General features: G+C 37.5%; 122 protein-coding genes, 18 tRNA genes, 1 rRNA gene, 5 pseudogenes and 3 riboswitches (2 of these 149 only partly in view). Of the genes and pseudogenes, 124 read left to right on the plus strand and 22 right to left on the minus strand.

The window, feature by feature from the left end; genetic code table 11:
- The 4 genes from phnD to LDX58_RS06565 all read left to right on the plus strand — a co-directional run.
- A protein-coding gene (gene phnD, locus LDX58_RS06550; RefSeq protein ID WP_227936052.1) for a phosphate/phosphite/phosphonate ABC transporter substrate-binding protein crosses the window boundary here: on the plus strand, positions 1–115 show its 3' end. It extends 824 nt beyond the left edge of the window; the window shows 115 of its 939 coding nt (coding positions 825–939); its start codon lies beyond the left edge, outside the window; the stop codon is at positions 113–115.
- A gap of 13 nt (positions 116–128) precedes the next feature.
- Positions 129–890: a phosphonate ABC transporter, permease protein PhnE gene (phnE, locus tag LDX58_RS06555; protein WP_227936053.1), complete on the plus strand. Its 762-nt coding sequence runs from the start codon at positions 129–131 to the stop codon at positions 888–890.
- A 14-nt stretch (positions 891–904) separates the two neighbouring features.
- Entirely contained in the window at positions 905–1639 is a 735-nt protein-coding gene (phnC, locus tag LDX58_RS06560; RefSeq protein WP_227936054.1) for a phosphonate ABC transporter ATP-binding protein, read from the plus strand.
- A 147-nt stretch (positions 1640–1786) separates the two neighbouring features.
- The gene (locus tag LDX58_RS06565; RefSeq protein ID WP_227936055.1) at positions 1787–2518 is read left to right on the plus strand and encodes a hypothetical protein; all 732 of its coding nucleotides are present in this window, start codon (positions 1787–1789) and stop codon (positions 2516–2518) included.
- Between the two features lie 225 nt (positions 2519–2743).
- Here the strand turns inward: LDX58_RS06565 and selD are convergent, their stop codons facing one another.
- The gene (gene selD, locus LDX58_RS06570) at positions 2744–3793 is read right to left on the minus strand and encodes a selenide, water dikinase SelD (RefSeq protein ID WP_265416589.1); all 1050 of its coding nucleotides are present in this window, start codon (positions 3791–3793) and stop codon (positions 2744–2746) included.
- A gap of 177 nt (positions 3794–3970) precedes the next feature.
- Between selD and LDX58_RS06575 the strand changes: the two are divergent.
- The 4 genes and pseudogenes from LDX58_RS06575 to LDX58_RS06585 form a co-directional block, all read left to right on the plus strand.
- Positions 3971–4162, plus strand: a pseudogene (locus LDX58_RS06575) (Rdx family protein); the annotation flags it as partial.
- 234 nt (positions 4163–4396) lie between these two features.
- On the plus strand, positions 4397–4729 hold the full coding sequence (locus LDX58_RS26395) for a hypothetical protein (protein WP_308017471.1): 333 nt from the start codon (positions 4397–4399) through the stop codon (positions 4727–4729).
- Positions 4719–5632, plus strand: a pseudogene (gene selA / locus LDX58_RS06580) (L-seryl-tRNA(Sec) selenium transferase). The gene LDX58_RS26395 and the pseudogene selA overlap by 11 nt, the downstream one beginning before the upstream one ends.
- A gap of 54 nt (positions 5633–5686) precedes the next feature.
- A complete protein-coding gene (locus LDX58_RS06585) occupies positions 5687–6184 on the plus strand; it encodes an acyl-CoA thioesterase (RefSeq protein WP_227936058.1) in 498 nt (165 codons plus the stop codon).
- Positions 6185–6394: 210 nt separating this feature from the next.
- Here the strand turns inward: LDX58_RS06585 and LDX58_RS06590 are convergent, their stop codons facing one another.
- Both LDX58_RS06590 and LDX58_RS06595 read right to left on the minus strand, forming a co-directional pair.
- On the minus strand, positions 6395–6532 hold the full coding sequence (locus LDX58_RS06590) for a small acid-soluble spore protein P (protein WP_227936059.1): 138 nt from the start codon (positions 6530–6532) through the stop codon (positions 6395–6397).
- Between the two features lie 390 nt (positions 6533–6922).
- A complete protein-coding gene (locus tag LDX58_RS06595; RefSeq protein ID WP_227936060.1) occupies positions 6923–7054 on the minus strand; it encodes a small acid-soluble spore protein O in 132 nt (43 codons plus the stop codon).
- A 290-nt stretch (positions 7055–7344) separates the two neighbouring features.
- Between LDX58_RS06595 and acnA the strand changes: the two genes are divergently transcribed.
- The 6 genes from acnA to LDX58_RS06625 all read left to right on the plus strand — a co-directional run bounded on the left by acnA (position 7345) and on the right by LDX58_RS06625 (position 12187).
- Positions 7345–10062, plus strand: a complete 2718-nt coding sequence (gene acnA / locus LDX58_RS06600) for an aconitate hydratase AcnA (RefSeq protein WP_227936061.1) — start codon at positions 7345–7347, stop codon at positions 10060–10062.
- A 135-nt stretch (positions 10063–10197) separates the two neighbouring features.
- Positions 10198–10341 (plus strand): protein YpzF, encoded by a 144-nt coding sequence (gene ypzF, locus LDX58_RS06605; RefSeq protein ID WP_227936062.1) that lies wholly within the window; start codon positions 10198–10200, stop codon positions 10339–10341.
- Positions 10342–10428: 87 nt separating this feature from the next.
- Entirely contained in the window at positions 10429–11130 is a 702-nt protein-coding gene (locus LDX58_RS06610) for a DUF421 domain-containing protein (protein ID WP_227936063.1), read from the plus strand.
- Between the two features lie 57 nt (positions 11131–11187).
- Entirely contained in the window at positions 11188–11328 is a 141-nt protein-coding gene (locus tag LDX58_RS06615) for an FbpB family small basic protein (RefSeq protein WP_227936064.1), read from the plus strand.
- A 47-nt stretch (positions 11329–11375) separates the two neighbouring features.
- Positions 11376–11522: an acid-soluble spore protein N gene (locus LDX58_RS06620; protein WP_227936065.1), complete on the plus strand. Its 147-nt coding sequence runs from the start codon at positions 11376–11378 to the stop codon at positions 11520–11522.
- A 206-nt stretch (positions 11523–11728) separates the two neighbouring features.
- On the plus strand, positions 11729–12187 hold the full coding sequence (locus LDX58_RS06625) for a VanZ family protein (protein ID WP_227936066.1): 459 nt from the start codon (positions 11729–11731) through the stop codon (positions 12185–12187).
- A 166-nt stretch (positions 12188–12353) separates the two neighbouring features.
- On the opposite strand, the gene LDX58_RS06630 is transcribed toward LDX58_RS06625, so the two are convergent.
- Complete coding sequence (locus tag LDX58_RS06630) at positions 12354–12998, minus strand: TVP38/TMEM64 family protein (RefSeq protein ID WP_227936067.1); 645 nt, start codon at positions 12996–12998, stop codon at positions 12354–12356.
- A 368-nt stretch (positions 12999–13366) separates the two neighbouring features.
- Here LDX58_RS06630 and LDX58_RS06635 point away from each other — a divergent pair, with 368 nt between their 5' ends.
- From LDX58_RS06635 to LDX58_RS06690, 12 genes are all read left to right on the plus strand, one after another.
- Positions 13367–13957 carry a copper resistance CopC family protein gene (locus tag LDX58_RS06635; RefSeq protein ID WP_227936068.1) on the plus strand — a complete coding sequence of 197 codons (591 nt, stop codon included), beginning with the start codon at positions 13367–13369 and terminating at the stop codon, positions 13955–13957.
- Positions 13957–15570, plus strand: coding sequence for a CopD family protein (locus LDX58_RS06640; RefSeq protein ID WP_227936069.1), 1614 nt, complete (start codon positions 13957–13959; stop codon positions 15568–15570). The genes LDX58_RS06635 and LDX58_RS06640 overlap by 1 nt, the downstream gene beginning before the upstream one ends.
- A gap of 125 nt (positions 15571–15695) precedes the next feature.
- Complete coding sequence (locus LDX58_RS06645) at positions 15696–16121, plus strand: DMT family transporter (protein ID WP_227936070.1); 426 nt, start codon at positions 15696–15698, stop codon at positions 16119–16121.
- 179 nt (positions 16122–16300) lie between these two features.
- Positions 16301–16540 (plus strand): EamA family transporter, encoded by a 240-nt coding sequence (locus LDX58_RS06650; RefSeq protein WP_308017473.1) that lies wholly within the window; start codon positions 16301–16303, stop codon positions 16538–16540.
- Between the two features lie 45 nt (positions 16541–16585).
- Positions 16586–18922, plus strand: a complete 2337-nt coding sequence (locus LDX58_RS06655) for an AAA family ATPase (RefSeq protein WP_227936071.1) — start codon at positions 16586–16588, stop codon at positions 18920–18922.
- Between the two features lie 18 nt (positions 18923–18940).
- On the plus strand, positions 18941–19372 hold the full coding sequence (locus LDX58_RS06660; RefSeq protein WP_227936072.1) for an acyl-CoA thioesterase: 432 nt from the start codon (positions 18941–18943) through the stop codon (positions 19370–19372).
- Between the two features lie 62 nt (positions 19373–19434).
- Complete coding sequence (tlp, locus tag LDX58_RS06665) at positions 19435–19671, plus strand: small acid-soluble spore protein Tlp (protein WP_227936073.1); 237 nt, start codon at positions 19435–19437, stop codon at positions 19669–19671.
- Between the two features lie 188 nt (positions 19672–19859).
- The gene (locus tag LDX58_RS06670; protein WP_227936074.1) at positions 19860–20171 is read left to right on the plus strand and encodes a hypothetical protein; all 312 of its coding nucleotides are present in this window, start codon (positions 19860–19862) and stop codon (positions 20169–20171) included.
- A gap of 51 nt (positions 20172–20222) precedes the next feature.
- Positions 20223–21053: an NAD(+) synthase gene (gene nadE, locus LDX58_RS06675; RefSeq protein WP_227936075.1), complete on the plus strand. Its 831-nt coding sequence runs from the start codon at positions 20223–20225 to the stop codon at positions 21051–21053.
- 87 nt (positions 21054–21140) lie between these two features.
- Positions 21141–21638, plus strand: coding sequence for a DUF4352 domain-containing protein (locus LDX58_RS06680; RefSeq protein ID WP_227936076.1), 498 nt, complete (start codon positions 21141–21143; stop codon positions 21636–21638).
- 14 nt (positions 21639–21652) lie between these two features.
- Entirely contained in the window at positions 21653–22510 is an 858-nt protein-coding gene (locus LDX58_RS06685; protein ID WP_227936077.1) for a PHP domain-containing protein, read from the plus strand.
- A 590-nt stretch (positions 22511–23100) separates the two neighbouring features.
- Complete coding sequence (locus tag LDX58_RS06690) at positions 23101–23592, plus strand: YajQ family cyclic di-GMP-binding protein (protein ID WP_227936078.1); 492 nt, start codon at positions 23101–23103, stop codon at positions 23590–23592.
- A 298-nt stretch (positions 23593–23890) separates the two neighbouring features.
- On the opposite strand, the gene LDX58_RS06695 is transcribed toward LDX58_RS06690, so the two are convergent.
- The gene (locus tag LDX58_RS06695) at positions 23891–24562 is read right to left on the minus strand and encodes a reverse transcriptase-like protein (protein WP_227936079.1); all 672 of its coding nucleotides are present in this window, start codon (positions 24560–24562) and stop codon (positions 23891–23893) included.
- A 190-nt stretch (positions 24563–24752) separates the two neighbouring features.
- Between LDX58_RS06695 and metA the strand changes: the two genes are divergently transcribed.
- The 4 genes from metA to LDX58_RS06715 all read left to right on the plus strand — a co-directional run bounded on the left by metA (position 24753) and on the right by LDX58_RS06715 (position 28294).
- A complete protein-coding gene (metA, locus tag LDX58_RS06700; RefSeq protein ID WP_227936080.1) occupies positions 24753–25676 on the plus strand; it encodes a homoserine O-acetyltransferase MetA in 924 nt (307 codons plus the stop codon).
- Between the two features lie 403 nt (positions 25677–26079).
- Positions 26080–27297, plus strand: a complete 1218-nt coding sequence (locus LDX58_RS06705; RefSeq protein ID WP_227936081.1) for an EAL domain-containing protein — start codon at positions 26080–26082, stop codon at positions 27295–27297.
- Positions 27298–27662: 365 nt separating this feature from the next.
- Positions 27663–27881 (plus strand): MFS transporter, encoded by a 219-nt coding sequence (locus tag LDX58_RS06710; protein WP_227936082.1) that lies wholly within the window; start codon positions 27663–27665, stop codon positions 27879–27881.
- A gap of 209 nt (positions 27882–28090) precedes the next feature.
- Positions 28091–28294, plus strand: coding sequence for a hypothetical protein (locus LDX58_RS06715; protein ID WP_227936083.1), 204 nt, complete (start codon positions 28091–28093; stop codon positions 28292–28294).
- Here the strand turns inward: LDX58_RS06715 and LDX58_RS06720 are convergent, their stop codons facing one another.
- Positions 28295–28636 (minus strand): YppG family protein, encoded by a 342-nt coding sequence (locus LDX58_RS06720; RefSeq protein WP_227936084.1) that lies wholly within the window; start codon positions 28634–28636, stop codon positions 28295–28297.
- 14 nt (positions 28637–28650) lie between these two features.
- Positions 28651–29085, minus strand: a complete 435-nt coding sequence (locus tag LDX58_RS06725; protein ID WP_227936085.1) for an Hsp20/alpha crystallin family protein — start codon at positions 29083–29085, stop codon at positions 28651–28653.
- A gap of 99 nt (positions 29086–29184) precedes the next feature.
- Here LDX58_RS06725 and LDX58_RS06730 point away from each other — a divergent pair, with 99 nt between their 5' ends.
- The 4 genes and pseudogenes from LDX58_RS06730 to LDX58_RS06740 all read left to right on the plus strand — a co-directional run bounded on the left by LDX58_RS06730 (position 29185) and on the right by LDX58_RS06740 (position 32545).
- Positions 29185–30123, plus strand: coding sequence for a dipeptidase (locus LDX58_RS06730; protein WP_308017476.1), 939 nt, complete (start codon positions 29185–29187; stop codon positions 30121–30123).
- A 53-nt stretch (positions 30124–30176) separates the two neighbouring features.
- Positions 30177–30461: an iron-sulfur cluster assembly accessory protein gene (locus LDX58_RS26965; protein WP_443627127.1), complete on the plus strand. Its 285-nt coding sequence runs from the start codon at positions 30177–30179 to the stop codon at positions 30459–30461.
- Positions 30462–30717: 256 nt separating this feature from the next.
- Complete coding sequence (locus LDX58_RS06735; protein WP_227936086.1) at positions 30718–31470, plus strand: SurA N-terminal domain-containing protein; 753 nt, start codon at positions 30718–30720, stop codon at positions 31468–31470.
- 169 nt (positions 31471–31639) lie between these two features.
- Positions 31640–32545 (plus strand): annotated as a pseudogene (locus LDX58_RS06740) (chemotaxis protein).
- 44 nt (positions 32546–32589) lie between these two features.
- Here the strand turns inward: LDX58_RS06740 and LDX58_RS06745 are convergent.
- Entirely contained in the window at positions 32590–32730 is a 141-nt protein-coding gene (locus LDX58_RS06745) for a hypothetical protein (protein ID WP_227936087.1), read from the minus strand.
- 165 nt (positions 32731–32895) lie between these two features.
- Here LDX58_RS06745 and LDX58_RS06750 point away from each other — a divergent pair, with 165 nt between their 5' ends.
- The 25 genes from LDX58_RS06750 (at position 32896) to LDX58_RS06870 (ending at position 41387) form a co-directional block, all read left to right on the plus strand.
- Positions 32896–33201, plus strand: a complete 306-nt coding sequence (locus LDX58_RS06750; protein ID WP_227936088.1) for a HesB/YadR/YfhF family protein — start codon at positions 32896–32898, stop codon at positions 33199–33201.
- Between the two features lie 363 nt (positions 33202–33564).
- On the plus strand, positions 33565–34764 hold the full coding sequence (locus tag LDX58_RS06755; RefSeq protein ID WP_265416593.1) for an MFS transporter: 1200 nt from the start codon (positions 33565–33567) through the stop codon (positions 34762–34764).
- Positions 34765–35918: 1154 nt separating this feature from the next.
- A tRNA-Ala gene (locus tag LDX58_RS06760) sits at positions 35919–35994 on the plus strand.
- Positions 35995–36011: 17 nt separating this feature from the next.
- A tRNA-Met gene (locus LDX58_RS06765) sits at positions 36012–36085 on the plus strand.
- A 38-nt stretch (positions 36086–36123) separates the two neighbouring features.
- Positions 36124–36216, plus strand: a tRNA-Ser gene (locus LDX58_RS06770).
- A 34-nt stretch (positions 36217–36250) separates the two neighbouring features.
- Positions 36251–36325, plus strand: a tRNA-Gln gene (locus LDX58_RS06775).
- 4 nt (positions 36326–36329) lie between these two features.
- A tRNA-Gly gene (locus LDX58_RS06780) sits at positions 36330–36404 on the plus strand.
- A gap of 21 nt (positions 36405–36425) precedes the next feature.
- A tRNA-Leu gene (locus LDX58_RS06785) sits at positions 36426–36514 on the plus strand.
- A gap of 9 nt (positions 36515–36523) precedes the next feature.
- Positions 36524–36600, plus strand: a tRNA-Arg gene (locus LDX58_RS06790).
- Positions 36601–36635: 35 nt separating this feature from the next.
- Positions 36636–36712 (plus strand) — tRNA-Pro (locus LDX58_RS06795).
- A gap of 16 nt (positions 36713–36728) precedes the next feature.
- Positions 36729–36802: transfer RNA gene (locus tag LDX58_RS06800), tRNA-Gly, on the plus strand.
- Positions 36803–36811: 9 nt separating this feature from the next.
- Positions 36812–36888: transfer RNA gene (locus LDX58_RS06805), tRNA-Ile, on the plus strand.
- Between the two features lie 37 nt (positions 36889–36925).
- Positions 36926–37000 (plus strand) — tRNA-Glu (locus LDX58_RS06810).
- Positions 37001–37007: 7 nt separating this feature from the next.
- A tRNA-Val gene (locus LDX58_RS06815) sits at positions 37008–37083 on the plus strand.
- 38 nt (positions 37084–37121) lie between these two features.
- Positions 37122–37195 (plus strand) — tRNA-Met (locus tag LDX58_RS06820).
- Positions 37196–37206: 11 nt separating this feature from the next.
- Positions 37207–37283, plus strand: a tRNA-Asp gene (locus LDX58_RS06825).
- Positions 37284–37299: 16 nt separating this feature from the next.
- Positions 37300–37375: transfer RNA gene (locus tag LDX58_RS06830), tRNA-Phe, on the plus strand.
- Positions 37376–37380: 5 nt separating this feature from the next.
- Positions 37381–37453 (plus strand) — tRNA-Thr (locus tag LDX58_RS06835).
- Between the two features lie 11 nt (positions 37454–37464).
- Positions 37465–37540: transfer RNA gene (locus LDX58_RS06840), tRNA-Lys, on the plus strand.
- A 12-nt stretch (positions 37541–37552) separates the two neighbouring features.
- Positions 37553–37637 (plus strand) — tRNA-Leu (locus LDX58_RS06845).
- Positions 37638–37990: 353 nt separating this feature from the next.
- Positions 37991–38106, plus strand: a 5S ribosomal RNA gene (rrf, locus tag LDX58_RS06850).
- A gap of 797 nt (positions 38107–38903) precedes the next feature.
- Positions 38904–39755, plus strand: coding sequence for an amidohydrolase (locus LDX58_RS06855; protein WP_227936090.1), 852 nt, complete (start codon positions 38904–38906; stop codon positions 39753–39755).
- 3 nt (positions 39756–39758) lie between these two features.
- Positions 39759–40058, plus strand: coding sequence for a M20/M25/M40 family metallo-hydrolase (locus tag LDX58_RS06860; RefSeq protein ID WP_227936091.1), 300 nt, complete (start codon positions 39759–39761; stop codon positions 40056–40058).
- A gap of 564 nt (positions 40059–40622) precedes the next feature.
- A complete protein-coding gene (locus LDX58_RS06865; RefSeq protein WP_227936092.1) occupies positions 40623–40853 on the plus strand; it encodes a hypothetical protein in 231 nt (76 codons plus the stop codon).
- Positions 40854–41078: 225 nt separating this feature from the next.
- Positions 41079–41387 (plus strand): PALP domain-containing protein, encoded by a 309-nt coding sequence (locus LDX58_RS06870; RefSeq protein WP_227936093.1) that lies wholly within the window; start codon positions 41079–41081, stop codon positions 41385–41387.
- A 534-nt stretch (positions 41388–41921) separates the two neighbouring features.
- Here the strand turns inward: LDX58_RS06870 and LDX58_RS06875 are convergent.
- Positions 41922–42587 carry a PRC-barrel domain-containing protein gene (locus LDX58_RS06875; protein WP_227936094.1) on the minus strand — a complete coding sequence of 222 codons (666 nt, stop codon included), beginning with the start codon at positions 42585–42587 and terminating at the stop codon, positions 41922–41924.
- A 193-nt stretch (positions 42588–42780) separates the two neighbouring features.
- Here LDX58_RS06875 and LDX58_RS06880 point away from each other — a divergent pair, with 193 nt between their 5' ends.
- From LDX58_RS06880 to LDX58_RS06900, 5 genes are all read left to right on the plus strand, one after another.
- Entirely contained in the window at positions 42781–43431 is a 651-nt protein-coding gene (locus tag LDX58_RS06880) for an SIMPL domain-containing protein (protein ID WP_227936095.1), read from the plus strand.
- Between the two features lie 126 nt (positions 43432–43557).
- On the plus strand, positions 43558–44475 hold the full coding sequence (locus LDX58_RS06885; protein WP_227936096.1) for a DMT family transporter: 918 nt from the start codon (positions 43558–43560) through the stop codon (positions 44473–44475).
- Between the two features lie 269 nt (positions 44476–44744).
- The gene (locus tag LDX58_RS06890; protein ID WP_227936097.1) at positions 44745–45371 is read left to right on the plus strand and encodes a hypothetical protein; all 627 of its coding nucleotides are present in this window, start codon (positions 44745–44747) and stop codon (positions 45369–45371) included.
- Positions 45372–45464: 93 nt separating this feature from the next.
- Entirely contained in the window at positions 45465–46514 is a 1050-nt protein-coding gene (locus tag LDX58_RS06895; RefSeq protein ID WP_227936098.1) for an FUSC family protein, read from the plus strand.
- Positions 46515–46541: 27 nt separating this feature from the next.
- Positions 46542–47012 carry an SMI1/KNR4 family protein gene (locus LDX58_RS06900; RefSeq protein ID WP_227936099.1) on the plus strand — a complete coding sequence of 157 codons (471 nt, stop codon included), beginning with the start codon at positions 46542–46544 and terminating at the stop codon, positions 47010–47012.
- A gap of 204 nt (positions 47013–47216) precedes the next feature.
- Here the strand turns inward: LDX58_RS06900 and LDX58_RS06905 are convergent.
- Positions 47217–47988 (minus strand): annotated as a pseudogene (locus LDX58_RS06905) (manganese catalase family protein); the annotation flags it as partial.
- A 53-nt stretch (positions 47989–48041) separates the two neighbouring features.
- On the opposite strand from LDX58_RS06905, the pseudogene LDX58_RS06910 reads away from it, so the two are divergent.
- Positions 48042–48248: pseudogene (locus LDX58_RS06910) on the plus strand (PfkB family carbohydrate kinase); the annotation flags it as partial.
- A 196-nt stretch (positions 48249–48444) separates the two neighbouring features.
- Here LDX58_RS06910 and LDX58_RS06915 read toward each other — a convergent pair.
- Positions 48445–51654, minus strand: a complete 3210-nt coding sequence (locus LDX58_RS06915) for a DEAD/DEAH box helicase (RefSeq protein WP_227936100.1) — start codon at positions 51652–51654, stop codon at positions 48445–48447.
- A 194-nt stretch (positions 51655–51848) separates the two neighbouring features.
- Positions 51849–51996: riboswitch (FMN riboswitch) on the plus strand.
- A gap of 201 nt (positions 51997–52197) precedes the next feature.
- Here LDX58_RS06915 and ribD point away from each other — a divergent pair.
- The 5 genes from ribD to LDX58_RS06940 all read left to right on the plus strand — a co-directional run bounded on the left by ribD (position 52198) and on the right by LDX58_RS06940 (position 56589).
- On the plus strand, positions 52198–53283 hold the full coding sequence (ribD, locus tag LDX58_RS06920) for a bifunctional diaminohydroxyphosphoribosylaminopyrimidine deaminase/5-amino-6-(5-phosphoribosylamino)uracil reductase RibD (RefSeq protein ID WP_227936101.1): 1086 nt from the start codon (positions 52198–52200) through the stop codon (positions 53281–53283).
- On the plus strand, positions 53284–53940 hold the full coding sequence (ribE, locus tag LDX58_RS06925; protein WP_227936102.1) for a riboflavin synthase: 657 nt from the start codon (positions 53284–53286) through the stop codon (positions 53938–53940). It abuts the gene before it with no gap.
- A gap of 27 nt (positions 53941–53967) precedes the next feature.
- On the plus strand, positions 53968–55188 hold the full coding sequence (locus tag LDX58_RS06930; protein ID WP_227936103.1) for a bifunctional 3,4-dihydroxy-2-butanone-4-phosphate synthase/GTP cyclohydrolase II: 1221 nt from the start codon (positions 53968–53970) through the stop codon (positions 55186–55188).
- A gap of 263 nt (positions 55189–55451) precedes the next feature.
- Positions 55452–55922, plus strand: a complete 471-nt coding sequence (gene ribH, locus LDX58_RS06935; RefSeq protein WP_227936104.1) for a 6,7-dimethyl-8-ribityllumazine synthase — start codon at positions 55452–55454, stop codon at positions 55920–55922.
- Between the two features lie 313 nt (positions 55923–56235).
- A complete protein-coding gene (locus tag LDX58_RS06940; protein WP_227936105.1) occupies positions 56236–56589 on the plus strand; it encodes a GNAT family N-acetyltransferase in 354 nt (117 codons plus the stop codon).
- 53 nt (positions 56590–56642) lie between these two features.
- Here the strand turns inward: LDX58_RS06940 and LDX58_RS06945 are convergent, their stop codons facing one another.
- On the minus strand, positions 56643–57173 hold the full coding sequence (locus LDX58_RS06945; RefSeq protein ID WP_227936106.1) for a DUF309 domain-containing protein: 531 nt from the start codon (positions 57171–57173) through the stop codon (positions 56643–56645).
- A gap of 135 nt (positions 57174–57308) precedes the next feature.
- Here LDX58_RS06945 and LDX58_RS06950 point away from each other — a divergent pair, with 135 nt between their 5' ends.
- From LDX58_RS06950 to LDX58_RS06960, 3 genes are all read left to right on the plus strand, one after another.
- Positions 57309–58097, plus strand: coding sequence for a segregation/condensation protein A (locus LDX58_RS06950; protein WP_227936107.1), 789 nt, complete (start codon positions 57309–57311; stop codon positions 58095–58097).
- Positions 58066–58653, plus strand: a complete 588-nt coding sequence (gene scpB / locus LDX58_RS06955; protein WP_227936108.1) for an SMC-Scp complex subunit ScpB — start codon at positions 58066–58068, stop codon at positions 58651–58653. Before LDX58_RS06950 ends, scpB begins: the two co-directional genes overlap by 32 nt.
- Before the next feature lie 184 nt (positions 58654–58837).
- A complete protein-coding gene (locus LDX58_RS06960) occupies positions 58838–59746 on the plus strand; it encodes a superoxide dismutase (RefSeq protein WP_227936109.1) in 909 nt (302 codons plus the stop codon).
- Positions 59747–59855: 109 nt separating this feature from the next.
- On the opposite strand, the gene LDX58_RS06965 is transcribed toward LDX58_RS06960, so the two are convergent.
- Positions 59856–61430, minus strand: a complete 1575-nt coding sequence (locus LDX58_RS06965) for an alkaline phosphatase family protein (protein ID WP_227936110.1) — start codon at positions 61428–61430, stop codon at positions 59856–59858.
- A 23-nt stretch (positions 61431–61453) separates the two neighbouring features.
- Positions 61454–62134 (minus strand): DUF421 domain-containing protein, encoded by a 681-nt coding sequence (locus LDX58_RS06970; RefSeq protein ID WP_227936111.1) that lies wholly within the window; start codon positions 62132–62134, stop codon positions 61454–61456.
- Between the two features lie 701 nt (positions 62135–62835).
- Between LDX58_RS06970 and LDX58_RS06975 the strand changes: the two genes are divergently transcribed.
- From LDX58_RS06975 to LDX58_RS07015, 9 genes are all read left to right on the plus strand, one after another.
- Entirely contained in the window at positions 62836–63039 is a 204-nt protein-coding gene (locus tag LDX58_RS06975) for a DUF1657 domain-containing protein (RefSeq protein WP_227936112.1), read from the plus strand.
- A 73-nt stretch (positions 63040–63112) separates the two neighbouring features.
- Positions 63113–63544, plus strand: a complete 432-nt coding sequence (locus tag LDX58_RS06980; RefSeq protein ID WP_227936113.1) for a YhcN/YlaJ family sporulation lipoprotein — start codon at positions 63113–63115, stop codon at positions 63542–63544.
- 14 nt (positions 63545–63558) lie between these two features.
- Positions 63559–64038, plus strand: a complete 480-nt coding sequence (gene spoVAC, locus LDX58_RS06985; protein WP_227936114.1) for a stage V sporulation protein AC — start codon at positions 63559–63561, stop codon at positions 64036–64038.
- 1 nt (position 64039) lies between these two features.
- The gene (gene spoVAD / locus LDX58_RS06990) at positions 64040–65053 is read left to right on the plus strand and encodes a stage V sporulation protein AD (RefSeq protein WP_227936115.1); all 1014 of its coding nucleotides are present in this window, start codon (positions 64040–64042) and stop codon (positions 65051–65053) included.
- The gene (spoVAE, locus tag LDX58_RS06995) at positions 65050–65400 is read left to right on the plus strand and encodes a stage V sporulation protein AE (protein ID WP_227936116.1); all 351 of its coding nucleotides are present in this window, start codon (positions 65050–65052) and stop codon (positions 65398–65400) included. The genes spoVAD and spoVAE overlap by 4 nt, the downstream gene beginning before the upstream one ends.
- Before the next feature lie 15 nt (positions 65401–65415).
- Positions 65416–65622 (plus strand): DUF1657 domain-containing protein, encoded by a 207-nt coding sequence (locus LDX58_RS07000; protein ID WP_227936117.1) that lies wholly within the window; start codon positions 65416–65418, stop codon positions 65620–65622.
- Positions 65623–65636: 14 nt separating this feature from the next.
- Positions 65637–66497 (plus strand): DUF421 domain-containing protein, encoded by an 861-nt coding sequence (locus LDX58_RS07005; RefSeq protein WP_227936118.1) that lies wholly within the window; start codon positions 65637–65639, stop codon positions 66495–66497.
- A 473-nt stretch (positions 66498–66970) separates the two neighbouring features.
- Positions 66971–67450, plus strand: coding sequence for a DUF421 domain-containing protein (locus LDX58_RS07010; RefSeq protein ID WP_227936119.1), 480 nt, complete (start codon positions 66971–66973; stop codon positions 67448–67450).
- A 36-nt stretch (positions 67451–67486) separates the two neighbouring features.
- Positions 67487–68287: a potassium channel family protein gene (locus tag LDX58_RS07015; protein WP_227936120.1), complete on the plus strand. Its 801-nt coding sequence runs from the start codon at positions 67487–67489 to the stop codon at positions 68285–68287.
- Positions 68288–68725: 438 nt separating this feature from the next.
- On the opposite strand, the gene LDX58_RS07020 is transcribed toward LDX58_RS07015, so the two are convergent.
- Complete coding sequence (locus LDX58_RS07020) at positions 68726–69391, minus strand: DUF421 domain-containing protein (protein ID WP_227936121.1); 666 nt, start codon at positions 69389–69391, stop codon at positions 68726–68728.
- A 171-nt stretch (positions 69392–69562) separates the two neighbouring features.
- Here LDX58_RS07020 and LDX58_RS07025 point away from each other — a divergent pair, with 171 nt between their 5' ends.
- The gene (locus LDX58_RS07025; protein ID WP_227936122.1) at positions 69563–69772 is read left to right on the plus strand and encodes a DUF1657 domain-containing protein; all 210 of its coding nucleotides are present in this window, start codon (positions 69563–69565) and stop codon (positions 69770–69772) included.
- 64 nt (positions 69773–69836) lie between these two features.
- Here LDX58_RS07025 and LDX58_RS07030 read toward each other — a convergent pair whose 3' ends face one another.
- The 3 genes from LDX58_RS07030 to LDX58_RS07040 all read right to left on the minus strand — a co-directional run bounded on the left by LDX58_RS07030 (position 69837) and on the right by LDX58_RS07040 (position 72611).
- Positions 69837–70457 carry a hypothetical protein gene (locus tag LDX58_RS07030; protein WP_227936123.1) on the minus strand — a complete coding sequence of 207 codons (621 nt, stop codon included), beginning with the start codon at positions 70455–70457 and terminating at the stop codon, positions 69837–69839.
- 638 nt (positions 70458–71095) lie between these two features.
- Positions 71096–71455, minus strand: a complete 360-nt coding sequence (locus tag LDX58_RS07035) for a DUF4363 family protein (RefSeq protein WP_227936124.1) — start codon at positions 71453–71455, stop codon at positions 71096–71098.
- A gap of 517 nt (positions 71456–71972) precedes the next feature.
- Positions 71973–72611, minus strand: a complete 639-nt coding sequence (locus LDX58_RS07040; RefSeq protein WP_227936125.1) for a DUF421 domain-containing protein — start codon at positions 72609–72611, stop codon at positions 71973–71975.
- 276 nt (positions 72612–72887) lie between these two features.
- Here LDX58_RS07040 and LDX58_RS07045 point away from each other — a divergent pair, with 276 nt between their 5' ends.
- The 10 genes from LDX58_RS07045 (at position 72888) to LDX58_RS07090 (ending at position 84382) form a co-directional block, all read left to right on the plus strand.
- Entirely contained in the window at positions 72888–74036 is a 1149-nt protein-coding gene (locus LDX58_RS07045) for a D-alanyl-D-alanine carboxypeptidase family protein (protein ID WP_265416595.1), read from the plus strand.
- Complete coding sequence (locus LDX58_RS07050) at positions 74029–74622, plus strand: nucleoside recognition domain-containing protein (protein WP_227936126.1); 594 nt, start codon at positions 74029–74031, stop codon at positions 74620–74622. The genes LDX58_RS07045 and LDX58_RS07050 overlap by 8 nt, the downstream gene beginning before the upstream one ends.
- Complete coding sequence (locus tag LDX58_RS07055) at positions 74623–75156, plus strand: spore maturation protein (RefSeq protein WP_227936127.1); 534 nt, start codon at positions 74623–74625, stop codon at positions 75154–75156.
- A gap of 249 nt (positions 75157–75405) precedes the next feature.
- Positions 75406–76821, plus strand: coding sequence for an NAD-dependent succinate-semialdehyde dehydrogenase (locus tag LDX58_RS07060; protein ID WP_227936128.1), 1416 nt, complete (start codon positions 75406–75408; stop codon positions 76819–76821).
- 557 nt (positions 76822–77378) lie between these two features.
- A complete protein-coding gene (locus LDX58_RS07065) occupies positions 77379–78107 on the plus strand; it encodes a pseudouridine synthase (RefSeq protein ID WP_227936129.1) in 729 nt (242 codons plus the stop codon).
- A gap of 83 nt (positions 78108–78190) precedes the next feature.
- Positions 78191–78718: a thiol-disulfide oxidoreductase ResA gene (gene resA / locus LDX58_RS07070; RefSeq protein ID WP_289623466.1), complete on the plus strand. Its 528-nt coding sequence runs from the start codon at positions 78191–78193 to the stop codon at positions 78716–78718.
- A gap of 14 nt (positions 78719–78732) precedes the next feature.
- Complete coding sequence (gene resB / locus LDX58_RS07075; RefSeq protein WP_227936130.1) at positions 78733–80373, plus strand: cytochrome c biogenesis protein ResB; 1641 nt, start codon at positions 78733–78735, stop codon at positions 80371–80373.
- 62 nt (positions 80374–80435) lie between these two features.
- Positions 80436–81623, plus strand: a complete 1188-nt coding sequence (ccsB, locus tag LDX58_RS07080; protein WP_227936131.1) for a c-type cytochrome biogenesis protein CcsB — start codon at positions 80436–80438, stop codon at positions 81621–81623.
- A gap of 252 nt (positions 81624–81875) precedes the next feature.
- Entirely contained in the window at positions 81876–82589 is a 714-nt protein-coding gene (locus LDX58_RS07085; RefSeq protein ID WP_227936132.1) for a response regulator transcription factor, read from the plus strand.
- A gap of 2 nt (positions 82590–82591) precedes the next feature.
- Positions 82592–84382 carry an ATP-binding protein gene (locus tag LDX58_RS07090; protein WP_227936133.1) on the plus strand — a complete coding sequence of 597 codons (1791 nt, stop codon included), beginning with the start codon at positions 82592–82594 and terminating at the stop codon, positions 84380–84382.
- Positions 84383–84516: 134 nt separating this feature from the next.
- Here LDX58_RS07090 and LDX58_RS26625 read toward each other — a convergent pair whose 3' ends face one another.
- Positions 84517–84612, minus strand: coding sequence for a hypothetical protein (locus LDX58_RS26625; RefSeq protein ID WP_227936134.1), 96 nt, complete (start codon positions 84610–84612; stop codon positions 84517–84519).
- 210 nt (positions 84613–84822) lie between these two features.
- Positions 84823–85008: riboswitch (cobalamin riboswitch) on the plus strand.
- A 178-nt stretch (positions 85009–85186) separates the two neighbouring features.
- On the opposite strand from LDX58_RS26625, the gene LDX58_RS07100 reads away from it, so the two are divergent.
- The 17 genes from LDX58_RS07100 (at position 85187) to LDX58_RS26635 (ending at position 99715) form a co-directional block, all read left to right on the plus strand.
- On the plus strand, positions 85187–86179 hold the full coding sequence (locus tag LDX58_RS07100) for an ABC transporter substrate-binding protein (protein ID WP_227936135.1): 993 nt from the start codon (positions 85187–85189) through the stop codon (positions 86177–86179).
- Positions 86142–87197: a FecCD family ABC transporter permease gene (locus LDX58_RS07105; RefSeq protein WP_227936136.1), complete on the plus strand. Its 1056-nt coding sequence runs from the start codon at positions 86142–86144 to the stop codon at positions 87195–87197. Before LDX58_RS07100 ends, LDX58_RS07105 begins: the two co-directional genes overlap by 38 nt.
- 22 nt (positions 87198–87219) lie before the next feature.
- Positions 87220–88686, plus strand: coding sequence for a heme ABC transporter ATP-binding protein (locus LDX58_RS07110; protein ID WP_227936137.1), 1467 nt, complete (start codon positions 87220–87222; stop codon positions 88684–88686).
- Complete coding sequence (cbiB, locus tag LDX58_RS07115; protein WP_227936138.1) at positions 88686–89639, plus strand: adenosylcobinamide-phosphate synthase CbiB; 954 nt, start codon at positions 88686–88688, stop codon at positions 89637–89639. The genes LDX58_RS07110 and cbiB overlap by 1 nt, the downstream gene beginning before the upstream one ends.
- A complete protein-coding gene (gene cobD / locus LDX58_RS07120) occupies positions 89626–90699 on the plus strand; it encodes a threonine-phosphate decarboxylase CobD (RefSeq protein ID WP_227936139.1) in 1074 nt (357 codons plus the stop codon). Before cbiB ends, cobD begins: the two co-directional genes overlap by 14 nt.
- Entirely contained in the window at positions 90696–91274 is a 579-nt protein-coding gene (locus tag LDX58_RS07125; protein ID WP_227936140.1) for a bifunctional adenosylcobinamide kinase/adenosylcobinamide-phosphate guanylyltransferase, read from the plus strand. The genes cobD and LDX58_RS07125 overlap by 4 nt, the downstream gene beginning before the upstream one ends.
- Entirely contained in the window at positions 91271–91534 is a 264-nt protein-coding gene (locus LDX58_RS26630) for a hypothetical protein (RefSeq protein WP_372459121.1), read from the plus strand. Before LDX58_RS07125 ends, LDX58_RS26630 begins: the two co-directional genes overlap by 4 nt.
- A gap of 119 nt (positions 91535–91653) precedes the next feature.
- On the plus strand, positions 91654–92448 hold the full coding sequence (locus LDX58_RS07135) for an adenosylcobinamide-GDP ribazoletransferase (protein WP_227936141.1): 795 nt from the start codon (positions 91654–91656) through the stop codon (positions 92446–92448).
- A complete protein-coding gene (locus LDX58_RS07140) occupies positions 92406–93041 on the plus strand; it encodes a histidine phosphatase family protein (RefSeq protein WP_227936142.1) in 636 nt (211 codons plus the stop codon). Before LDX58_RS07135 ends, LDX58_RS07140 begins: the two co-directional genes overlap by 43 nt.
- 101 nt (positions 93042–93142) lie before the next feature.
- Positions 93143–93427, plus strand: coding sequence for a bifunctional adenosylcobinamide kinase/adenosylcobinamide-phosphate guanylyltransferase (locus tag LDX58_RS07145; protein WP_227936143.1), 285 nt, complete (start codon positions 93143–93145; stop codon positions 93425–93427).
- Positions 93424–94008: a cob(I)yrinic acid a,c-diamide adenosyltransferase gene (locus LDX58_RS07150; RefSeq protein WP_227936144.1), complete on the plus strand. Its 585-nt coding sequence runs from the start codon at positions 93424–93426 to the stop codon at positions 94006–94008. Before LDX58_RS07145 ends, LDX58_RS07150 begins: the two co-directional genes overlap by 4 nt.
- Positions 94009–94160: 152 nt before the next feature.
- Positions 94161–95075: a VanW family protein gene (locus tag LDX58_RS07155; RefSeq protein ID WP_227936145.1), complete on the plus strand. Its 915-nt coding sequence runs from the start codon at positions 94161–94163 to the stop codon at positions 95073–95075.
- Positions 95076–95522: 447 nt separating this feature from the next.
- Positions 95523–96461: a M23 family metallopeptidase gene (locus LDX58_RS07160; RefSeq protein WP_227936146.1), complete on the plus strand. Its 939-nt coding sequence runs from the start codon at positions 95523–95525 to the stop codon at positions 96459–96461.
- A gap of 76 nt (positions 96462–96537) precedes the next feature.
- A complete protein-coding gene (locus tag LDX58_RS07165; protein WP_227936147.1) occupies positions 96538–96927 on the plus strand; it encodes a hypothetical protein in 390 nt (129 codons plus the stop codon).
- A 793-nt stretch (positions 96928–97720) separates the two neighbouring features.
- Positions 97721–98776 carry a M14 family metallopeptidase gene (locus LDX58_RS07170; protein WP_227936148.1) on the plus strand — a complete coding sequence of 352 codons (1056 nt, stop codon included), beginning with the start codon at positions 97721–97723 and terminating at the stop codon, positions 98774–98776.
- Positions 98777–99026: 250 nt separating this feature from the next.
- The gene (locus tag LDX58_RS07175) at positions 99027–99521 is read left to right on the plus strand and encodes a FadR/GntR family transcriptional regulator (RefSeq protein ID WP_265416596.1); all 495 of its coding nucleotides are present in this window, start codon (positions 99027–99029) and stop codon (positions 99519–99521) included.
- On the plus strand, positions 99512–99715 hold the full coding sequence (locus LDX58_RS26635; protein ID WP_372459130.1) for a hypothetical protein: 204 nt from the start codon (positions 99512–99514) through the stop codon (positions 99713–99715). The genes LDX58_RS07175 and LDX58_RS26635 overlap by 10 nt, the downstream gene beginning before the upstream one ends.
- A 54-nt stretch (positions 99716–99769) precedes the next feature.
- Here the strand turns inward: LDX58_RS26635 and LDX58_RS07180 are convergent, their stop codons facing one another.
- On the minus strand, positions 99770–100018 hold the full coding sequence (locus LDX58_RS07180) for a ferredoxin (protein WP_227936149.1): 249 nt from the start codon (positions 100016–100018) through the stop codon (positions 99770–99772).
- 234 nt (positions 100019–100252) lie between these two features.
- Here LDX58_RS07180 and LDX58_RS07185 point away from each other — a divergent pair, with 234 nt between their 5' ends.
- From LDX58_RS07185 to LDX58_RS07205, 5 genes are all read left to right on the plus strand, one after another.
- A complete protein-coding gene (locus tag LDX58_RS07185; RefSeq protein ID WP_227936150.1) occupies positions 100253–101308 on the plus strand; it encodes a YpbB family protein in 1056 nt (351 codons plus the stop codon).
- A complete protein-coding gene (locus LDX58_RS07190; RefSeq protein ID WP_227936151.1) occupies positions 101298–102827 on the plus strand; it encodes a RecQ family ATP-dependent DNA helicase in 1530 nt (509 codons plus the stop codon). Before LDX58_RS07185 ends, LDX58_RS07190 begins: the two co-directional genes overlap by 11 nt.
- A complete protein-coding gene (locus LDX58_RS07195) occupies positions 102811–103416 on the plus strand; it encodes a CPBP family intramembrane glutamic endopeptidase (RefSeq protein ID WP_227936152.1) in 606 nt (201 codons plus the stop codon). Before LDX58_RS07190 ends, LDX58_RS07195 begins: the two co-directional genes overlap by 17 nt.
- On the plus strand, positions 103413–103655 hold the full coding sequence (locus LDX58_RS07200) for a hypothetical protein (protein ID WP_227936153.1): 243 nt from the start codon (positions 103413–103415) through the stop codon (positions 103653–103655). Before LDX58_RS07195 ends, LDX58_RS07200 begins: the two co-directional genes overlap by 4 nt.
- A gap of 344 nt (positions 103656–103999) precedes the next feature.
- Positions 104000–104452, plus strand: coding sequence for a DUF2663 family protein (locus LDX58_RS07205; RefSeq protein ID WP_227936154.1), 453 nt, complete (start codon positions 104000–104002; stop codon positions 104450–104452).
- 45 nt (positions 104453–104497) lie between these two features.
- Here the strand turns inward: LDX58_RS07205 and LDX58_RS07210 are convergent, their stop codons facing one another.
- Entirely contained in the window at positions 104498–104731 is a 234-nt protein-coding gene (locus LDX58_RS07210) for a hypothetical protein (protein WP_227936155.1), read from the minus strand.
- Positions 104732–105313: 582 nt separating this feature from the next.
- Between LDX58_RS07210 and LDX58_RS07215 the strand changes: the two genes are divergently transcribed.
- The 7 genes from LDX58_RS07215 to LDX58_RS07245 all read left to right on the plus strand — a co-directional run bounded on the left by LDX58_RS07215 (position 105314) and on the right by LDX58_RS07245 (position 112097).
- Entirely contained in the window at positions 105314–106528 is a 1215-nt protein-coding gene (locus LDX58_RS07215) for a M20 family metallopeptidase (protein WP_308017477.1), read from the plus strand.
- A gap of 159 nt (positions 106529–106687) precedes the next feature.
- On the plus strand, positions 106688–107071 hold the full coding sequence (locus LDX58_RS07220; protein ID WP_227936156.1) for a hypothetical protein: 384 nt from the start codon (positions 106688–106690) through the stop codon (positions 107069–107071).
- A 36-nt stretch (positions 107072–107107) separates the two neighbouring features.
- Positions 107108–107869: a metallophosphoesterase gene (locus LDX58_RS07225; RefSeq protein WP_227936157.1), complete on the plus strand. Its 762-nt coding sequence runs from the start codon at positions 107108–107110 to the stop codon at positions 107867–107869.
- Positions 107870–107981: 112 nt separating this feature from the next.
- Complete coding sequence (locus LDX58_RS07230) at positions 107982–108881, plus strand: MerR family transcriptional regulator (RefSeq protein WP_227936158.1); 900 nt, start codon at positions 107982–107984, stop codon at positions 108879–108881.
- Between the two features lie 118 nt (positions 108882–108999).
- Positions 109000–109608, plus strand: a complete 609-nt coding sequence (locus LDX58_RS07235; RefSeq protein ID WP_227936159.1) for a genetic competence negative regulator — start codon at positions 109000–109002, stop codon at positions 109606–109608.
- 186 nt (positions 109609–109794) lie between these two features.
- Positions 109795–111057, plus strand: coding sequence for a Glu/Leu/Phe/Val family dehydrogenase (locus tag LDX58_RS07240; protein ID WP_227936160.1), 1263 nt, complete (start codon positions 109795–109797; stop codon positions 111055–111057).
- Positions 111058–111131: 74 nt separating this feature from the next.
- The gene (locus LDX58_RS07245; protein WP_227936161.1) at positions 111132–112097 is read left to right on the plus strand and encodes a YpdA family putative bacillithiol disulfide reductase; all 966 of its coding nucleotides are present in this window, start codon (positions 111132–111134) and stop codon (positions 112095–112097) included.
- Positions 112098–112174: 77 nt separating this feature from the next.
- On the opposite strand, the gene LDX58_RS07250 is transcribed toward LDX58_RS07245, so the two are convergent.
- Positions 112175–113143 carry an asparaginase gene (locus LDX58_RS07250; protein ID WP_227936162.1) on the minus strand — a complete coding sequence of 323 codons (969 nt, stop codon included), beginning with the start codon at positions 113141–113143 and terminating at the stop codon, positions 112175–112177.
- A gap of 101 nt (positions 113144–113244) precedes the next feature.
- Here LDX58_RS07250 and prsW point away from each other — a divergent pair, with 101 nt between their 5' ends.
- The gene (prsW, locus tag LDX58_RS07255) at positions 113245–113892 is read left to right on the plus strand and encodes a glutamic-type intramembrane protease PrsW (RefSeq protein ID WP_227936163.1); all 648 of its coding nucleotides are present in this window, start codon (positions 113245–113247) and stop codon (positions 113890–113892) included.
- Between the two features lie 30 nt (positions 113893–113922).
- On the plus strand, positions 113923–114084 hold the full coding sequence (locus LDX58_RS07260) for a hypothetical protein (protein ID WP_227936164.1): 162 nt from the start codon (positions 113923–113925) through the stop codon (positions 114082–114084).
- 94 nt (positions 114085–114178) lie between these two features.
- A riboswitch (SAM riboswitch) is annotated at positions 114179–114184 on the plus strand (it continues 102 nt past the right edge of the window).

The following is a 114184-nucleotide window of genomic DNA, read 5'->3' on the forward strand; positions in this document are numbered from 1 at the left end:
CGAAGAAATTCTTCGTATTTTTGGTGGAGCAACTCGCTTTGTTGAGGCGGATGATAGTCAATATGCCGATGTGTTAGAAGCAGCCCGTGAATTTGATATGCTGACGTTAGAGTAGGGGCTTACTTAATATGGTTTGGTTTCGTAGGCGCTATATTGTTTATATCTTACTCATTCTAGTTGCACTCTGGTGGAGTATGGATATGACGGACTTTCAATGGAGAAAGCTTACGCAAATCGGAAATATTGTCGACATGGTGACCACTCGCTTTTTTCCAATTGAGTGGTCCCTTTTTCCGAGAATGGCGTATCACAGTTTAGTTACACTTGCTATGGCGTTTTTAGGAACGTTTCTTGCTATACTAGTCGCGTTGCCTCTTAGCTTCCTTGCAGCCAAAAATACAAGTGGAACGGTAGCGATGTATGGTTCTGTACGAGGGGGATTAAGTGCCCTTCGTTCAATTCCTGAAATTGTTTTTGGTTTAATTTTTGTTTCTGCTTTTGGACTTGGTCCATTTGCAGCTGTATTAGCCATTATTTTACACAACATTGGAGTGTTAGGGAAGCTTATTTCTGAGTTGATTGAAGCCGCTGACAATGGTCCGCAGGAAGCGATGCGTTCGGTTGGGGCAACAAAGTGGACTGGTCATCTATTTTCAATCTTGCCACAAATTTGGCCAAATGTTCTTTCACAATATTTCTATAGGTTTGAGGTTGCGATACGTACTTCACTTATTTTAGGTTTTATTGGTGGTGGAGGTATTGGTCAGCAGCTCTTTAATCATTTCCAAAGTTTTTATTATACCGCAGTTGCGCTAGATATTGTCCTGATTATGATCCTCGTAATTTTCGTTGATTTTGTCGGTGGACGAATACGCGCAAGGGTGATATGAAGGGGGGGAAAGACATGTTGATGACTGAAGGTTTAGTTGTGCGATATCCGAAATCAAAAGAAAATGCAATCGACCAGTTAAACCTAACGTTAGAAAAAGGTGAATTTGTCTGTGTGTTAGGAAAAAGTGGTGCGGGTAAATCAACGTTTATTCGCTCCATTAATCGTCTTCAACTCTCGACATCAGGTTTAATCAATTGGGAAGGAACGGATTTAACAAAATTATCTGAAGGGAAAATGAGGCACATTCGTTCAGAGATGGTGATGATTTTTCAGCATTTTAATTTGATCCCACGGATGACGGTTTTTCAAAATACATTAACTGGAGCATTTGGTAGGAGACCCTCTTATAAGAACTTACTCGGTATTTTCTCTGAAGAAGAAAAGCAAAGGGGATACTTGGCTCTTGAAGAAGTGGGCTTAGCAAAATATGCCGATAAACGAGTGGAAGCATTGAGTGGTGGACAAAAGCAACGTGTAGGCATTGCAAGAGCTTTGCTGCAAGATCCCAAACTATTACTAGGTGATGAGCCAGTTGCGAGCTTAGACCCATCCACTTCCAGAAGAATATTTCAACTGATGAAACGAATTCATGAAGAACGAGGATTGTTATCGATTATTAATGTTCATGATGTTGAATTGGCGAAAGAGTTTGCAACAAGAATCATTGCTTTTCGTGATGGGCGATTAATTTTTGATGGCAAACCAGAAGAAGTGGATGAGCGTATGTTTGCAAAGATATATCAATAAAAGGTGGAGCTAATTCAATCATGGATTAGCCTTTTTGTTGTATGTTGTACGTTTTGGGACAAAAAAATAGATCCTTTGTCATAGGGGGAATATGTTAAAATATCGATTGATTATCAGTTTCCCAGTCGAGAAAGGGAGAGGAGAAAAATGATGCGACAAAAACACCTACGAACAAAACTAAATCAAGTCGTCAAAACAAAAGCGTCAGTTAATAAGGCTATTAAAATAGTTAGTCTTCTTATTGGAATGGTTCTTGTATTTACGATTGTCCAGCACGATCTATTATTTAAATTGTTTGTTGTCCTTTTTTTAATGGGAACAGCCTTTTTCTTAAATAAAAAGGTAAATATGTTAAAGGATAGCCATAAAGAAGAGGGTGGCCCACCGGTTGTAGAAGAAATAGCGGATCAGCACACAAGGATTTTTGAAAAGACTGTAACCGAGAAAGAAGAGCAACTAGAAAAAATTGATTTAGATCGTACGCAAATGCTTGAGGAACTATTTACAAAAGCAGAACTAAATGAACGAGAAAAACAAACGTATTTAGAAAGAATTAAGCAGAAAGAGTCAGAGCGCTCTCATATCATGCAAGATCTGATGATTGTGAAAGGCAAGTTGCAGCAAGCTGTGCTTGAAACGAAGAAGTATTTTGTCAAAGCAGATCCGATGAAGGAAATAGCGGCCTCTATTGAAGTGAAAAATATTGAAGGAGCATCTATCGCAACGCTGAATAAGAGAGTTCAAGCTGTTATTTCTTCATCTTTATCAGAAAATACGATTGAAGCATTGCTCAAAGCAAATTTTGTTGATGAAGAATTTAATTTAACTCGCTCTGGTTATAAAGCATTACTCAAAACGGCACAAAAAGACGCAGAATGATATAGTAGGGTAGGGAAATAACCGCTTAGGCTAAACACCTAAGCGGTTATTTTTTAAAAGGTAAGGGAAGGGTTTTAATAAAGAATTAAAGCCAATTCGAAGGTGACAGTGGCTTCACACGCTTGCTAAGTTTAATAACAAGAACCCCACTGTCATTAAATTTAAAAAGATAAGAAGCGGTCCCGCTTATTGCTTCTAAAAAGACGGTTAGTTCCATTTTTTTTCTTATTTTACAGCGATTGATTTGTCTGATTTTTCGCTTACACTTCCAATGATCGTTGCGTGAGCACCAGCTTGATGCATGGAAGCAACATATTGATTAGCTTCATCTGGAGGGAAACTTACAAGCAAGCCGCCAGATGTAATCGCATCACAGAGAATGCTCTTTTCAACAGCGGTAATCGTCTCGGAGTAATCGACACAACCTTCAAGCCAACGCTCATTCGCTTTAGAACCACCTGGAACAATGCCTTGTTCAGCTAATTCGCGGGTCCCATCAAGCATCGGAATGTTATCGATTTGAATTTCGAATGTAACGTCACTTCCTTTTGCCATCTCGTAACTATGACCAAGAAGACCAAATCCCGTAACGTCTGTAACTGCATTTGGATGTAATCCTTCTAGTTTTTCAGCAGCTAGTTTATTCAAAAGGGCCATTGTTTCGGTAACAGCTTGCTCTTGTTCAGCTGTGACAGCAGAACGCTTAATACCAGTTGTTAAAATTCCAACACCAATCGGCTTTGTTAGAACGAGTAGATCACCTGGTTTTGCTCCAACGTTTTTAAAGATACGGTCGGGATGAGCAAGTCCTGTTACAGATAAACCAAATTTAGGTTCTTGGTCATCTATCGAGTGTCCACCGACGATAATAGCGCCAGCTTCTTTAGTTTTATCTGCTGCACCACGTAAAATATCTGCTAGAATTTCTGGTGGTAACTTTGTGATAGGAAAGCCGACGATATTCATGACAGTCGTTGGTTTTCCGCCCATCGCATAAACATCACTTAAAGCATTTGCAGCAGCAATTTGACCAAACATATAAGGATCATCGACAACGGGAGTGAAGTAATCAACCGTTTGAATCATGGCTAAATCATCAGTGAGACGATAAGCCCCTGCATCATCAGATGTATCTAATCCGACAAGTAAATTTGGATCGTGCGTTTGTTTAGGTAAATGACGCAAAACTTGCGCCAGGTCTTCAGGACCAATTTTACAGCCTCAACCAGCTTTTGTTGAGAATGAAGTTAAGCGGATTTCTTCTTTTTTGTCCAACCGGGACACCTCCTATATCTTTCAATGGGAACACATTTAGTGTGCCTATTACATGCATTTTTTTTGCATCCTTCATTGTCTTATCCTACAATATAAGTGAAAACATTGTAAAGGAGATTGAATTGCATGGAATATAAAGTTTCAGTTGAATTTTGTATGATGTGAAATTATGCACCAAAAGCCGTGAGTGTCACGGATGAGCTACTTGATCACTTCCGCGGGAAAGTGAAAGAAGTAAACCTTATTACTGGTAAGGGTGGAGTTTTTGAAGTTACTGTAAATGGTGAAAAGATTTATTCTAAGAAGGAGACAGGGAAATTCCCTAGCTCTAAACATCTTATTGGAAAAATGGAACAAATGAATGCATAAATGAGGGTGAGTCATTGATCTGACCTTATTAGAGTGTTCTTAAGATGGACATTTAGTTAGGTCAGGTATTTTTATCAACGCCCTCTTATAAAATGAAGGGTGGTCAATCAAGGTGAATTCTCTGTTGAGACAATGACCTGCGATTCATGAGTTAAAGCAGGATCAACGATTTATAAGGTTGCAAGAACAAGATCAGGTTTCAGGACAAGCTAACGGAGTGGTTGCAAGAGGCGGTTGCTGATATTAGGCAGGGAATCCTTTGCACAAAAAGAACAGCTAAACAGAGTTGGCATTGAGGATGCCATTTTTTTAAGCATATCAGAGCGTCTGAGTCATCACTGCACTTATAAGCTAAGACGAGTAATCAATGGAACAGGTACTGTGTTACATACGAATCTTAGTCGAGCAAGGCTCAGTGAAAAGGCCATTCGTCAAGTGATTGAAACAGCCTATTCCTATTCAAATTTAGAATATAACTTAGAACTAGGCAAAAGAGGATCCCGTCATGATCTAATTGAAGAGTTAGTGAAGGAAACGACGGGAGGGAGAAGCTGCTATGGTCGTTAATAACAACGCAGCAGCTGTATATCTCGTATTGAAAGCTTTAGCAAAGCAAAAAGAAGTGATTGTTTCGCGTGGGGAACTTGTTGAAATCGGAGGTTCTTTCTGTGTTTCTTCGATTATGGAGGAGAGCGGTGCCAAGTTAATTGAGGTAGGAACAACGAATAAAACGCATTTGTATGACTATGAACGAGCGATTACGGATGACACCGCTATGATCTTGAAGGTACATACAAGTAATTTTAAAATCATTGGATTCACAAAAGAAGTTCCGATTTCAGAATTAAAGCCTTTAGTAAATGAGCAGGAGCTGATTCTTTACGAAAATTTAGGTAGTGGTGCGATCTATGACCTTAAAAAAAATGGGATTGGTCAAGAGCCGACGGTTTCTAAAGCTTTGCAAAAAGGAGCTGATCTTGTAACATTTAGTGGAGATAAACTTTTAGGTGGCCCGCAGCAGGCATCATTGCCGGAAAGAAAGAAAGAAAGAAAGAATGGATTGATCGCTTGAAAAAACATCAGTTACCCAGGGTATTACGCGTTGATAAAATGACGTTAGCTGCGTTAGAGGCCACATTAAAAGAATATGCTAATGAGCCAACGGTCAGCAGTAAGCTTCCTACCCTACGATCTATATTATTATCTAAAAAGGACATTCGACGTAAAATGGAAATGTTTCTTTCTGATTTGTCTCCATTTTGGACAATAAAGATAGAGGATGGTGTGTCTCAAGTGGGCGGGGGAACGATGCCGGAAGTGAAGCTTGATACGGAGATTTTACTTGTTTCTAATTCAGCAATAAAAGCACAAGACATGCATGAAAAACTAAGGAATGGTGTACCTGCTGTCGTTTCACGAATCATTGATGGAAAAATAGCTCTTGATTATCGAACAATCGAAGAAGAATAATTTGTTGACTTACATAAAAGACTTCAAGAAATTGAGCAGGAGTTGAGATAACTAATGGATGGGAAAAATTCATCAGAATCAAGGACGGTTTTAACCGATCTCGTGCTTCCTCCGGATACAAATTATCACGGGACAATTTTCGGTGGAAACGTCATGGCCTATATTGATAAAGTTGCGAGTATTTCAGCAATGAGACATGCTCGTACTATGGTTGTCACTGCATCAAGTGACAGTTTAGATTTTATTTCACCTATAAGAACTGGAGAGGCTATCTGTGTAGAAGGATATGTTTCTTATACTCGAAAGACATCGATGGAAATTTTTGTTAAGGTCGAAGCGGAAGATCTTTTAACGGGCGAGCGTCGACTAACAGCGACTTCTTATTTAACATTTGTTGCTCTTGATAGCGAAGGGAAGCCAACGGTAGTACCGCCAGTTCTACCAGAGACGGATGACGAAAAATGGCATTATGAAAATGCAGAGGAACGTTTTCAACAAAGAAAGAAGCGAAGAGATCAACGATTGGAGCGGCAAAACAAAAAGGCTGACTAACTTTCAGTGTAAGGGGGGACTTGGACAAGCTTCTTTGCAACGATTACATGAAGCTAAATGTTGTTTTTTTATCGTACTAAGATTTTAATTATCCGGATTTTATCCTACCTTGTAGTCACCCTTAACATTTTTTCGGTTGTAAAGAAAATGCAACCGAAGTGGACCTTGTCCATTGCGGTTGCACTAAATTCTTAATGTGCTTCAAAAAATTTATCCTTCTCCGTCAGTTTGTCCCACTTGGTTGCGTTTTTTTACCTTTTTAGATCCGCTTAACGGTTCTGGTTGTCCGGAACGAGCATTTTTTGGTTGGTTTCTTCGTTGGTCTTTGGATGTATTATGTTCTGTCATTTTAGAATCCCTCCTCGATTGTAGTATGGCAGTAAATACGGGGAGTATACGTATATTCATAGTGGTTTAACACATGATAAAGTGAAGCTTATTTTAGGGGGCTGGATGGTTAGCCAATTTCCGATAAAAAAGGCAATTTATGCTGCTCGAAAAAGCAGGAGGGAAAATAAATAGTAATGTTGCGATCTTGAAGGTTGATCATAAAAAAAAGGAAGAAACGTATTTCAAGTGACTTAACGAACTGAAGTCATGAAATACCCTCTTGAGTTCATTGAGGGTGCTTAAAAAGTTCTTTTTAGCAGATTCAAGAAGCGGCAATGGCTCCACACGTTGCTTAAAGACCACTGAAAAAGGTGAAAATCCTATCTTTTTCAGTGGCCTCGAGTTCATTTACTGGCGTTTTTTTGTTCTTTTATTATTTTGGCGTTCCATTTCTGTTAATGGCTCATTTAAGGGTCTTTTTTGATCTTGTTCTCCTTCTAGCACTCGCTTATCTTTCTCATGTGACCTTTGCTTAGTCATTTTAACACCTCCCATCTCATACTTTTTGTTCCAAATACTCGTATTATGCAAAATTTATAGTGGAAAAAGCGTCTGCTGATCGTTTTTTAATCCTGATCTTGGTAAAAGTTTATGTGAAACAATAAAAAAATATATTTATTCTTTACTGAACTTTTGCTATTCTATAAAGGGACTGTTTTTGTCGATTCAATTAAGCGCTTTCTAAGTGGTTAAAAGCGACGGGGGAGTCGATCTGTTTAGACAATCTCGACAGTTTAAGGTATATTAGTCTTGTGAAGGAGGGGTTACATATGTCAAAGAAAAACGATGTATACAAGGCACGATCATCCTTTTCTCTGGATGGAAAAACAATTAATTATTACTCATTACAGGCTTTAGAAGATGCAGGTTTAGGTGATGTATCAAAACTACCATATTCAATTAAGGTGTTACTAGAATCCGTTCTTCGTCAATATGACGGCTATGTCATCAAGGAAGAGCATGTAGAAAACTTAGCGAAGTGGGGAACAGATGAACTGAAAGAAATTGATGTTCCATTCAAACCTTCTCGTGTTATTCTTCAAGATTTCACTGGAGTTCCTGCAGTGGTTGACCTTGCTTCATTACGTAAAGCAATGGCTGACCTTGGTGGAAACCCAGATCAAATCAACCCTGAAATTCCTGTTGATTTAGTTATTGACCACTCTGTACAAGTTGATAAAGCGGGTTCGCTTGATTCACTTAACTTTAATATGGACCTAGAATTCCAACGTAATGAAGAGCGTTATCAGTTCCTTAGCTGGGCAAAGAAAGCTTTTGATAATTATCAAGCTGTTCCTCCAGCAACAGGAATCGTCCATCAAGTTAACCTTGAGCACATTGCAAATGTTGTTCATGCTATTGAAAAAGATGGTGAAACGGTTGCCTTCCCAGATACACTAGTTGGTACGGATTCACATACTACTATGATCAACGGTATTGGTGTACTTGGTTGGGGTGTTGGTGGTATTGAAGCTGAAGCAGGAATGCTTGGACAACCATCTTACTTCCCAGTTCCAGAAGTTATCGGTGTAAAGCTAACAGGTACACTAGCAACTGGGACTACAGCAACTGATATTGCTTTAAAAGTTACTCAAGTATTACGTGAGAAAAAAGTTGTCGGTAAATTCGTCGAATTCTTCGGACCTGGTCTTGCGGAAATGCCGCTTGCTGACCGTGCAACCATTTCAAACATGGCACCTGAGTATGGTGCAACTTGTGGTTTCTTCCCAGTCGACGTAGAAGCACTAAACTATATGCGTTTAACAGGTCGTTCTGAAGAGCAAATTAAGCTTGTTGAAGCTTATTGCAGAGCAAATGGATTGTTCTATGTAGCTGGCGAAACGGCTGATCCAACTTATACGGATACAGTTGAAATTGATCTTAGCGAAATTGAAGCAAATCTTTCTGGTCCTAAGCGCCCTCAAGATCTTGTTCCACTTTCTGGTATGCAGAAATCTTTCCGTGATGCAGTAGTAGCGCCTCAAGGAACTCAAGGTTTAGGACAAACAGAAGCAGAATTTGATAAAGAAGTTGCTGTTAAATACAAAGATGGTCGCGAAACAACAATGAAAACAGGTGCTATTGCAATTGCTGCGATTACTAGCTGTACCAACACTTCTAACCCTTATGTAATGATTGGGGCAGGTCTTGTTGCGAAGAAAGCAGTGGAACGTGGACTTGAGGTACCTGAATTCGTTAAGACATCTTTAGCTCCTGGTTCTAAAGTTGTAACAGGCTACCTTACAGATTCTGGGCTTTTACCATACATGGAAAAGTTAGGTTTCCATTTAGTTGGTTACGGCTGTACAACATGTATTGGAAACTCCGGACCTCTTGAAGACGAAATTGAATCAGCTATTGCAGAAAATGATTTAACCGTTACATCTGTCCTATCAGGTAACCGTAACTTTGAAGGACGTATTCATCCTTTAGTTAAGGCAAACTATCTGGCTTCTCCACCACTTGTTGTAGCTTATTCGCTTGCAGGTACAGTGGATATAGACTTACAAAATGATTCACTTGGTAAAGACCAAGACGGTAAGGATGTTTACTTCGCAGATATCTGGCCTACTGCTGATGAAATTTCGAAAGTCGTTTCTGAGACTGTAACGCCTGAGCTATTTGCTCGTGAATATTCAAATGTATTTGACAGCAATGACCGTTGGAATGATATTGAAACAACGGATGACGCGCTTTACAAGTGGAATGAAGATTCTACTTACATCGCGAACCCGCCTTTCTTTGAAAATCTTTCACCAGAACCTGAAGATATCAAGGCATTGTCTAACCTACGTGTGATCGGTAAATTTGGTGATTCAGTAACAACTGACCATATCTCACCAGCTGGTGCAATTGGTAAAGACACTCCTGCAGGGAAATACTTGATTTCTAAAGGCGTAGAGCCAAAGGATTTTAACTCATACGGTTCACGTCGTGGTCACCACGATGTTATGATGAGAGGTACATTTGCAAACATTCGCATTCGTAACCAAATCGCTCCTGGTACAGAAGGTGGAGTCACAACTTACTGGCCAACTGGCGAAGTGATGGCAATCTATGATGCTGCAATGAAATACAAAGAGCAAGAAACAGGCCTAGCTATCTTAGCTGGTAAAGATTACGGTATGGGAAGTTCACGTGACTGGGCTGCTAAAGGTACAAACCTTCTTGGCATTAAGACAGTTATTGCTGAAAGCTATGAGCGTATCCACCGTAGTAACCTTGTTCTTATGGGTGTTCTTCCACTTCAATTCAAGGATGGCGATAACGCTGAAACACTTGGATTAACAGGAGAAGAGTCATTCTCTGTAGCAATCACGAATGATGTTCAACCTCGTGAAATGGTTCAAGTTACTGCAACAGATAAAGATGGCAAGCAAACGAATTTTGAAGTCCTTGTTCGCTTTGATAGTGAAGTGGAAATGGATTACTACCGTCATGGTGGTATTTTACAGATGGTACTTCGTAACAAGCTTGCTAATAAATAAGAAAAAACTTCATCCCTTTTGGGATGAAGTTTTTTTGTTTTACACATCCAAATATGAAAAATTATAAATTCATTTATATTGAAATGAAAGTTGCACATCCTAAAACAGATTAATAAAGAATAGGAGGTAATTCAATTGGGAAGACAAAAAAAGGGTAATGCTAATGCTCAAAGAAATAACAACGCTAAAAAACAAGGGAAAGACAATCATCCAGAGACTGGATTTGAATCTTATGCAGAGCGTGAAGCTGAAAAAATGAATCGAAATCAACATTCATAAATTGTGTAGCAACCAGGTCTAAAAAATTTTAGACTTGGTTCGTTGTTTAGAACAGTTAGAAAGAGAGGCAGAACGGAGGGGATTAAGTTGTTTGATTTCTGGCAAGGTGCTGAAGGTTTACCTGTTTACGGCTATATGATTCGAGCAGCTATTGTTTATTTTTATATTTTTTTAATCGTTAAAGTGCTAGGGCAGCGCTCGATGAGTTCGATTGATGCGCTTGATTTTATCTTTGGTGTAGTTATTGGAGATATACTAGGAGAACCATTAACAGATGGAGAAATTCCCCTTGCAGGACCGGTTGGAGCCGCAGCAATGATAGCGGGACTTCATCTTTCATTAACGATTTTAGCATTAAAAACGCCACGTTTCAGACGAGTGATTGAGGATGAGCCTGTTATTTTAATGAAACACGGTAAAATCTTGCATAAAGAATTAAGAAAAGCCAAGATTACGCTTGAAGCTTTTCTCATGGACCTTAGGCAAAATAACGCAACTGATTTATCTGAGGTAGATTATGCGATCTTAGAAATGAATGGTTCGGTTAGTGTGATAAAAAAATCAAATTATGAAAGTGTAACTTTAAATGATCTAGAAAAAAACGTTCCATCAAAAGGATATACGTCAGTTTTAATTGAAGATGGGCGCATTATTGAAGCGAATGTAGAAAAGTTTGGTTCGCTTGACTGGCTAAGGGAACAAATTCAAACAAAGGGCTTCGCCAATCCAAAAGAAATATTCGTTATGACTATTGATGAATCAGGTCAAATCTACGTAAGTCCAAAATAATGTATAAAAACACTTCTTTTTGAACATAATGGTTTAAAAGTAAAGGAGTGTTTTATCATGAGAAGAGTCAGAAAATTATCATTTGAGGAATTAGTTAAAGAAAATAGAGAAAAGTTAATGAATGATAAAGAAGCTCTAGATCGACTTGAAGAGCGCTGGGAGCAAAGAAGATCGTCTGTTAACAAAATAGAGATGTGAATAAAATTGCTCTTTAGAGGTAACCTATTAGTAGGGAGGGGTTACTTATGAAAAGCAATAGCACAAAGTCAAATTTCGCACAATTCCGTCCGGACCATCTTGGGACGCAGCCCGTCAAATCAAGGGCAAACAACGGAAAGAAAATGGCACAAAAAAGTAACGAACAACCTGATTATGTACCTCCTAAAGGATAAATAAATTTCAGCCCTGAAGCCAATCGAGCTTCAGGGTTTACTAAATTTTCAAAAAGTAAAAATCGAGATGAAATCAACTCTGTAAACGTTTTCTCTTCAAAGTTAGTTATATAAAATAAAGTTGTCGATTGAAAATGCTTGTCATACAAAGCAATTAACGGAATAATAAAGAAAAGTGATGTCATGCATGAGGAGGTAGGGGAGACATGAGACATCGGCAATTATTTCGTAAATTTTTGTTTTTGGTGTATTTAACTGCTTTATTTTATGTTACTTTATTGGCTTGGAATTACGGAGCTTCACTTGGCCCAGTTGGTCCTGGGGGGAGAAATTATAATTTTATTCCGTTTCGTAGCATATACCGAATAGCGGTATTTAGTCCGACGATCAGTGATCCTATTCGTATTTTGGTTGGAAATGTTGTTTTGTTTATGCCGCTAGGATTTCTTATCCCATCTATTTGGGTTAAATGGAGACGGGTTGTCTATATAATAGCAATTGGTTTTTGTCTGTCTCTTTTTATTGAAGTGAGTCAATTTTTATTTACTTATAGAGTTGCAAACGTGGATGATGTTATTTTAAATACAGTTGGTGCAACGATTGGATACATGATTTTTTCTATTATTTTTAGGTTGATGAAGCGGATCGTATACATTCGTACATAAGAATTAAGTTTATCGGACGACAATTAATTGATTTTGAGACTTAAAGTCGTAAGTGACAGGAAAAGAGACTAAATCTAACTTAAGATTTGGTCTCTTTTCACCCTATATACAATAACATACTAATGTTAATTGCCTGTATTTTTGGGCCAGCTTTTAAACCCTTAAATTAATGAGATCCACCTTTACCTTTGTTTATAAGGGTAAAGTGATTGAACAGTTTGAAAGCATAATAAACAACTAATAAGAAAATCCCATAAAATATTGTTAGAAAAAGCAAATCATTTGGGTTGTTCACGATCGAATTACCAACAGTCGCAAATAAAATCATAGCCGGTATTTTTCCTAATGAGGATGCAATGGTGTAACGAATAAAAGAAACACGACTTAAAGCCGAATAGATATTGATAATGATAGATGGAATCACTGGAATAAGTCTTGTTAAAAAGATGGTCATAAACGCATTTTGTTCAAACATTTTTGTGATCTTAGAAAGTCGATCATATTTATACAGCCATTTCTTGCCCCAATCCTGATAGCCGTAACGGACGAACGCAAACATGAGAACGGACGCTAATGATGAGCCTAACCATATTACAAGACTTCCTGAAATAGGTCCGTAAGCGGCTCCAAGAATCCCGCCTATGATCGGATACGGAATAATAGGAAATAAAGCGAAAAAGGTTGCTAGCATGGCTGTTACCAACATATAGTCGGTACCACCTTGACGAATCCAATTTAATAATGATTCACCGTAGAGATACATAAAGAGAGCAATTAATAAATAACTTAGCAATACTAAACCTTTCCTCATTTGATCCTTCCTTTCTACAAGGGCACTTAAAAAAGGTACGATTTTCACCTTTTTTTCAGTGCCCTTTAAGCAATGAGTGGAACCGTTGCTTTGTTTTAAAGTCTGCTATGAGTGGGTTTCTCATAGCAGGTGCGCAACGTGTGGAGCCATTGCTGCTTCCTCGAATCTGCTAAAAGGTTTTTTTCAGGCCCTTTCTTTCTACAAGTATTATTCTCTCATAAATTTGCAAAGTTGTCCTACTCGAGTTTGCGTCACTTCTAGTTGCCAAGAGTACCTTATTTTAAATACCTGTATGGGAATTAAGTGGTGGGAGTATTCATGAAGAATTAAAAGAGTAATTCTTTTCGTAGATAGGGTTATCTGTTAAAATGATAAAACAAAGTGGATTAGTTGGAAAAGGTGATGAATTGAGTAAATATATTGGATTGCTTTTTATTTTTTTGTTATTAATACCAGTGCCTATTAGTGCGCATTCTTATTTGATAGAATCGAACCCCGCTGAGGGCGATGAAGTTACAGAAGCTGTTAATGAAATTATTCTTATTTTTAATGCAGCTATTGAGTCTGTCAGTACGGCAACCGTTTTTAATCTGGAAAATGAAGAGATTGCAATTGAAGAAATCGAGGTAGAAAGTCCTGTATTAAAACTTAGTCTAACAGATCCATTGCTACCTGGTAGCTATACAGTAGAGTGGAGAGCACTTGGTGAAGATACCCATCAAATAGAAGGAAGTTATTCATTTGAGGTCCTAGAATATGAAGTAGTTGATGCTATAGAAGAAAAGCCAGATTTAAAAGACTCAGTCGAGTTTGACGATGAAAGAAACGAAGAAATACCCACTCGAGAAGAAGAGGCTGTGGTAGAACCTTCTTTAGGTCGATTATTACTGCCTATCCTTATAACAGGTGCTATTGGGTTGATTTTTCTAGTTGAATTCATCATTAAGAGGGCTCGTTAATGCTTTTATCAATAGCAAACGTAACCCTCTATATTTGTCTGTCAATTGTAACTGGCTTCTTTTTACTCAGAAACATATCTGAAGCTAGACGTCCAGCCATTCATATACCCCTTCAGCTTATTAAATGGTTGATCATTATGATCCCTATTTTACTCTTAGTCCCTGTAGTTCGAGTGACATGGACGATTTATTCTGGATTTTCTGTTCCGTTGTTACAATCTATTCGTACCGTTTTCTTAGAATATTCTGTAGGGCAAGCATTTTTAGTTGCAGTCATCATAGTGATTGGATTACTGGTTTGTCTTTCATCTAATAAAAACTGGATCAATAGTGTTGCTTTGGCTGAGGTTTTTCTTCTGATAGTGATGTCCAGTTGGTCTAGTCATGGTACATCGGTTGCTGGCTGGTTTGGATTTTTAGGTAATTCTTTGCATTTATTGGCAGTATCCGTTTGGGTGGGGACGTTATCAGTTGTTGGCTGGTTCTCTCGCGAGTGGAATGACCCTAATCGTTTTTTTCAGTGGTTTTCAGTGACAGCAGGTGCAGCAGTCATCATCATTATTGTTTCTGGTTTTATGCTGATGGCTTCGATCGTACCCGAATATGTTCAAGCATGGTTGCTTAACTACGGTCAACTCTTATTCATTAAACATTTAATGTTCTTGCCTTTGTTAGCTTTTGGTTTCCATCACCTGTTACTTGGATTCCAAAAAGTAAAACCGGCGAAAAATGATCGTGTGAAACGTTCGTTCCGGGTCGAATCTATTATTGCATTTATTATTTTCTCAATTTCGGCTGTCATGACAGAACAAACTCCTCCACATGTGGTCGCTCAAACTTTGCAAACCGAAAAGATATCGTGGTTGATGCAGTTCTTTATCGGTAATCAATTAGGAATTGGAAGAATCGATTTTACGATTTCGATTTTCACTGTTTGTATGGGTGTCATTGCCATTATCTTGTTTATAATAGCAATGCGTGCATTGATACGATCGCATCAACATCTGAAATCGACTTTATTTTTTCTTTTTAGCGTTGTTGTGCTTTATTTAGGTGCAATGCTCAGTGTTGAAATTGGTTTAGATGAACGTGATGAGACGGTTTTCACAACGATTGAAAAAGCGATCTCACAAACATACGATTCAACAGTAGACATCAAAATTTTAACCACCGAATATCAAGAAGAAGAAGAAGTATATGTAGTTTATACTGTTGATTCTACTGATTTAGTCGCTGAAAAATTAATTCAAGTTGAAGGCGGTTATATGAGACTACCAACTGCCATGCTTACGATTGGCGGTACGTCAGTGATCGATGAGCGACAAAAAATTCGAACATTTCGTGTGAAAAGTGGTAATTGGCATAAAGAAGATTTTGAATATACGTATGTCACATTTGGAATGATTAGTGAGCCGGTTGATGTTGCTCGTGTTCAGATCCATTATGAAGGTGGTTCGTATATTGCTCAACTTGAAAAAGATACGTTTATCAATGTCGTCTCAAGTAATGAAAAATGGGCAGACCAACACCCTATTGACTTCCTTGCTGAGGATGGCCAGTTGATTGAAACATATGCAAGAAATGTAATGGAAGAAGGAGTGTACTGCCATTAAGGCAGGGGCTCCTCTCTTTTTAGTGCCTATTTCGATACTCGAAAAATAAAGGGGGAAGAAGGCTTTAGTGGGGATAGAAAGAAACGATAGATGATTTATAGGATGTTAACACTTTCTACAAGCACGTGGGGGAGTGCTTTGATCCCGCAACGATTTCTTTCTTACGTTTTTTTGGTGCAGCTCTTTTGTTATTTCCAATTATGTGGATAGTGGAGAAGGACATTCCTAAAATCACCAAAAAAGATTGGTTGTTATTTGCTCTCCTCGGCCTGACTGGTATTTCGATGTATAACATTTGTTTCTTTTTGGCGAGTAAATATGCACCAGTCATCAAAAGTTCGTTGTTCATTGGGGCAAACCCAATGTTAATTATGCTTCTATCTGGATTATTACTAAAAGAAACGATCACAAAGAGAAATATTATTGGACTTCTCCTTGCATTTTCAGGTGCTGTGATCATTATCACCGAAGAAAACATCATCGTTTTATTCAGATTTCAATTTGAACTAATTGATCTTATTTTATTGGGAGCGCTTGTTTCTTGGGCTTGATACAGTGTAATCGGTCGGGTGGTTTTAGAAAAGCTCAGTTCAATTGTATCTACTACATTTGCAGTAGGATTTGGTACGCTTTTTTTAATGCCCTTTTCTATATTTGAAAAACCATGGGAGAGCTTAGGGTCTAGTACTCTTCCAAGCCCTGGTTAGCAATAGCGAATATGAGCGTGTTTGTGACGGTCGTCGGATTTATTCTATACTATTATGGTATTCAAAAAATAGGGGCTGCAAAGGCATCCATTTTCATTAACTTTATGCCGGTATCAGCTGTGATTATGGCAACCATTTTCTTAGGAGAAGCGCTAACGATTGCGACGTTGGTTGGTGCCGTTTTTGTTGTAACTGGAGTATATGTTGGAACATCGATAAAACGTCAAAAGAGAATAGTCACAACGCATGCAAAGGCCGGGTAAGCGTGATAGAATGAGGAACGTGATGGTTGGAAAGTGAGGCTAAGCATGTTACAGGAAACATGGACAGTTGAAAAAATAGAATTATGGTTACAGCGAGTTTCGTCTGGAGAGGAGCGTTTCCAAGAAGGAAAGGCGTGGGAACTCCTTGAGCTGCTTGAGGAAAGCGACGATGCGAACAAGCGGGTAGTTCCGAATAAATCGGTGCTTTTATCGATGCTTGCAAAAGCTCGATTTGAAAGAGTTGGAAAGGTCGATCATTTAGTAGACCGATGGTTGAATGAGGCATTAAATTCTGATCCTGCCAATGCCCTAGCTCACCAATTAAAGGTAAATGAGTTCCTGCACTTTCTTAAGGCGATTCCAATACCAGATAAATTCCCGCCAATTCGTGAAACGGACCATGGTTCTGCTAAGAAGATAACAGCAAGTGAGTACGAGCAAATAGCTGAACGGTTTTTTGTGTACGTGGAGACATACGAAAATCTATGGAAGGATGTAAAATCATCTCTTCCATATGTTGAAGATGTCGATCAAGTACAAATGATAGATACGATCTCTTATTTAATTGTTAGGTTTCAAGATCCATTTAAGACTATTTTAAAAGCAACGAAGGAGTATGCTGATTCGCTGACAGGAGTTTATTATTCAGCATCACAATTTCAGGAAATAACGAAGTCGACGAAACAGATTGAACAATTAATGAATGAATGGAATGATGAGCTTTTTTCCTCCAAAGTGACGCAAAACGATGTAACTGCGCTGGATGAATTGCAGAACATGGTTGGCCTTGAAGGGGTGAAAGAAAGAGTAGAGAAGCTTTATCAGTTCCTTCACTATCAACAAGAACGTGTGAAACAGGGTTTTCATACAAAAGACGGTATCAATCTACATATGATCTTACAGGGTAATCCAGGTACAGGAAAAACACATCTTGCTCGTTTAATTGCTAAGATTTATTTTGAGTTGGGATTACTAGAACGTGATGAAGTATATGAGATAGATCGATCACAACTAGTAGGTGCTTTTGTTGGACAAACAGAAGAGAATACACTGAAGGCGATTGAAAGAGCAAAAGGTGGAGTATTGTTTATAGATGAAGCTTATACTTTACGAAGGGCTGGCGCTGCAGGTAATGATTATGGTCAAACTGTAGTTGATACTCTTGTATCAGCGATGACAAGTGGTCAGTATGCGGGGACATTTTCTGTTATTCTTGCTGGCTATCCAGAAGAGATGAGAACTTTTTTACGAGCAAATCCAGGACTTAGAAGTCGTTTTCCCGAACAGAACCAAATTGAAATTGACGATTACTCCGTTGACGAGTTACTTGAAATTGGTGAATTAGTCGCTATTGAAAATGATTATTTACTTACTTCAGAGGCGAAGAAAGAATTTGTTAAGCGAATTGAAAATGCAAAGGTTGATGAGTCTTTTGGGAATGCCCGTGCAGCGAAATCCATCATCCTAGATGCGATCTTTCAAAAAGGAGCGCACATGTCACTTGAGAATCCTCAAGCGGATGACTTTGTTTTATTGGAAGCGGAAGATTTTAAAGAAACCAATCACCATATTGAAGAAAAAACTGCTAGAAGTGAGTTGGAGAATCTAATCGGACTTGAACAGGTGAAAAAGCAAGTTACACAATTTACGTCATTTGTTCGGATTCAGCAATTACGAAGGGAAACTGGCTTACAAACGTTACCTCTTCAAGTTCATTCCGTTTTTACGGGCAACCCAGGTACTGGAAAGACAACGGTCGCTAAATTGTATGCTAAGTCTCTAAGGGAAATAGGCTTATTGAAGCGGGGGCATTTAATAGTTGTAAGTAGGGCAGATTTAGTAGCTGGATATGTTGGACAAACAGCACAGAAAACAAAAGAAAAAGTGAAAGATTCCCTTGGTGGGGTTCTATTTATCGATGAGGCTTATTCTTTACTGTCTGCTGGGCCAGGGGATTTTGGTAAAGAGGTTATTAATACACTCGTACAAGAAATGACCGAACATGAAGAAAATTTGGTTGTCATTTTGGCAGGATATACGAAAGAAATGAATGCGCTTCTAGAAAGTAATCCCGGTCTTCACTCGCGTTTTAAAAAACATATTCAATTTGATGATTATTCAAAACAAGAGTTAATTGAAATCATTGAAAGACGTGCGGAACAAACGGGGTATCGTTTTACATCAGAAGCAAAAGAAGTATTATCGCAAATGGTTTCAGAGTCAGGTCACAAGGCGAATGGCCGTTATGCTGTCGATCTTTTTGAGGAACTTATTCAAATTCAAGCTTTCCGTTTAGTTGAATATGAAAAACTTGAACCAAAACAATTAGCTACAATTGAAAAAGAAGACGTACAATTATTAGTTTCAACAAAGCGACAATAAAACTTAGGGGGAATTCGAATGTTCGTTTCAAAAAGGGAAATTCAAATTTTATACGCAGATACGGATATGATGGGTGTTATTTACCATGCTAACTACTTAAAATATTTTGAGTTAGGTAGAGGTGGATTTATTGAAGATGTTGGCTATAGTTATATCGAAATGGAAAACTCAGGGTATTATGCTCCTGTTTATAATGTACAAGTTACTTACAAAAAACCAGTTCGGTATGGTGATTCAGCTTTTGTGAAAACGTGGGTTGAACTAAATGATGGAATTAAAACGGTGTATGGATATCAAATTGTTAATGGTCAAGATGAGATTTGTGTAGAAGGAACGACTACTCATATTATCGTGAAAAAAGAAACGTTTAAACCAACAGCTTTTAAAAAAGCTTTTCCAGAATGGTTTCAAAAATATGAACAAATAAAAAAAAGTAAATTTAGTGAATAAGCTCTGCTCTGTTATCCATACTAAGCTTGCGCAAGCGACTTTATGGATAAGGGGTAATGAGAATGGCAAAACCAGATAACCGTAATGACAATGTTGAAAAGCTGCAACAAATGAAAGAGAATACAGAGCATAACATTGAAGCTGCAGAGGAATCTGTAGCTCACACGGATATGAAAGATGAACAAAAACAACATATAAAAGAAAAAAACAAACAGCGTGTTGAAAGCATTCAAGGTTTTGAAGCTGAAATTGCAGATGAAATGCAAGCACGTAAAAATGGTTATCCAGACGAAAAATAGAAAAAAGCTGTTGAGATGTGTAACTCTCAACAGCTTTTTTGTTTAAATTCCTTTGAATAAAGGTAGAAGAAGTTTAGAGGCCTACATGCTTGTTGACATCAAGACCATTATAAAAATAAGGACTATCAAATGTAAGTAAGAGAGAACCTATGCTATAATCGAACAAATGAAAATGGCGGGGGATTGGAATGGCATTTGGCATAAATAGATCAATGTTGAAAGAGTGGAAGGCAGCAGCTAACCAAGGGGAAATTGCTTTCTTAACTCATTATTGGCTCGATGATCGCTTTCCTGATTGTACGACGGTGACAAAGGTGGCTTGCTCTGATCGGGATAAGTTAGTTCGGTGGGGAAATCAATATGGTTTAAGAGCTGAATGGATTCATGAACGAGACGGTTATCCTCATTTTGATCTGCTTGGAGAGTGGCAGGAAAAAATTTTAAGAAGTGAAGGCAAAATAAAGCAACTTACGAATCTAGTCCGTTGCTTCCAACAATAACCCGTTTCTTGTTATAATAAAGGTACATATAAATGTGAGGGAGGAAATAACATGTTAATAAATCAAGCTGCTATTATTTCAGATCTGAATACGAAACCAACCATTGATCCTAGACAGGAAATTCGTCAACGTGTTGATTTTTTAAAAGACTATTTAATACATTCTGGTGCCAATGGATACGTACTAGGCATCTCTGGTGGACAAGATTCCACATTGGCCGGAAAATTAGTACAAACGGCTATTAATGAATTAAATGAGGAAAAAAAGGAAAAGGTGTTTTCTTTCTATGCTGTGAGATTGCCATACGGACAGCAAAAAGATGAAGAGGACGCTCAAGATGCTATTGAATTTATTAAACCAACACAAGTAGTAACCGTTAATATTAAAGGGGCTGTTGATGCTTCTGTGGAGGCATTTAGTGCAGCAACTGGTGGAGAACAACTATCTGATTTTAACAAAGGAAACACGAAGGCACGGGAACGAATGAAGGCTCAATATGACTTAGCAGCCCATTTCGGCTGTCTTGTCATTGGTACAGATCATGCAGCTGAAGCAATCACTGGTTTTTTTACAAAACATGGTGACGGTGCGTGTGATCTTGCTCCACTATTTGGATTAACTAAAAGACAAGGAAAAGCTCTGCTTATGGAACTTGGTGCACCAAAGCACCTCTATACAAAAGTGCCAACAGCTGATTTAGAAGATAGTAAACCTGGTTTGCCAGACGAGGTTGCTTTAGGGATGACGTATGAACAATTAGATGATTACCTTGAAGGGAAAACGGTCGATCCTGCCATTGCAAAAAAAATCGAAACTCGTTATGTGAACACAGAGCACAAACGCCAAACACCAGTCACGGTTTTTGATTCGTGGTGGAAATAAGCTGTCATAAACAGCCTCCTACCATCATAACTTAATTCGAGTGTCTTCTAAGTATGTTCATTAAAACACTGGTTAAGGAGAGAGATGATGAAAGGGAAAGTCGTTCTATTAGTAGGTTTAAGTGCATGTCTGATGGTTCTTGTGGGTTATAATGTATTTTATTTATTTGAAACAGGAACCTCCCAAGCACAAACGGTTATAAAAGACTTATCAAATGATGATGTTCGTGAAATAGGCGGGATTGAAATTATATTAAATGAAGTTCGTGTTGATTCTGTCTTGGAAGAAGAGGGAAATCAAGTTTTAATTGTTGACATAGAACTTAAAAACGTTAGAGAGACGGTTTATGAATTTTCATCATATAAACTAACGTTAGTCGATGAAGAAGGATTTGCTCATAGTATGGACACATCAATTGAAACAAAAGGTATTCTTGGAGGCCAACTCCATCCAGGAAGAACAAACCGTGGTGAAATAGCATTCGTTGTCCCAATTGGATCAGAGTATGAGCTTGTGTATACGGATCATTTAAGAACAGGACAAGTTACATGGCAAGTATCAGTAGATACAAGTATCAGTAGATAAGGGATGAGAAGGTAATGACAGCAAACAAAAACAGTGATCTTCATATGCACTCTACGGCTTCAGACGGTGGCTATTCACCGTCTGATTTAATGAAAAAGTGCAAAGCAGTGCAGCTTGAGATCGTATCGCTAACCGATCATGATAATGTTGACGGGATTGAAGAAGCCATTCGAACCGGAGAGGAACTCGGGATTCAGGTAATCCCAGGTATTGAGTTTTCGACGAAATACAAAGGGAAAAGTGTTCATATATTAGGCTATCAATTTGACTATAAAAATAAAGAATTACAAATCATGCTCGAAAAGCAAAAGCAACTTCGGAGAGAGCGATTGGATACAATTATTGAAAAACTAGAACGGATTGATTTAAAGATCAAACCTGAACAAGTGATTAAACATACAGATGGCGGCAGTATTGGTAGACCTCATGTTGCAAAGGCATTAATAGATGCTGGTTATGTGGAAGATGTCGCAGATGCCTTTGAACTTTATTTAGCCGAAGGGAAGCCTGGGTATGTAGAAAAGTCAAAAGAAATGTCGGTTGAAGAAGCCATTAATTGGATTCATCGGACAAACGGAATCGCGATTGTTGCCCATCCAGATTATTATCATGTTGATGATGATTTAATTCACTGGGTCCGCGATTGGGGACTTGATGGAATTGAGGTTTATCACCGAGATCATGACGAAGAAGCGGTTAAGCGTTATGAAGCTATCACAGATTTGATCGAGAGAGAGCTAGGGAAAACTCTATACAGAACAGGTGGTTCTGATTTTCATCACGAAGAATATGGTCGAGTTCGAGAGCCGTTAGGGGATACAAGGCTTTCAAATCACTTGGCTCATCAATTGTTGACTAAACAAAGATCATAAGCACTAAAAATTAGTGTCGGTAAGTGAAGAAATAACACAGAAAGTCAAGTGTAAAATCGTAAAGGTTTTACACTTGACTTTTTATTGTTTTATTTGTGTTTGGTAAAATAATTAGCAAGGACACTCTTATATGCGAAAGCTGTGGTCACTTGCTAAATTAGTTTGCTATTTGAGGATTGAGTAGTCAGTAAGTACGAAGCCCTTCATAGCCGACCCCCAAATAAATCAAAAAAGAGGAAAACCGGTCGTTAATAAGCATGAATAACGACCTACAAACGAAAAAAGAAGGAAACCTGGTCGTTAATAAGCATGAATAACGACCTCAAAGCGAAAAAAGAAGGAAACCTGGTCGTTAATAAGCATGAATAACGACCTCAAAACAAAAAAAGAGGAAAACCGGTCGTTAATAAGCATGAATAACGACCTCAAAGTGAAAAAAGAGGGAAACTGGTCGTTAAAAGGCATCAATAACGACCTCAAAACAAAAAAAGAAGAAAAACTGGTCGTAAATTAAAGGAATAGGTCTGTTTAGTTGAAGCGTTTGTTTTTTTTACCTATAATAAAGGAAATAATAACCTGGAGGGTTAACCATGGCAAAAGAAAGTTCATTTGATATTGTTTCTAAAATTGATATGTCTGAAGTAACAAATGCTGTTACGATGGCGACAAAAGAAATTATTACGCGTTATGATTTTAAGGGCAGTAAAAGCAGCATTACGTTCGAAAATGAAGAACTTGTGTTAGTTTCTGATGATGAGTATAAGTTGGAGCAATTAAAAGACGTGCTGATCAGTAAATTAATTAAGCGTGATGTATCCATTAAAAATTTAGACTATGGTAAATTAGAAGGTGCATCTGGTGGAACGGTTCGCCAACGTGCGAAATTAATTCAAGGCATTGATAAAGAGCATGCAAAAAAGATTAACACCATTATTAAAAATAGCGGAGTAAAAGTAAAAAGCCAAATACAAGACGATCAAATTCGTGTTACTGGCAAAAATCGTGATGACTTACAGGCCATTATAGCTGCGATAAGAGGGGCAAACCTAACAATTGATGTGCAGTTTATTAATTATCGGTAAGGTAGTACTCTTACAATATACATAATAAGGTTGAATTTTAGGGCTAAATCTCATTGGATTTAGTCCTAAAATAGTTGGTTCGCGTAATAAAATAAAACTTTCTCATTAATATCTAAATCAAAGACTAGGCTAGTTAGTAATTACAAGATAATACATTAAATACTAATGAAATATGTAGATGATGAGCGATTTACAAAAATATTGAACAGCATGAAGATGTCTTAGCTTCATATGAAAAATGCGATGGTATTCTACGTACAAGATTAATCGATATATTTAAGTGGAACAGATAAGAGGCTCAATCGAGTGAGCGTGTCATTTCAATAATCGCTTCAATTTTTGTCCCCTCAAGGGCTTGAGTTGCGAGCTGATCGGCTTCTTTATTCAGACTACGATCGATTAACTCATATTGAAGAGTTAAGCCTAACTTAGTAGTAAGCTGATCAATCCGATTAAACCACTGTAAATAATGTTCTTCATAACATGGCCATTCTCCAGAAGCTTGATTAACGACAAGCATAGAGTCAGAATAAACAGTGATCGCTTGATGATGTACTTCCAATTCTTCTAACTGTCTAAGTAAAAGGTAAAGAGCTGCATACTCCGCTTCATTATTATCTTCAAGGAGATCTAAGGTATCGTTAAACCGTAGTCGCCAATTTTTGTGATTTTGCTTATAATAAATTGCTAAACCGATACCGGCATTTTTCGATTCTTTGTTAAATCCTCCATCGATATAACCTTTAACATCATGGGGTTCCGTTTCAAACTGCTTTAGAAATTTTGTAAGTTCTTTCTTTGTCCAGGTAGTATCGTGTTCGTCAAAAAACTCAATGTTTTTGAGTCGTCCTGTTTTTTCTAAGTCATCACTAAGCATAAGAGCATGAGCAACGGACATCCATTCAGACTTCATAAAAAAAGACTGTTTCGTTTTTAAAACGTGATAATGCCATTCTAATCTAATTTTCATAGTCAACCAACCCTTTATATAGATTAATTAATTGCAGAATTGTTTGTTTCATGATAAGTTAAATTATCGAAATGTTATGTTCTTTCACAAGATATGTTGTATGATATCAATCATATCATAAAATAGTATGACGATACGATGGACTTTACATACTATTAGTTTGAAACTTGAACAAAGGAGTTAATGTTCTATGCCTATTAAAATCCCTGATCATTTGCCCGCAAAAGAAATATTAAATGCGGAGAATATATTTGTTATGAACGAGAGTCGAGCTTATTTACAAGATATTCGACCATTGAAAATTGTCATTTTAAATTTAATGCCAATAAAAGAAACAACGGAAACTCAACTATTACGTTTATTAGGGAATAGCCCGCTGCAAGTAGAAGTATCATTTTTATATCCCAATACACATGTTTCAAAAAATACATCACATGAACACTTGCATAGTTTTTACAAAACATTTGATGAAGTAAAGACGATGAAATTTGATGGAATGATTATTACGGGAGCACCAATTGAAATGCTTGAGTTCGAAAGCGTAACCTATTGGGAAGAACTTCAAGAAATTATGAATTGGAGTGTGGATCAAGTAACCTCTACCTTACACATTTGTTGGGGAGCTCAAGCTGGGTTATATCATCATTACGGGATTAACAAATATTCGTTAGGCGGGAAGATTTTTGGTGTTTTCAATCACACAATTGAAAAACAAAATGTGAAATTACTTAGAGGTTTTGATGATGATTTTTTAGCTCCTCACTCACGTCATACGGATGTCCGAAAAGAAGACATTGAACAAGTGAACGATCTCGAAATCTTAAGCATGTCTGATGAAGCCGGTGTCTATATAGTGGCATCAAAAAATGGTAAGCAGATTTTTGTGACAGGTCATTCAGAATATGATGTATCAACATTACAAGAGGAATATGAAAGAGATTTGGAAAAAGGGTTGAATATACAATTACCATATAATTACTTCCCGAAAAATAATGAGAAACTACCGCCTCGATTAAGATGGAGAGCGCATTCAAATCTTCTGTTTTCAAATTGGTTAAATTATTATGTTTATCAAGAAACTCCATATGATCTTGGAAACCATTCGCAACGTTAGGACAATTTTTAGTCCTGGTTTATTTGAAGGAAAAACGTTTGGCCTAAGTGGACCAAATGTTTTTCCTCTTGTTATGAGATCTGTCCTGCTTCAGGCTTTACACCATATTCCTCATAGTCCCATTCAGCAAGATAATCTACAAATGTAGGATCCCATTGAGTTCCTTTTCCTGCTAGTAAGAATTTATTGAGTTAAACGTTGTAGTTCTTTTAAAACGGGCTCTATGGCGACAGACGTCTTGAAAAACTATAGACAGATTATAGATATGAAAAAAATAAATAATAGGATGTCTCATCTCTTCATTTTTAATCAGCTATGATATAATAAGATTGCTATTATGAGCGGAATGCTACTGTTAGACAGATGAAAGACGTCTACGTCTTAGTCAGTAGGAGGTGGAGCAATGGATCCTTTAGACGTTATGATGAATAAAGATCAAGTAATCCCATTCTTTCAACCTATTTTCAGTGCTGATAAACAGCTTGTCGTTGGGTTTGAGGTTCTTGCGAGAATGAAAACGGCCGAAGGTATAGAAAGTTTAGGTTGGTTTTTTCAAGATAAAAGCATTCCTGATGAATATCGAATGGAATTAAATGATCATATTCAAAAGCTAGCACTTGATGCTTATATAGAAACAGATCAATCTACTATTCTATTCTTTAATTATGATGCTTCTCTTTTTGTTAAGGATAATGGCGAAACCTTTTTAAAACTGATAGAACCATATCAGAAAAAGGGCTTAAAATCGCAACAGATTGTATTGGAATTAAAAGAAGAAGATTTAATTGAGTACGTGGATGAACATAGGCATCTCTTTTATTACATTCAGAGCTTAGGATTTAGATTAGCTATTGATGATGTTGGCCATAATGGCAGCAATTTAGATTTAATCGCTAAGTTAAAGCCGAACATTGTGAAGGTTGACGTGACCTTTATGGAAGATGAGGAATTGCCTCATCTATACTCTGAAGTACATCAGTCATTATCGATGCTCTCGAGGAAAATAGGAGCAACATTGCTTTTCGAGGGGATTTCTACTTTCAATCAGCTTAATTATTCATGGAGAAATGGTGGTCGTTATTATCAGGGCTATTATCTAGAATCACCGAACCCGACGTTCGTGGATGTTTACTGTTGTAAAGAAAAAATGCAGAAGCTGTTCCACCACTTCATTGTCTATGAACGAAAAAAAATGGAGGCTCAATTTACATTAACAAACAATCTTAACCTCCAGTTAAAACAGACTATGAAACAAATTAGATCAGAAGATACCTATGATGAGATGATTAAAACCGTAGCTAAGGATTTGAATCGTTATGCCTTCCGTATTTACGTTTGTGATGCAGAAGGATTTCAACAATCGTCTAACCTGGAGAAGGATACGGCAAATGAGTGGAAGCTTATTGAAGAAGGACGCTTTAAAAACTGGAGTTGGCGTCCGTATTTTCTAGAAAACATCGTCAGGATGAATATTGAAAAACGAGGATTTTTATCAGATCTCTACACAGACATTGAGCGCGATGAACGAATTAGGACGTATTCATATCCAATAACGGATAATTTATTTTTATTTCTGGATATTCCATATGAGTATCTGTTTGAGCAAGAGGGCTTATTGTGAAGTATCGGTCTGATCGAAGTTGGAGAATTATCCAAAAGAGGTCAGACCTTTTCATTTTATTTGGAGCACATGAATAGCAAATTAAGGAGACGAAAGGATTACCTAATAAATAATATATGTAGAATTTAAACAAGGGAGTTATCTATGGGTAATAAATCTGTTTATCATTTAATGGCCTATCTCTTTTTTGCGCATTCCACGATAACCATCATAAATGGATATATACCCATTTTCTTTAAGGACAGGGATTGGCAGGATCGCAAGTCGGTATGTTAATGGCCATTGGTCCATGCGCGACGATTTTAGGGGTTATTTAAGCGACAAGTATAAAAGTATTAAGAAAATGATTCTTATTGCATTGATCGGTGTTGCTTTTCTTCGTCTCTCCAACAACCGCACTCGGAGATTCACTTGCTCAAAAAACTACTGTTCAACAGAAGGTAAGTTTTGGTCGGATCCGATTATGGGCTTCATTAGGATTCGCGGTAACGTCACATTGGTTCCCTTTTAGGTGGGAATATTATAGAATTAACTTCAATTTCAACTTTTTACTTCATCCTAGGAGGAAGTGCACTGCTTGGTAAGATCGGCTTGTTTTTCTTTCAGAAGTCGAGAAAGAGAGCATAGGAAGAGGCTAATCGTAGTTAGCCTCTTAATCGATGATTAGAAAAAGAAAGGAAGTGCAATGGTGGAAATTATTTTAACAGATCGTGGATTAAACTATCTCCTAAGTTTAAATATCAAGGAAAAAGCGGTTCGCATTAGAGCGATAGACACATTTGAATGAAGCACGATGATTGAGTACGACCTCGCTCTGGATGAGCCGAGGAACACTGATTCATATGTGAAATTACATGATCTTTTATTTATCTATGATGATAAAGCAAGTGATGAAATAGGTGCCTTTGTGAAAATTGATTTTGTTCCATCACAAGGGCTCAAATTAATAAATGCCAATCAAACACTTGCTTATGCCTTGCAGATGAAAACAGTCTAATTATTTCTTAATAAAGAAGCTGCTTACCTGTTTCACTATTGGAGATACTTGGTGCATCGTTTTCATCACTTGGTCAACAGTATTAACGGTTTTCCCCATGTCAAAGTTGCCACTTTCGTTCGTAAAAGCAGTTTTAAAGAAGGATGGTTTGCTTGGTGTAAAACCAGGTGGTTGCTGTTGCGCCATGCCCATTTTTGGCCCTTGAAATGGGGTGTGCGGTTGCTTAGGCATGAATCCATGCATTTGCATAGGGTGATGAGAATACTGTTGTTGCTGCGGAAAAGGACCTTGGTGGTGAGGGTAATGATGATTCATCGGTCTATGTGGATTAGGTTGAAACATCCTAATCTACCTCCTTAATCAATTGGTATTTGTTTTCGCTTATTTGGGATTAAGATACGAAGTAACCCATTTTTATAACTAGCTCTTACATTTTGTTCTTCTATGATAAAAGGGACTGGAATAACACGTTGTCGAACTTGAGTATGGCCTCTGCTTTCTGTAATCCCTTTTGTCTCGTCTATGATTTCGGAACGCTCATCTTGAGTGATCTGAATGCGAATAGCTTGCCGATAAATATCTAGTGCAATTTGTCTTTTCTCAACTCCTGGTAGTTCTGCTTCAATGACAAACGTTTTCTCATCCTCGAATATATTGACTGGAATTGGTGCTAGAAATAAAGGATTGTCTTGGATATTGTCATACGTTTGCTGAAAGAAATTGTCTATGGATTTTAAGATGCCATGATAACCTTTGGGTAATTTTTTTGACCAAGGCTGTTGATCAGACATTTGGTGTCACCTCTTTTATATCGTTAATTAGTATATATGTATGAATGGTAGCTTATAAATGTGCAAGGCTTAATGCTCAGTATAGAGGGGGAAAACATAGTGAGAGTAGGGGTAATCGATACTCATTGTGATGCATTACTTAAGCTTTGGGAAAATCCTAACCGTAATTACATTAGTTCAGCTGAAGTGGATGCTAACGTTAATCGGTTAGTAGCTGGTGATGTGAGGGTTCAGATTTTTGCTATTTTTGTTGAGCCACATATTAAGCAAGATCAAAAGTTTCAAGTTGTATTAGAGCAAATTGAACTTTTCCATAAGAAAGTCCTTGGTTCAAGTTCTTTATTTCGGCATATTCGAAATTGGTCTGAATTAAAAGATTTAGAAAAAGGTCAGATTGGAGCTGTTCTATCTCTTGAAGGCGTTGATGCAATTGGTGATGACTTGACGAAACTCACCATTCTTCATCGATTAGGAGTCATTTCTATCGGATTAACTTGGAATCAAGCAAATTTAGTGGCAGATGGAGTCGGTGAGCCCAGAGGAGCGGGACTTACTCTATTAGGAAAAGAACTTGTTCACATGAATAATAAGAATCAAGTATTAACGGATGTATCGCACTTGAGTATCCATGGGTTTTGGGATGTCATGGAATTGGCGGCATTCCCGATTGCCTCTCATTCCAATTCAAGGCATCTTTGTGATCATCAGAGAAACTTATATGATGATCAAATTCAAGCACTTATAGAAAAAGAAGGGTATATTGGGCTTGTTTTTTGCCCAGCCTTTATTAAATCTACTGAAAGGCCATCTACGATCCAAGATGTTTTGAATCATCTCGATTACATGTGTTCACTAGGAGCAGAACATTATATTGGGTTTGGATCTGATTTTGATGGTATTATTGAAAAGGTTGTTGATCTAAGTCATAGTGGGGACTATCAAAACCTTGTGAATGAATTATTAAAATATTATTCATCTTCTCAAGTACAACGTTTTCTTAGAGGCAACTTTGAACAATTGATAGAACGTGTGACGTGAAATTTTTCGATAATTTCGTTATAATGAAAAAGTAGAAAAGCGAGGTGAATGATATGAAAATTACAGATCGCGCTAAAACATTTCTTCAAGAGACGATGAACGAACACGGATTAAATACGGTACGTGTTGTTTTTGCTGGTATGGGTTGAGGGGGTCCTAAATTAGGGCTAGCTCTGGATGAGCCAGCAGAATCGGATCAACATGAAGTCATTAATGGTATTAATGTAGCAATAGAAAAAGAGGTTGTTCCACATGTGGCAGATATAACTCTGGATTACCAAGAAACAGAAGGTCAACCAGGTCTTGTTTTGCTTAGTGAGGGTCAAGACTGTTGCTAGGTAATAAGAAAAAGAGTAAGAGTGACTATTTCAATAGTCACTCTTACTCTTTTTACAATATTTTTGATATAGTGGTCCCAAAATTGATTGAAATCTTGATAGATTAGTGTTTATTAAAAATATTCTTTCATAAGTTTTCACATTCCCTAAAGTGGGAGGTTAATGAAATAGTATAGAAGGCTTATGTTTCTGAAATGAATAGTTAAATATGATACAATGGCAAAAGGCTTAAGGACAAGAAAGGAGATTGATTAGATTGAAAAAAGTAACGATGGGTTTTGGTATTTTAGCACTAGCAATTGGATTAGCTGCATGCGGTGGAGATGAACCGGAGCAAGAAGAAGCAGTTGCAACACCAGAAGAAGAACCAGTAACTGAAGAGCAGGATATGGGATCGATCATTGATACAGAAAATATTCCAGATATCATTGCTACTGTTAATGGTGAGGATATTGAAAAGGGAATTTATGTGTCTTATTTGCAGCAACAAGCTAGCCAAATGATGATGCAAGGCATTGATTTAGAAAGTGAAGAAGGTAAAGGTTACTTAGAAATGATCAAAGAAAGTACGATACAACAGCTTGTTAATGAAAGATTAATTGTTCAAGCGGCTAATGAAGAGAATCTCAAAGTAACAGAGGAAGAGATTGACCAAGAAATCAAGTCAATTCTTGCAGAATTTCAACTAGAGACTGAAGCAGAACTTCAAGAGCTTATTGCCGAGCAAGGTGTAACAATGGACGAACTTCGCGATGACATTGTCGAATATCTAAAACGTGATAAATATATTCAGCAAAATATTAATGTGAAAGATGCTTCTGAGGAAGAACTTCAAGCAGCCTATGATGAAATACTTACGAATGTTGAGGATGAAACTGAAGTTCCTGAGTTTGATGATTACAGAGAGGAGTTACAAACCGGTTTACAAAGTCAGCAAGAACAAGAACAAACCGTTCAATTATTAGAAGATTTACGTGAAGCTAGTGAGATTACGATTCATCTTTCATAAGAGTAGGTGGCTTATAAGCGACTTTTCCTTTTTGTTAAATTGGGATTTGTGGCTTAGGCCATCTTTTTTTAGTGTTTAAAATTCTCTTGCTGATTTAAGGATTCAATTATAGAATATAGGTAATTGGTATTGGTTAATTATAATTACTCCAATCATTGGGGGAAGTAACATGAGCAAAGTAAATCAAGGCAATATTTTATTAGAAAGTGGGACTAACGAACTTGAAATCGTTCTGTTTTCAGTAGGGAATAGTACATTTGGTATCAATGTTCTAAAAGTAAGAGAGATCATTAATCCTATGCCCGTTACGGAAACGCCAAATGGTCATAAACATGTTGAAGGAATCATTCGATTACGTCAAGAGGTCATTCCTGTTGACAATTTAGCCGAAGTATTGAATTTACCTAAATCCCAATCATGATAAGTTTATTATTTCTGAACTTAATCAGACAAAGGTAGCTTTTCATGTTCATGGTGTTTCTCGAATACATCGTATCTCTTGGGAACAAATTGAAAAGCCAAGTGAACTCTCCCAAGGTAGTTTAAGTCCAACAATCGGAATTGTAAAAATGGATGATTTGATGGCTTTACTATTAGATTTTGAAAAGATTGTTGTCGATATCAATCCAGAATCAGGGGTATCCATTGCAAAATTAATGCTTTAGGTCCGAGGCAACGTTCAACCAAACGAATTTTAATTGCTGAGGACTCCGCAATTCTTAGGAAGTTGTTGCAGGATACGTTATCAGAAGCAGGTTATGGTAGCTTACAATTTTTTGAAAATGGAAAAAGTGCTTGGGAGTTTCTTGAATTATTGGCCGAAGAGGGGATGGAAGAAGTACGTAAGAGTATTGATTTGATTATTACAGATATTGAGATGCCACAAATGGATGGGCACCATTTAACTGTTAAGATAAAAGAGAATCAGTTATTATCTCATATACCTGTTCTAATTTTCTCTTCTCTTATCACAAATGATTTATTTCATAAAGGCGAAAGAGTCGGAGCGAATGCTCAAGTTAGCAAACCTGAAATAGTGAAACTGGTTGAGACGATTGATCAATTTGTAAAATAACAAAAGTCTGGCCTTAAGACGTAGATCGACAGGTATGATCTAAATTATGTCTTAAGGTCAGATTTTTTTTTTGTATTCTTGTTTTTATTTATCGTTTTTAATAACTCTTCCTTTTGTGTCTCTGATAAAATCCCTATCTTTTCAAAAAGCTGAGCATAATACACTGTTTTTTTTGAAATACTCATGTTATCTCTCCTTTAGCTTTTCTATATAGTATGCAAAGTCTCTAAAATGTTGACAGTGGGAAACTTTTTTGGTGTATTGCTGATTTTGACGATAACAGTCTTTCGTAGACAAACGATAAAATAAGTTGATATGATAATAAAGGATATTAAAAGGAGTGGTCTTCATTGAATATACAAATTACAAAGCCAGCGATTCAGTGGTTTAAGGATGAATTAAATTTAAAAGGTGAAGGAGAGTACGTCCGATTTTTTGCGAGATATGGCGGATGTGGCTCCATTCAAAGTGGATTTTCTTTAGGGATAACTCATGAGACAGAGACCCCTTTTTCAATTGGAGCAAAAGAAGAAGTAGAGGGTCTTATCTTTGTTATTGCAGAAGAAGATATTTGGTATTTTAAAGGATATGACTTAAAAGTGAAATATAGCCGAAGAAATGAAGAAATAGAGTTTGTATATGAGGAGCAAAATTAAAAGGGAATACAGGAAAATGTAGGAGATTTTAAAAAGGTGAAACCAACATTTTTCAGTAGCAAGTAAAAATGTAATCAATTCTAGGGGTTACAAAGCTAGAATAAGGCTGATAAATGGATAAAGAAAATACAAGTAGAGACACTCTGAATGGTTTAAAACAAACTGAATTAATATTCTTATGAGGAGGATGTTTTCTTCGGTACTGGTAACCGATTTTTTTCTTCTGTTGCGTATGAAGGTAAGGGTAGCTAGTTTCTGAATTGCTGATAGTATAACACAGAAGAAAACAAAGGTGAGGGATGGTGAGATTTCATAAAGTGAATTTGCCTCTAATTTTTTTGTCTTGAAAGTGTGGGAAGCATATTGAATAAAAGATGGATTGTTATTTTAGTTTCATTAGCTGCTTTTTTTGGGCCCTTCACTCAAACTATTTACGTGCCTTTAATTCCTGAAGTTCAACAGCATTTTGGTTCTTCAGAGTTTGTTGTTAATTTGACCATCTCTATTTTTACCCTTGTGCTTGCCTTGATGCAAGTCTTATATGGGCCTTTAGTTGATAGATTTGGAAGGAAAAAACTTCTCTTACCTGGTATATTTATTTATATCGTAGGGTCATTTGGGGCTGCCTTGTCAGCGTCTATTTGGATGTTATTATTTTTTCGTGCCATTCAAGCAGCTGGTATTGCAGTTGGTTCGGTAGTCGCCACCACTGTAATTGGTGATTTATTTGAAGGGAAAGCGCTAGGTAGGTCGATGGGAACCTTTCAGATGTTTGTTTCACTTGGTCCTGTATTAGGCCCTATAATTGGTGGTTTAATTGGGGGTTATACTACATTTGAAGGTGTCTTTTGGATTCTGACCTTTTTTGGAATTATCTTAGCCTTGTTAAATATGTATTTTTTACCTGAAACGAAAATAGGGCAAGGTGATATTGGGAGATTTAGTTTAAGAGATTTTGGAATCGTTTTGAACAATCGAGTGGGAATGGTTGTGGTCGTATTAGGTTTTATTCAATACTACACGTTCTATCAATTTCTCGTTTTTATGCCAAACCTTTTAAAAGAAACTTATTTATTAACAACCATTCAGATCGGGTGGGTTTTCTTACCTTTATCTTTAACGGTCGTAATAGGAAATTTAGTAGGAGGAAGATTACAAGAATATGTTCTTCCGAAGAAGCTAATTGTTACTTGTGCTTCTTTAGGTATTTTAGCAATTCTCCTTTATATATTTTTAGCTCCTGTATCGCTGTTTCTATTAAACATTTCTCTTGCATTATTCGGGTTGTGTATGGGAGTGTGTTCACCAATCCAAACAACGCTTCTTACCAATACTTTTATTGAGAAACGAGCTACCGCTATTGGAGTTTATAATTTCTTGAGGTATTTAGGAATGGCGGCTGGTCCGATGATAGGTACATTCTTATTTAACTGGAAGCCGTTTGCTGAGTTTTACTTTTCAGCATTTTTGTTTAGTTGCGTACTTCTATTTGCAAGACAAAAATTAAAAGACCCTCACATAACAATTCAAGAAGAAACTAAAGATGTTTATAGTGAGGGGTAATTAGAGTTAGGAAATAACAGCACAATCAGTTTGCGGAGTGTGTTAACTAATCTTCCTATTCGCAAGTATTATTTATCAAACTGCATTAATTCTAAGGGAATTGATGCAGTTTGATAGAATTAAGATTGAGATTATTCTGGTGTCGGTTATGTGATGTAATTTAGTTTACTTCTACCGTAATTAAGCGCTATGGTGCGGTGTTAGAGTTTAGGCTAGAGCTTATAAGAATCCCTCATAATAAAATCACTATTAATTTTTATCATTTCATGGTGATTTTACAGGCGTGAGAAGTTTTAAGCAGACTGTTCAATCCTTTGTGGATGAGTTAATCTCCATTAAATAATCAGTCAAGCTTAGGAGGAATTGTACATAAACCTTTCTAGTGATGAGATCATGCCCTCCTTCTAATTCCTACAACTGAGAGGCAGTTTCTGAGTGATGTTAGGGTATCGCTCATTTTAATTTTTAAAATCGCATTGTTTCATGTTTTACGAGATAAGTAAAAATTGTGCATTCATTATACAAGCGTTTCTAAAGCGATGTTGATTTTACATTCAGTCTATTAGCATCCCCTCTCTAAGTATCCTTTTGTGTCGCCACTAAATAATCTCCTACATACAACTCGGGCTGGATATAGAAGGACCTCTTTGGTTCCATCTCAGAGGGATCAGTTAATCGATAAAATTTTTGAAAAAGAGAAAAGTTTATTCTGTATACGAGTGTTGTTATGACTGAAATAGTTGATGCTGTTAGCTTTTATTCAATAAACGACAATAATATAGGAGGGGTTCGTCTGATGTAATCAATATTTTTGCGGAATTTGTTTGTATTTGTCAAGAATATATGATAAATTAATATATCTCAGCGGAAAAACACTTAAAAACAGTGGTTTCACAGAATTTAATTTTGTATTATCCTATTTTTTTGCCTTTATATAAGTTGTGTTGAGATATCAATAAAAAACTTCAAAATAAAAGTTGCACAGAATGAAGATGTGTGTTAAGATAATTTTTGTCGCTAGAGAGCGGCAAACTTAGTGTTACATGATGTGATTGAAGTCAGTAGTAATCGGTCGAGGACTTATCCAAAAAAAATCTTGATAAATGTTGTTTCTTGCTGTATTATCTAGTTTTGAGAGAATCATCTCTTATTATGGGGCCTTAGCTCAGCTGGGAGAGCGCCTGCCTTGCACGCAGGAGGTCAGCGGTTCGATCCCGCTAGGCTCCACCATTATTTTCAAATATCGAGGCGGTGTAGCTCAGCTGGCTAGAGCGTACGGTTCATACCCGTGAGGTCGTGGGTTCGACTCCCTCCGCCGCTATTATTTAATTGAATAAATACTATTACAATCTTTAAATTGGAGGAATACCCAAGTCTGGCTGAAGGGATCGGTCTTGAAAACCGACAGGCGGGTCAAACCGCGCGGGGGTTCGAATCCCTCTTCCTCCTCCATATTTTTAAATGGACAAGTACTTTTATATATTATTGGGCTATCGCCAAGCGGTAAGGCAACGGATTTTGATTCCGTCATGCGTTGGTTCGAATCCAGCTAGCCCAGCCATTATGCGGAAGTAGTTCAGTGGTAGAACACCACCTTGCCAAGGTGGGGGTCGCGAGTTCGAATCTCGTCTTCCGCTCCATATAGAAATCTTGTTTCCTGTGCCGGGGTGGTGGAATTGGCAGACACACAGGACTTAAAATCCTGCGGTAGGTGACTACCGTGCCGGTTCAAGTCCGGCCCTCGGCACCATATAGTAATGCGCCCTTAGCTCAGCTGGATAGAGTGTTTGACTACGAATCAAAAGGTCGGGAGTTCGAATCTCTCAGGGCGCGCCATTATTTCAACTTTATTAAATAAGTAATTTTATTAACGGGAAGTGGCTCAGCTTGGTAGAGCACCTGGTTTGGGACCAGGGGGTCGCAGGTTCAAATCCTGTCTTCCCGACCATCATTTATTTATCTATGCGGGTGTAGTTTAGTGGTAAAACCTCAGCCTTCCAAGCTGATGATGTGAGTTCGATTCTCATCACCCGCTCCAATAAATTAAGGGCCTATAGCTCAGCTGGTTAGAGCGCACGCCTGATAAGCGTGAGGTCGGTGGTTCGAGTCCACTTAGGCCCACCATTTATAGAGTTTGAATAATTGACAGTTTAGTAGTTCTGGCCCGTTGGTCAAGCGGTTAAGACACCGCCCTTTCACGGCGGTATCACGGGTTCGATTCCCGTACGGGTCACCAATTATATGGAGGATTAGCTCAGCTGGGAGAGCACCTGCCTTACAAGCAGGGGGTCGGCGGTTCGATCCCGTCATCCTCCACCATATTTATTTAAATATAACATCTGCAATTCTTATAATGACGCGGGGTGGAGCAGTCTGGTAGCTCGTCGGGCTCATAACCCGAAGGTCGGTGGTTCAAATCCGCCCCCCGCAATTACCATTAATGGTCCGGTAGTTCAGTTGGTTAGAATGCCTGCCTGTCACGCAGGAGGTCGCGGGTTCGAGTCCCGTCCGGACCGCCATTTATATTTAAAAATTGGCTCAGTAGCTCAGTCGGTAGAGCAATGGACTGAAAATCCATGTGTCGGCGGTTCGATTCCGTCCTGAGCCACCATTCATGCCGGCCTAGCTCAATTGGTAGAGCAACTGACTTGTAATCAGTAGGTTGGGGGTTCAAGTCCTCTGGCCGGCATTGCTTTTTTAGAGCCATTAGCTCAGTTGGTAGAGCATCTGACTTTTAATCAGAGGGTCGAAGGTTCGAATCCTTCATGGCTCACCATTATATTCTTATGCGGGTGTGGCGGAACTGGCAGACGCGCTAGACTTAGGATCTAGTGTCTTATGACGTGGGGGTTCGACTCCCTTCACCCGCACCACTTACTTAATACAATATTTCTTTAGAGAAACGTTGCATAAACTAAGTATAGGTGTTAAGATGTAAATTGTCGCTGCTGAAGAGCAGAGGGTTATTTTTCTAATGAAATTGCGCGGAATTAAAAACCGTGTTATGCTGATTAAGTACTAGCGAGAATAGGTAAGAGTTAGTTGATAGGTCTGGTGTGGAGCTGACAGATACTAATCAGTCGAGGACTTATCCAATACACTCTTGACGTCATATTTTGAATAAATATGACCATGTTTCTATTAATGTATTATCTAGTTTTGAGAGAACCATCTCAAATGTGAACTACGATACTCGTTAGGAGAATCCGATGTTCAATATACTAAGTCTGGTGGCGATAGCGAAGAGGTCACACCCGTTCCCATGCCGAACACGGTCGTTAAGCTCTTCAGCGCCGATGGTAGTTGGGGGCTTCCCCCTGTGAGAGTAGGACGTTGCCAGGCATCTAAAAGCATTCCATTGTGGGATGCTTTTTTAATACAAAAACCCCCTGACTAAACTAAAATTTGAAGTTAGACTGTCTATTTTAAGACAAGTTGAAAAAGATATAGCAATGAAATTATTGGAAGATAAAAAGTAAATGATGAATCCTTCATTTGCAACCGACGATTAAGAACTATTTAGAGTCTGTAGATTCATGTAAAGATATATCTTATAAAGTAGTAGTGGGAAGGATAGTCTTTCCACTACTTATTTTTATTTAGGGCTCCCTCTGAACTAACCTTTTATTAAGTTTTAAGTTTCCTTTTAAAGGTCGGTACATTTACAAATGTTTACAAACAGGCTTCCTAGCATTATTAATCATTTTCATGACGATGATCCCGATATTACTGTAAACAATAAATGAATTTGTAGACTGTGTGAAAGATAGGTAGAAGATAAAGTTGGAGGAAATTAAAGTTTGTCTAGATGAAACAGCTTTCTTATAATTGATTCAAACTCACAAAAAAATAATCAAAATAATGGAAAAATTCTTTCCTTAAAAAAAATGAGGTTAAATAATGGATCTTTTCGCCTAATTTCAGCTTAGAAATAAGCATCAAGTCTATCTATAAAGAGAAAATTTGAGTTGAGATGAATATTGTATATAGTAAAGAAAAATTTTATTGTGTTATGTTTTAATAGCTATTTCAATCATATGTGCTTACAATATTTAGATCCTAGTGGTAACAGTTAAATTTGTTCAGTGTCAATGGTTTCGTATAAAAGAGTATATTGAAAACTGGAAATGGTAAAAGGAGTGAGAGTCATTAGAAACATAGAAGAGTGGATCAATCAGTATAAAGATCAGCTAGAAGGAACGTATCAGCATCTTCACTCGATCGCGGAAGTAAGTTGGCAAGAAATAGAAACGACGAAATTTCTATGTAAGGAACTTGATAAAATTGGAATTCCCTTTGTGACCTTCGAAGATCATCCTGGCTTGGTAGCTAGTTGGAAAGGGGATATAGATGGCCCTACAGTTGCTATAAGAGCTGATATTGATGCTCTATGGCAAAATGTAGATGGAGTTTGGAAGGCCAATCATTCTTGTGGACATGATGGACATGCAACGATGGTTTTATATACAGTAAAAATGCTAAAGGATATTGGATTTCAACCCAAAGGAACGTTAAAGGTCATATTTCAACCAGCTGAAGAAACAGGAAAAGGAGCAAAAGCTCTTATTGAAAAAGGAGTAGTTAAGGATGTTGATTATATGATAGGTCTTCATGTTAGACCTATCCAAGAACTAATTCTTAAACAAGCTTCGCCAGCGATTTATCATGGTGCTACGATGGTGTTAAAGGGGAAAGTCAAGGGGATACAAGCCCATGCTGCTAGACCACATCTTGGGATTAATGTTTTAGATTCGATTGCGGCTATCATAAATGCGATTAACTCCATTAAAATGGATCCAGCTATTCCTAGTTCGGCAAAAGTGACTATGGTTCAAACTAATGGTAAGAATATTAACATTATTCCAGATGAAGCTGTATTTGGAATTGATTTGCGAGCACAAACGAATGAGGCGATGGAGGTCCTTCTAGATCAAATTAAAAAAGCTGTATATGCGTCAGGGGGATTCAACGGTGCCGAAGTAGAACTGTAAACATTGGCAGAACTGGTTGCAGCCGTTCCAAATAAGTGGATGGAAGAACTGGTTCAAGAAGTGATTTATGAAACGTTAGGTGAAAAAGGGACATCGCCTCCGCTCAGTACACCAGGAGGAGAGGATTTTCACTTTTATGCCTTGCATCAAAAGAATGTAAAAGCAACGATGGTAGGACTAGGGGCGAATCTCTCGCCTGGCTTACATCACCCGAATATGAATTTTGATTTAACAGCTTTACAAGATGGCGTTATGATCTTAGCGAAGTCAGTAATAAAAATGTTTGAAAAACATGGAAAATAATCTAAAAGCGAAAGAGCGTCTAAAGAGACGCTCTCTAAAATTAGAAAGGAGAGAGAAATGAATCTGATCGTATAGCTAGTTAAGGGGCTTAGTTAAGGCGATCAGATCGAGAAGAACACCTCCTTTTATTGGTATACTACAAGTTATGTTGTTATTCTAATAAAGAGATAGATCATATGCGGAACTAAAAAAGAACAAACGAATGTACTAGTGAAAACGTGATCTTGAATTGAAAATGGCCTACATTAACAGGGAATGTAATAGTCTAGAAAGAGTACATAAGGTATAAAAGTTCATATTGTATTTCCTCATAATAAGATACGCTTCTGACCTTCAATGCTGATTTTCACGATGTACTTCATAACCTGTTCATCCTGGTTCAATTAAAGCAAGGGGAGGCTTTCATGAAGTGTTCTCAATTGCTGAGAGCATTGCGTTTAAACATCAACTTTTGAATGATAAAAGTGACTCATATACCAAACTATTACATCCTAAGAGCCGCCAAGTGTTTTCTACCTATTCAATTGCTGTTGGCTCAACAGGAAATCTAGGACTTAGTTCGGAATGATTAGTTCAAAATTAGGATTCCAAGTAACTGTTCACATGTCAGCTGACGCGAAAAAATGGAAAAAAGATTTATTACGAAAAAACGGTGTTCATGTGATTGAATACGCGGGTGACTATAGCGAGGCAGTAAATAGAGGAAGGATACAATGTCATGATCAAAGCGATGTCATTTTATTGATAATGAAGATTCCGTTTCTCTTTTTTCTGGATATGCTGTTGCTGCCTTAGGTTTAAGGGACCAGTTAGAACAAAACAACATAAAAGTCGATCAAGAACATCCCTTATTTGTTTATTTCTTTTGGGTTGAAGCATGTGTTTGGAGATGCGGTTCATTGCTTTTTCGCTGAACCGACGCATCCACCTGCGATGTTAATTGGTTTGCTTACAAAAGGCATAGTACGATTTCTGTTCAAGATTTTCAAATTGATAATAAGACAGAAGCCGGTGGTAGCGGTGGGAAGACCATCGGCGTTTGTAGGGAAACTAATGGAACCATTGTTAAGTGGTGTCTTTACAGTTGAAGATGATGACTTATTTAAGCTCCTTTTTTTATTGCAAAAGGCTGAAGGGAGATTTTTAGAACCGTCTGCCCTTGCAGGAATGCTCGGGCCATTTATTTTGGAAAGCTCAAGTTATCTTGATAAACATCAAATTCAAAAAAAGAAGACTATTCATCTTGTTTGGGGGACAGGGGGAAGCTTAGTACCTAAAGACTTGGTCCGCGACCTAACTGATAGGGGAGGCACCTTATTAAATAAGTAAATCAAAGAGAGAAAACTAGATGTGACAGCATATCTGGTTTTTTTCTTTTAAAGCGACTATCTGTACTTCTAGCTCGTAACAAGTTCAATTTATTTTTAATTTCCTCTTGTTTTTTTACTGTTTGTTGTTCATCTAATTCAATCTGTTTAGTGACCCCATCCTGAATTTCAATAAGTAACCAATACCCCTCTATGAATAATGTTTTCTAATTCACTTGTCGCATCATTTATATTTACACCATTCGATATTTCCCATTCTTCATTATAAGAAGAATGGATGCAATGCTATTTTTTTCTCCTGTTGAAGTACTATAGTCGTTGCCATTAGTAGAAAGATTATAGTTCCATGAATACTAGTTGAATAAATATTTTCCCCTGCATGTTGTACTTTTTATACGACTCCGTCATGAAGGTGTCCATATGGGTTATCCTTGCCATCTGATATAATTGCAATTTCGTGGACAAGATATTCACAACCTGAAACGAAAGTGCTTGTCCCTTTAACATCACTCTATCTTTATTGTTTAACTCTTTATTATTTCGAAAAAGGTTGACCCGCGTGAACGTGGGCACGTAAATCATTTTCAGCTGAATTATAGTGATCGTTATTCAAAGTAATCGTTTGTTCAGACCAATTTATGTTTGTAATCGATTTGGTTGATATAGGGACATATTGCTTTGAGAGAAAGCCGGTGATCTCTAATTCTAATAACTCTATTTTCCAAGTGTTATGATTGATTAGTACATCTGATACTTTACCAATTTGAGAAATCTTAAATCGTCTCAACTCATTCACACTTAACAGTAAATAATCGGGATTAATTTCACTTTCATCTGGATCATCTGTCATAATTGCAGAATTTATGACGGCAACAAAAGGATTTCCGCTCAGATCAACTCCGCTTACAGATGGACTAATGGTATCTCGCCAACCGTAGTAATCACTTAATCTTTCTTCAAAAGAGCGGACAATAGGAGAGTGCTCGCCTAGTTTTGGGCTGTTTTTCACCTGTTCCTTGGTTGCATTGATTGAAATGGTTTGATTTTCAATGTTTATGGCTGTACATCCTTCAAGACTTAGTAATACCTTTCCTCCGAAAAACCAAGTTTTGGTATCTCCAACGATATAACGTATGTTTAACGAGACTGGATCGAAATAAAGATTATCAATGGATCCTAGTTCACCATCTTTCATTAACATGGAGAAGCTTCCTAGACTTTTAGCCTTTAAATACATTGGTAAATCTCTCCTTTAATCATTGGTTATACAACACTTTCCCAAAATACTCTTTTTGTAAACATATGCTTATTCTATTTCCTCGTAATCAGGTCTTATATGAAGAGAGAATCCATATAATAATGGTGGGAATGATCTCATGAAAGGTGGGAACATGATGAATTATCGTCAAAATCAAGCGTCAGCAGAAGGTCGTAATACGTTAAAAGTTTTTGGTGAAGCGAAAGTAACAGCTTCGCCTGACCAAGTGCAAATGACAGTAGGGGTTATTACTGAAAATGAATCTATTACTATAGGGCAACAGGAGAATACTACAACGATCGCAGCTGTTATCGCCGCAATACAAGAAATAGGTGTACGAGAAAATCAAATACAAACAGTTGTCTATCGAGTTGATCCTGAGTATGATTATATCGAGGGAGTCGAAGTTTTTCGAGGGTATCGCATTGTACACCTCCTTCAAATCACGCTTGACCAAATAGGTTTAGCAGGTCTTGTTATTGACACAGCCGTTGATAATGGTGCGAATTCAATCGCTTCTATTCAGTTCACTTTAAAAGACCCTATGCCCGTTTATAATCAAGCTTTAACGCAAGCCATTGAACATGCGAGGCTGAAAGCTGAGACGATTACTGATTCCCTTCATGTAACGCTGAATCCAAGACCGCTTGAAGTGATCGAGGTGTTTAAATCTCAATCTCCTGAGCGGTATCCAGCTGTTCTTGCAGCACAAACGACTACTACACCTATTCAACCAGGTCAATTAACCTATGAAGTTGCCATTGAAGTGTTGTTTACTTACTTTTAATATTCTGGCATAATAATATACAGAACGCTTTAGAAGCTTCTTTATGAGCGCGCGATGCTCCTTGAAGGAAGCTTTTTTTATTCGTGTAGGAATAAAAAAAGAAAGGTTAGAGAAGGGGAGAGACTGTTGAAGAGTTTAAAGTATGGGCTGTTATTGATTTTAGCTACGTTTTTTTGGGCAGGGAATTATGTTTTTGGGAAATATATTGTTACAGAACTTTCGCCCGTTTGGATTACGTTTTCAAGGTGGGTACTTGCCTTATTTGTTCTTCTTCCGATGGCGATCATAGTTGAAAAACCGATTTGGCAAGATGTGAAGAAAGCCTGGCGACCATTATTATTACTAGGGGTTCTTGGGATTGTTGGTTATAATTTACTGCTTTATTCAGCACTTGGGTATACTTCACCAACCAATGCTGCCTTAATTAGTGCGGTTAATCCAGGTCTAATTGTTTTATTTTCGGTATTATTATTAAAAGAGTCTTTATCAAAAATACAAATAGTTGGTTTGTTTATTTCTTTATTTGGTGCACTTATTATTTTAACTAGAGGGAATTTACTTGGAATCTTTCAAATTAGTTTTAATCAGGGTGATCTGTTAATGGTAGGCGCCGTTATTGTTTGGACATTCTATTCTATTATTGGCAAACGATTATTAATCCCTCCAATTACTGCAACAGCGGTATCAACACTATTAGCAATGGTGATCTTGGCGCCTTTTGCTCTTTGGGAAGGCTTTTATTTTTCTGAAGTAAGTCAACTATCTTTATATGGAATCTTATATATGTTTTTGTTTTCGTCAGTTTGTTCCTTTGTATTCTGGAATATCTCAGTGAAAAAGCTAGGGGCAAGTCAAGCTGGGATCTTCTTAAACTTAATTCCAGTATTTACAGCTCTCATTAGTTTAGTACTTGGTGAAACCATTAAGACTGAACAATTGGTCGGCGGGCTACTTGTATTTTTAGGTGTGTACTTAACATCAGGAATGCTAACGAATAGCATAGAACATGTCAGAAAAAAGAAGGAGTTTCAAAAAAGTGCTTAACTAGGACGTGGAACGATGAAATAAAGAACGTACTTATTTTTACGGCAACTGTGTTATTTGGGCAGTAGTGAAAAGGAATTTATAGAAAATCTCAAATCAAAATTCAAAACATGCTTTCTAGAGGATGTTTTTTGACAAAAATAATCGAATTATTTCCTAGTATTTTGACTTATAAAAACGAATTCGATCTTGTTTTGTCATGTGCTTGAATTAGAGGTTCAATTCATAGTAGGATTTTCATAGACTACTATGTTAAGGAGATGCTTAATGTGAATAGAATACTTATTGGTGTTTTAGGAGTCATCGTTGTGGGTGTTAGCGTGTATTACATCGCTTTTACTAATAATTCAATTGAAGAGTCTTCCCTTAATAAGATAGATGCTGAAAAAGTTACTGTTGAAAAACCAGAAAAATTAGATGAAGAAAATGAAGTAGAAATAGATAAGACAGGTACTGCCGGCTTAGAAGAGGATCAAGGATATGAGCATCTTGCCTTTCGCGAAGGTCAAGAAATAGCTGTAAAAGCTCTCATAGCGAAACAACATGAATATTTAAATGAATTAGCTGGTTGGGGTAATGCAGAAAAGGTGAATGCAACGCAATTAGAAAATGATGATAAATGGAAAAGCCTGCGGAAAGATATTAAATGGTTACAGGAAGAAGGATTTGCTAACTCTAAAGTAATAAATGATATGAAAAATGCGAATGATTTTCTCATAATAGCTACGAATACAGGAGATTCTATGGCGGTCAGATTTTTACATCGAATTTTTCATGATTTAGACGCCAAGGTAAATCAGCAAAAAGTCGATCTAGTGTGGGGAGTAACTCATGCGTTTGGGAATATAGGACAACAAGAGCAATTATATGCGTATCTTTCAAAAAATGAAGAATAGATTTTTATACAAATGTGGACAGATCCCCTTTTCCTATCTAATTGTGTGCTAGAATTAATGATAGATTAAAATTATTAGGTAGGGTCATTAAATATGAGTGATAGAAAAATTAAGTTTTTTGGAGCTAGGTTAATTAAGACAGGGATTGCTGTTTTTATTACTGCTACAATCTGTTATTATTTTGATTTACCTATCGTATTTGCAGTTATTATTGCTATTGTAACGATTGAACCAACAGCTTCAGATTCAATCAGAAAAGGAATCATTCGTTTTCCTGCTGCTTTAATTGGAGCTGGGTTAGCCACGACGTTTACTTATTGGTTCGGTCATAGTCCTATTACCTATACTCTTGCAGCTGTGTTTACTATCTATATCTGTATTGGACTAAAATTAGAAGTTGGAGCCCTTATTGCGACGATAACCGCAGTTGCGATGATTCCAGTAACACAAGATCACTATTTTTTAACTTTTATTGAAAGAATTGGTACGACAACGATAGGTTTGATTATCTCAACTTTTGTAAATTTTTTTATAATGCCACCTCATTTTTCAGAGGAGATCAAAAAGCGTAATGATCAACTGTTTGAAGATACAGCGGAACTTCTGAAAAAAAGAACAGATGAACTTATATCGAGTAAAAAAGCAATTTCAAGGGATTGTCAAAAAGAGTATATGAGAATAACAAGTGAATTAGCAAAATCTTTTCAATTGTCTCGTTATCAGCGTGATGAATGGAAGTATCACAGGCATTCCATTAGTGAATTAAGAGTTTTCGTTAATGAGACCAAAAAGTTAAATCGATTACAGCAAATTCATTATCATTTGGGGCATTTAATAACCGTACATATTAGTGAGAAAGCATTTAGTCATTCTGATCAAGTCCTTCTGAAACAAACGATTGATTCGACCGTCGACTTATTAAAAACGGCGGGGGTAACCCCCTCGGATGAACACATTAAAAACATAAGAGAACTTGATGAGCAGTTTTGGCACACGAATGATGACTCTCAACCTTCAACTAAAAAGTACCATCATCACTTTACAACTGAAACCATTATGTTATTTGTCATTCTTTCGATTCACGATGTTTTAGAAGAATTGGGAGCTAGACCGAAACCTGTTTCGCAACAGGAGAAGCATTGAATTTTTCAAGAAGTCGGAGGAAGCAAAATGAGTTTGCGTTTTTATGAGGGGATTAATTTTTGGAAATCGCCATCAGAATATAAGCCTGGAGTAAAATTAACAAAAGAAAGACTCCAGGAAGTTGAACAATTATTAGGAGTTAAACTGCCGATGGCTTATATTCAATTAATGGAAGCACAAAATGGTGGAGAACTCAGTTTCAGGTATGTTTTATTTGAAGATGGTGATGCTGCAATTATTCCTTATTTATATGAAATTGACATCGATCATGGTATCGGCTTATCACCGATTTTTATTGAGGAATGTAGTCTTCCGGAAGGGATGGTTCTCTTAACAGGCGATCTTCACTCTTGGTTAGCACTTGATTACCGAAAAAACAAACAACCTTCTGTTATCTATATTACCGAAAGCGATTCTGTCAATGGGACTTGGGAAGAATATCCATTAGCGACAACCTTCGCGGAGTTTACTGGACGTTTGTTTTTAAAAGATGAGTAGCTTAAACCTCAGACCAATAAAAAATCATCTTTACCATTAATGGGAGGATGGTTCTTTTGTTTTTTTAATAAAACTAGGAGGAGTTCGGTTAAACTTTAATTTTTCCTTTGCGTCCTTCTGTTTAACCTGCTTTGATATTGCCTGATGTAACAGTAAAACAAGTGGAACCACCCACTTCCTTTGGAATGAGTGGGTGGTGTTTAATTATTGTAGAGGTTGAGAAAAATTTGCTTGGTTTGTCATGGGAGGAGGTTGTCCGGGTATTGGACTATCATGCACATAAGCTGGAGCTTGTATGAGAGCTGGAACTTGACCCATTAATTCAGGACTCGTAATATATTCAAAGTTACTTTTACCATCCATACTTCGGCCATTTGCCCATCTTCCTTGAGCGCTCTCTATGCCATTGGAAAAGTTCATAAATGAATAAGCTACTTCATTCTTTTGTAATTGGTGCGGGAAAGTACTAGGAACAATTGGATCTTGCTTCTGCTCTAATTCTTCGATAGAAGCCATCCATTGATTTTGATGCATCGTATCTCTTGCAATTAAAAACGATAACATATCTTTTACACCAGGATCATTTGTCATCTCATACAAGCGTCCCTGGGATTCAGCGTTTAAGGTTGCCACTGGCAATTGTATAGCGAGCAGTCCAAGGGTAACCCATACTGCCATCTGGTTTTGCACCGAGTCCTCCGACAATTAAATGTTGAGGATTCATTCCGCCTAATGCAGCTTCAATAATCGGGTCTTTAGCTGCTTCTTTTTGTTCCTTTGCAGGTGCTCCGTCTAACAATTGAGCAATCATCGTAGAAAGCATTTCAACGTGAGCAATTTCTTCTGTCCCAATGTCAAGTAACATATCACGGTATTTTTGTTCGCCCCGACAGTTCTATCCTTGGAATAAATATTGCATCATAACAGAAATTTCTCCAAACTGTACACCTGAAGTTTCTTGTAGCTTTTTGGCATAAGAAACGGTTCTGCTCTGTGCTTCAGTTCCCTTGCAAGTTTGGGGGGGGGTTCATGAATAAAAAGAAGATTACAGTAATAGGGAGTATAAATATGGACTTAGTTATAACAACAACAGTCCGACCAAATGTAGGTGAGACGGTGCTAGGCCAATCATTTAATACTGTACCTGGTGGAAAAGGAGCTAACCAAGCGGTTGCAGCCGCTCGGCTTGGTGCGGCTGTTCGTTTAATTGGTTGTGTGGGCAACGATGTCTTTGGTCAACATTAAAGGAACATTTGAAAGAGGAAGGAATACAATTATATGATAATGGGCCCGTACAAAAAAACTATTTAAATCCATAATAGCGGATAAATGGTTAAGTGTAATTAGTTTGCGAAAACTATAATAAAACGGAGAAAGAAAAGTGACTCAAATGCTTTATAGAGTCACTTCTTTGCTGTACTATTCAGTCCGTTTACGAAAAAGTTAATAGATTCCTTATATCTTCCGCACTTAGTGATTGTAGCGTTTCCTCACCTGGTTGAATAATCGAATCAACAAGTGCTTTTTTGCGTTCATGCAAATCAAGGATTTTTTCTTCAATCGTACCATTTGCTATTAATTTAACGACTTGGACATTTTTTGTTTGACCATACCGATACACACGATCAGCAGCTTGTTCTTCGATCGCTGGGTTCCACCATGTATCATAGAGAATCACTGTATCACCGCCAATTAAATTAAGTCCTGTTCCGCCAGCTTTTAGTGAAATCAAAAAGAGAGATTGTTCGCCGTTGTTAAACCGTTCTGCCATTTCAACCCGTTGTTTTGGTGGAGTTTGCCCATCTAAATAATGATAAGTCCAACCATTGTCATCAAATGAGTCTTTAATGAGACGGAGCATGGAAGTGAATTGAGAGAAAATTACCATTCGTTGACCTGATTGTAAGCCTTCCTCTACATATTCCAATAATCGCTCCATTTTGCCAGATTGATAAACGGCGTCTTGATTGATCAAATTAGGATGACAGCAAATTTGCCTTAGTCGAGTTAAGCCAGCTAGAATCTCAATTCGTTTTTGTTGGAATTGATTAGTATTTATCGCTTCGTTAACATCATTTGTTAGCTGTTTAACTTGGGCAACATACATTTTCTTTTGATCTGCGCTTAGATCAGTGTATTGAACGGTTTCAATTTTATCAGGCAACTCTGATAAAACATCTTTTTTAAGGCGGCGTAAGATGAAGGGGCGAACTCGTTTCGCAATCACTTCATTTTCTAAATCTTTAAATTGCTTTTTTGTACCGAGCATTCCAGGTAAGAGGCTATGGAAGATCGAGTAAAGCTCATCTTGATGATTCTCAATCGGAGTGCCACTTAAGGCAAAGCAACTATTGGCTCTTAATGCTCGTACCGCTTTTGTTGTTTTCGTTGTTTCATTTTTTATCGCCTGTGCTTCATCAAGGATAATCGCCTGAAATAATAAGGATTCATAAATATCACCATCCCGTTGAATGAGCGGATAGGAAGTAATAAAAACATCAGCATCAGGGTTTTGTATAAGTAAATCTTTGCGTGCTTGTTTGGTCCCAACCACTACAATAACATTTAATGATGGCGCGAATTTCGCGATTTCTTTTTCCCAGTTGTAAATTAGACTTGCTGGAGCGATGATCAATGCCTGGAATGATGAACGTGCTTCTTTCTCAGCTTGTAAAAAGGCGATCGTTTGAACGGTTTTCCCAAGTCCCATGTCATCCGCTAATATTCCTCCGAGTCCAACTAGAGCTAATGTCCGTAACCAACGATAGCCATTGACTTGGTATTCTCGTAAATCTGCATGGAAGTCTGAAGGAAGTTTCCAGTCACTAAACTCAGGTGATTGAATGTCCGACAAAAGTTGATGCAGTTTCTTAGACACTTTTGTCGAGCTTTTGTCACCCTCTAATTCAAAGGCTTTATGCAAAGGAATGGCCATCTCTTTTTGCAACGCTTGTTTAGGAGAGGCAACGGTTTTTATTACTTGTTTCATCGAATCAAATCGATCATGATTTAATTGCAAATAAGATCCAGAAGTCAATCTGTAGTATTTAGTATTTGTTTGCAACGCACGAAGGACATCGATGATATCTTCTTCCGGAATGCCATCGATTGAAAACGTCAAATCAAGCCAATTGGTCTCTGAATTGACATCTAATTTAACGGATGGAGTCGATGTTGGTGTAGCAATGACTTTTTTGACGGAAGCAGTCGTATAGACGTCAAGTTGATTTTGTAAAAGAGAGAGCTCCTCAAAAAGAAAGGGGACAATCGAATCCCATGTTGATAATTTCAGTTGTCCTTCCATGATGGAAAAATCAGTACGGCGAATTAACTCTAGAATCAGCTCTTCTTTCCGAACATCTCTAGTGATGATTTTCTCTTGAGTAGAATCGTTCTTTTCATCAAATGGATTACGAGTGTACTCCCCGTATTCAAACGATACACGCCCCGTTAAAATGCCGTTATCAATGTCGAGAAAGAACTTCGCCTTTAATGGCTTAGTTTCAATCGATTGTCGCAAAGATTCAGACATGTCTACTTGTCCAATCGTAGACAACGAAGGAAGAACGTAAGAACAGAAAGCTTCTAGCTGCTCTTTGGGAATAACATCCATAACTTCATCGTTTGAATGTTGTTCCCCAATAATCTGAATCTCTTTTGCTTGAGCACTTGTTAATTGATAGATTTTATTTGCGCTTATAAGAATTTGATATTCCTCTTCTGCAAAATCAAAATCAGCTGCATTTAAGCTGATTAACTCGATCAGATTCTCTTGTTCCAAAGATTCCTGTAAAGAAAATTGAAACAGTCTTTGTTGGCCAAGCGGTTCAATTTTGACGTTTTTTGTTTGATACCCCCCGATCGAATATGAGAAAGAGACTTCTTTTAACTTCTCTAAAAGAGAACGTAGGCTTACGGCTGGTATTTCTAAAGAACGCTTTTGGTTTGGCCTGAAGTAATAAGGTTGTTGCTGTGTGGCTTGAATGGCCAAATGAGTAAACAACTGTTGAAAAATAGCGACATCATGCTGATTGAAAACATGAACAGAGGGATCATAACGAAAGTTAGGCGTGAATGTATAGGATTGTTTCTCCATCCAAGCTTGAATAAACTCCTCGATATCCCTTACGACATACATTCGTTTGGATCCGACTTTTAACTTTAATTCAATTTTATCAATTACATGTTCTTTAAAGCTCGGTGCATACGAGAATATAATCTCATACTCGACCAACAGTTGTTCCATATGAATAGAAGGAAAATATACTTCTTCAAAAGTCGTGTCCCGAAACCTTTGTAACAGTTTGCTATTAGCCTGTGGTGACTCTAGCACGGGCACTTCTGCTTCGTTAGAGCCTTCTTTGATCTCATACAACATGGCGATAATATGCTTGCATGCACCTGGATAGGTGTTAGCTGCTTCACAATCACACGCATAATCAAGTTGTTCAGGTCCGTGTATCTTTACTTTACATTCATAAAGCAAAGAGCCGTCGACAACGGCAAAGTAGGTCTGCAAACGTGAACCATAGGTTAAATCTGAAATTTTTCCTAATCGATGATAGTTAATTCCTCTATTAAAAGTTGCTTGGTTACTAGCAATTGATAAAATAAATGCAGCTGACAGCCAAGTATGTTGCATGAAAAGGGTCCTCCTTAAAACAGTAACTATGCATTAATGATAACATGTTAAACGCAAGTGCGGTATTGGCGCAGACTTTATTTTAAATGATAGGTGACAAAATCACTTACCTTCACTTAAGATCTTTTTGTTGACGAAATACAACGAATAGAGATACAATTTAAGAACAACCTAATATTAGACCAAATTTTGGTCGTTTCCTTCGGGGCGGGGTGAAACTCCCGACCGGCGGTGATGAAGCAATAGCTTCTTAGTCCGTGACCCGACTCTATGTATATAGAGGCGGTGGACCTGGTGAAAATCCGGGACCGACAGTGAAAGTCTGGATGGGAGAAGGAACGAATCAGTGTAAAAGGTTATTTGTTTTTTTTGAAACCTTTTTATAAGGGGAGTAGTTTATCCTTTTTTAGACACGCTGACAAGAACGGCAATTTGCTAATTGCACGTTTATTTCGTGAACACTTTTACAATCAAGCCCTGAGTATGTTCTAACTCAGGGCTTTTTATGTGTTTTTTATGAAGTAAAGGATTGTGAGGAATTATATGAATGATCTTGATTATATGAAACTTGCTCTGCAACTTGCAGAAAGTACACGCGGACAAACGACACCCAATCCAATGGTAGGTTCTGTAGTCGTTAAAGACGGTGCGATCGTTGGGATGGGAGCTCACTTGAAAGCGGGAGAAGGCCACGCCGAGGTGCAAGCATTGAAAATGGCTGGAGATAAGGCTACGGGTGGTACCATTTATGTCACTCTTGAACCGTGTAGTCATTACGGAAAAACACCGCCTTGTGCAGATTTAATTATTGAAAAAGGACTTGCGAAAGTTGTTATTGCAACAACAGATCCGAACCCTGCAGTTGCAGGGCGTGGGATAGAAAAGTTGCAAAAAGCTGGTCTAGAAGTTGTTGTTGGGGTTGGACAAAAAGAAGCAAATGCATTAAATGAAGTATTCTTTTATTTTATCCAACATGCGAAGCCTTTTGTTACGTTGAAATCAGCGACAACTCTTGATGGGAAAACCGCTACTGTAACAAGAAAGAGTAAATGGATCACAGGACTAGAAGCTAGGGAAGATGTACATCGTTATCGTCACACTCACGATGCCATACTTGTAGGAATTGGAACTGTGCTTGCTGATGACCCTTCGCTAACAACGCGACTTTTGAGTGGTGGGAAAAATCCCATTCGTGTAGTATTGGATCGGAGTTTACGCACGCCGCTTACCGCTAAAATTATTCAAGACCAAGAGGCCCCGACTTGGATTTTGACAGTGGATAAAACTGCTCAAGAAAAAAGAGAAGAAATGGAAAAATACGGCATTGAGGTAATTCAGCTTCCTAATGATTCTATCGAAACGATTTTACAGATCCTCGGTTCTAAAGGGGTGACATCACTTTTCGTTGAGGGTGGTGCTGAAGTAAATGGCAGCTTCATGAAGGCTAAAGCGGTCAATCAGATGATCACCTACTTAGCCCCTAAATTATTCGGGGGCCATACTGCACCGACTGCAATTGGCGGAGAAGGAATTGATGAAGTAGAAGACGCACTTGAATTAGAAGTAGCTGAAGTGACTACGATAGGTAAGGATATAAAAATTGTCGCTCGTGTGAAAGGAAGTGAGTAAATGTTTACGGGTATTATAGAAGAGATAGGAGACATTCAGGAAATACGTTCAAGTGGAGAATCAATGGTGATGAAAATTGGTGCTAGTCACATTTTGAAAGATGTTCATCTCGGAGACAGTATTTCTGTGAACGGTGTATGTTTAACCGTAACCTCTTTTGCGTCTACTCACTTTACTGTAGACGTCATGCCGGAGACCGTTAGAGCAACGAGTTTACAAGGGCTTGGTCGAGGTTCAAAGGTGAATCTTGAACGTGCAATGAGTGCGAAAGGACGTTTTGGGGGGCATTTTGTATCTGGACATGTTGATGGAATTGGAAAAATTTTAACGAAGAAACCAGAACATAATGCCGTCTACTATCGCATCGGTGTTACGCCAGAATTGCGCCATTATATAATTGAAAAAGGCTCTGTCGCTGTAGATGGAACAAGCTTAACGATTTTTGCAGTCGATAATGAAAGTTTCACGATTTCGATTATCCCTCATACCATTGAGGAGACCATTATTGGATTAAAAGGTGTAGGCGATATCGTTAACATTGAATGTGACATGGTCGGTAAGTACATCGAACAATTTATCTCAAGACGCTTTGAACCTAATAAGAAATCTCAATCTTCGTTATCAGAGAGTTTCCTTTCGGAGCACGGTTATAAATGAAATTAGAGGATGGGATGGTGAATAGAGATGACTGAAAAGAAGGAAGAACGCAAAAATTTTGATCCGATAGAGGAAGCGATCTATGAGTTGATGCAAGGACGATGTGTTATCGTTTGTGACGATGAAGATCGTGAAAACGAAGGAGATTTCGTAGCGATTGCAGAAAAAACAACTCCTGAAGTCATTAATTTTATGGTGACACATGGTCGCGGTCTTGTTTGTGCTCCTATTACAGAAGAACGTGCGAAAGAACTTGATCTTGTACCAATGGTTGATCATAATACAGATCCTCATGGTACTGCTTTTACAGTAAGTGTAGATCACTATACTAACTCCACAGGGATTTCAGCTAAAGAGAGAGCGGATACGGTTAGAGCTTTAATTGATGACGAATCGATGAAGCATCATTTCAAACGCCCAGGACATATTTTTCCACTTGTTGCGAAAAATGGAGGAGTGTTAAGACGTGCGGGGCATACAGAAGCAGCGGTTGATCTAGCGCGATTATCGGGTGCAAAGCCTGCTGGTGTCATTTGTGAGATCATGAATGCGGATGGAACGATGGCAAGGGTACCACAATTACGCAAAATTGCAGATGAACATAAGTTGAAAATGATTACAATCAAGGATTTGATTAAATATCGTCATCGCAAAGATAAATTAGTAAAACGCGAAGTTGAAATTCAACTACCAACTGAATTTGGTGATTTTCGTGCTATTGGATTCTCCGATATTATTGATGAAAAAGAAAGTGTTGCTTTAGTGAAAGGAGAAATTATTGAAGGAGAACCGATACTAGTCCGTGTTCATTCTGAATGTTTAACGGGTGATGTCTTTGGTTCACATCGTTGTGATTGCGGTCCGCAATTGCACGCTGCATTAGCTCAGATTGAGCAAGCAGGCAGTGGAATTCTTCTTTATATGCGCCAAGAAGGTCGTGGCATTGGCTTAATGAATAAACTTAGAGCCTATAAGCTTCAAGAAGAAGGGTATGATACGGTAGAGGCCAATGAAAAGCTAGGATTTCCAGCTGATTTACGCGACTACGGCATCGGAGCTCAAATTTTACGAGAATTAGGTGTTAAGCAAATGCGATTGCTAACAAACAATCCACGTAAAATCACGGGATTAAAAGGATATGAACTTGAAGTCATAGAACGAGTAGCCTTGCAATTGCCACACAACAAAGACAACGAACAATACCTAAAAACAAAATCAGAAAAACTAGGCCATATGCTTCATTTTTAAGAGAGTTAATACCAAAAAGGTCGAACTTTACCTTTTTGGTATTAACTCGAAGCGATGAGTATAGCCACTGCATGGTTTTAAGCCTTTCTGAGGGTTTCTCAGAAAAGGCGGGCAGTGAGAGAAGCCATCGCAAATTAATTCAACAAAAAGGTCGAACTTTACCTTTTTGGATAACTCGAAGCGATGTTGTTATGGATTAAAACAACTACATAGCTACATTATTTACACATTAAAAATTGGAAAACAATCGAGGAGGAAATAAAATGGGACATGTATATGAAGGACATTTAGTAGCAACAGGTTTAAAAGTAGGAATTGTAGTTGGTCGATTTAATGAGTTTATTACGAGCAAATTACTAGGTGGAGCACAAGATGCGCTTAAGCGTCATGGTATTAAAGAAGAAGATGTAGATGTAGCTTGGGTACCTGGAGCTTTTGAGATTCCATATGCAGCAAAAAAGATGTTGGATACTAATAAATATGATGCGGTTATTACGTTAGGAACGGTGATTCGTGGGGCAACACCACATTTTGACTTTGTATGTAGTGAAGTGGCAAAAGGAGTGGGATCTCTTTCGTTATCATCTGGAAAACCAGTTATTTTTGGTGTTCTTACGACAGATACCATTGAACAAGCTGTTGAAAGAGCTGGAACAAAAGCTGGTAATAAAGGATGGGACGCAGCTACAGCTGCTATTGAAATGGCGAACTTAGGAAGAAGTTTCGAGAACTAATAACTAGGAAATGAAACAAAGTATAGCTCGTGGGGTTTCGGCACATATGGCAGTACGATAGTAAAAAGAGATGCATTAGCTTAGGCTTAGCATCTCTTTTTCTTAGTTAATCTAGAAGCATATCCCAGATTAATTACTTTGCTCATCTTAAGATCGGAGAGAAACGTTTTAGTCATTTTTAGCATATGGTAAACTAGGTAAACATAAATGTGAAAGAAAAGAGACCAAATCTAATGAAATATGGTAAAATGGAAAACGGTGAAAGCGCATACGAAATCAGCCCAGTAAGGGTTAGAAACGTGAGAGGTTTAACATGCTTGTAGCTTATAAAACGATTAATCAAAAAATTGCAATGGGACTTCTTTCTTTTATGCCAAAAGAGAAAGATGTCAAAAAACTTCAGAAGACGATTGAGCGATATGAAAATGATCCAGATTGGAAGCTTTACTTATGGAAAGAAGATGATTTTGTTGGGATTGTCGGAATTTCAATTGAGAATGATGTTGCGTTGTTACAGCACTTATGTGTGAACCCTTCATTTAGACAAGAAGGGATCGGCAAAATGATTTTATATGAATTAAAAAGTATAATTCCATGTGAATTAAAGCCGACAAAAGAAACAAAGAATTTTGTATTGGCTTGTATGGAAGATGGAAAAACTAGTTAAAAATGGGAGAAGGCCAGTTCGTATTCTTCTCGAAAGGCATTGAGGATGTTCCCTCACTGCCTTTTTTGTTGTCTTAATTGAAGTTGGCGCTGACGTTCATTGATCACATCTTTGCGATTCCTTTTGAGATGTTTGTGAATTAGGGATTCGTTTAAAACGGGAGAGGTTAAAATTTGCCATTTTCTTCCGACTTCCTCACATCTTTTTAAACAAGCATCTAATAACTGTGAATCCTTTATTGGTAAATTGAAATCATAAAATGGTTCTTTTGGAGTTTTTACAAGCTTAATCTGTTTGTTTAATACATTTTCAAGTTCAACTACATCAAGTCCAAGATTACTAATCGCAGTAGATTGAAGTGCTAATGCCTGCTTAGCTTTGTTATACATTCGTAAAGCTCCGGTGTAATTCTTCCTTCTATGATGATACAACCCAACAGCGATTTGAATTAATCCAATCCAATGTGCTTGCCGAGTAGTTACAGGCTGTTGTTTCCAATGTTCCTCTAATACTTCGTGGCATTCAAAGTAATCACGGTCAACATGAAAATAGATAATGTAATCTAAATAAGCTGTTGGATACATGAAGAAATCTCCTTTTCTCATTTAACTAAATCTAGTTTATCATAATTATGTAATGTTTACTTGTTTGATATCCGACTAAATTAAATTGTGGTATAATTTCATCTAGTGTAAATTTTAAATGCTAGTGGTGGTAGGATGAATCCCTATAGTGTAAAGCTCGATTTGTTTGAAGGTCCTTTAGATCTTCTATTGCATTTAATTAATGAAGCTGAGGTTGATATATACGATATTCCAGTTGCTGTTATTACCGATCAATACTTAACCTATATACATGCTATGCAAGAATTAGAACTTGATGTAGCCAGTGAATACTTGGTTATGGCGGCAACGCTTCTTGCTATTAAAAGCAAGATGCTTCTCCCAAAACAAGAGGAGGAGCTTTTTGATGATGATTGGGAAATGGAAGAAGAAGATCCTCGGGAAGAGCTTATATTTAGATTAATTGAGTACAGAAAATACAAGGAAGCGGCAACAGAATTGAAGGAAAAGGAACAAGAGCGAAGTTTGGTACATACACGTCCACCTGAAGACCTTGATCCCTTTATAACTGAAGAAGAAAGAAGAGATATTGCTATTCAAGGTGTGTCTCTGTTTGATATGCTCAGTGCTTATCAAAAATTGTTAAAGCGAAAAGAGTTAAAAGCTCCACGGATGACAACGGTTAAAAGTCAGGAGTACTCAATTGAAGAACGTATGCAAGAAGTTTTAACGGAACTAGATAGATTCAAAGGGTTTTGTCGTTTTTATGATTTATTTCCGGTACCTGAGCGAGGACATGTTGTCGTAAGTTTTTTGGCTATTTTGGAATTAATGAAAACGAAAGCCATTCGTTGTGAGCAGATGATGAATTTTTCAGACATCATGATCTACAGAATAGAGGAGGGAGTCCACATTGACAGTGCAAGAGCTTCAAGCAACAATTGAGGGATTGTTATTTGTGGCAGGAGATGAAGGATTGACGCCAGCTGACCTGGCAACGATTGTAGAGATAGAACCTGAAACTATTTCAGATGTTATTTACTCCCTGCAATTGTTATTTAAAGAACAACAACGGGGTTTGCAAATTGTTGAAGTTGCCGGTGCGTTTCGGTTAACTACAAAGCCTGAACATGCACCTTATTTCAAAAAAATGGCAGCTTCGCCGTTGCATTCAAGTTTATCTCAGGCTGCACTAGAGACTTTGGCAATTATAGCTTATCGACAACCGATTACCCGTATGGAAATTGATGAAATACGCGGTGTGAAATCGGATCGGGCGATTCATTCTTTATCTTCTAAATTGCTGATTAAAGAAGTAGACCGGGCTCCGGGTCCAGGAAGGCCTATTTTATATGGTACGACTAAATTCTTTTTAGATCATTTTGGATTAAAAGATTTAGAGGAACTGCCTCCGTTACCAGAAAATATCGATGAGTCTTCGTTAGAGGATGAGGCTGATCTTTTCTTTAAGAAGTTTGAAGCAACCCTTGAAACAGAATAAGCAAGACAATGCTGGTGGACAAACAATGTTCATCAGCTTTTTAGTTTATTTTAAAAATTGATCATTCTCTCTCAGTGAAAAAGGATGAAAAATAGCCGATTTCCAGAGAATGCTAAGGCACAGATAGACATTCATCTTGCATAGGATAACATGTTACTGCTAAGTGAGATGAGGAGGAGTTCAAGTGAATAAACAGGAAAGAGCTATTTTAGAATGGGCGAAGGAAGTTAAAGACGCTTGGAATCAGCAGGGGTCAGTGATTGAAGCACAGGTAGACTATCATAAAATAAAACCTTTTGTTGGTGCGTTAGTTACATTATTAAATGAACTTGAGCATGGGGCCAGTCGTGGCTCTGAACAAGAACGAATAAATCAATTAGATGAGTTAGCAACAAAGGTATACGAGTATTGGTGTGAACTTGAGCCTGCAACGCGTTCCGAGGGAAGAGGAGAAGATTTAGAACCTGTCCCAATTGGTGGTCACAAGTTACCTCCATTACCATATGCCTATAATGCATTAGAACCTTATATCTCTGAAGAAATTATGCGATTACATCATAGTAAACATCATCAAGGTTATGTGGACGGGTTAAATAAAGCTGAAAATGAGATGCAGAAAGCTCGGAGAAAAAACGATTATGATTTAATTAAGCACTGGGAAAGAGAAGCAGCCTTTAATGGAGCAGGGCACTATTTACACACTATTTTTTGGTATATCATGAGTCCGCATGGTGGCGGTCAGCCGAGTGGGGAACTGGCAGCTCAAATCAATAGGGATTTCGGTAACTTTAAAAAGATGAAAGAGCATTTTTCTAAAGCTGCAGAGGAAGTGGAAGCTGTCGGGTGGGCTTTGTTGGTTTGGTCACCTCGTACCCACCGTCTTGAAATCTTACAGGCGGAAAAACATCAGAACCTCAGTCAACAAGATGTCATCCCTCTACTTGTACTAGATGTGTGGGAACATGCCTATTACTTGCAATACAAAAATGAAAGAAAACCATATATTTCTAATTGGTGGAATGTCGTAAACTGGACCGAAGTCGAAAAACGTTATTTAGAAGCGCGTCAACTAAGATGGAAAACATATAAATAAATGAAATAAGTAAAGAAGTCAAGCTAGCTATGAATAAATAACTCTTAGCTAGCTTAACGAGTTATTGTCTACACACAACAAATTTTATCCTATATTCCTTCGACTCAAATCAGCTTTGTTCCTCAAGCAAGTCAATGAAAAATCTCTTTAAAGCCTCCATCCGATGATCTTCAAGTTGCCGATCTGTTCCGGCAATAATAATAGAGGTTAGTGTATCATTTTTGTGTAATCCTCCATGCTCTCCGCCACCATTATGAACGGGCGAACCTTCAGAACTGATGACATGACCTGGTCGAGCTGTTACAACCATAGCTGAACTATGACTGTTAAGAGCACCATATAATTGATGGAAAATATCCGGATAATTCCCAAATGTAATGGTTTGATTTTCGTTTAATGTAATGTCGGCAATTTTGTGATTACCGTTAATTGTCCATGACTGTCCGTAACTGTCCTTCCATTCGCCATTTTCTCTCACCTGAAGAACGCCTTCTGTGCCAACTTGGTATATGACGAGTTCATCTCCGTCTAGCCATGCAAGGTGATCAATTCGTGAATCAAACTGAAGTTTATTAGCAATATCTAGGTAATGAACAGCCTCTGTCGTAGGATGCAAATAAGCTGAACGATGATTGTTTGCGATAACAATATCTCCACTGCTCGGTTCATCAAGAAGGGGAGCAACAATTAATGGATCAAGCAATGGTTTTAGTTCAATTGCTGCATCCCTTTTTTTATCTACTAGTAAATCTTGACCGTGATCCCCCATGACGACAAAGATGTTTTCTTCTAGTGCTTTATCCCAACTATCGTATGCATTGAGTATCGTTTGCAAATGGAAATCGGTGTTCGCAAAGTATTCAATACTGACGGGGCCGTGTTGATGAGCATCTTTATCATAATTAGGAAAAAACACCATTAAAAAATCAGGTTGTTGTTTTCCTTTAATAAGTTTTTCCACTACTTCTGCTGAATAGGAATCATTCAAGCCGAAACGTTGATATAAGCTATCATTAACATTCGTACCTTGAATCAATTTAGGTTGAACTGCTTGTCCAAGTGCTAAGAGGTCAGGTCCTTTTGTCTCCATTTTATTTGTTAAGTGGAGGAGGGATTTCATATACGTCGGGAGGGCAATTTCATGAGTTTGGTCTCCGCGATAAGCAAGCATATTGACCGCTCCTGTTGAATATCCTTTTTGATTGAGTCTTTCATAAATGGTTTCTACCTGCGGTGAAATATGGTTCGTATTTAAATGAATAAGTGAATTCATTAACGTATCATTCATGCCTAATTTCCAAGACTTAACTAGAGTTGAACCGTAATTAATGATCGTGTCGGCTTTTGGATCGTACCAAACAAGACCAGGAATTTGGTGTTCTGCTGGTGATGTTCCTGTTATTATCGTCGTTTCAATCGGTACAGACATGGATGGAAAAGGAGCTACTAAATCATGATGAACGGATCCTCTTTCCATTAAATACGTTAAAGCAGGAAGTGAACCTTTATTGATGCCCTCTTCAATAACTGGTTTTGTCATGGAGTCAATTAAAACAACGATCACATTTTTTTCGTTTAGTGGGTCAGCCTTTGTTGACTGTACTAGAGTTGCTCCTTCAGGACGGCTGTCACCACATCCTACAAGTAGACAGCCAATGAAAATCCATACAATAATTGATCTCATCTTATTACCCCCTTTCTATACAATTAGTACGTTTGAATTTCAAACCCCTCTCCTTCTAACCATTCGGCATATAAGACATCTGAGGGACCTGGAATACCAAGATTAAACAATTCGTCCTTTAGCCAAGATACTTCTTTGTTTAATTTAGCTAAGCCTTCATGGATAATTTCCCCATCAAGTATGAGTAAAATAGGAAACCCAACTGACTTTGGAGCTATATGCAAATCACGATTTATCGGTATTTCATAGGGGTGTTTACGCAAAACATTTATTGCCCCATTGGTTTCAAGAATTCCGTATTCTACTTCTCTTATGGAAAAAACACCTTTGTCTCTTAGTAGGTGTAGGAGTTGATCAAGATCCAACTTATTATTTCGTAATTCGTTGAATTGAATTTTTCCCTTTGAGATTATGAGCGTAGGAGTTCCTTCTAACCATGGTCTTGAAGCTCTAATTTTCTGAGTAATCATCTCTATTACATAGATTAAAGAACCCCAAATAAACACGGCATATAGAACATAATATATACCTATGTCTTTGTCATAAATGGCATTCCCGACTAGTTCACCTAATACTAGTGCTGAGATAAAATCAAAAGGTGTCAATTGCGTAATTTGATTTTTTCCAAGCACTTTCGTCATGATAAGAAGTGCAAAAAAACCGATTAATAGCTCCAACGTTAAAGAAAGAAAATTAGTATTCACAGTGGTACCCCTCTATTTTTATCTTACATTTCTTTTTAGTTTGAACGAAAAGACAATGGTTTATGAGGGAGAATTTAGTTGAGCAAGCCAAAGGTCTAACTGTTTAACAAGTATTTGGGATGAATGGTGCAGTTTTCCGAGTTCGGAATGAAGGTCATCTGCTCGTCCTTTAGAGATGGTCTTTATCTTGCCTTCTCGGGTGGTCCAATGTGTTAGCAAATAATTACCGACTGCAGACCAGTATTGATTAATGATCAAGACTTGTTTAGCTGTAAATAAGTTAGCGAGTTCTAAAATCACTAATAGGAAGGTTTAAAGGTAAATCTTCTGTTGATTTTGAATGAATATCAACTTGTTGTTTCGCTACAGCTTCTCGTAATTGATAAGCAAGGATAAGATCTAACAATTTTAGTTTTAGATAGTCGCTATTTTCATTTGTGTTCTCATAATTTATTTATATTTGTTTGTATGAGAAAGAGGGTTTGATTTGTCTTACGTTGATAATGAAAGAAAATAATTACGACAGTTAAGTGAATCGCGAATAAAACTAAAGTTAATGCTAACAACAAGGATTGGTCCTCCATTAACTATCACAGTGAAGAGAAAACTTACAAATTTTGTAGCAAATAGTTTTTTTGGTTTTTCATCATTCTATAATTGAAGGTTACCTTCGTCATTCGATACTTTAGGGGGATTTAATCATGACAGTCGCAGCGAAAATGAAACAAACATTAGCGGGCTTAAAAAGTGCTCAAGCAAGTTTAGAAACATTTGCTCTTGAGACAGAAAATCAACAAGCTAAACAACTTTTTCAACAAATGGCTCAGCAAACACAAGGAGTTGTTGATGGGTTAAATCCGCGTTTACAACAAATTGAAGAAGAAGAGCCGCAATATAAACAATAAAGTTTCTTAGTGACACGAGTCTTTTTTGACTCGTGTCAGTTGTACATAATTACTGAAAAGGAGAGAGCTATCCATGAAATCGATCATTCAAGGATTACTAATATTATACATTTTATCTGGCTGTCAAATGGCAGAACCCCAACAAGATATTAAGCCTTTACAACTTTCAACGAACGTCGTAGTCAATCAAGAACAAGCTGATGAAGCGAAAAAAATAATCCTCTCAATGGAGGAAGTCATTGAGGTGAAGGGAGTATCGGCTGATAACAATATTTACATGGCTCCAAAAGTTAAACATTTTGACCGTTTCAGGTTAAAGGAAATTCGTAAATATAGTCATGATCATGTGAAAAAGCGGTATCCGGATGCAACTGTACATGTTTCAACAGATCAAAAAATCTTTATGGAATTAGAAAAATTGGAACAAGAGTTGAAAAAAAGAACCATAAGTGAAAAACGATTAAAGCAAAGGTTAAACAAACTTGATGAAATGATGAAAGGCTAAGAGGTGATAAGCAAATGTCTACAAGTAAAAAGAAAAATGTTACTCCTGCACAAGAAAAGTATCAAACATTAGCAAGTAAATATGAAAAGAAACGACCAGTAGGGAAAAACTGTATTCGAGCTTTTTTTGTTGGTGGTGCTATCTGTTTAGTTGGACAAGGCTTGCATGTGTTTTATTACACGTTTTTTGATTTTACACAACGAACAGCAGGAGATCCAACTGTTGCCACTTTGATTTTACTATCTGTTCTGTTAACTGGTTTTGGTGTGTATGATCGATTTGCACAATTTGCTGGTGCTGGCACAGCCGTACCGGTTACGGGATTTGCGAATTCAGTTGCTTCAGCAGCGATTGAACACCGGACAGAAGGGTATGTTCTCGGTGTAGGTGGGAAAATGTTCAAATTAGCTGGGTCCGTTATTGTCTTTGGTACAGTTGCTGCCTTTTTTATTGCGATCATTAAAACCATACTTGTAAAGTGGGGAGGGTTATAAAATGCTAAAAGGTCATCAAACGTGGGAATTTGAAAATCATCCTGTCATTCTTTCAACGGGAACTGTTGGTGGACCTTTTGAAGCTAACGGGAAATTAGCAGACGATTTTGATTTATTACATGAGGATTTATGGCTCGGACAAGATTCTTATGAAAAGGCACAAAAAGTGTTATTGGAAGAATCGGTTACAAGAGCAATTGAAAAAGCAGAGTTAAGAAATGAAGATATTCAATTCATGTTTACAGGTGATTTAATTAACCAGCTTACGCCTTCTAGCTTTGCAAGCCGAACATTGGCTATTCCTTATTTAGGTCTATTTGGTGCATGTTCCACATCGATGGAGGGCTTAGCACTTGCCTCCTTTATTATAAACGCTAACGGAGCAGAGCGGATTGTCACCGCGGCCTCTAGTCATAATGCGGCAACGGAAAAACAATTTCGTTATCCTACTGAATACGGTGGACAAAAACCACCAACAGCCCAATGGACAGTTACAGCTTCGGGCGCTGCTGTTGTTTCAAATGTGGGCAATGGTCCTATTGTGACTTCCGCAACAATCGGCAAAGTAATTGATATGGGTTTATCTGATCCGTTTAACATGGGAGGGGCAATGGCACCAGCTGCTGCTGATACAATTATCTCTCATTTTAGAGACCGTAATCTCCCAGCAGATCATTATGACTTAATTGCCTCAGGAGATTTAGGGGAAGTTGGTCTTCCAATCGCAAAAGAGCTTTTAAAACAAAAAGGCTTAGATGTGCCCGAAAATACATTTCAAGATTGTGGCCTCATGATTTACCGAGATGGACAGCCAGTCTTAGCTGGGGCAAGTGGTCCAGGATGCTCGGCTTCTGTAACGTATGGGCATTTATTAAATCGAATAAAACGTGGAGAATTAAAAAGAATTTTGATTGTTGCAACAGGGGCGTTACTTTCACCGCTATCTTTTCAGCAACAAGAAACAATTCCTTGTATCGCTCATGCTGTTTCGATCGAGGCAGGTGGACAGTCATGATTTTCTTATCTGCGTTTGTTGTCGGTGGTTTGATTTGTGTTATTGGACAAATTTTAATGGATGTGTTGAAACTAACGCCTGCTCACACGATGAGTACGCTCGTTGTTAGTGGTGCTATATTAGACGGTTTTGGGTTGTATGAACCATTAATTGACTTTGCGGGTGCTGGTGCGACAGTTCCTATAACAAGTTTTGGTAATTCACTTGTACACGGGGCGATGGCAGAAGCAGAAGTGAATGGTTTGGTAGGTGTATTAACAGGAATATTTGAAGTGACAAGTGCAGGGATATCAGCAGCGATCATTTTTGGATTTATCGCTTCCCTTGTATTTAAACCAAAAGGATAAAGGAGATTTGGAATTATGACAGTAGCAAGTCAGGTTCAAGGGTTACTTATTTCATTACAATCAATTGACGCCATCCTTTCATCGCTAGCAGTAAAAACCAAGGAGCGAGAAGCAAGGGAAGCATTTCATCAAAGCGCATTAAAAACAAGGACGGTCATTAAAGAAATACAGAAAAGGAAGGGTCAAATTGAGTTTGAAGAGCCCGAGTATCAACAAACGTAAAAGGAGGGATTTAGATGCAAGGGTGGATAGAGGTTGCACTTCGTAGTTTTGTTGGGCTTTTATTGTTTCTCGCTATTGCTCGTTTATTTGCCCGAAAACCTATCGGTGAGACATCGCAATTAGAATTTGGTCTTATTGCCTCAGTTGCCGTCATTTTAGCAATTGGCTCAATTCAATTATCAATTCCTATTTCGTACCTGATAGTAGCTCTTGTTATTTGGGCAGGGGGAGCATTTGGTATCCTGATGTTTAGCTTGAAAAATGCAACATTCCGGTCCGCTATTTATGGGAAAGGGATCCCTATTATGAAGGATGGAAAAATTCTAGAGGACAATATGAAGAAACAGCATTTAACAACTGACGAGTTATTACGGAAACTTCGTACGAAACAAGTGTTTCAAGTTGCCGATGTTGAGTTTGCTGTTCTTGAGGGGAATGGCGAGTTAAATGTTCTCGTAAAAAAAGAACAACAACCGATAACAGCTAAAATGTTGCACCATCAGGTTCCCCCCATTAAAGAACCTGAGACGGTTATTATGGACGGGAAAATTCTTCATGAACCTATGTCAACACGGGGATTAAGTGAAGAATGGCTAAAAACAGAGCTTGAGAAAATGGATGCCATTGTTGAAAATGTATTTTTGGCGCAAATTGATGAATATGGGCAATTAACATTTGATTTATTTGATGATATTCTTCAAGTGCCGCAGCCAACTGAATTGCCACTGCTTGAAGCAAGCATTAAAAAAGCACAGGCTGATATGGAGTTATTTGCCCTTGATACTGAAAATGCTCAAGCTAAACAGATGTATAAGTGGTGTGCCGAACAAATGAAACAAGTACATGAAGTGGTTTCTCCATTCACGAAATCGTAATCCTTTCATTGAATCAATTGATGTATTTTGACTATAAAATGTTAGTTTTCTTCTTGAGTAATTGCACAAAAAATAATTGTACATTTTCAAACCCCTTCGTTTTTGCGAATGCTACGAAGGGACTCTTTTGTTTAAAATTTTCTTCGATTATTTTAAAAGAGAAACCTTTTACGAGGTAGACTTTAAAAACTAAAAGATCCCTGAAATTTCTAGCATTGTTTAAGGTCAGATGGTTGGAAATGAAACAAAAATACTTTAGGCCTTTTTATGTTTTTTGTATCTAAGGACTTTAAATTTACTAGCCATAATCAAGTGATTTTACAATCTTTTGGGAATACTTAAATTGTAATCATTTTGCTGCAAGGTTTTTTGCTTGCTACGGGTAGTTTTCTCCATCTATAAGCACGTTAGCTAAGCCACGAAACGTAATCTTAAGTGAAATCGACTGATAAAAAGTGAAGGGAAGAGATTCATTGGAATATATTATTTCATTTGCCAAAGCATTAGGTATGTTTGTTGTTGGGCTTACGGCTTTTCGGTTGATGGGTAGTCAAGCTGTTGGTAGATTAACTGATTTTGATCTGGTTGTGGCAATTGCCATTGGTGCATTAATTGCTAAACCACTTTCAGACCCAGAATTAAATGCATGGATTTCAGTGGTCGCTATCTTCGCGCTGGTAGTCGCTCAAATTATCATTAGTTGGTTGTCTCTTAAAAGCACCGTATTTGAAAGCGTTATTGCAGGTAAAACCATTAAGGTGATTGACAATGGATCAATTATTATGAATGGATTGCGTAAAGCAAGAATAAGCAAAAATGAATTAAGTGAGGAATTACGAGTGAAGGGATTTCGGTCTCCTTCTGAAGTACAGGAAGGTTTTCTGGAACCAAACGGTAAGTTAAGCTTATTTGGAAAAGAAAAACAGGACCAATCAAAAAAGGAAAATCAATAATTTAAATTAAACGGTATTCCAAGGAGCTATCAATAAATGTTAATAGCACTCATAAAAAAAGTACTTAAAAAAACAATTAATATAGAACATTGGAAATTAATATCAATAGGTGTTATTTTCATCATTTTAAGTTCATTTATTATTTATATTATTGAGCCGGATGAATTTAAAAATCCTCTTAATGGATTTTGGTTTGTGATGACTACAGTTTCCCAAGTTGGCTTTGGCGATTATATTCCTAAAACAACTTTTGGTAGGCTTTATACTGTTATATTGTACCTTGTTGGGGTAGGTTTTTTTGCAATTATCATTGCTAAATGGATAGATTTACTGAATAATTATGAAGAATTAAAGGAGGCGGAAATCCTGGGTTATAAAGGGAAAAATCATATCGTTGTTATTAATTGGTCTCAAAAAGCTAAAATTACAATGGAAGAAATTTTAGTCCAAAATCAAAATATTGATATTATATTAATTGATGTATTCAAGGATTCCCCCATAGAACATGATCAAGTTCACTATGTTCAAGGAAATGCAACGAAAATAGATACTCTTCAAAGAGCAAATATTCTGCATGCAGAATCTATTTGCATTTTTGCACCTGATTTTGTAATAGATAAGGTGGCGGGAGACGGGAAGACTTTATTGATTGCTTCAACGATTAAACAATTAGCAAAGCAGAAAATGGCTAACATTTATATTATTGTCGAGATTTTAGATGAAGACCATGTATCTAATACGAATCTAGATTGTATAGATGAATTCATTTTATCGAACAAGCCATTTTCTCATTTAATGGCTAAAACTGCCTTACATAAGCAGCTTGATTACTCATAAAAAACGTTATAAAGAAAGGGGGGTGCTGAAATGAGCGACCTTCCTTTCCATGATATATAAAAACTTTTTTGAGTTTATTTAAGCGGTCGAACAGTATAGATGAGGCAGAAAAAAGTGTTAAGGACCTAGGGGGCTAGAGTACCTTTACTGAAAAAAACTTGATCTTAACCATGCCAAAGACATTCAACCCGTGAGCTAGTAGGATGAGTGGACGAATATAGCCTGTCAACTACATGATCGGGCTATGTAAGGAGTGATGGTACACGAAAAACATACATACATAAAGGAGAACAAATCAGTGGAAAATCTAGTAAACTATGAAGCAAACGTTCTAGAGGCTCGTTACGAAGCCAACGACCTCGTAAGACCATATATTCGGCTAGAGACGTCTACCAACCAAATGTTGTATAGCTATTGTCAATTCATAACTGAAAAAACTTACTTATATGGAAAAACCGTTAATGAATTGTTCTCCTCTTTAACATAGGCGTAAAAAATAGCTCTAAAGTCATGGAATCCTTTACCTTCTAATTCATTTTTTAACCATTTTTCCGTTTTACTCATAAATTTAAGATTTTCATGTTTAATTCTACCTTCTGAAATAACGGTTATTGGTAACCCTGGATATTTGGGCTTTATGTTTAAGTCATTAGGTGTTAAAGTGCGTAAATAACTTTTAGGGATCACACTCATGTGACCATTTGGTTCTAAGATAGCGTATTCTATATCTTGAATATCGGGATATCCAAAAGAGCGAATACTCGATAATAATTCTGTTATCGAATAGCGAATTTGTTTTAAGTTTTTTTGAATAATCTCTCCATTTTTTATTAAAATGGTCGGTTCCCCAATAATAAAACGAGTTAGTGCTTCACGTAAACTCAACCTAGATAGCGTCAGATAAAAAAAGCCAATTAAGATAATGCATAGTAACGCATGAAAAAAACCTTTAATCTTAACGGCTCCAAGTGCTGAATAAGATAAAAAAATAACGGTTACAAGATCGTAGGCGGTCCACTGAGATAAAAGAGTTTTGCCAAGCAAACGCATAACGATAAATACGGATATAAATAAACCGGATAATTTCAAAGTTTCAAGTATCATTTGATCAAACCTTTTATGGGAGATTTAATTGATGAACATTTCGAACATACATTTAATAATATGTTCATTTACAGCAAAGATTATTTTCAAGGTTGTATTTGTATAAGAAAATTTTATAAAAGCATATTAAGGTGTATACACTTTTAAAGTACTATACTTAGGAGGCATAAAATGACTGTTCAAACTCAAATTCAACAAGCATTAGCTTCAGCCCAAAGCGTTGAGGCAAGTTTAACTCAATTCAGTCTTGAAACAGAAAATCAGCAAGCAAAACAAACGTTCCAACAGCTAGCTCAGCAACAAAAAAACATTGTGCAACAATTACAAACTCGCTATGATCAAGTCCTTCAAGAAGAACCACAATTTAACAATAATCAGTAATTTAGATAGAAAGCAGTAGCAGGGAATCCTGTTACTGTTTATTTAAAGTTATTCACTCTTCTGTTCATACATTTCTTAGTTGCCTAATCCACCAAAGTAATATACAACTCAGAAAAAAAGATACATCAATGATATATACTATACTCCACACATAACTAATGATGTTGAAAACAGGATTATTGTAAAAACCTTGATGTGGGTGTTGAATCCATTCATTAAATAAAAAGAATTTACGATCAGAAGTCTTGCTATCGATCATAAACCAGGCGAAGTGAATAACAAATAAAGCAGTCGTATGTATAAAAAATAACTGTTGGCGATCCTTTATATAAGTTCTGACTTTATCGGTTGGTCCATCTATCTCATTAAATTTGCGATACCTCTTACATTTGTGCTGTATATACGTATCCAAACGTTCAAAATCTGATTTTCCTAAAGTACTAGCATAGATAATAAAAACAATAATAACTACTTGAAAGAAAGAAACTTTGCCTGTGAAGTAATAATTTACTAAAGCTAATAAAGCTTGGAAAATAGTGCATAAGACTATGAGTAGCAAACACCAGTGACTAAGACGATCTAACTTCAGTCGGTACCGGCTAATTAAAAACACCAGCGCAGCTAGCCAAGTTAGTCCTTCTGAAAGAATAAATAAGAGCCACCCATGCTCATATAGGAAAGCCAATCGTTCTTCCCCCTCTATCTAAGATTTAGTGCATGTCCTTAATTAATCTACCTATATGTTTCAAGAATTAGTTATATGTTTGCCTTCATTAGAAAATGGTTTATAACAAGAAAAAGAAGTCAAACCAAAGAAGCTGAAGGTGAAAACCGACCTTAAAAGATATGAGGAAGTGGCAATACTCCGGACGTTGCGCACCTGCGGATTAAAAAGCCTTTATAGAGGGCAAAAAGAAGCAGCGGTTATGCTTCAAAAAAACTGATTTTTATCATAGCTTTTATTCGGTAGAGAGCGATTAATTTCGAGAATATATAACTTCGCTTACGGGGATAAAATAAGGTTAGCACTCTTTTAACGAGGCGTTAAAAAGGTGACAGTGGGCACAGAAAATAGGCAAGCTTTAGCAAATGCCAAAAGTACAAGTGAATTTTGAAACGTTTGCAATTCAATCAAAAGGAGGTAGCTAAAGAAAGGTATACCGAAGCGTTGGTACAAATTCTAGATGTTATAGATTTGGTTAGAAATACGAATGGAAAAACTTGAGCAGGAAGAGCCGAGTGTTAAAATGAATTTAAAAGTTTAAAAACATGATGAATTAACATGGACTATCTCAGATTTTTGAGCTAGTCCTTTCGGCTATTTTACATATTATAAATGTTAGTTAATCGATAATGGATCTGTCTTAATCTTAACAGACATTCTACCTCATCCTCATCTTTTACGTATTCTTTAAGCAATTCAACCTCTAATCCAATATCTTGGTAATCGCTTTGTGCTGCTAAAAGTTGCAACTTCCATTTTTGCTGTGTGTATCTTTTTTCAAATGCGGAAATGTTTGATCGGACATCGTCCCATTCTTCCTCTTCAATCAGGTGTTGTAACTCATTAATTTCATTAAATAATAATTCATCTTTTTCCGTTTTTACCATATTTCCGACATTGCAGCCTGAAAGAAAGGTTAAAATCAACAATAATCGAAAAGCACTGCTAATTCCTGTCATGTAAACACTCCTTAAATTACTTCTTAAAACGATGTTTCAATATAGTTTGCCCAATAATAGAAATAAGAAACAGATAATGGAGGGGGTCTGTTTGATTAGAGGTGTGGTCCGAATTTTTTTTATTTTGACCAGCTTATGGGAAGTATTGGGAATTAAGTGAATATGGTTATACGAAAGAAATAACGATACATTAAAAATGTCACAAATTAAGTATAAGTTATTAGTGGCTGTAAACATTAAGTTGTTTCAAGCAAATTTAGTTAATTTCTCTTTTTCAAACTGAAAAATAAAACATTGTTAGAGAATGAGTGGATATTTAAAAGAGTAAAGGTACATAGTTCGTTTATAAAAACATTCCCAATGGTTGAATTTGGGAATGTTTTTATTTGCTAGTTAGATGATAAATAATTACAGAGGGCTGTTTTTTAGATCGCTTATATTAACCATTTGTGGAGGAGAAGTGTGTAGATGTGAACCGACAAAGCTATAATAATCGTTCTTTAATGAAATATGGCTATCAGTGTTGAATGCGTTGGTATTTTTCGTCCTTTCGTGTATAAGCGAGGTTAAGTTTCCCTTCGTCATTCATCATACAAAGAAAAATACTCTCAATACGAACGATGCCTTCGTTATGCAAACGCGTACGGAGGATTTCTTTTGTAATATTGAGTTCTTTTAAAATTTCTTCTTGCATAATTCCTTCAATGATAACGGGATAAGATAATCCACTATTTTTCTTTTTAATCCCTAAATCCTCCATACTAGGAGCTGACTTCTCGGGCTTTTTTTGAATACTAAGGTCCCCATTTGCTTCAATAATACCTAGTAGGACATCATTTATATCGAATACATCTTTCTGACGGAGTAACTGAAAGACATTATCGATTGTATATTGAATTGATTTTAGATTATCAATTAATAATTGCCCATTTTTTATCACAACAGTAGGCTCAAAGGTAATTATTTTTCCTAACCTACGCCTTTTTAATACGATCATTGCAACAGCTTTTTGAAAGAAGCCAATTGCAACAATTGCAAAGGCTGTATAAATATGACTAACAGAAGGATCGGCTAAATCAGCGCCAGAAACACTTGCAAGCGTAACAAAAATGAGAAAATCAAAGATCGGCACTTCGCCGATTGATCTTTTCCCCATGAATAATGTCGCTCCAAGTAAAAGAGGGAAAATTGTTAGGATACGCCCTAAAATATTAGCAAGATCTAATAGCAAATGACATCATTCCTCATCTCATACCAAATTATCTATTCAGTATTACCTCATTTAGTAAAGATAAAACTAGTAGTTAATGAATAATTATCTGTTCTAGTCATAACATTGGTTGTCCTGCATAGACATTGCTAGTAAGAGAAGAAAAGACAAGCATAACGTTTCACATCAGGGGACTACATTAAATGACAGGGCGGGATTAAAATGGGAAGAAAACTTGCACTTATACTGATTGCAGTTTTAGTTATTGTGACTAATGTACCCTTACATGCTCTAGCCGAGCAAAGGAACTTCTCTGTTTCTGCTCAAGCTGCTGTCCTCATTGAGCAGGAATCTGGAAGGGTTTTATACGGGAAAAATGAGAATACACCAATGAGGATTGCGAGTATTACGAAAATTATGACGGCTATTCTAGCGATAGAGTCTGGAAAAATGAATGAGATGGTCAAAGTCACTTCAAGAGCAGAAGGGACGGAGGGTTCCTCCCTGTATTTAAGAGCTGGAGAGAAAATTAAGTTAGAAGATTTAGTGTATGGTCTTATGCTTAGAAGCGGAAATGATTCAGCTGTAGCGATTGCAGAACATGTCGGTGGAAGTCTTGAAGGCTTTATTTATTTAATGAATGAAAAAGCGAAAGAAATTGGAATGAATAACACGATGTTTCAGAATCCCCATGGTTTAGATGATCATGAAGATCATTATTCAAGTGCTTATGATATGGCATTATTAACGCAATATGCAATGGGGAGTGATCAGTATCGCACGATTGTTTCAACCAAAAGTTACCGTGTGGATGGCGAACAAATTAGGGTATGGCGTAACAAAAACCGTTTGTTGACAGAGCTTTATAAATATTCAACAGGGGGAAAAACGGGGTATACAAAGCGTGCAAAACGAACACTTGTATCAACAGCAAAAAAAGATGGGACCAATTTAATTGCGGTAACCCTTAATGCTCCTAGTGATTGGCATGATCATATGAATTTATTCAATTGGGCATTTAACGCGTATACAATGGAAGTTCTAGTTGAAGAAGGGATTCTATTAGAAATTGATGACGAGTTTTACAAGGACCACGTGTATGCCCCGTATTCGTTTGAATACCCTTTAACTAATTCTGAGCAAGATGCTTTAATTAAAGAAATCACTTTGTATCGACCACCGGGAAAAATTCGTTCACAAAATTACGCACCACCTCAACCAGTGGGAAAAGTTGAATTTAAAATAAATGATGATCTAATTGGTCAAATACCATTATTATATGATGCTCCGGAAGTGGAAGAAAAGAAAGGATTTTGGGCTAGATTTATTGACATTTTTTCTTTCACAATTGGGGTGAGAAGCAGTGATTAATAAAATATGGGTTGCGATGCTCGTGATCGGCATTGGATTTGGGGCGGTAAATGGCAGAATGGAAGAAGTGAATCAAGCAATTTTTGCAGGGGCAAAAGATGCTGTAACTATTTGTTTCGGATTAATTAGTATACTTGTTTTTTGGTTAGGGCTAATGAGAATTGCACAGGAGGGCGGTCTTTTAAGTCTATTAGCTAAACTTATGCGGCCAATGGCAACTCGTATCTTTCCCGAGGTGCCAGCTAACCATCCTGCCATGGGCTATATTTTATCGAATATGACTGCGAACTTGTTTGGACTTGGAAATGCTGCGACTCCAATGGGGATAAAGGCGATGCAACAACTGAAAGACTTAAATGGAGGAAGTGATGCAGCTAGTCGATCGATGATTACATTACTAGCTATTAATACGGCAAGTATTACACTCATTCCAACAACGGTTATATCAATAAGGATGAGTTACGGTTCCGTTTCACCAACAGAAATTGTTGGAACCACTCTTGTCGCAACCACTTGTTCGACATTAGGAGCATTACTGATTGATCGCTATTTTTATTTTAAACGTGTGAGGAAGGGGCGAGCTTAAATGGGATGGATCACAGTTATTTCAATATGGTTCATACCAGTTCTAATTGCTTTTGTTCTGATGTATGGTACGTATAAGCAAGTTCCAACCTATGAAACATTTGTGGAAGGGGCAAAAGAAGGATTTACAATGGCGATCTCGATTATTCCCTATCTCGTTGGCATGCTTGTAGCGATTTCGGTTTTCCGAGCGTCTGGCGCAATGGATTTCATTATCGAATTAATGAAACCAGCATTGCAAGCGATTGGAGTTCCTTCTGAGATTGTACCATTAGCTATGATTCGACCTATTTCTGGAACAGGAGCTCTTGGGATGACTTCAGATTTAATCGCGACGCACGGACCTGACTCATTTATTGGGAGATTGGCTTCAACGATGCAAGGAAGTACGGATACAACGTTTTATGTTCTGACCGTTTATTTTGGAGCTGTTGGAATAAAGAAAATGGGGGATGCTTTAAAAGTTGGTTTATTAGCTGATGTTGTAGGAATTGTTGCTTCGATCATCATTGTAAGCTATGTATTTGGTGTGTAGGAACGCAGATAAAATGTCTTTCTGCTGAATACCCTTAAAAGTGTTTTCGAGGCTATTGAAAAAGGGAAAGCCTACTTTTTTCAATAGCCTCGTTTTTTTAATAGAATCTTTTTATCTTATCACATGTTAAAAATGTTTCAAATCAATTTTTTTAATTGATTTTTCAACAGTTGTCTGAAAAAATAAAGAGAGTTTACATTTATGATTACATATTTCAGCTGTTAATTTAGTCACTAGGAGGAGACAATTATGAATAATTGGGATTTATTAATTGGTGGAAAATGGATTTCCTTAAAAGAGACCTTGGATGTTACAAATCCTGCTACCGGAGAAATAATTGGAAGCGTTCCTAGTGGAGGGAGATCTGAAGCCAAGCAAGCTGTTGATGCAGCTTATCAAGCATTTCCAAGCTGGCAAGCTAAAACAGCTCTTGAACGAAGTGAATTGCTTTTTAAATGGCATCAATTAATTAAAGATGAAGAAAATGAGATCGCCAAACTAATGACGTTAGAACAAGGTAAACCTTTAAAAGAAGCTCTTGGTGAAGTAAATTATGCAAACAGTTTTATTTCTTGGTATGCAGAAGAAGGAAAAAGAATTTACGGGGAAACCATTCCTGCAACGTTTGCCAATAAGAGAATTTTGGTTCAAAAGCAGGCTGTTGGTATTATTGCTGCGATCACACCATGGAATTTTCCTGCTGCCATGATCACACGCAAAATTGCACCTGCTTTAGCGGCAGGCTGTACGGCAGTTATTAAACCCGCTGAACAAACGCCTCTTACTGCGTTATATTTAGCTAAACTAGCCGTACAAGCTGGAATGCCCGACGGTGTTATTAATGTCGTGACTGGTAACCCTCAAGAGATTGGTTCAGCTTGGATGAGTGATGATCGCGTAAGAAAAATTACGTTCACAGGTTCAACTGAAGTTGGGAAACTTCTGATGAGACAAGCTGCTGATACAGTGAAAAAGATCTCATTAGAATTAGGCGGGCATGCACCGTTTATCGTTATGGATGATGCAGAACTTGATTTGGCAGTAGAAGGAGTGATTGCATCTAAGTTCCGGAATGCTGGTCAAACATGTGTATGTGCAAATCGAATCTATGTTCATGAAGATGTGATTGATCCTTTTTTAGCTAAATTTATTGAAAAAGTAAGAGATCTTTCTGTAGGGGATGGATTAAAAGAAGGGGTTGATATCGGTCCACTTATAGATGAAGCTGCAATTACAAAAGTAAGAGAGCAAATTGAAGATGCAAAAGAAAAAGGAGCTTCTGTATTAGTTGGAGGGGGGTTAATTTCTGGTCTTTTCTATCAGCCAACTGTTTTAGCTGGAGTGACTGATGAAATGATTTGTATGAACGAAGAAACGTTTGGACCAATTGCGCCTATAACGACTTTCAATTCTATTGATGAAGTAATAAAGCGTGCTAATGACTCAAGATTTGGTTTAGCTGCTTACTTATTTACACAAAACCTATCCAATGCTATTAAAATGAGTGAAGCTTTAGAGTATGGGATTGTTGGTGTCAATGATGGTCTTCCGGCTGTTGCTCAAGCTCCGTTTGGTGGCTTTAAAGAAAGCGGTTTAGGTCGAGAGGGTGGCCATCACGGTATTGAAGAATTTTTAGAAACGAAGTATATTTCATTGGGAATTTAATCTAATAAGTTACTAGTGGGTTTTGTTTTTGCACGAGGTAATTTTTTCAAATAACATGTTTAAAGACCAAATCGTATTAGATTTGGTCTCTTTATTGTTTGTTCCTCACTGTTTGTTGAGTCAATTTAGCTTAATAGTAGCTATAAGAAGTGAAAATCTAATAAATACGATGAGTAATTTGTTTGAGCGGACACTGGTTCCGCTATACCGTTAACTAACAGTCTATTTCTTATCATTATGAGAATAACGTATCCATTCAATCAAACCATAAAACAAGAAGATTTTTAGGAAATAGCGGATCTGTTGTCCGCTAATAAGATCTGACTAAAATATAAGTCTGTGTTTTCGTTATTTAACCCGTTTTTATTGCCTTTTTTCGAACAGCTCTCGTTTTGTTTTGATTTGTTGAGTTTTGTTAAGCTCACTTATTTGTCATTACATAAGAAGAATTAACAAATTATTCTAATAAAAGTTTTTTACGTCAATCATGTGACGGAGGCTTCTTAAGCTTGAGAATTCATTTTTGAAAGAGTATGATGGGACATGAGGTGAAAGAAATGGAACGGTTACAGAAAGTCATTGCCCAAGCTGGAATAACATCACGGCGTAAGGCAGAACAACTTATTATTGAAGGAAAAGTAAAAGTAAATGGACAAGTAGTGCGTGAACTTGGAGTCAAAGTTACACCAAATAAGGACGAAATTGAAGTTGAAGGTGTCCCTATCGACCGAGAAGAACCTGTTTATTATTTACTCTACAAACCAAGTGGAGTTATTTCAAGTGTGAGTGACGATAAAGGCAGAACGGTTGTTACCGATTTTCTTGAAATTGAACAACGAGTCTTTCCTGTTGGTCGATTAGATTATGATACGTCTGGGTTGATTTTGCTAACAAATGATGGGGAATTTGCCAATAAGCTTATGCATCCTAAATTTAAAATTGAAAAAGTTTATGTTGCGAAAGTGAAAGGAATTCCTTCAAGAGAAGCGTTGAAAAAACTTCAAAATGGAATCATGCTCGAAGATGGAAAGACCGCGCCAGCAAAAGTGAAAATGATCTCGATGGATAAGAAAAAGCAGACAGCGATCATTCAACTAACGATTCATGAAGGTAGAAACCGACAAGTAAGAAGAATGTTTGATGCGATAAATCATACCGTTTTAAAACTAAAACGGGAGCAGTATAGTTTCCTTAATTTACGTGGTTTAAATCCTGGAGATGCGAGAACTCTTAAGCCAATTGAAGTCAAACACTTGCGTGAGTTAGCTGTCACGAAACCGTCATAAAGCAATCTTATTTTGTGATGTTTCTAACGTTATAATAGAGAAAATTGTTATAGAATCATTGGTTTAAATAGGGGGGGAGTCTGTTGAAACAAAAGCGCCTTATTATGCGATCAAGCATTTTGGCTGTTATTGCAATTGCTCTTGCCTATACGTTTTACTCGAACTTTATGGCTGATCGAAGTGTCGCCAAAGTTGGTGCAGAATCAGTCAACTTTGTACTTAATGATTTAAAAGGGGAACGTATTGAGCTTGAAGGGCTAAAAGGTAAGGGAGTATTTCTAAATTTCTGGGGTACTTATTGTCCGCCATGCGTAAAAGAAATGCCCGTTATGGAAGAGTTATACACAGAATATAAACAAAAGGGTGTAGAAATCATTGCAGTCAACGCAGCTGAACCAGGACTGACTGTAGAACGTTTTGCTGAGCGTTACGGGCTTACTTTTCCGATTGCGATTGATAAAGGAAGAAACGTGATTGATGCATATGGAATTTCACCTTTACCGACGACAATATTAATTGATGAATATGGGACAATTGTTCGTGTTCATCAAGGTGGAATGACAGAGCAAATGGTGCGAGACTTCATGGAAGAGATTAAACCCGGAACATAATTGAGGTGTGGGGAATGAACAAAATAACATGTGAATGTAAGCATGAAAATCCACAAGGAACTATTGTCTGTGAGTCCTGCGGAAAACCGCTCGATGATCAAGACAATCAGCAACAACTTCTTGATATGAAATATGAAGGGGTTGCTCGTCGTTCACAAACATACACAACAACATTCGTTGATAAAATATGGATGTTCTTTTCTTCGGTAAAGGTTGGTATTTGGATTATTGTACTGACTTTATTATTATCAGCAGTTGGTACGATTTACCCTCAGGAAATGTATATTCCACCAACTGTGGATCCCGCGCAATACTATGCCGATGAGTATGGGATTACTGGGCAATTATACTATCAATTAGGCTTTCATAATTTATATGGTTCTTGGTGGTATATGCTTTTAATTGCATCACTTGGCATTTCCCTTTTTATTGCGAGTTGGGACCGGGTATTTCCATTATATCGCGCTTTAAAAACACAGCGTGTTACACGTCATGCCAATTTTTTAAAGAGACAGCGTTTATTTGGAAGGTCAAAGGTGGAAGATACTGATCAATCTTTTGAAATGGCTAAAAGAAAGTTAAAAGCAAAGAAGTATACTATTACCGAAGAAAATGGTAACTTAGTTGCGGAAAAGGGTCGTTTTGCACGTTGGGGACCTTATATTAACCATATTGGTTTAATTATCTTTTTAATTGGTTGTATGCTCCGCTATTTTCCTGGCATGTATATTGATGAGAATGTATGGGTTCGAGAAGGGGAAACGATGGTTATCCCTGGTACAAGCGGACAATATCATATCGGGAACGAGGAATTTTTCGTTGAACTATATGATGAAGATGATGAAATTTTTGGTGAAGCGATGCAACGTGCTGGTGGACAAATTGTTAAAACCTATCAAACTGATGCGGTCTTATACAAAAGCGAGGACACTGGAGTAGTTGGTGAAGGTGAACTAGTGGAAGTAGATCGTCATAAAATCCGTGTAAATGATCCGTTTAAATTTGATGGATATGCTCTTTATCAGGTAGATTATAAACTTCATGAATTGAACACAATGAGTTTTACTCTTGAAAATAAAGCAACAGGTGAAACAACAGGACGAATCGACATTGATCTCTATAATCCGGATCGCTTCTATGACTTAGGAGATGGTTACAGAATTGAAATAAGAGAATATTTTCCTGATTATGTCTTAAACAGTTCTAATGTCCCGTCAACTCGTTCGCAAATTCCGGACAACCCGGTTTTTATTTTTGATATGTATACTCCACAAACACCTGAAGGAGAAGTCAGTTTTGTTGGGATTCGAACAAATCTAGAACCGATGGGTGAAAATGATTATAAGATGACGTTTATAGATGTAGAAACGAAACATGTAACCGGACTGACAGTAAGAAGAGATTATACTCTTTCTTTCTTAATTGTTGGGGGAATCATTTTCATGATGGGTTTAGTACAAGGTTCATATTGGTCTCATCGTCGTATATGGTTACAACGTATCAATGGTGAAGTCTGGATTGCTGGTCATACCAATAAAAATTATCTTGCTTTGCGTAAGGATATTGATTATGCGATTGCTGAGACAGACATGTCATCGCCTATTGATCAGGTTGAGGCTGAAGAGTCAAAGCAAGAAGAATTGAAAAAAAGTTGAAGGTTAATATGAGGGTATAGGGAATCTGAGCATTCTCGTACCTTTTGTCAGGAGGTTTTGTCATGGGAGCAATTAGTGGAAATTTGCTATTTATTGCTTTTTTCCTCTACCTTGGTGCGACAATTACTTTTACTGTATCGATAACAGGAAAGAAATGGCGTAACAAACAAGGGGAAATAAACGGAAATCGTTGGGGATTAATTGGTTATATTTTATCGATTCTAGGATCGGCATTTTCAATTGGATATTTCATCACTCGCTGGGCTTATTCAGGACATGCCCCTGTAAGTAATATGTTTGAATATATGACATTCCTTGGGATAGCGATTGGTATTGCTTTTGTTATTATTTATGCTATTTATCGTTCTAATTATCTTGGCTTGTTTACAATGCCTATTGTCATGCTGATTATTGCATATGCTTCTATGTTTCCGGGTGAAGTAGCACCATTAATTCCAGCATTACAAAGTAATTGGTTGAAAATTCACGTTATTACGACAGCGCTTGGACAAGGAATTCTATCGATTGGATTTGTAGCTGGTTTAATTTATTTAATTAGAACCCTTGACTTCACTAAATCGAATAAACAAACAGCTGCACTTGAACTTATCATGTATTCGATAATAAGTTTAGTGGGTTTCATATTAGTGGGCTCGATCTTTAATGCAATGAATTATGAGGCAACATTTGCTTATGTGAATGAAAATGATGTTGATGCTGAAATGATCTACAATCTTCCAGCTTTAGTAGGTCCAAATGAAGGTCAGCTGTTAACTGAAGGAAAGATGGAACCATTATTTGATGCACCGGCGATCATTTTAGCCAATGATCTTAATACGGTTATTTGGTCATTACTCTCTGGGATAGTAATTTATTGGCTATTACGCCTAGTATTGCGAAAAAGAATCGGGGGAGCTATTCAACCGATCGTAAAAGGTGTTAGTCCACAAGCAATTGATGAAGTAAGTTATCGTGCGATTGCGATTGGGTTCCCCGTTTTTGCACTTGGAGGTCTTGTTTTTGCAATGATTTGGGCGCAGATTGCATGGACGCGGTTCTGGGGCTGGGACCCTAAAGAGGTTTGGGCACTTGTTACATTTTTGTTCTATGCTGCTTATTTACATTTACGTTTGTCAAAAGGTTGGCATGGTGAAAAATCAGCGTGGTTATGTGTGATAGGTTTTGCCATAATTATGTTTAACTTAGTGTTTGTAAACCTTGTTATTGCAGGTCTTCACTCGTACGCTTGATGATACGAACCCTCGCTTGGTGGCGAGGGTTTTTTCAAGGATAAAGGGGTATAGTTTCATTATGCAGTTGTTAAGGTGATTTTGTGAGTACTGCAGGTTAAGGAAATAGACGATTTCAACTTTATTACTAATTCCAATACTAGCTAAGATATATAAGATAAGCAAGGAAGGATATTGGTGGTAGCTATGTTTTTCTTACAACTCTTTCGTGTTAGACTACATATAGAAGATTTGAATTAGGAGGAAGAAAAGATGGAAAAAGAAGCGCGTATTTTAGTAGTGGATGATGAAGACCGAATTCGTAGACTTTTAAAAATGTATTTAGAACGTGAGAACTATGAAGTGGAAGAAGCGGAAAATGGTGAACAAGCCTTGGAAATGGCTTTAACTGACGAATATGATGTTATTTTACTTGATATTATGATGCCTGGAATGGATGGAATCGAAGTATGTCAAGAGCTTCGTAAGACGAAGGCTACTCCTGTAATGATGCTGACAGCAAAAGGAGAAGAGGCGAACCGGGTTCAAGGTTTTGAGGTAGGGACAGACGATTACATTGTAAAGCCATTTAGTCCTAGAGAAGTTATTCTACGAGTAAAAGCGTTACTCAGACGTTCTTCATCTACTAAATTTTTGCACACGGATACACAAGCGAAGGACGTTCTTGTTTTTCAGCATTTAATGATTGATAACGATGCACATAGGGTTACCGTTTCTGATCAAGAAATTAGTTTAACGCCTAAAGAGTATGAGTTACTTCATTATTTAGCACAATCTCCAGACAAAGTATTCTCTCGTGAACAACTGTTAAAAGATGTTTGGAACTATGATTTTTTCGGGGATTTAAGAACGGTAGATACTCATATTAAGCGACTCCGTGAAAAGTTGAATAAGATTTCACCGGAAGCGGCATCGATGATTTCTACGGTTTGGGGAATTGGTTATAAATTTGAGGCAGTGAAGTAATAATGTTGTGGCGAAGTGTCGTAGGAAAGGTTTGGATTACGATTTTGCTGCTTGTATCTGTTGTTTTAACAATCTTAATGGTATTATTGCTGCAATCATTTGAGCGATTTCATGTAAATGAAGCAGAGTCACGGCTTGTAAATCACGCAATGATGATTTCAAATATTTATGAGGGATATACGACGGAAAACGATGCTTTAACTACGATCTCACAGTATTCAAACGCCTTTGACATGCATGTTATATTTTTAGTCGAAGGAGAAAAAATATGGAGTACAGACGAAGCTGAGGCCCATCAAGTTGCGCTGGATACTTTTTTTACAGATGAAACCTTGTCACAGGTGTTCTCTGGAGAACAGATTGTTATGACAGAAGGCGATTTTCCATTCACTGGAAATGGCGAAGAGTTTCTCTCTGAAATTATGATTGTAGGTGTTCCCTTGCAGCCTGATTCACTGGAGGATAGTGCTGTATTTTTATATCAATCGCTCTCGGCTATAGAAGAAGCTTCGAATGATACAAAAAAAATTATCTACTTTTCTGCAGGTGTTGCTATCGTTTTAACAACAATTTTTGCTTTTTTTCTTTCGACAAGAATCACAGCGCCTCTTCGTAAGATGCGTGAAGTTGCTTTAGAGGTCGCACAAGGTGAATTTAAAACAAAAATTCCTGTTTTAACCCATGATGAAATAGGTCAATTAGCGATTGCGTTTAACCGTATGGGGCGTGAATTAAACAATAATATACATGCATTAAATCAAGAAAAAGAACAACTGGCTCGTATTCTGGTTAGTATGGCAGATGGCGTTGTCACTTTGAATAAAAAGGGACGAATCGTCTTAACGAATCCTCCTGCAGAGCGTTTTATTCAATCTTGGTATTATGAGCAGGGGATGGATGACAATATTGAACAACCATTACCAGCTACGCTGCAAACATTATTTGAAAAAGTGGTCCTTTTTGAAAAAGAACAAGTAAGCGAAGTTGAAATCCAAGGAAGAAGTTGGATGATTTTAATCACCCCTTTGTATGATCAAGATGAGATAAGGGGAGCTGTTGCAGTTATACGAGACATGACGGAAGAACGTCGTCACGATAAGCTGAGAAAAGATTTCATTGCGAATGTTTCTCATGAGCTTAGAACGCCTATTTCGATGTTGCAAGGGTATAGTGAAGCAATAATTGATGATATTGCTGGCTCTGACGAAGAAAAGAGAGAAATGGCGAAGATTATCTACGATGAGTCGTTACGAATGGGTAGATTAGTAAATGAGTTATTAGACATTGCTAGTATGGAAGCTGGACATGTTGAGTTGAACATGGAATTAATTGAAGTAGAACCTTTTAGCGAAAGGATTGTTCGTAAGTTCCAAGGCCTAGCAGGGGAGCAAGATATTACCCTTTCTCTTGATATTCATCTTGTTACAACCTTTACATGTGATCCTGATCGAATCGAACAGGTATTGACAAACTTACTTCATAATGCGATTCGTCATACCGAACAAAATGGTCAAGTTACTTTAGCTGTACGTCAGTATGATAAAGGAATTAACTTTGATGTGAAAGACACAGGTTCTGGTATTCCAGAAGTTGATTTGCCATATGTATTTGAACGTTTCTATAAAGCAGATAAAGCACGAACTAGAGGACGTGGGGGAACGGGTCTTGGACTAGCGATCGCTAAAAATATCATTGATGCACATGGCGGCCATATTTCCGTTCATAGTAAAGTAAATGAAGGTACTACTTTCTCTTTCTTTATTCCAAACAAAAATGAACTAAATGAAAAATAAGAGGTAATAGAGAAAAGGACAATCTTACTTAAGTAAGATCGTCCTTCTCTTGTTTTGTTCAGAGTACTAAGCATAATGGAAAGACTTTAAGAAAATAAGCTTTGATTTTAAAAAAAAATCTATGTTTCGTCAATTCAAGTTATTGATTGAAAATAGATAATGTAATGAAAATTGGCACCGTACCATTTAGTCATTGCACACGCATGAGCATGTTTGTTTCCACTCGCCATGGGGAAATGAGAATAGTCAATCTTTTTTTAAATTTAATTAAGGTGCTAATATGTAAGAGTGTTAAACCTAATCTGTTTCAAAGAGACTAATGAAGAAGTTGGAAATCGTATTGGTTTGAATCGGAAATTAGCTTTACCTTTGGCTATCCATAGTAAAAAACACTGTCATATTCTCTGTTTTCATGTATACTAATAGTACTTATCATAATCTCATATGAAACACGTATAGGTCATCTAATGAAAACTAGATGATAATAGGGAAGTTGGTGTAAATCCAACACGGTCCCGCCACTGTAAAATGCTGCGAAACACTTCGATTACCACTGTCTAAGGATGGGAAGGTGATGTGATTCAATAAGCATGAGTCAGGAGACCTGCCTATACGCTAATGTGAAACCTTCGAGGAAAAGGGGAAGCAATAGATATACATTCGGACTACTCGTGATGTTTACTCTTTTGTTTTTCAAGCCTTCCTATAGGGAGGGCTTTTTTCGTGTGTTTATGCTCCTGAGGCTTACATAGAAATTTTCGTTTCAAGAGAGATAAGAAAAAAAGAAAAAGGGGAAAGAGAGAAATGAAGCAGTTGAAATTGATGTTAATTGCCCTACTTATGGCAATCTTTGTTGCAGGATGTGGACAAGACCAAGCAACAGAGCCAGAACAAGCTCCTGATACGGATGTTGAGGTTTCAGAATCTACGGATGGACAAGAGCAAGAAGGTTCATATCCTTTAACGATTACAGACGCACTTGGAGATGAAGTTACCATTGAAGCCCAACCTGAGCGAATTGTTTCTTTAATTCCGAGTATTACAGAAACGGTGTTTGCTGTTGAAGCAGGAGACGCGGTTGTTGGTCGTACAGATTGGGATAATTATCCTGAGGCTGTACTTGATATTGAAAGTGTGGGTGACATGAACTTTGATGTTGAGAAAGTTTTAGCGCTTTCGCCGGATTTAGTTTTATCCCATGCTTCTAATGCACATAGTTCTGAAGAAGGATTAAATCAAATTCGTAATGCAGGTATTCCTGTAGTGGTCGTTCATGATGCTAAATCGATTGATATGGTCTATAATTCGATTGAATTGATTGGTCAAGTAACAGGTCATACAACTGAAGCTGATGCTGTTATTAGTGATATGCAAGAAACATTTGCTGCTGTTGAAGCGAAAGCAAGTGAAATTTCAGAAGAAGATCGAAAAAAAGTTTGGGTTGAGGTAAGTCCAGCTCCTGAAATTTACACGACAGGTCAAGGAACTTTTCTTGATGAAATGTTAACGATAATCAATGCAGAGAATGCGGCTGGGGAAGAAGAAGGTTGGCCAATGTTTACGGAAGAAGAGGCTGTAGCCTTTAATCCAGATGTTATTTTAATCACGTATGGTTATTACGTTGAGAATGCAGTTGAAGGAGTAATGGAACGTGCAGCATGGAAAGATGTCCCTGCTGTTGTAAATGAACGAATTTATGATTTGGATTCTGATGAGGTTACTCGTTCTGGTCCACGTTTAGCTAAGGGAGTCGAGCGGATTGCAAAAGCAGTTTATCCAGAGGTATTTGGCGAATAATATCAAAATTGCATATGTGATTGTCACTCTATTTTGTTTTGTAGCTTTGATTACTAGTATCGGTCGGGGAAGCGTCGAGCTTCCCTTTCTGACCGTATTGCAAATATTGGCAACTGAGCTTATTCACCTACCGCTTAATGTCGAACTAGACCCAATGTACATTAATATTGTGATGGAAATTCGGTTTCCGCGTGCTGTTCTTGCGATGTTTGTTGGGGCTTGTTTAGCAATGGCTGGATCTGCTTTTCAAGGTTTTTTGAAAAATCCACTTGCTGATCCTTATACGCTTGGTGTTTCTTCTGGAGCTGCTGTTGGAGCAGTTGCGGTTTTGTTTTTTGGGGTAACCATTCCTATACTAGGAAGATTTACTCTTCCTTTTGTTAGTATTTTAGCTGGTTTTGCCACTCTGTTTTTGGTAATTACATTTTCAAGAGTCGTTCAGCGATCGATGGCGGCTGAAACCATTATCTTAGCTGGTATTATTTTCAGTTCCTTTTTAGGAGCCTTTATTTCACTCATGATAGCTTTAACAGGAGAAGAACTAAGGCAAATTATCGGTTGGTTAATGGGGAGTGTGGCAATGAGAGGTTGGCCATTCATTTGGATGATCTTGCCTTGCTTTATCATTGGTTTTCTTTTATTGTTCTTTAATCGCCATGAATTAAATGCCATGGCTTTTGGTGAGGAAACGGCTAGACAATTAGGGGTTAATATTGCTTTACGAAAAATTCTAATTCTACTTGGCGCGACAACTCTAACAGGGGGTGCGGTTGCTGTTTCAGGGACAGTGGGATTTGTGGGGCTGGTCATTCCTCATTTAACAAGGTTGATTTGGGGTTCTGACCACCGTCACCTTTTGCCTTTATCGATGTTTGTCGGGGCGGGATTTTTAGCACTTACAGACCTTGTCGCACGAACGATAATTGCCCCAACGGAATTGCCAATTGGGGTCATCACTTCAATTATTGGTGCTCCTGTCTTTGCTTTAATTTTATTAAGGCAACGTCGTTTGAAATAACAAGTGGAAGGAGGTTAGAACTTTGATTACATGTGATAATATTACGATTCAATATGGACAAAAAAAAGTCGTAAAGAATCTTTCTTTTGAAGTGAGTCAAGGTGAAATGTTTGGAATTATTGGACCAAACGGAAGTGGAAAAACGAGTCTTTTAAAAGCAATTGGTGGGGGGATCCTCCCTATAGAGGGAGAAATTACCGTCAATCAACGTTTACTTAAAACCTATCAATCTAAAGAAATGGCTAGAAAGATTGCTGTTTTGCCGCAAGAATCTGAAACGGCTTTTTCCTATTCTGTTTGGGATGTTGTGGCGTTAGGGAGATACCCTTATCAAAAAGGATGGCTCCAAGGAACATCAAAGCTTGATGAAGAAATAATTTCGCAAGCGTTATACCAAACAGACACGTATCAATTTCGTGAGAAGCCGTTGCAGCAATTAAGCGGAGGAGAACGCCAACGCGTTTTATTAGCAAGAGCGCTAGCACAACAACCAGATGTTCTCTTATTAGATGAACCGACGAACCATTTAGATATTTCTCATCAGATGGGGCTATTAAACTCTTTAAAGCAATGGTCGTATGAACGGAAACTAACGGTTATTGCTGTTTTACATGATTTAAATATGGCGAGTCTCTACTGTGATCGAGTTCTTTTACTGAATGAAGGAGCTGCTGTTGCTCTAGGAACACCTGTTGAAGTTATGGAAGAAAACCAATTAGAAGACGTGTACCAAACTTCTCTTCAGCGCAAAGAACATCCGGCTGTTCCAAGTCCTTTGATTACGTTTATCCCTGAACGCACAGAAGACTTTGCAAGCATTAAAGACCTTAAGATCGAACGCTCACATGAGTGGATTAAGATAGAAAGCAGTCATAAATGGAAGACGTTATCATCAGCTGTTATAGGAGCTGGATTTCGTTGGCATCATCAATTTGTCAACCGTCATGTAGACAAAGATTATTGTACTGATAATGTTGAAATGGAATATAGTCAATATTTTAAAAATAAAGGCCTTAAGCCGAACGATACGCTTGGTATGATGACAGCAGCTTATCTGGAGGATGCCTCCATTCTCATGTCTAAACCGGATTCTCCTGCTATTTTGGTGATGATTAGTGCAGGTGTGTCGAATGCTGTTGATGCTGCAAGCGCACATAAACAAGCGGATTGGATTCCGGTTATAGGTACGATTAATATTTGGGTATTCATTGAAGGGACTTTACCGGAATCAGCATATGTTCAAGCTGTAATGACTGTCACAGAAGCAAAAGCAAAAGCACTCCATGATGAACAAATTTTGGATTCGGTCAGCGGTACCATTGCAACAGGAACATCAACAGACAGTGTGTTAATTGCGTCGAGCCAATCGGGAGTCAGCTATCCTTATGCGGGAACAATTACGCCAATTGGTAAAGAAATAGCTAGATTAGTTTATGAAGGAACGATAGATGCCATTAAACGTAATAAAGTTCGAAAGGAATCGTTGTAATGTCTCATTTGATCGCCTTGGTACTTGCCGTTGTCATAGACAGAGTCATTGGTGACCCACGTTCAATTCCGCATCCGGTTGTTGGATTTGGGAAACTGATTTCAATCGCAGATCGACAGTTAAATAAAGGGAAACGTCGAAAAGAAAAAGGATTATTCATGTTATGCGGTCTTATCTTAGTGGTTGTTAGCTTAACGCTCCTATTCGTGCTAATGGCCTACCGAGTCCATCTTTACGTCGGAATTTTGTTTGAAGCATGGTTAATCTCTACAACGATAGCAGCAAAGGGATTAAAACAGGCTGCAAATGAAGTGGCTGAACCCCTAAAAAAAGGAAATTTTGAACAGGCCAGAAAACAACTATCTTATATTGTTGGGAGAGACACAGACAAGCTTGACGAAGAAGAAATCACACGTGCAACGGTGGAAACTGTTGCAGAGAATACGAGTGATGGAGTAACGGCTCCTTTGTTTTTTGCGATGATTGGTGGTGCGCCTCTTGCAATGTTGTATCGAGCTGTGAATACATGTGACTCCATGGTTGGTTATAAAAATGATCGGTACGGTGATTTTGGGTGGGCATCAGCTAAATGCGATGATTTGCTCAATTGGATTCCTAGTAGAGTAACTGGTTTTATCATGGTGTTTTGTACAAAACCTGAGTTAAATCGTTCGAGGCGCGAATGTTGGGCTGTCGTTAAGAGAGAGGCAAAAAAACATCCGAGTCCCAATAGCGGATGGGGGGAAGCTGCAGTTGCAGCGCTACTGGGCATACAACTCGGAGGAATGAATACTTATAAAGGTGTTGTATCGAATCGGGCTAAGATGGGTGATGATCTTGTTACGTTAAAAGCTCTACATATTGACGAAACCAATCTCATCATGCTGAGGACGACAAATGTGTTTACGCTTATGCTTGTTTTTTTAGGAGGTGTCATTTATGTTATTACCTAATCATGGGGCTAATCCAAAGCAATTAATAGAAGCGCTTGGGAAACAAATGCCATACCATTTCATAGATTTCAGTGAAAATACAAATCCATTTGGATCACCTGCTGCTGTTACACAACTGCCAATCGTTGATTTCACTAAAGCGATGACGCACTATCCAGATCCACATGTGACGGAGTTAACGAGTAAATTGGCACAGAAAAATGATGTGTCAGAAAATAAAGTTTTAGTCGGAAATGGAGCAGCAGAACTGATTTTTCTAATAGCTAATTTCTTCCAGAGGAAGCGCGTGGCGATTGTCGAGCCAGCGTTTTCTGAGTATCTGGATGCCTGTCAGGCTTTTGAATGTACCGTGACTTCTATTGTTTTACCCCCGCCTTGGCAACTTGATTTAAATCTGGTGCTCTCAGCTATTTGCGACATAGATGTCCTTTTTTTATGTTCACCGAATAATCCTACGGGTGTCCGCTATGAACTAGCAGATATCATTGACTTAGTAGATGAAGCAGAAAAACAAGGAACTTATGTGGTTTTAGACGAAGCTTTCTATGACTTTTCTGAAGACGGATATGGACTCCATCGTTTAGTCAATCAATTTTCGAATCTACTTATCGTACGTTCTTTAACCAAAATGTTTGCGATCGCAGGGATCAGACTTGGTTATCTTCTAGCGAATGCAGACTTGATAGAGGAACTGAAAAAGCGTCAACCGACATGGAGTGTCAATGGCATAGCGCAACAAGTTGGTCTAACTCTACTCAAAGAGGTATCATTCGTTCAACAGACGGTGTTAAACATTCATCAAGAGCGAAGACGGGTGACACGGTTGTTGAAAGATCTTGATTATTTTGTCTCTGATTCTGCCGTTAATTTCTATTTACTTGCTGAGCGAGATAGACGAGACACGATGCCTATGCTTGTATTTCTTTTAGAAAAAGGAATCATTGCTCGCCATACATACAATTTCAATGGTCTGAATGGGGGGTATCTACGATTAGCTGTAAAAAATAGTGAATGTAATGACCAGTTGGTTGATGCGTTATCAGCGTGGAGGAAACAATGATTGTTTTCATATCTGGAGGAGTTAGAAGTGGTAAGAGTCAATATGCTGAACAGCGTGCGCTTCAACTTTCTTCTCAACAGAACGCGCAGCTTTATTACATTGCCACTAGTCACGTATATGATCAGGAAATGAAATCAAGAGTAGAGAAGCACCAGCAGCAAAGGATAAGGAGTGGTGCGAATTGGAAGGTTTACGAACAACCTAGAGAGATTGACCAGCTTTTGCCTTTGTTTCAAAATGGAGATGTCATTCTTTTAGATTGTCTAACCACTCTATTAAGCAATGAATTATTTGCTGGTTGGGAGACAAATGAGGACAAATGGAAGAACGATGATTTTATAAGAGAAGTAGAGACCAAAATCAAGCGGTTGTTTACGACAATAGCTACGTCTTCATACTTTGTTTTCATCGTTTCAAATGAGCTGGCATATGATGTTCCACTAAATGAACAAGGCTCTAACGTATACATAAAAGTACTAGGAAGAATTCACCAGTTCATTGTTTCTTTAGCTACTGAGGCTATTTTAGTTGAAAACGGGTTGGCCTGTTTTAAAAAAGGAGGGGAATGTACATGATTGGAATTATGATACAAGGTACATCCTCTGACGTAGAGAAAAGTCTAATTTGTACAGCTTTATACCGAACGCCAATCAACAGAGGATTAAGAGTGGCTACTTTTAAATCTCAGAATACGTCCAATCATTCCTATGTTACCAAGGATGGGGGAGTCTTTCTTCTGCATAGTCAAATTATTAGCGTTTATTTTCAATATCTTTTTTATACTGATGAGTGGTGCACTTGGGTCAAATCGCCTTCGAGTGGAAAAAGGGTTTAAATGGAAACAGGAAAAATCATTTAGTGAGTTCAGAGTACAAGTATATGGTAAGGTGGCGCGTTGGCTCGAGCAAAAGCTAAATATAGGTGAACTACCGCAGTGTATGAAGGGGTGGCATTATGAGAAGTAAGATAGGGATTTGGCTTGATGGAGTTTTGCTTGCTTTTCAGTTATTGACCACGATTCCGATCACTAAACAAATTGAGTGGGATGATAAGCGAGCAAAAGCATCAGTTACTGCTTATCCTATAGTTGGACTTGCCCTTGGCTTATTGATGGCGATACAATGGTTTATTTTCACTGAATATATATCTGTTTCATCAATCGTTATGGTCTCTTGGATCTTAACTTTTTCGATCTTGTTCTCAGGCGGTTTGCACCTTGACGGATGGGCTGATTTTCATGATGCTATCTTTTCAAGAAGAAGTCGTGAGCGGAAATTAGAGATCATGAAGGATCCGAGAGTAGGAACATTTGGCGTGTTGGCTTTGTTATTTGTTGTAGGATGGCGTTTTATTTTCATATTAGAAATTGTAAGAGCGGCTCCCTCCTCAAGTATTTTTGCTGTGTTTGTTATTTACACTCTTGTAAGACTTATACTTGGGTGGCAGTTATTGCTAGGTAAATTTGCTAGAACAGAAGGAATGGCAGCTGCACTACAAGCTGCAAAAGGAAAAGAAACGCTCGTCCTTTATTCTGCTTGGACGTTAGGGATTGCTGTTCTTGTATTTTTCGTTAACCCCAGCCTGTTATGGTTACTTCTAGCAGCGAGTTTCTTTTTAGTTTTCTGGCAGAAGTGGGTCAATGTTCAGCTTGGTGGGATTACAGGTGACACAATAGGAGCAGGTGCGGAAGGAGGAGAAACATTCCTATGGGGGATTTACTGGTTCTTACTCTTATTAGACATGGTTTAACGACATTTAATGAAGAGAAGCGATATTTAGGTTGGCTCGATTTACCTTTATCAGAGTGTGGGAAAGCTGAAGTACAATCATTATCTCAAACCGTATCCAATAAAAAGATTGATCTTCTTTTTACAAGTGATCTACTTAGATGTTTAGAAACGGCTGAACTCCTGTTTCCTCATCAACCTGTGATTCGTTCCTTTAAAATAAGGGAGTTTAATTTTGGCGATTGGGAAGGAAAAACGTATGAGCAGTTGAAGGAGTTGGAGCACTATCGAAGGTGGCTTAACGATCCTGTAAATGTAATTCCACCCAAAGGTGAAAGTTTTCATCAGTTTCATGCGAGAATAAAAGAGGCTTTTTTCGAAATGTTAGACAAAGTGGAGGAAACAAAAGCTTCACATATCACAGTCGTTTGTCATGGAGGAGTGATGAGGCAATGGCTTTCTTTATTCTCGCCAATAGAACGACCATTCTTTGAATGGAATATACCGACTAATGCTAGATTTCAATTGGTTGGAACTATAGCAGATTTAAGGAGGGGATCAACATTCATTTCATTACAGGAGGAGCCTATCACGGTAAAAATAGATGGGCACTAGACTATCTTAATAACGATGATTCAATCAGATGGTATAATGGTTATACAGAATCAAACATTCATCCTTGGAATACGATTAATAGTAACGTTATTATTTTTGGGTTGGAAGCAGTAGTTCAAACGTTTTTAGGAGTAGAAAAGCCTAGGGAGAGTTTTCAGGAATGGATCGAAACATGGATAGATTGGGAATGTCACAAAAAAGATAGGACGCTCATCTTAATTGGAACAGATATTGGAAAAGGGGTTGTTCCTGTTGAGGAAGAAGCTAGACGTTATCGAGATCTAGTTGGTTGGTGTTTTCAAGATATGGTAAAAAAGGCAATGCGAGTAGATGTGATTTGGTATGGCTTAAATGAACAATTAAAAAAAGGGAGGTCGTTTAAATGAAACTTTACACAAGAACTGGTGACGAAGGAAAAACGAGTGTAATAGGAGGGCGATTAGATAAAGATGATACAAGAGTCGTGGCTTACGGGACAACCGATGAATTGAATTCATTCATCGGCATGGCTATTACTCAATTAGAAGATGATATTTTTCCAGACATTAAAAACGAGCTTGTAAAAATTCAACATGAATTGTTCGATTGTGGTGGAGATTTAGCGATGGTGAAAAAATTAGAAAATCGCCCTTATAAAGCAAAGCAAGAAATCATCGATTTTCTTGAAGAGCGGATCGACGAATATATTAAGGAAGCACCGGAGTTAGAACGATTTATTTTACCGGGAGGGTCTGTCCCAGCTTCGACCCTTCATGTTTGTCGTACAGTGACAAGGCGTGCAGAAAGATATGTGGCAAGACTTCATCGAGAAGCAGATGTCTTTAACCCGATTGTCCTTAAATATGTGAACCGTCTCTCCGATTATTTCTTTGCAATTGCTCGAGTCGTTAATCACCGTTTAAGTGTTAAGGATGTTGAGTATGAGCGGAGTGCCTTTGTTTTTAGGGACGGGAAAAGGAAAAATTGAATGATGTTAAACTGGTTGACTAAAGGGTAACGAACCTATCCTTTTTAGTCAACCTTTTTTAACATTTAAATAAATATATGTAATTATATGGTATTTTTAATAAGTGGCCTCATATATTGAAGGGTGTTAATGTGTTTTAGATGGGGGGAAACATGAAAAAAAGTCTATTCTTTATACCTTTGTTGATACTTGTCGGTTGTAATAACTTTGTATTGGTAGAGGATCCTAAGGCAGTAGCCATTCACTCTTCATATTTTATAAATGAGACGAAAGAGAAACCAATTGTTTATTGGCGCATTCAATTGAAAGATGAATGGAACGATACTGTTCATACGATTACAATGAATGATTACGGATATTTATTTGCAGATCAACGTGACGAAAAGTCACTTCGACAATTAGCTATTGATTTAGCGATTCAAATAGATACTCCGATGCAGAATCCCCGTTTGAACGAAAACGGTGAACTCCTTCCCGGAAAAGAACGAGTGGTCTTATTGGAACAAGAACTAGTGGATCAATTATTAGAAATAGAGGTTGGAACTACTGATTTAGTGCTACCCATTAACGTCACAGAACCTTCTGTCACCGAAGATGACTTATTAGGTATTGAAAATAAAAAAATTGCTGAGTACAAAACGTATTTTAATCCATCTGTTACTGGGCGTGCTCAAAATGTCTTATTATCAGCTAAAGCGATCTCTGGAGTAATAATTGGACCTGGTGATTCATTTTCATTTAATCAAACAGTAGGAGAACGGACGCGAGAAAGAGGCTATCAAGAAGCTAAAGAAATTGTCGATAAGGAATTTATTATGGGTATTGGAGGGGGGATCTGTCAAACTTCATCTACTTTATTTAATGCTGTTGATCAAGCAGGGTTAGAGATGATTGAACGTTTTACTCATTCACGTGAAATTGGTTATGTTCCAGAAGGAAGAGATGCAACTGTTTCCTGGGGTGGACCAGACTTTCGATTTAAAAATTCAAATTCATTTCCCGTTTTGATTCGATCACATGTTGATTTAAATCGAGGAGAAATTCAAATTTCTGTCCATACACAATAAGAGATCTTTTTTGGTATAAGTGAACTACAATTAAGTAGTCTTCTTATACTTTTTTTATACTTTGCTAGATTCCTTTCAATCAAAATTAATGGATCCTTTCAAGAGTATAGTGGCAATGAAAATCAAGAACATCAAGAGAACACTAAAAAAGAAATTGAAAAACAAATAACAAACCCGTGCCGAAGAATTGTTAAAACAATTTCAATCTCAAGGTATAGATCCTACTGAAATTGGAGAAAAATATCGAAGCATAACAAGAAAATACTGATTATAGAAAAATGGAAAAAATTTATTGATTCGTTGAAATTAGCGGGGCAGTTTAATTGAGATCATTTAGTCTGGGGCAGTTGAGAAAAATAAATGGAATAATTTGATGTAAGCCTCCATAGGATAAAATGTGTGACAAATGGAAAAGTAAATAGGTTTCCTAAATATGAGGAGGATATGATGGTTGACTTTATAAAACGAATTTGTATTGCGCTAGCTTTAGCAACATTTATAGGTTTGCTTTTTATAAGTACGACGACGACTTTTGCTGAAACAAAAATGGAGGTGCCAGAAGAGCTCTTTGAAGCCCTTATCTGGCCAACAGTTGGCGAGATTACCGACACATATGGGACAAGGGCTGGTAAGCATTACGGGATCGATGTGGCAGCACCAGAAGGAACCCCTGTTGTTTCGATAGCGGAAGGGATGGTTAGTCGTTCGTATTATTCAGATACATATGGTAACGTCGTTTTTATCGAGCACGAAAATGGTCTAGAGACCGTATATGCACATCTTCATGTGAGGAAAGTGGAAGAAGGACAGGCTATTGGAGAAGGGGAGAAGATCGGAACGGTTGGAACGTCAGGGCGATCTTCTGGCAATCACCTTCATTTTGAAGTTCATAAAGGAAATTGGAACATGGAGAAATCAGAATCCATTGATCCCCTTCTCGTGCTATCAATGGAACCTGAATTTATGTATGCTGCTTTAGGACAAGACTCTCCCTATGGGTTAGATTGGAAGCAAAGAGAAATTGCGGCTGTCATGAGTCAAAAACTAATAGAAGATGCAATGCAAGAGGAAGAAGTAGTAGTGCTGAACAATAACAGTGACATCATCCAAATAGAAGTTCAGCGGGGAGACACCCTTTGGAGTATATCAAAAGCTTTTGCTGTTTCCGTGGATCAGCTAAAGGAGTGGAATACTTTAGAGGATGAGGTCATTCAAGTTGATGATGTTCTAATTATTGAGCTGTCTGAGAATGTACATTTTATTGAGCAAGGTGATTCACTTACATCTATTGCAACACAGTATGAAGTGACGATTGAAAGCTTAATTACACAAAATAATTTGCGTACGGATGCTATTTATCCTGGACAAATGATCGTCGTTAATTAACGGGTGGACTTGTGAAAATCTTGTCGAATATGATAGGATTAAGTCAAGTTAAGTTATCGGGTAAGGATGAAGATGGATGGCGATTGGACAGGTTATAGTCAACACGGAAATGTTTCAATGGTTAAATGAGCAAACTGATTTAAAAAGCTCTCAAGTTGATTTAGTTGATGGATTTATTTTTATGTTGAAGAAAATTAGCCATCACGGTAACATACGACTGATTGACGAAAGAGAGTTGCACCCACGGTTTTGGCGATCGCATGATCGAACATTTGGCTATGGTTTAATGAAACGTAAAAGTAGTAGAAAACAAGCTCATCTTTATCAATTTTATGTAGACGTTGCTTTTGCTGAGAATCTAGTTGAAACCGACCATGATAAACTTAGATTAACATTCGAAGGAAATCGTTATTTAATAAAAAGCAAAGAGGAGCAATTAGATTTATTGTTTACATACATTTGGTAGTGGTAAAGACCATTAAATTTGGGGAGTCCTTTTTTCAATTAGGCAAAAGGGCTTATTTTAATATAAATAAAAAGGGACGTCGTTGAAAAAGGTAAAAATCAACCTTTTTCAGATCTCTATTAAGTAGCGATGGCTCAACACGCTACACGTCGAACGAAAAGAAAGCCACTTGTCGTTCGACTAAAAAGAAGCGGCGGTTCCGTTTATTACTTCTAAGGTAAAGACGTTTTTTTCTTATTGCATCAGCATTCAATTGTATCAGCTAAATGAATTTCTTCAATTTGAGAAAGGACATGAATGACTTTTTCCGAAACGAGTTTGCGACAGCGACTATCATAATCTCTTCTCCACCGCCTTCTTGCTTTCCAACTTGCATGACACTTTTTTTACCTCGTGCTCAGCTTGAGTTTGACCCATTCTTCCGATCACACCTGGCCGATCGGCAACTACTTCATATCTAGACTCCTTAAATTTTCTTTTTATCTAACTGTAAGCACTACAGCAAAAAAACCTTCCGCAGTGCCACCCTCTATCATACACCTATATAGGGCGTATCTTAAGGAGAATTAACTCCAAGATAACCGAATGGATTTACTTAATTTACATGCATGAATCCGAAAGGGCTATCAAGAAATCTCCAAACTAATTCGCAATAACACTAGCTCTCAGTCCATCATTTTTCATCATCTTTTTTATGTAAACCCATACTAAGGTAAATTCTATAATGTTTTAAAGAAATTAATTGTATGCTTTTAATTCCAGCTTCATATATATGTATGGGAGGAGGGGTTACATGAATTACACTGTTCAACTTGGAGATACAATAGCAAAGGTTGCGTATAAATTTAAAGTAAGACCGTTTGATTTATTGTTATTTAACCCACATCTTTACTCAGAACAAAGTTATTTATCCCCTGGTCTAGTCATTCATATACCTAAGATCAAAATGGAACAGTCGAATATAGTTAGTGACATTCAGTTAAGAACGGAATTCGGACAAATGGATCTAGAAAAAAAGATACCTGATTTAAAAGAACTTGGTATTGTTGTTGATATTATTGGTTATTCCGTAATGAACAAACCTCTTTACGCACTATCAATTGGGTCAGGGAAAAAGGAAATATTCTATTCAGCTGGTTGGCATGCAAATGAATGGCATACAAGCAAATTTCTTACTCAATACATAGAGGAATTAGCACTTCATCAGGAAAAAGGATTATCTTGGCATGGATACGATATCAAAAAAATTTTACAAGAGGTCAGGTTGTATGTGGTACCGCTAGTAAATCCTGACGGAATGGATCTCGTCCTGCAAGGAATTTATGAGGGACATCCGTACTTAAAAGAAGTGTTAGCTATCAATAAAGGAATGAGAAGATTCGATCATTGGTCAAGTAATATAAGAGGAGTCGATTTAAACCATCAATGGCCAGCAGGATGGGAGATTGAGGCTAAGGAAAGTCCACAAGAACCATGGTCACGTCATTATAGTGGGAAAGCGCCACTGACGGAACCTGAAGCAATAGCAGTACATCAATTTACGAAACAACACTCTTTTGCTTATGTTCTTGCTTTTCATTCACAAGGTCAGGTTATTTATTGGGGGTATCGGGGGATGGAACCATTAGAAAGTAAAGAGATGGTCGGACGGCTTTCGTTAGCAAGTTCTTATACGCCCATTCATACTGCAGATAGTGATGGTGGCTATAAAGATTGGTTTATTCAAGAAACAGGAAGACCTGGCTTTACGATTGAAGTAGGAGTAGGAACAAATCCATTACCAATTGAAGCTTACGGAGAGATTTGGTCAAATAATTGTATTCTTGCCTTAGAAGGACTTGTCCTCTAGAAAGTGTGTTTCGAAAAAGCACAAAATAAGGAGCAATGAGCTAGTAGGTGTAGGGATTAAATATGCCTTGAATGGTTTTCTAGGCTTGCGAGTAGAAAGTGAATGCGACGTGAAGTAACATTCATAGAAGTACAAGAAGGTGCATTTCTGCTTTTTGAACCCATTCAATCGACTGGTTGCCAAACGAAAGAAACAGCGATACAATTTTACTATAAGTGGTAATTAGGGAGATTTTACGGGGGTAGGAACAATGGCCATTGAGCATGTGCGACCAAAAAAAATATATGAAATTGTTGCAGAAAGTTTAACAGATATGATAAAAAATGGTGAATTTTTGCCAGGAGACCGTTTAGTATCTGTTCAACAGCTTGCCGAAGACTTTGACGTTGGAAGATCAGCTATCCGGGAGGCCTTAAGTGCTTTAAAAGCAGTAGGCTTGGTCAACATCAAACAAGGAGAAGGAACGTTTGTAAAAAAGATTAATCATGATTTAACAACGAATGTGATTCCTTCAGTTGCCTTTATGAAACAAGAGGATATTAGGCAATTATTTGAGATTAGAAAGATCGTCGAAACAGGTGCTGCTTCGTTAGCTGCTGTTAACCAAAAAGAAGAAGATCTAAAGGAAATGGAACGAATCCTTGTTGAGATGCAACGGGCGCCAAGTGATGGCGAGTGGGTGAAAAGGCCGATGTCGACTTTCACATGGCTGTCGTCAGAACAACAAAAAATGAGATGTTATTAAAACTTCTAGAAACAGTTTCAGATACGATGCAAGTAGCGATGCGAGAAGCGCGCAAGCTGTTTCTCTTTTCGAAAAGTGATAAAATGAGAATATTATATGAAGAGCATTTTGAAATATATAAAGCGATTAAAAGCAAAAAGAGCCGTATTCCAAACAAAAGAAAATTAGCTTATTGGAATATTCGATTATTCTAAAAAAAAGAGTAGCCCAAAATTAGCTACTCTTTTGACTATTCGCAGTTCGAATGACTATTCGAACTTAAGTGCATCTCCATCAAATGATTCATCAGCAACCTTAATGGAATCTGTTGGACATCCTTCTTGGGCATCGATCATATCTTCTTCAAGTTCTTCGGGAATTACAGCTGTACCTTTGTTTTCATCAAGAATTACAAAAGCAATACCTTCATCATCATAATCATAAATATCTGGAGCAGCAGCGCCACAGGCTCCGCATGCGATACAAGTGTCTTTATCGACAATTGTGTACTTTGCCATTTATTTCAACCTCCATTATGTTTTTCTCCTCGTTATCTTTTTACGAAGATTTAATACAGAAAAATGTATATTCTACTGGTATATTGTAAAACGGATTGCCAAACTTTTCAACCAATTCATTTTATTTTTTATTTCTTCATGTTATTTATCTCCCGGATCTTGCATTTTCAGCCACCATTTTCTCTGGAATTTGATACAATAAAAGTATGAATAAGGTTTGATAAGGGTGATTGTATGAAAGCGAGACAAGCAATAACAGCAACCATTTTAGATGTCCTTAACGGAGAAAGGTCTATTTACGGTGCGTTTCATTTATTAAAGGGGAAAAAATCTGCTCAAACCATTCAGGATGGTGCCTTTTTTGGATTAACCTCTTATTTTGGCTTGTTTCCAGAATTAACACGTACAGATTTAGAAACCGATGTCCGTGAACTTATTGCAAACGGACAAGCTCAGCTCTTAGAACAAGACCGAATACGATTATCAGAGAACGGAAAAGTTGAATTAAAACAATACCTTGATACCCACCCTTTCTTAAATGACTTACAAGGATGGCGTTATCATTCTTATACAGATGAAGTGTGGTTACGATTATGTTTATTCATACAAACATTAACGAATATTTCATTTGGCAATCATCGATTTTATCCGATCACTCATGAGATTCGCGTGCAAACTTGGGTCAGAAATCATATTCCTAATGAAAATAGAAGAGATTACCTTAACACAATCTATGATGAATTATATGATTTTCTGTCGTCATGCTTAGAGCAGCAAGCTCTAATTTTTGTCCATCAATTAAGTGGAAAAACTCAAATAGGCCTGACACGTCTGCAGCTTTCTGAAAGACTTGGAGTGAGTCAGGAAGAAGTAAAGCTTTGCCATATTTCGACGATACACCGACTCATTAATGAATTAGAAACGAAGCACAACCGGTATACCTATTTGTCTGCTTTTACAAAGGATTTCAAAAGAGAGTATGTTCTTACAGAATCAGCCAGACAATCGTTTCGTTTGCTCGAAGAAGGGAATACACTTGATTCCATCTGCCAAATACGCCAATTGAAAAAAAGTACGATAGAAGATCACATGGTAGAAATCGCTATTCAACATCCTCATTTCCCAATAAGATCTTTTGTTTCTGAAGATGTAGAAAAATCAATCCTCACTTGGTCAGAAACGTTACAAACAAGTCGATTACGAGATTTGAAAGAAAAAATAGAAAAAGAAGTTAGTTATTTTATGATACGGTTAGTACTTGCAAGAAAGAAGGTGAATGATGAAACTTGAACAAGAGCTAGAGAGATATTTTGGTTACGCAACTTTTCGAGATGGTCAAAAAGAGATTGTTTCATCGTTGCTTCAAAAAAAAGATGTTGTTGCTATGCTTCCTACAGGTACGGGAAAGTCGATTTGTTACCAGCTACCCGCTCTTTTATCTGAGGGGGTAACGATTGTGATATCTCCGCTTCTTTCATTAATGGAAGATCAGGTGCAACAGCTTCGAAGTGAGGGAATTAAATCTGTTGTAGCTTTAAATAGCTTTATGAAAAAAGAAGAAAGGGAATTTGTTTTACAAAACTTGCATGTGTATAAATTAATTTATTTATCACCTGAGATGTTACAAGCATTTTTTGTTCGAAAACAACTATCTAGAATGAAAATTTCTTTTTTTGTAGTAGATGAAGCCCATTGTATTTCGCAATGGGGGCCCGATTTTAGACCTGATTATCTTAGACTGGGAGCGGTAAAAGAATTACTTGGTCATCCAACTTGCCTAGCCATTACAGCAACGGCTACCAAGGTGGTTCAAAAAGATATTAGTAGTCAGTTAATGCTTGAATCTCCTACTTCCATCATTTATTCGGTCGATCGTCCAGAGATTTCCTATCGTGTAGAATCTTGTCCTACCACACAAGATAAAGTAGAGAGAATAAAGGATCTAGTTAAAATATTACAAGGACCAGGAATGATTTATTTTTCAAGTCGAATGTGGGCAGAAAATATTTCTCATCTTCTTAAGCAAGCTAGAATCGGTCGAGTTGCTTATTATCATGGAGGATTATCAACAGAAGATCGGTTGCTTATCCAACAGCAATTTATGAATGGTCAAATAGATATTATTTGTTGTACGAGTGCTTTTGGTATGGGAATTAACAAGAAAAACATACGTTTTGTCATTCATTTTCATTATCCTGTTGATATCGAATCCTATGTTCAAGAAGTTGGGAGAGCGGCAAGAGATGGCGACCCTAGCGAGGCCATTTTGCTTTATTGTGAAGAAGATCGTGGATTGGTTAATCTGCTAATAGAAAGAGAGCAGCTAACAGATGACCAGTTACAACAAATATTACATGCCATACAAAAAATTGAGCGTTTGGATAACAAAGCAGTAAAAGAACTTATCGCTCAATTTTGGATTCAAGAAATCACTTGGAGAAAACTTTGTTTTCAACTTGAATCGAGAGGAATTTTGAAAAATGAGCGGATTCATCCTTTCTCAATTGATTCAGTTTTTACGAGTATACGTCAGGAAGAGCAAGAAAGGATGCAGGTTAAGAGGTTGAAATTAGAGACTTTTTTAAGATGGATTCGTTCAAATACTTGCAGGAGAGAAAAACTCCTATCTTATTTTGGTGACAAATTAAAGCATCACCCCAATGAATGTTGTGACAATTGCGGAGCTACGCTGACAAAAGCAAAAATGGATTCTAATATAATTGGCACAGGGACTATACATCCTTGGAGGGAAACGTTAGTAAAGCTTTTTGGACAGAGTGAGTCGGAGAACTATGAAAAAACAACGTGACATCATAGTTGGTTTAACAGATAAAGAATTAGTGTTAAATGTCTACTTAACACAAGCAATCATTTTTGGAATTGCTTGTGTAGCAGGATTTTTTGTTTTTGATCAATGGAATGATTTCAGTCAATTGTTTGAAGTGAATGTAAAATTCCTTTTAATAGGGGGTAGTGTTGCTCTTGCTATTGTTGCTTTTGATCTCATTTTTGAGCGACTTATGCCTAAGAAGTGGCTAGATGATGGGGGAATTAATGAAAGAGTATTTCGTACCCTTTCTATTCCTCAATTATTCCTTCTTTGTGTGGTTGTAGCTTTTGCTGAAGAATTAATGTTTCGAGCTGTTCTACAAACAGCATTTGGATTAGTTATTGCAAGTCTTATTTTTGCTCTTATTCATATTCGGTATCTAAATAAACCTGTTTTATTTTTAAATGTGTGTCTTGCAAGCTTTATCCTAGGAGCCTTATTTCATTGGACGGGATTAATCAGCGTTACAATCTGTACCCATTTTCTTGTTGATTTTCTGTTAGGGGTCATCATCAGAAATAGATACCAGAAAAAAACGGAAATAGAGGAAGGAGTGTTGAAAACATGACAGGTACAAAAGGACAAGATCAAGCGAAGCAATTACGTGAAAAGATGGAAGTTTATCAAGAAAATAAAAACGCTGAACAAACGATACACTCAATGCCTTCACGTAGTCGGGTTCATAAGAAAAGAACAAAATCTAAGAATAGAAAGTTCAAACTATCATTTCCTTTAATTCGCTTGCTATTAGTACTCTTCCTTGCTCTTACCGTCGCCGCCATTACTTATCCATACTGGAACCGTTAAAGATGGTATTGAAAAAGGTCGGTCTTACCTTTTTCAAATACCATCGAAGCAATGAGTGAAGCGCTGCCTGGTTTAAAGCTTTCTGAGTGGGTTTCTCAGAAAGCGAGCAGCAGAGAAGCCATTGCAACTTAATGAAAAAGGTCGGTCTTTACCTTTTTCAATACCATCGAAGCAATGAGTGAAGCGCTGCCTGGTTTAAAGCTTTCCGAGTGGGTTTTTCAGAAAGCGAGCAGCAGAGAAGCCATTGCAACAATAAAAAAAGGTCGGTCTTCTACCCTTTAAATGCTTCTATTTATTCTAAAACATGTCCTACCTTCATAAATTGAAAAATGGGGAGGTGCATGATGAAGCCATTTAAAGAGTGGAATTTGAAATCAAATTATGGACCTGAAGTCGTAAAAATCATGTTAGAGGAGCTTGTTGATAGAAAGAATAAAGTTGAAAAAATGGAAAAAGCGAAAATCCGTTGGTCTCTATTTTTAATGTTTTGTGCAGCCATCTTTTGCTTATTCGGCTATCAAACATTTCAACAGACTAATTTGAATTCAAACATATTGAGCACATTGATTGAACAGCCCATTATCCTCATGCTTATGCTCCTGTTATCGGTAGGGTTTATTCAATTGCATTTTTTTGGGAAAAAGGAAAAAAAGGCTGAAAAGGAATTTGATGAATTGCGTGAAGAAATTATTACTAGAAGTCCAGAATTCTGGGAGAGGGATGTTACTTGGGAATTAAGGGAAACGGTTTATTCATACATGAAGAAAGAACATGATATTAATTTATATCATAAATGAAAATAAACGACCTTGGATGAAGGTCGTTTTAAATAGTGTTTGAATTTAAAATCGACAAGGAGAAGATAATGAGGGTTGACCGAAAAACAAAAAAGTAGAACGACAATACTCGTCACCGCGTATGTGTATATGCTGTTCATCGAAATCATGAATGGCACCAAAGGCAATAGTTTTCCCCTTTTTCGAACAGAACACTTCAATAGGAAGTCCGAGGCGATGATTAAAATCAAGGTCTTCGTTCGTAATGAGCGATTTGTCGGTTAGTTTAGTTAAGATCAAAGCATATCACTCCCGATTTTTTTGGTTATGAAAGCGTTTCCTTTTTGCTATTAATTTCAGTATACCTCCAATTACCTAAATTTTCAATTTATTTGTTGTTTTTTCTAACAATGATTTTGTGAATTTTTTCATTGAATTGTAAAAGCATTTATACAAGTAAAATACATGTGAGACAGAGAAAACAAGAACCGAAAAATTCTCAATTTTGTCACATAGTTTTTTGCGCACAGTTTATTCCTATGCTACTATTTTTATAGTGTAAATGTGACTAAATGAAAAATGCTTTTTGATAAAAAGGAGTGGATGTTGATGACAGCAGTACAATTAGTAGCAATTCTTAGTATTGGTTTTATGGCAATGATTTTAGCTGTTGCAATGGCAATCTATATGTTAAAAGTAGCAGAGCATTCAGAGTAAAAGATATGAGAGAATGATTATAACGATAAAAGGATGACTTTGGGGGTTTGACAGATGGGTGAATCTCTTTGGTCATCCTTTTTGCTATGTGATTTCTGAACACTGCGCATTACCTATTTTCTTTTCTACATACGAAGGGTACAATAGAAGTAGGAGGGATGTCCGGTGGTTGATACGTTATTAACTAGATTGGAAGAGTTGTTCCCAGAAATGGTGGAGCTTAGGCGCTTGCTTCATTCTGAACCAGAGTTGTCGTTTCAGGAAGTGAAGACCCCAAAACTAATTGCAGACTACCTTGAACGATTAGGTGTTGAAGTAAAACGAAATATTGGTGGTCGTGGTGTAGTTGGCTACATAAAAGGAAGTAAACCTGGGAAAACAGTTGCACTTAGAGCAGATTTTGATGCGTTGCCGATTGAAGAAGAAACAGGTCTACCATTCGCATCAAAAAATCCTGGTGTGATGCACGCCTGTGGACATGATGGTCATACAGCTACTTTACTTGTATTAGCTAAGGTTTTAATGGAGTATCAGGACCAATTATCTGGCACGGTTGTACTCATACATCAATTTGCGGAAGAACTTGCTCCAGGTGGGGCAATTGAAATGATAAAAGATGGTTGCTTAGATGGAGTTGATACCATATACGGAACACATCTGTGGTCTACGATGCCGCTTGGATCTATTGGGTATTGTCAAGGTCCGATTATGGCTGCTGCTGATCGTTTTGAACTCGTCATTTATGGACGTGGAGGACATGGGGCTATTCCACATGAAACCGTTGATTCCATTGCAGTCGCATCCAGTGTCGTGACGCAACTGCAACAAATAGTAAGTCGAAATATTAATCCATTGAAATCAGCAGTTGTGAGTGTGGGTTCTTTCCATGCTGGAGGAGCGTTCAATGTCATTGCAGATTCGGCTGAAATCGTAGGAACGGTTCGAACGTTTGATCCAGTTGTTCAAGAACTAATCATTCAACGGATTGAACAAATCACAAAAGGAATTTGTGAGGCAATGGGTGCAACGTATTCATTCGACTATAAAAAAGGTTATCCAGCTGTGGTAAATGATTCTTTCGAAACTGATTGTTTTATTAAAGTGGCGAAATCCATTCAAAGAGATGCGTTTGTACATGAAATGGAACCGGTAATGGGTGGAGAAGATTTCGCCTACTATTTGCAACATGTTCCTGGCACTTTCTTTTTTACAGGTGCTGGAAATCAAGAAGAAGGCATCGTTTATCCGCATCATCACCCGAAATTTGATTTTGATGAAAAAGCAATGTTAATCGCAGCGAAATGTTTGGGAAAAGCAGCTATTGATTTTCTTGAGAGAAGTGAAATATCTAAAGTAGAAGAAAATGAACAGTCGAGATAGTTCATGATTTTACTATGAGTAGTAAAAGCCATAATAAAATAACATAAGATATATAGGGCTCAAATCTGCTTATTTGCGATTTGGGTCTTTTTTCAATCGAAAGTTGGACTTGTCTTAAATAAGTTACATATAATTTAGTGATCAAGGAGGTGAATAAAGTTGTCATACTGGGTTTATAAAAGAGTCCTACTTTTACTTATTGCGTATGGGGGGATATTATTTTCTGTTTCGATGCTTCCTAATCCGTCTCCTTGGTCGATCTCTTCATTCATTGGCGAAGTGTTGTTTTCTCCTCTGAAATTATTAATAGCTGTCCTCTTATTTGTTATTGGTTTTCTTTGTTACTCTTTAGTCGTTAGAGATATAGTGAAAATATGGAGTCCACGTTTTTATAATCTTTCATTAAGAACACCTAGGTTATTGCTTGCTTTTACTGCCATACTGTCATGGGTACATTTACTTTCAAAAGTGGGTATGCTAGCTTGGATAGGTTTAGTGTTGGCACTTTGGTATGGTATTATGGATGTGAATCTAGAGAAATAGAATAGTTCGTTTATTGAATGATAAGGGGAGTATCAAATGAGTTTCATAATTGCTGGGGGGTTAATTGTAGTAGTTTTCACCCTTTTTATGTATGTTGAGTCTAAGCGTAACCGTTTAAGAGAACTGACTTTAACCTATAAGACTTTGCCGACTGCATTTAATGGCTATCGTCTTTTTTTTATTAGCGATATACATAGAAGAACGATCTCGAACAAAGTGTTGGAGAAGGTAAAAAACAACGTAAACTTTATTATCATTGGAGGAGATTTATGTGAAAAAGGAGTACCACTTCACCGAATTGAAGCCAATATCAAAAAACTATCAAAGTTAGCTCCGTGTGTTTTTGTTTGGGGAAATAATGATCACGAAGTGGGTACTGAACATCTTAAGATCATCCTAAAAAAATATAGTGTAATTGAGCTTGTTAATACAAAAAAAGTAATTGAGGTAAAACAGGAACAACTTATTTTAGTAGGAATAGATGACTTAGAATCAGCTAGTGACTCCTTTCGTAGCATGGAAGTATCGATGGATTCATTTTCCATTTTAATTTGTCATTATCCAGAAATAGCTGCTAAGCTACCTTCTAAGTATCCTTTTCCTCTAGTGTTAAGTGGACATACTCATGGTGGACAAATAAGGCTATTTGGGCTAGGAATAGCTCGTAAAGGTGGCCTCTACCGTTATGCTCAATTCGATCTCTTAATAAGTAATGGATATGGAACAACAGGTTTGCCTTTAAGACTGGGTGCTCCAGCTGAAACACATCTTATTACTCTAACTCAAAGTAATATCTAAAAAAAGGTTGTACAAAGTTTACACAATTAATGTGATTGGATATACTCGTTATACTAAGTTTAGAAAAAATATGGGTGTTTTTGGTTTTGTGATTGTATGGGAGGAAGGGAATATGGCTTCAAAAGAAGGGAAATATAATATAAAGGCAATCTCGACAATGCTTGGCATACAAGCCGGGACACTGCGAGCTTGGGAACGACGTTATCAAATCATAGAACCGGTTCGTAATAAAGCTGGACATAGATTGTATTCAGATGATCATGTAGCTATTTTAAGATGGCTATTAGAAAAGGTCAATAAAGGTTTTACAATTGGACAAGCTGTTGATTTATTTGAACAAGGAACGATTTCGTTAGAACAGGAAGATAAACAGCATGAAGATTATTCTGTACAATTGTCTGAAGAACTATTAGAAGCTCTATTGTCATTTCAAGAAAATAAAGCAAATCAATTGATGAATCAAGCATTTTGTTTGTTTAGTATTGATAAAGTTACCATTGATATTTTGGGAACTTTACTTGTGAAGGTGGGGTATATGTGGGAGCGGAATCAAATTTCTGTAGCTCACGAGCATTTTGTCACCTCTTTTTTACGAACTAAAATTGGAACGATCTTTCATGGGTTACAAATAGATGGGCTTATGCCAAAAGTAGTGGCAGTATGTGGTCCTCATGAAACTCATGAATTGGGATTATTAATTTTCACTCTTTTTTTACGAAGAAAAGGTTTTGAGGTCATTTATTTGGGTGCTGGGATTCCAGAAACGGATCTTGACCAAGTGATTCAAGAAGTCAATGCAGATATGTTTTTTACGTCCTGTACGATGGATCAAAACCTTGAGGCTTCCTTACAGCTTTTAGACCATCTACGAGCACATTTCCCTGATCTTCAGATTGGGGCAGGTGGTTTTGCTTTTGATCGTCTCAATGAGGACAAATCAGCTACATATAGTGAATTTCTCGTAGGGAAGACCAAAGGAGCCTGGGAGAATTGGCTAACAAAGAACCTATAATCTAAAATTCTAGTCTTGTGTATCGAACCTTCTTTTCTGTCCTTTCATACTGTATAGTAAACGGTTAATGAAGGACCTAGAAATTAATGATGGACGTTCGTAATAAGGAGGGTTTTAAATGCGTCTTGAACGTTTAAATACAGATAAATTCAAAGCTTTTTTAACTTATGATGATATGCACGAAAGAGGCTTGAGTAAGGAAGATTTGTGGCAGGATCTACCGAAAGTTCACGATTTATTTCGAGATATGATCATTGAAGCCGATGATGAACTAGGATTTAAAGTGGATGGACCTATTGCAGTGGAGGTATATGCAATGCCTGCTCAAGGAATGGTGATTATCGTTTCAAAAAGTCAATCAGATGATGATTTCGATGAAGAAGGCTTTGAAGAAGGCTATATAGAAATGCAAGTCACTCTTGATGAAACAGATGATATTTTTTATGAATTTCAAGACATTGAAGATGTGATTGCTCTTGCATCAAGACTCTATCCTTTTGGTATAAAAGGAGGGACGTTGTATTCTTATCAAAGACAATATTTCATAAAATTTGAAGAGTATGACGTCGATGTTGTTGATGAGGAAGCTTTTGTCGCATTATTATCTGAATTTGGAAGTTCATCAACGGTTTCTTCATATTTGGTGGAAGAGTATGGAAAGAAACTTATGAAATCTGATACAATCATAAAACTTTTTAGTTGTTTTATCGAAAAGAAAAAGGACTGATGATCGATTATCAGTTCTTTTTTCTTTCAAGTTAAGTTTATAAACCAAGATAGAATTTTATTATACTTTCAAGTGAAATTTTGAATTTCTTTTGTATAAAACTGTGCATAATGGATGGAAATATTCCGATCGTTTCATTATAGTTAGAAGTGTTAAAAGTTTTAATACCATTGAGGTGAAAATAGAATGGAAGAGCAAGAAAAGCAACCCGAACAAACAGATGTGCTTGCATCGACACAAAAAATCATAAAGAAAGCATTGGACAAGCTTGGTTACCCAGATGAAATGTATGAATTAATGAAAGAGCCTATTAGAATGTTAACGGTTCGGATACCAGTCCGAATGGATGATGGATCTACTAGAATTTTCACTGGTTTCCGCGCTCAACACAATGATGCGGTTGGACCTACAAAAGGGGGAGTGCGTTTTCATCCAAATGTTACGGAAAAAGAAGTAAAGGCACTCTCAATTTGGATGAGCTTAAAAGCAGGTATTGTTGACCTACCATATGGAGGGGGAAAAGGTGGCATTATTTGTGATCCACGAGAAATGTCATTTAGAGAACTTGAGCGAGTCAGTCGTGGTTATGTTCGTGCCATTAGTCAAATCGTTGGTCCAACAAAAGATATCCCTGCTCCTGATATCTTTACAAATTCTCAAATCATGGCGTGGATGCTTGATGAATACAGTCGAATTCGAGAATTCGATTCTCCAGGGTTCATAACAGGAAAACCCCTTGTATTAGGTGGGTCACACGGTCGAGAGTCCGCTACAGCTAAAGGAGTTACGATCTGTATAAGAGAAGCAGCTAAAAAGAAAGGTATTGAGATTGATGGTGCTCGAGTTGTGATTCAAGGATTTGGAAATGCAGGTAGTTTCTTGGCAAAGTTCATGTATGATGCGGGGGCGATTGTCATTGGTATTTCGGATGCTTATGGTGCTTTACATGACCCGGAAGGATTGGATATTGACTATTTGCTTGATCGACGTGATAGTTTTGGAACCGTAACGAAGCTTTTTAAAAAAACCATCTCAAATGAAGAATTATTAGAGCTTGATTGTGATATTTTAGTTCCAGCTGCTATTGAAAATCAAATAACTGAAAAGAACGCTCATGAAATAAAGGCCTCCATTGTTGTAGAAGCTGCTAATGGTCCGACTACAATGGAGGCAACTCGTATTTTAACGGAACGAGATGTATTATTAGTGCCTGATGTTCTTGCAAGTGCAGGTGGAGTAACGGTTTCTTATTTTGAATGGGTTCAGAATAATCAAGGTTATTATTGGACGGTAGAAGAAGTGGAAGGTAAACTAGAAGCAGTCATGGTTGACTCTTTCGACAATATATATAAGCTGTCTAGAACTCGTAAAGTCGATATGCGCCTTGCTGCGTATATGATTGGTGTTCGGAAAATGGCTGAAGCATCAAGATTCCGTGGGTGGGTGTAGGTAAGCAATATTAATTAAAGCGACCCTTGTATCCAATGATGCAAGTTTTTTTTGAGTGTAAAAGAGGTGAGTGTATGAAAAAAGAAGAGGTAATTATTATTGGTGGGGGGCCGTGTGGGTTAGCGGCTGCCATTGCGTGTTTGAATGTAGGGATAGAACCGTTAGTGCTTGAAAAAGGGAATGTAGTAAGTGCGATTCATCGTTATCCAACTCATCAAACTTTTTTTAGTACAAGTGAGAAGCTTGAAATTGGAGGAGTTCCTTTTGTTATCGAGGATAGGAAACCTAAGCGGAATCAGGCATTGGTTTACTATCGTGAAGTCGTAAAACGTAAGAACATACGTATCCATGCATATGAACGAGTTACATCTGTTGAGCGAAAACCTACAGATGACTTTTACATAACAACGACAAAAGCGAAATATTCAGCTAAGTATGTTATTGTTGCAACGGGCTATTACGATTCACCAAATATGTTAGGCGTACCGGGTGAAGATCAAGAGCATGTTCTTCATTATTTCAAAGAAGCTCATCCGTATTTTGATATGGATGTCGTGGTGATTGGTGGGAAAAATTCAGCTGTCGATGCTACGCTTGAGCTTGAGAAAGCTGGAGCGCGTGTAACGAATCTATACCGTGGAGCCGAGTATTCGAAGAGTGTGAAACCGTGGATATTGCCAGAATTTGATTCTCTCGTTCGTCATGAACAGATAATGATGGAATTTAAGGCAGAGGTAATAGAGATAACGAACGAGGCAGTGATCTATAAACAGGATAATCACATAAAGCAAGTACCGGCTCAATTTGTTTTTGCGATGACAGGTTATCATCCAAACCATTCATTTCTGCGGAAAATGGGCGTGGACGTCGATGAAGAGACTGGTCGCCCTCAATTTGACCCTGAGACGATGGAGACCAACGTTCCTGGATTATTTATAGCTGGCGTCATTGCAGCGGGAAATAATGCAAACGAAATTTTCATCGAAAATGGTCGATTGCATGGAAACCCAATTGCTACAGCTATTCAAGAAAGAAAGTGATTTTTCAAAAATCGTAGAAAAGATTAAAGCCGACTAGGAGCATGATTACTCGTAGTTGGCTTTTTTTAGCTTGTTTTCTATTTATAAAACCATTCTTGTAAGGTAGTCCGATCTGTTGTTTGTTCTAGAACGACCATCAGTTTCAATCTCGCCTTTTGACCGTTGAGACCGTTTGTAAAAATAACCCCTTGTTCTTTTAACGACCGTCCTCCTCCTTCATACGCGTATGTATCTTGTACAACTCCATTAAAACAACGTGAAACTAAAACAACAGGTATGTTTGCATTAATCAATTTGGTTAAAGCATTCATGACTAGAGGAGGAACGTTTCCTTGACCGAATGCTTCGATGACTAAACCGTCTATTTTTGTTTTGGCAACAGCTTCAATAATCGTATGATCCATCCCAGCATAGGTTTTGAGTAAAGCTACTTTTTTTGTGAGTGATTTTACAGGATGGCATTCACGAACGGAAAGAGTGTGGTGAAAAAAGACGCCGCGCTTTGTTACGATACCAATTGGGCCGTATTGTGGGCTCTGGAATGTCGCAATGTTACTAGAATGTGTTTTGGTCACATTTTTTGCTGTGTGAATTTCATCGTTCAAAACAACTAATACACCTTTTTCACATGCAGAATCACTTGCGGCGACACGAACAGCGGAGATTAAATTATGTGGACCATCCGCTCCGAGTTCGTTGCTAGAGCGCATAGCCCCTGTAATAACAACAGGTATATCCCAATCTAATAACAAATCAAGCAAATAAGCCGTTTCCTCTAATGTATCAGTACCATGTGTTACAACAATACCGTCCAAATGATCGGTTTTAGCACGCTCTTTCAATCGTTCAGCAAGATCAACCATTAACGATGGTGTCATGTGCGGAGATGGTATATTAAGATAGTCATCTACAATAACGGACGCTATGCTTGATAGCGATTCAATAGTGGAATATAATGGATTTATTACGTTTGGCTGAATGGCACCTTGCTCATTTTCTTGCATGGCAATTGTGCCACCTGTATGTAAGACAAGTATTTTTTTCATGTAAGCACCTCAACTAATGTTCAGTCTTTATATCTAATACATAGTATCATAATAAGTCAATTTATAGAAAAAGTTCGATGCAAGAGGAAAGGAAGGGCGAATTGTTTGCAATTGTAACAGCAGCAATGGCGCCAGGGATGGCATTATTATCTTATTTTTATTTGAGGAACCATTATAGTATTACCACAAAAGGCTTAGTGTTTCGTACCTTTTTAATTGGGGTTCTTCTTGTTTTTCCTGTTATGGTGTTGCAATATGCCTTTACGATTGAAGGTTATTTCACTAAACCGTTTACTCGATCTTTTATTTTATATGCATTTGTGGAAGAATTCTTTAAATGGTTCTTATTATGGGCTTTTGTCTATCAGCATGCGACCTTTTCAAGACGATATGATGGCATTGTGTTTGGAGTATCGTTATCATTAGGTTTTGCAACTGTAGAAAATGTCTTTTATTTAATTGCTAATGGGCTTGAAACCGCTTTTGGACGTGCACTGTTACCTGTATCGAGCCATGCTTTATATGGGGTAATAATGGGTTATTATTTGGGCCGTGCGAAAGTGGAAACAGAAAATTGTAAAAAACATATGTTACTATCGATCGTACTCCCGGTTGCTTTGCATGGAACGTATGATTTTATTTTAATTATTTTTGATATTTACTTCTTAATTGGACTTATTCCGTTTATGTTATTGCTCTGGTGGGTAGCATTAAATAAGGTGAAACAAGCAAATCAATTAGACCAATAAAGGATAAGTATAAAGTAAAGGGTGATTAATATGGCTGAAGGACGTTATCGTATCGTAATTCGTTGCCCTGGGTGTGGTGAAAAATACATCCTACGGGGAAGGAAAAATGAAAAAGGTGAGTATGAGACAGGATTTAAGCGTTGTATTTGTGGAAATGAGGAAACATTAAATATTGATGCCACTCTTGAATAATTGACTTCTTGAGTAAAAATTTAAAATTATACTTGCATTATTGTGTTAATTGTTGTAATTTTAATTAAATGAAAACTTAAAATTTAATATTAATTTCTTA

The organism is Alkalihalobacillus deserti (genome assembly GCF_020734105.1).
Classification (GTDB): Bacteria; Bacillota; Bacilli; order Bacillales; family Bacillaceae_D; genus Halalkalibacter; species Halalkalibacter deserti.

Coding starts and splice junctions, on each gene's coding strand:
- LDX58_RS07135 (WP_227936141.1), top strand. CDS start 91,654: ATGAGAAGTAAGATAGGGATTTGGCTTGATGGAGTTTTGCTTGCTTTT.
- LDX58_RS06950 (WP_227936107.1), top strand. CDS start 57,309: ATGAATCCCTATAGTGTAAAGCTCGATTTGTTTGAAGGTCCTTTAGAT.
- LDX58_RS06945 (WP_227936106.1), bottom strand. CDS start 57,173: ATGTATCCAACAGCTTATTTAGATTACATTATCTATTTTCATGTTGAC.
- LDX58_RS06965 (WP_227936110.1), bottom strand. CDS start 61,430: ATGAGATCAATTATTGTATGGATTTTCATTGGCTGTCTACTTGTAGGA.
- LDX58_RS06595 (WP_227936060.1), bottom strand. CDS start 7,054: ATGACTAAGCAAAGGTCACATGAGAAAGATAAGCGAGTGCTAGAAGGA.
- LDX58_RS06565 (WP_227936055.1), top strand. CDS start 1,787: ATGATGCGACAAAAACACCTACGAACAAAACTAAATCAAGTCGTCAAA.
- LDX58_RS07200 (WP_227936153.1), top strand. CDS start 103,413: ATGACAGGTACAAAAGGACAAGATCAAGCGAAGCAATTACGTGAAAAG.
- LDX58_RS06620 (WP_227936065.1), top strand. CDS start 11,376: ATGAAAAGCAATAGCACAAAGTCAAATTTCGCACAATTCCGTCCGGAC.
- metA (WP_227936080.1), top strand. CDS start 24,753: ATGCCTATTAAAATCCCTGATCATTTGCCCGCAAAAGAAATATTAAAT.
- LDX58_RS06715 (WP_227936083.1), top strand. CDS start 28,091: ATGATTGAGTACGACCTCGCTCTGGATGAGCCGAGGAACACTGATTCA.
- spoVAC (WP_227936114.1), top strand. CDS start 63,559: ATGTCTACAAGTAAAAAGAAAAATGTTACTCCTGCACAAGAAAAGTAT.
- ribH (WP_227936104.1), top strand. CDS start 55,452: ATGGGACATGTATATGAAGGACATTTAGTAGCAACAGGTTTAAAAGTA.
- LDX58_RS07020 (WP_227936121.1), bottom strand. CDS start 69,391: ATGATACTTGAAACTTTGAAATTATCCGGTTTATTTATATCCGTATTT.
- LDX58_RS06880 (WP_227936095.1), top strand. CDS start 42,781: ATGAATTATCGTCAAAATCAAGCGTCAGCAGAAGGTCGTAATACGTTA.
- LDX58_RS26635 (WP_372459130.1), top strand. CDS start 99,512: ATGTTATTAAAACTTCTAGAAACAGTTTCAGATACGATGCAAGTAGCG.
- cbiB (WP_227936138.1), top strand. CDS start 88,686: ATGTCTCATTTGATCGCCTTGGTACTTGCCGTTGTCATAGACAGAGTC.
- ccsB (WP_227936131.1), top strand. CDS start 80,436: ATGGGAGCAATTAGTGGAAATTTGCTATTTATTGCTTTTTTCCTCTAC.
- LDX58_RS06660 (WP_227936072.1), top strand. CDS start 18,941: ATGTTCGTTTCAAAAAGGGAAATTCAAATTTTATACGCAGATACGGAT.
- LDX58_RS06725 (WP_227936085.1), bottom strand. CDS start 29,085: ATGTCTGATCAACAGCCTTGGTCAAAAAAATTACCCAAAGGTTATCAT.
- LDX58_RS06590 (WP_227936059.1), bottom strand. CDS start 6,532: ATGACAGAACATAATACATCCAAAGACCAACGAAGAAACCAACCAAAA.
- LDX58_RS07205 (WP_227936154.1), top strand. CDS start 104,000: ATGAAGCCATTTAAAGAGTGGAATTTGAAATCAAATTATGGACCTGAA.
- LDX58_RS06615 (WP_227936064.1), top strand. CDS start 11,188: ATGAGAAGAGTCAGAAAATTATCATTTGAGGAATTAGTTAAAGAAAAT.
- LDX58_RS06635 (WP_227936068.1), top strand. CDS start 13,367: ATGATAAAACAAAGTGGATTAGTTGGAAAAGGTGATGAATTGAGTAAA.
- LDX58_RS06690 (WP_227936078.1), top strand. CDS start 23,101: ATGGCAAAAGAAAGTTCATTTGATATTGTTTCTAAAATTGATATGTCT.
- LDX58_RS06975 (WP_227936112.1), top strand. CDS start 62,836: ATGACAGTCGCAGCGAAAATGAAACAAACATTAGCGGGCTTAAAAAGT.
- LDX58_RS06685 (WP_227936077.1), top strand. CDS start 21,653: ATGACAGCAAACAAAAACAGTGATCTTCATATGCACTCTACGGCTTCA.
- LDX58_RS06895 (WP_227936098.1), top strand. CDS start 45,465: ATGAGTGATAGAAAAATTAAGTTTTTTGGAGCTAGGTTAATTAAGACA.
- LDX58_RS06930 (WP_227936103.1), top strand. CDS start 53,968: ATGACTGAAAAGAAGGAAGAACGCAAAAATTTTGATCCGATAGAGGAA.
- LDX58_RS07060 (WP_227936128.1), top strand. CDS start 75,406: ATGAATAATTGGGATTTATTAATTGGTGGAAAATGGATTTCCTTAAAA.
- LDX58_RS06670 (WP_227936074.1), top strand. CDS start 19,860: ATGGCATTTGGCATAAATAGATCAATGTTGAAAGAGTGGAAGGCAGCA.
- LDX58_RS07035 (WP_227936124.1), bottom strand. CDS start 71,455: ATGACAGGAATTAGCAGTGCTTTTCGATTATTGTTGATTTTAACCTTT.
- LDX58_RS06940 (WP_227936105.1), top strand. CDS start 56,236: ATGCTTGTAGCTTATAAAACGATTAATCAAAAAATTGCAATGGGACTT.
- LDX58_RS07005 (WP_227936118.1), top strand. CDS start 65,637: ATGCAAGGGTGGATAGAGGTTGCACTTCGTAGTTTTGTTGGGCTTTTA.
- spoVAD (WP_227936115.1), top strand. CDS start 64,040: ATGCTAAAAGGTCATCAAACGTGGGAATTTGAAAATCATCCTGTCATT.
- phnC (WP_227936054.1), top strand. CDS start 905: ATGTTGATGACTGAAGGTTTAGTTGTGCGATATCCGAAATCAAAAGAA.
- LDX58_RS07085 (WP_227936132.1), top strand. CDS start 81,876: ATGGAAAAAGAAGCGCGTATTTTAGTAGTGGATGATGAAGACCGAATT.
- LDX58_RS07260 (WP_227936164.1), top strand. CDS start 113,923: ATGGCTGAAGGACGTTATCGTATCGTAATTCGTTGCCCTGGGTGTGGT.
- LDX58_RS06680 (WP_227936076.1), top strand. CDS start 21,141: ATGAAAGGGAAAGTCGTTCTATTAGTAGGTTTAAGTGCATGTCTGATG.
- LDX58_RS07155 (WP_227936145.1), top strand. CDS start 94,161: ATGAAAAAAAGTCTATTCTTTATACCTTTGTTGATACTTGTCGGTTGT.
- LDX58_RS07025 (WP_227936122.1), top strand. CDS start 69,563: ATGACTGTTCAAACTCAAATTCAACAAGCATTAGCTTCAGCCCAAAGC.
- LDX58_RS06585 (WP_227936058.1), top strand. CDS start 5,687: ATGGATGGGAAAAATTCATCAGAATCAAGGACGGTTTTAACCGATCTC.
- LDX58_RS26625 (WP_227936134.1), bottom strand. CDS start 84,612: ATGGCGAGTGGAAACAAACATGCTCATGCGTGTGCAATGACTAAATGG.
- LDX58_RS07100 (WP_227936135.1), top strand. CDS start 85,187: ATGAAGCAGTTGAAATTGATGTTAATTGCCCTACTTATGGCAATCTTT.
- LDX58_RS07175 (WP_265416596.1), top strand. CDS start 99,027: ATGGCCATTGAGCATGTGCGACCAAAAAAAATATATGAAATTGTTGCA.
- phnE (WP_227936053.1), top strand. CDS start 129: ATGGTTTGGTTTCGTAGGCGCTATATTGTTTATATCTTACTCATTCTA.
- LDX58_RS07140 (WP_227936142.1), top strand. CDS start 92,406: ATGGGGGATTTACTGGTTCTTACTCTTATTAGACATGGTTTAACGACA.
- LDX58_RS07015 (WP_227936120.1), top strand. CDS start 67,487: ATGTTAATAGCACTCATAAAAAAAGTACTTAAAAAAACAATTAATATA.
- ribD (WP_227936101.1), top strand. CDS start 52,198: ATGAATGATCTTGATTATATGAAACTTGCTCTGCAACTTGCAGAAAGT.
- LDX58_RS07245 (WP_227936161.1), top strand. CDS start 111,132: ATGAAAAAAGAAGAGGTAATTATTATTGGTGGGGGGCCGTGTGGGTTA.
- LDX58_RS07185 (WP_227936150.1), top strand. CDS start 100,253: ATGAAAGCGAGACAAGCAATAACAGCAACCATTTTAGATGTCCTTAAC.
- LDX58_RS07250 (WP_227936162.1), bottom strand. CDS start 113,143: ATGAAAAAAATACTTGTCTTACATACAGGTGGCACAATTGCCATGCAA.
- LDX58_RS07170 (WP_227936148.1), top strand. CDS start 97,721: ATGAATTACACTGTTCAACTTGGAGATACAATAGCAAAGGTTGCGTAT.
- spoVAE (WP_227936116.1), top strand. CDS start 65,050: ATGATTTTCTTATCTGCGTTTGTTGTCGGTGGTTTGATTTGTGTTATT.
- LDX58_RS07160 (WP_227936146.1), top strand. CDS start 95,523: ATGGTTGACTTTATAAAACGAATTTGTATTGCGCTAGCTTTAGCAACA.
- LDX58_RS06900 (WP_227936099.1), top strand. CDS start 46,542: ATGAGTTTGCGTTTTTATGAGGGGATTAATTTTTGGAAATCGCCATCA.
- LDX58_RS06640 (WP_227936069.1), top strand. CDS start 13,957: ATGCTTTTATCAATAGCAAACGTAACCCTCTATATTTGTCTGTCAATT.
- LDX58_RS06695 (WP_227936079.1), bottom strand. CDS start 24,562: ATGAAAATTAGATTAGAATGGCATTATCACGTTTTAAAAACGAAACAG.
- LDX58_RS26630 (WP_372459121.1), top strand. CDS start 91,271: ATGATTGGAATTATGATACAAGGTACATCCTCTGACGTAGAGAAAAGT.
- LDX58_RS07195 (WP_227936152.1), top strand. CDS start 102,811: ATGAAAAAACAACGTGACATCATAGTTGGTTTAACAGATAAAGAATTA.
- LDX58_RS07225 (WP_227936157.1), top strand. CDS start 107,108: ATGAGTTTCATAATTGCTGGGGGGTTAATTGTAGTAGTTTTCACCCTT.
- LDX58_RS07045 (WP_265416595.1), top strand. CDS start 72,888: ATGGGAAGAAAACTTGCACTTATACTGATTGCAGTTTTAGTTATTGTG.
- nadE (WP_227936075.1), top strand. CDS start 20,223: ATGTTAATAAATCAAGCTGCTATTATTTCAGATCTGAATACGAAACCA.
- ribE (WP_227936102.1), top strand. CDS start 53,284: ATGTTTACGGGTATTATAGAAGAGATAGGAGACATTCAGGAAATACGT.
- LDX58_RS07040 (WP_227936125.1), bottom strand. CDS start 72,611: ATGGGGAAAAGATCAATCGGCGAAGTGCCGATCTTTGATTTTCTCATT.
- LDX58_RS07180 (WP_227936149.1), bottom strand. CDS start 100,018: ATGGCAAAGTACACAATTGTCGATAAAGACACTTGTATCGCATGCGGA.
- resB (WP_227936130.1), top strand. CDS start 78,733: ATGAACAAAATAACATGTGAATGTAAGCATGAAAATCCACAAGGAACT.
- LDX58_RS06865 (WP_227936092.1), top strand. CDS start 40,623: ATGATTAGTTCAAAATTAGGATTCCAAGTAACTGTTCACATGTCAGCT.
- LDX58_RS07065 (WP_227936129.1), top strand. CDS start 77,379: ATGGAACGGTTACAGAAAGTCATTGCCCAAGCTGGAATAACATCACGG.
- LDX58_RS07125 (WP_227936140.1), top strand. CDS start 90,696: ATGATTGTTTTCATATCTGGAGGAGTTAGAAGTGGTAAGAGTCAATAT.
- LDX58_RS07190 (WP_227936151.1), top strand. CDS start 101,298: ATGAAACTTGAACAAGAGCTAGAGAGATATTTTGGTTACGCAACTTTT.
- LDX58_RS06705 (WP_227936081.1), top strand. CDS start 26,080: ATGGATCCTTTAGACGTTATGATGAATAAAGATCAAGTAATCCCATTC.
- LDX58_RS07090 (WP_227936133.1), top strand. CDS start 82,592: ATGTTGTGGCGAAGTGTCGTAGGAAAGGTTTGGATTACGATTTTGCTG.
- tlp (WP_227936073.1), top strand. CDS start 19,435: ATGGCAAAACCAGATAACCGTAATGACAATGTTGAAAAGCTGCAACAA.
- LDX58_RS07235 (WP_227936159.1), top strand. CDS start 109,000: ATGCGTCTTGAACGTTTAAATACAGATAAATTCAAAGCTTTTTTAACT.
- LDX58_RS07055 (WP_227936127.1), top strand. CDS start 74,623: ATGGGATGGATCACAGTTATTTCAATATGGTTCATACCAGTTCTAATT.
- LDX58_RS07000 (WP_227936117.1), top strand. CDS start 65,416: ATGACAGTAGCAAGTCAGGTTCAAGGGTTACTTATTTCATTACAATCA.
- cobD (WP_227936139.1), top strand. CDS start 89,626: ATGTTATTACCTAATCATGGGGCTAATCCAAAGCAATTAATAGAAGCG.
- LDX58_RS06630 (WP_227936067.1), bottom strand. CDS start 12,998: ATGAGGAAAGGTTTAGTATTGCTAAGTTATTTATTAATTGCTCTCTTT.
- LDX58_RS07230 (WP_227936158.1), top strand. CDS start 107,982: ATGGCTTCAAAAGAAGGGAAATATAATATAAAGGCAATCTCGACAATG.
- LDX58_RS07240 (WP_227936160.1), top strand. CDS start 109,795: ATGGAAGAGCAAGAAAAGCAACCCGAACAAACAGATGTGCTTGCATCG.
- LDX58_RS06655 (WP_227936071.1), top strand. CDS start 16,586: ATGTTACAGGAAACATGGACAGTTGAAAAAATAGAATTATGGTTACAG.
- LDX58_RS06875 (WP_227936094.1), bottom strand. CDS start 42,587: ATGTTAATGAAAGATGGTGAACTAGGATCCATTGATAATCTTTATTTC.
- acnA (WP_227936061.1), top strand. CDS start 7,345: ATGTCAAAGAAAAACGATGTATACAAGGCACGATCATCCTTTTCTCTG.
- LDX58_RS06720 (WP_227936084.1), bottom strand. CDS start 28,636: ATGTTTCAACCTAATCCACATAGACCGATGAATCATCATTACCCTCAC.
- LDX58_RS07150 (WP_227936144.1), top strand. CDS start 93,424: ATGAAACTTTACACAAGAACTGGTGACGAAGGAAAAACGAGTGTAATA.
- LDX58_RS06625 (WP_227936066.1), top strand. CDS start 11,729: ATGAGACATCGGCAATTATTTCGTAAATTTTTGTTTTTGGTGTATTTA.
- LDX58_RS06745 (WP_227936087.1), bottom strand. CDS start 32,730: ATGAGTATTTCAAAAAAAACAGTGTATTATGCTCAGCTTTTTGAAAAG.
- LDX58_RS07165 (WP_227936147.1), top strand. CDS start 96,538: ATGGCGATTGGACAGGTTATAGTCAACACGGAAATGTTTCAATGGTTA.
- LDX58_RS06915 (WP_227936100.1), bottom strand. CDS start 51,654: ATGCAACATACTTGGCTGTCAGCTGCATTTATTTTATCAATTGCTAGT.
- LDX58_RS06980 (WP_227936113.1), top strand. CDS start 63,113: ATGAAATCGATCATTCAAGGATTACTAATATTATACATTTTATCTGGC.